At 68.1% G+C, this 113,335-nt stretch carries 94 protein-coding genes and 3 tRNA genes (2 of these 97 cut by a window edge); 47 read left to right on the top strand and 50 right to left on the bottom strand.

The features are described from left to right. The 4 genes from HUK68_RS12815 to HUK68_RS12800 form a co-directional block, all read left to right on the top strand. Positions 1–1,641, top strand: partial view of a methyl-accepting chemotaxis protein gene (locus HUK68_RS12815; protein WP_175504509.1) — the 3' portion only. 159 nt of this gene lie to the left of the window's left edge; 1,641 of the gene's 1,800 nt are visible here — the last part of the coding sequence; its start codon lies beyond the left edge, outside the window; its stop codon occupies positions 1,639–1,641. Positions 1,642–1,751: 110 nt separating this feature from the next. Continuing rightward, positions 1,752–2,267 carry a chemotaxis protein CheW gene (locus tag HUK68_RS12810; protein ID WP_175504508.1) on the top strand — a complete coding sequence of 172 codons (516 nt, stop codon included), beginning with the start codon at positions 1,752–1,754 and terminating at the stop codon, positions 2,265–2,267. A 91-nt stretch (positions 2,268–2,358) separates the two neighbouring features. Further along, positions 2,359–4,083 carry a methyl-accepting chemotaxis protein gene (locus tag HUK68_RS12805; RefSeq protein WP_175504507.1) on the top strand — a complete coding sequence of 575 codons (1,725 nt, stop codon included), beginning with the start codon at positions 2,359–2,361 and terminating at the stop codon, positions 4,081–4,083. 238 nt (positions 4,084–4,321) lie between these two features. Further along, positions 4,322–5,785 carry a GntP family permease gene (locus HUK68_RS12800; RefSeq protein ID WP_175504506.1) on the top strand — a complete coding sequence of 488 codons (1,464 nt, stop codon included), beginning with the start codon at positions 4,322–4,324 and terminating at the stop codon, positions 5,783–5,785. Between the two features lie 10 nt (positions 5,786–5,795). Here the strand turns inward: HUK68_RS12800 and HUK68_RS12795 are convergent, their stop codons facing one another. After that, positions 5,796–7,022 (bottom strand): GNAT family N-acetyltransferase, encoded by a 1,227-nt coding sequence (locus tag HUK68_RS12795; protein ID WP_175504505.1) that lies wholly within the window; start codon positions 7,020–7,022, stop codon positions 5,796–5,798. Positions 7,023–7,093: 71 nt separating this feature from the next. Here HUK68_RS12795 and HUK68_RS12790 point away from each other — a divergent pair, with 71 nt between their 5' ends. Continuing rightward, positions 7,094–8,740, top strand: a complete 1,647-nt coding sequence (locus tag HUK68_RS12790; RefSeq protein ID WP_175504504.1) for an NAD+ synthase — start codon at positions 7,094–7,096, stop codon at positions 8,738–8,740. A gap of 47 nt (positions 8,741–8,787) precedes the next feature. Then, positions 8,788–9,126 carry a P-II family nitrogen regulator gene (locus HUK68_RS12785; protein ID WP_175504503.1) on the top strand — a complete coding sequence of 113 codons (339 nt, stop codon included), beginning with the start codon at positions 8,788–8,790 and terminating at the stop codon, positions 9,124–9,126. Between the two features lie 153 nt (positions 9,127–9,279). Here the strand turns inward: HUK68_RS12785 and HUK68_RS12780 are convergent, their stop codons facing one another. From HUK68_RS12780 to HUK68_RS12755, 6 genes are read right to left on the bottom strand one after another with little or no spacing between them, the layout of a single operon-like run. Beyond that, on the bottom strand, positions 9,280–9,882 hold the full coding sequence (locus HUK68_RS12780) for an LOG family protein (RefSeq protein WP_175504502.1): 603 nt from the start codon (positions 9,880–9,882) through the stop codon (positions 9,280–9,282). Beyond that, positions 9,879–10,262, bottom strand: coding sequence for a diacylglycerol kinase (locus HUK68_RS12775; RefSeq protein WP_175504501.1), 384 nt, complete (start codon positions 10,260–10,262; stop codon positions 9,879–9,881). Before HUK68_RS12775 ends, HUK68_RS12780 begins: the two co-directional genes overlap by 4 nt. 17 nt (positions 10,263–10,279) lie before the next feature. Further along, positions 10,280–10,834 (bottom strand): RDD family protein, encoded by a 555-nt coding sequence (locus HUK68_RS12770; protein WP_175504500.1) that lies wholly within the window; start codon positions 10,832–10,834, stop codon positions 10,280–10,282. A 1-nt stretch (position 10,835) separates the two neighbouring features. Then, on the bottom strand, positions 10,836–11,696 hold the full coding sequence (locus HUK68_RS12765; RefSeq protein WP_175504499.1) for a DUF3106 domain-containing protein: 861 nt from the start codon (positions 11,694–11,696) through the stop codon (positions 10,836–10,838). 27 nt (positions 11,697–11,723) lie between these two features. After that, positions 11,724–12,173, bottom strand: coding sequence for a DUF3619 family protein (locus HUK68_RS12760; RefSeq protein ID WP_175504498.1), 450 nt, complete (start codon positions 12,171–12,173; stop codon positions 11,724–11,726). Beyond that, positions 12,170–12,739 carry an RNA polymerase sigma factor gene (locus HUK68_RS12755; protein WP_175505835.1) on the bottom strand — a complete coding sequence of 190 codons (570 nt, stop codon included), beginning with the start codon at positions 12,737–12,739 and terminating at the stop codon, positions 12,170–12,172. Before HUK68_RS12755 ends, HUK68_RS12760 begins: the two co-directional genes overlap by 4 nt. Before the next feature lie 301 nt (positions 12,740–13,040). On the opposite strand from HUK68_RS12755, the gene HUK68_RS12750 reads away from it, so the two are divergent. The 6 genes from HUK68_RS12750 to pbpG all read left to right on the top strand — a co-directional run bounded on the left by HUK68_RS12750 (position 13,041) and on the right by pbpG (position 20,960). Next, positions 13,041–14,819 carry an acetolactate synthase 3 catalytic subunit gene (locus HUK68_RS12750; RefSeq protein WP_175504497.1) on the top strand — a complete coding sequence of 593 codons (1,779 nt, stop codon included), beginning with the start codon at positions 13,041–13,043 and terminating at the stop codon, positions 14,817–14,819. A gap of 135 nt (positions 14,820–14,954) precedes the next feature. After that, a complete protein-coding gene (ilvN, locus tag HUK68_RS12745) occupies positions 14,955–15,446 on the top strand; it encodes an acetolactate synthase small subunit (RefSeq protein WP_175504496.1) in 492 nt (163 codons plus the stop codon). Positions 15,447–15,501: 55 nt separating this feature from the next. Then, positions 15,502–16,518 (top strand): ketol-acid reductoisomerase, encoded by a 1,017-nt coding sequence (gene ilvC / locus HUK68_RS12740; protein ID WP_175504495.1) that lies wholly within the window; start codon positions 15,502–15,504, stop codon positions 16,516–16,518. Positions 16,519–16,826: 308 nt separating this feature from the next. Beyond that, positions 16,827–17,660: a CDP-diacylglycerol--serine O-phosphatidyltransferase gene (gene pssA, locus HUK68_RS12735; protein WP_175504494.1), complete on the top strand. Its 834-nt coding sequence runs from the start codon at positions 16,827–16,829 to the stop codon at positions 17,658–17,660. Between the two features lie 286 nt (positions 17,661–17,946). Next, the gene (gene leuA / locus HUK68_RS12730; protein ID WP_175504493.1) at positions 17,947–19,617 is read left to right on the top strand and encodes a 2-isopropylmalate synthase; all 1,671 of its coding nucleotides are present in this window, start codon (positions 17,947–17,949) and stop codon (positions 19,615–19,617) included. Between the two features lie 236 nt (positions 19,618–19,853). Then, positions 19,854–20,960, top strand: coding sequence for a D-alanyl-D-alanine endopeptidase (gene pbpG / locus HUK68_RS12725; protein ID WP_175504492.1), 1,107 nt, complete (start codon positions 19,854–19,856; stop codon positions 20,958–20,960). A 109-nt stretch (positions 20,961–21,069) separates the two neighbouring features. On the opposite strand, the gene HUK68_RS12720 is transcribed toward pbpG, so the two are convergent. The 3 genes from HUK68_RS12720 to aat form a co-directional block, all read right to left on the bottom strand. Further along, on the bottom strand, positions 21,070–21,888 hold the full coding sequence (locus HUK68_RS12720) for an IclR family transcriptional regulator (RefSeq protein WP_175504491.1): 819 nt from the start codon (positions 21,886–21,888) through the stop codon (positions 21,070–21,072). Positions 21,889–21,950: 62 nt separating this feature from the next. Then, positions 21,951–22,724, bottom strand: a complete 774-nt coding sequence (locus HUK68_RS12715; protein WP_175504490.1) for an arginyltransferase — start codon at positions 22,722–22,724, stop codon at positions 21,951–21,953. Then, complete coding sequence (aat, locus tag HUK68_RS12710) at positions 22,721–23,461, bottom strand: leucyl/phenylalanyl-tRNA--protein transferase (RefSeq protein ID WP_175504489.1); 741 nt, start codon at positions 23,459–23,461, stop codon at positions 22,721–22,723. The genes HUK68_RS12715 and aat overlap by 4 nt, the downstream gene beginning before the upstream one ends. 185 nt (positions 23,462–23,646) lie before the next feature. Between aat and HUK68_RS12705 the strand changes: the two genes are divergently transcribed. Next, the gene (locus HUK68_RS12705) at positions 23,647–23,946 is read left to right on the top strand and encodes a hypothetical protein (protein ID WP_244146165.1); all 300 of its coding nucleotides are present in this window, start codon (positions 23,647–23,649) and stop codon (positions 23,944–23,946) included. 28 nt (positions 23,947–23,974) lie between these two features. Here the strand turns inward: HUK68_RS12705 and HUK68_RS12700 are convergent, their stop codons facing one another. The 5 genes from HUK68_RS12700 to HUK68_RS12680 all read right to left on the bottom strand — a co-directional run bounded on the left by HUK68_RS12700 (position 23,975) and on the right by HUK68_RS12680 (position 26,454). Next, positions 23,975–24,976: a Bug family tripartite tricarboxylate transporter substrate binding protein gene (locus HUK68_RS12700; protein ID WP_175504488.1), complete on the bottom strand. Its 1,002-nt coding sequence runs from the start codon at positions 24,974–24,976 to the stop codon at positions 23,975–23,977. Positions 24,977–25,068: 92 nt separating this feature from the next. Then, positions 25,069–25,944, bottom strand: a complete 876-nt coding sequence (locus HUK68_RS12695; RefSeq protein WP_175504487.1) for a TauD/TfdA dioxygenase family protein — start codon at positions 25,942–25,944, stop codon at positions 25,069–25,071. A 179-nt stretch (positions 25,945–26,123) separates the two neighbouring features. Next, positions 26,124–26,199: transfer RNA gene (locus tag HUK68_RS12690), tRNA-Asn, on the bottom strand. 42 nt (positions 26,200–26,241) lie between these two features. After that, a tRNA-Asn gene (locus HUK68_RS12685) sits at positions 26,242–26,317 on the bottom strand. 61 nt (positions 26,318–26,378) lie between these two features. Continuing rightward, positions 26,379–26,454: transfer RNA gene (locus HUK68_RS12680), tRNA-Asn, on the bottom strand. A gap of 152 nt (positions 26,455–26,606) precedes the next feature. On the opposite strand from HUK68_RS12680, the gene def reads away from it, so the two are divergent. Further along, the gene (def, locus tag HUK68_RS12675) at positions 26,607–27,146 is read left to right on the top strand and encodes a peptide deformylase (RefSeq protein ID WP_175504486.1); all 540 of its coding nucleotides are present in this window, start codon (positions 26,607–26,609) and stop codon (positions 27,144–27,146) included. 30 nt (positions 27,147–27,176) lie between these two features. Here the strand turns inward: def and HUK68_RS12670 are convergent, their stop codons facing one another. Beyond that, on the bottom strand, positions 27,177–29,768 hold the full coding sequence (locus HUK68_RS12670) for a [protein-PII] uridylyltransferase (RefSeq protein ID WP_175504485.1): 2,592 nt from the start codon (positions 29,766–29,768) through the stop codon (positions 27,177–27,179). Between the two features lie 73 nt (positions 29,769–29,841). Then, positions 29,842–30,657, bottom strand: coding sequence for a type I methionyl aminopeptidase (map, locus tag HUK68_RS12665; RefSeq protein WP_175504484.1), 816 nt, complete (start codon positions 30,655–30,657; stop codon positions 29,842–29,844). A 137-nt stretch (positions 30,658–30,794) separates the two neighbouring features. Between map and purL the strand changes: the two genes are divergently transcribed. The 4 genes from purL (at position 30,795) to HUK68_RS12645 (ending at position 39,228) form a co-directional block, all read left to right on the top strand. After that, complete coding sequence (gene purL, locus HUK68_RS12660; RefSeq protein ID WP_175504483.1) at positions 30,795–34,826, top strand: phosphoribosylformylglycinamidine synthase; 4,032 nt, start codon at positions 30,795–30,797, stop codon at positions 34,824–34,826. A gap of 160 nt (positions 34,827–34,986) precedes the next feature. Beyond that, positions 34,987–35,484 (top strand): RNA polymerase sigma factor, encoded by a 498-nt coding sequence (locus HUK68_RS12655; RefSeq protein ID WP_175504482.1) that lies wholly within the window; start codon positions 34,987–34,989, stop codon positions 35,482–35,484. Positions 35,485–35,556: 72 nt separating this feature from the next. After that, entirely contained in the window at positions 35,557–36,666 is a 1,110-nt protein-coding gene (locus tag HUK68_RS12650) for a FecR family protein (protein WP_175504481.1), read from the top strand. Positions 36,667–36,771: 105 nt separating this feature from the next. Further along, positions 36,772–39,228, top strand: coding sequence for a TonB-dependent siderophore receptor (locus HUK68_RS12645; protein WP_175504480.1), 2,457 nt, complete (start codon positions 36,772–36,774; stop codon positions 39,226–39,228). On the opposite strand, the gene HUK68_RS12640 is transcribed toward HUK68_RS12645, so the two are convergent. Genes HUK68_RS12640 through hutH form a run of 4 tightly spaced genes read right to left on the bottom strand, consistent with a single transcriptional unit; the run spans position 39,222 to position 45,160 of the window. Next, complete coding sequence (locus tag HUK68_RS12640) at positions 39,222–40,628, bottom strand: formimidoylglutamate deiminase (protein WP_175504479.1); 1,407 nt, start codon at positions 40,626–40,628, stop codon at positions 39,222–39,224. The two genes, HUK68_RS12645 and HUK68_RS12640, sit on opposite strands and share 7 nt — an antisense overlap. After that, a complete protein-coding gene (gene hutI, locus HUK68_RS12635; protein ID WP_175504478.1) occupies positions 40,625–41,875 on the bottom strand; it encodes an imidazolonepropionase in 1,251 nt (416 codons plus the stop codon). Before hutI ends, HUK68_RS12640 begins: the two co-directional genes overlap by 4 nt. Before the next feature lie 4 nt (positions 41,876–41,879). Further along, positions 41,880–43,592, bottom strand: a complete 1,713-nt coding sequence (hutU, locus tag HUK68_RS12630) for a urocanate hydratase (protein WP_175504477.1) — start codon at positions 43,590–43,592, stop codon at positions 41,880–41,882. After that, entirely contained in the window at positions 43,589–45,160 is a 1,572-nt protein-coding gene (gene hutH, locus HUK68_RS12625; RefSeq protein WP_175504476.1) for a histidine ammonia-lyase, read from the bottom strand. Before hutH ends, hutU begins: the two co-directional genes overlap by 4 nt. A gap of 189 nt (positions 45,161–45,349) precedes the next feature. Between hutH and HUK68_RS12620 the strand changes: the two genes are divergently transcribed. The 8 genes from HUK68_RS12620 (at position 45,350) to HUK68_RS12585 (ending at position 54,393) form a co-directional block, all read left to right on the top strand. Next, on the top strand, positions 45,350–47,359 hold the full coding sequence (locus tag HUK68_RS12620; RefSeq protein ID WP_244146164.1) for a TonB-dependent receptor plug domain-containing protein: 2,010 nt from the start codon (positions 45,350–45,352) through the stop codon (positions 47,357–47,359). Between the two features lie 19 nt (positions 47,360–47,378). Beyond that, positions 47,379–48,728: an HmuY family protein gene (locus HUK68_RS12615; RefSeq protein ID WP_175504474.1), complete on the top strand. Its 1,350-nt coding sequence runs from the start codon at positions 47,379–47,381 to the stop codon at positions 48,726–48,728. Positions 48,729–48,803: 75 nt separating this feature from the next. Continuing rightward, positions 48,804–49,838, top strand: a complete 1,035-nt coding sequence (locus HUK68_RS12610; RefSeq protein WP_175504473.1) for a hemin-degrading factor — start codon at positions 48,804–48,806, stop codon at positions 49,836–49,838. A 66-nt stretch (positions 49,839–49,904) separates the two neighbouring features. Further along, positions 49,905–50,741 carry a heme/hemin ABC transporter substrate-binding protein gene (locus HUK68_RS12605; RefSeq protein ID WP_175504472.1) on the top strand — a complete coding sequence of 279 codons (837 nt, stop codon included), beginning with the start codon at positions 49,905–49,907 and terminating at the stop codon, positions 50,739–50,741. Positions 50,742–50,759: 18 nt separating this feature from the next. Beyond that, positions 50,760–51,794 (top strand): FecCD family ABC transporter permease, encoded by a 1,035-nt coding sequence (locus HUK68_RS12600; RefSeq protein ID WP_175504471.1) that lies wholly within the window; start codon positions 50,760–50,762, stop codon positions 51,792–51,794. A gap of 2 nt (positions 51,795–51,796) precedes the next feature. After that, positions 51,797–52,585, top strand: coding sequence for a heme ABC transporter ATP-binding protein (locus HUK68_RS12595; RefSeq protein ID WP_175504470.1), 789 nt, complete (start codon positions 51,797–51,799; stop codon positions 52,583–52,585). A 106-nt stretch (positions 52,586–52,691) separates the two neighbouring features. Beyond that, on the top strand, positions 52,692–53,693 hold the full coding sequence (locus tag HUK68_RS12590) for a DUF808 domain-containing protein (RefSeq protein WP_175504469.1): 1,002 nt from the start codon (positions 52,692–52,694) through the stop codon (positions 53,691–53,693). A 103-nt stretch (positions 53,694–53,796) separates the two neighbouring features. Further along, positions 53,797–54,393, top strand: coding sequence for an OmpW/AlkL family protein (locus tag HUK68_RS12585; RefSeq protein WP_175504468.1), 597 nt, complete (start codon positions 53,797–53,799; stop codon positions 54,391–54,393). Between the two features lie 215 nt (positions 54,394–54,608). Here the strand turns inward: HUK68_RS12585 and HUK68_RS12580 are convergent, their stop codons facing one another. From HUK68_RS12580 to HUK68_RS12560, 5 genes are all read right to left on the bottom strand, one after another. Beyond that, on the bottom strand, positions 54,609–56,003 hold the full coding sequence (locus HUK68_RS12580) for an efflux transporter outer membrane subunit (protein ID WP_175504467.1): 1,395 nt from the start codon (positions 56,001–56,003) through the stop codon (positions 54,609–54,611). Then, positions 56,000–57,172 (bottom strand): HlyD family secretion protein, encoded by a 1,173-nt coding sequence (locus tag HUK68_RS12575; RefSeq protein WP_175504466.1) that lies wholly within the window; start codon positions 57,170–57,172, stop codon positions 56,000–56,002. The genes HUK68_RS12580 and HUK68_RS12575 overlap by 4 nt, the downstream gene beginning before the upstream one ends. Positions 57,173–57,218: 46 nt before the next feature. Beyond that, positions 57,219–58,967: an MFS transporter gene (locus tag HUK68_RS12570; protein ID WP_244146163.1), complete on the bottom strand. Its 1,749-nt coding sequence runs from the start codon at positions 58,965–58,967 to the stop codon at positions 57,219–57,221. Beyond that, on the bottom strand, positions 58,960–59,547 hold the full coding sequence (locus tag HUK68_RS12565) for a TetR/AcrR family transcriptional regulator (RefSeq protein ID WP_175504465.1): 588 nt from the start codon (positions 59,545–59,547) through the stop codon (positions 58,960–58,962). The genes HUK68_RS12570 and HUK68_RS12565 overlap by 8 nt, the downstream gene beginning before the upstream one ends. Before the next feature lie 114 nt (positions 59,548–59,661). Continuing rightward, a complete protein-coding gene (locus tag HUK68_RS12560) occupies positions 59,662–60,123 on the bottom strand; it encodes a CBS domain-containing protein (protein WP_175504464.1) in 462 nt (153 codons plus the stop codon). Between the two features lie 197 nt (positions 60,124–60,320). Between HUK68_RS12560 and egtD the strand changes: the two genes are divergently transcribed. Both egtD and egtB read left to right on the top strand, forming a co-directional pair. Further along, a complete protein-coding gene (gene egtD / locus HUK68_RS12555; protein WP_175504463.1) occupies positions 60,321–61,316 on the top strand; it encodes an L-histidine N(alpha)-methyltransferase in 996 nt (331 codons plus the stop codon). Beyond that, positions 61,303–62,553: an ergothioneine biosynthesis protein EgtB gene (egtB, locus tag HUK68_RS12550; protein WP_175504462.1), complete on the top strand. Its 1,251-nt coding sequence runs from the start codon at positions 61,303–61,305 to the stop codon at positions 62,551–62,553. Before egtD ends, egtB begins: the two co-directional genes overlap by 14 nt. Before the next feature lie 6 nt (positions 62,554–62,559). On the opposite strand, the gene HUK68_RS12545 is transcribed toward egtB, so the two are convergent. Genes HUK68_RS12545 through HUK68_RS12535 form a run of 3 tightly spaced genes read right to left on the bottom strand, consistent with a single transcriptional unit; the run spans position 62,560 to position 66,279 of the window. After that, a complete protein-coding gene (locus HUK68_RS12545) occupies positions 62,560–63,564 on the bottom strand; it encodes an ABC transporter ATP-binding protein (protein WP_175504461.1) in 1,005 nt (334 codons plus the stop codon). Positions 63,565–63,581: 17 nt separating this feature from the next. Further along, positions 63,582–65,243 (bottom strand): ABC transporter permease, encoded by a 1,662-nt coding sequence (locus HUK68_RS12540; RefSeq protein ID WP_244146162.1) that lies wholly within the window; start codon positions 65,241–65,243, stop codon positions 63,582–63,584. A 16-nt stretch (positions 65,244–65,259) separates the two neighbouring features. Beyond that, positions 65,260–66,279: an extracellular solute-binding protein gene (locus HUK68_RS12535; RefSeq protein WP_175504459.1), complete on the bottom strand. Its 1,020-nt coding sequence runs from the start codon at positions 66,277–66,279 to the stop codon at positions 65,260–65,262. Positions 66,280–66,709: 430 nt separating this feature from the next. Between HUK68_RS12535 and HUK68_RS12530 the strand changes: the two genes are divergently transcribed. From HUK68_RS12530 to HUK68_RS12515, 4 genes are all read left to right on the top strand, one after another. Then, positions 66,710–68,878: a TonB-dependent receptor domain-containing protein gene (locus tag HUK68_RS12530; protein ID WP_175504458.1), complete on the top strand. Its 2,169-nt coding sequence runs from the start codon at positions 66,710–66,712 to the stop codon at positions 68,876–68,878. A gap of 359 nt (positions 68,879–69,237) precedes the next feature. Further along, a complete protein-coding gene (tadA, locus tag HUK68_RS12525; protein ID WP_175504457.1) occupies positions 69,238–70,422 on the top strand; it encodes a tRNA adenosine(34) deaminase TadA in 1,185 nt (394 codons plus the stop codon). A gap of 122 nt (positions 70,423–70,544) precedes the next feature. Next, positions 70,545–71,570, top strand: a complete 1,026-nt coding sequence (locus tag HUK68_RS12520; protein ID WP_390887869.1) for an LD-carboxypeptidase — start codon at positions 70,545–70,547, stop codon at positions 71,568–71,570. A 118-nt stretch (positions 71,571–71,688) separates the two neighbouring features. After that, positions 71,689–72,174 (top strand): hypothetical protein, encoded by a 486-nt coding sequence (locus HUK68_RS12515; protein ID WP_175504456.1) that lies wholly within the window; start codon positions 71,689–71,691, stop codon positions 72,172–72,174. Between the two features lie 194 nt (positions 72,175–72,368). On the opposite strand, the gene HUK68_RS12510 is transcribed toward HUK68_RS12515, so the two are convergent. After that, a complete protein-coding gene (locus HUK68_RS12510) occupies positions 72,369–72,704 on the bottom strand; it encodes a ubiquitin carboxyl-terminal hydrolase (RefSeq protein ID WP_244146161.1) in 336 nt (111 codons plus the stop codon). A 179-nt stretch (positions 72,705–72,883) separates the two neighbouring features. On the opposite strand from HUK68_RS12510, the gene HUK68_RS12505 reads away from it, so the two are divergent. Further along, the gene (locus tag HUK68_RS12505) at positions 72,884–75,409 is read left to right on the top strand and encodes a penicillin acylase family protein (protein ID WP_175504454.1); all 2,526 of its coding nucleotides are present in this window, start codon (positions 72,884–72,886) and stop codon (positions 75,407–75,409) included. Between the two features lie 10 nt (positions 75,410–75,419). On the opposite strand, the gene HUK68_RS12500 is transcribed toward HUK68_RS12505, so the two are convergent. The 8 genes from HUK68_RS12500 to HUK68_RS12465 all read right to left on the bottom strand — a co-directional run bounded on the left by HUK68_RS12500 (position 75,420) and on the right by HUK68_RS12465 (position 87,730). Then, a complete protein-coding gene (locus tag HUK68_RS12500) occupies positions 75,420–76,778 on the bottom strand; it encodes a TolC family outer membrane protein (protein WP_175504453.1) in 1,359 nt (452 codons plus the stop codon). 4 nt (positions 76,779–76,782) lie between these two features. After that, a complete protein-coding gene (locus tag HUK68_RS12495) occupies positions 76,783–78,138 on the bottom strand; it encodes an HlyD family type I secretion periplasmic adaptor subunit (protein WP_175504452.1) in 1,356 nt (451 codons plus the stop codon). A gap of 38 nt (positions 78,139–78,176) precedes the next feature. Further along, positions 78,177–79,883, bottom strand: coding sequence for a type I secretion system permease/ATPase (locus tag HUK68_RS12490; protein WP_175504451.1), 1,707 nt, complete (start codon positions 79,881–79,883; stop codon positions 78,177–78,179). Between the two features lie 32 nt (positions 79,884–79,915). Continuing rightward, positions 79,916–81,676 (bottom strand): type I secretion system permease/ATPase, encoded by a 1,761-nt coding sequence (locus HUK68_RS12485; protein ID WP_175504450.1) that lies wholly within the window; start codon positions 81,674–81,676, stop codon positions 79,916–79,918. Positions 81,677–81,962: 286 nt separating this feature from the next. Then, positions 81,963–83,327, bottom strand: a complete 1,365-nt coding sequence (locus HUK68_RS12480; protein ID WP_175504449.1) for an HlyD family type I secretion periplasmic adaptor subunit — start codon at positions 83,325–83,327, stop codon at positions 81,963–81,965. A gap of 52 nt (positions 83,328–83,379) precedes the next feature. After that, complete coding sequence (locus tag HUK68_RS12475; RefSeq protein ID WP_175504448.1) at positions 83,380–85,131, bottom strand: type I secretion system permease/ATPase; 1,752 nt, start codon at positions 85,129–85,131, stop codon at positions 83,380–83,382. A gap of 1 nt (position 85,132) precedes the next feature. After that, the gene (locus HUK68_RS12470) at positions 85,133–86,860 is read right to left on the bottom strand and encodes a type I secretion system permease/ATPase (RefSeq protein WP_175504447.1); all 1,728 of its coding nucleotides are present in this window, start codon (positions 86,858–86,860) and stop codon (positions 85,133–85,135) included. Positions 86,861–86,887: 27 nt separating this feature from the next. Then, positions 86,888–87,730, bottom strand: coding sequence for an IclR family transcriptional regulator domain-containing protein (locus HUK68_RS12465; RefSeq protein ID WP_175504446.1), 843 nt, complete (start codon positions 87,728–87,730; stop codon positions 86,888–86,890). Between the two features lie 488 nt (positions 87,731–88,218). On the opposite strand from HUK68_RS12465, the gene HUK68_RS12460 reads away from it, so the two are divergent. Both HUK68_RS12460 and HUK68_RS12455 read left to right on the top strand, forming a co-directional pair. Then, entirely contained in the window at positions 88,219–89,667 is a 1,449-nt protein-coding gene (locus HUK68_RS12460) for a serralysin family metalloprotease (protein ID WP_175504445.1), read from the top strand. A gap of 163 nt (positions 89,668–89,830) precedes the next feature. Next, the gene (locus tag HUK68_RS12455; protein WP_175504444.1) at positions 89,831–90,157 is read left to right on the top strand and encodes an AprI/Inh family metalloprotease inhibitor; all 327 of its coding nucleotides are present in this window, start codon (positions 89,831–89,833) and stop codon (positions 90,155–90,157) included. Between the two features lie 33 nt (positions 90,158–90,190). On the opposite strand, the gene HUK68_RS12450 is transcribed toward HUK68_RS12455, so the two are convergent. Beyond that, entirely contained in the window at positions 90,191–91,147 is a 957-nt protein-coding gene (locus HUK68_RS12450; RefSeq protein WP_175504443.1) for an alpha/beta fold hydrolase, read from the bottom strand. Positions 91,148–91,253: 106 nt separating this feature from the next. Here HUK68_RS12450 and HUK68_RS12445 point away from each other — a divergent pair, with 106 nt between their 5' ends. The 3 genes from HUK68_RS12445 to plsY all read left to right on the top strand — a co-directional run bounded on the left by HUK68_RS12445 (position 91,254) and on the right by plsY (position 93,542). Next, the gene (locus HUK68_RS12445; protein WP_175504442.1) at positions 91,254–92,312 is read left to right on the top strand and encodes an aldo/keto reductase; all 1,059 of its coding nucleotides are present in this window, start codon (positions 91,254–91,256) and stop codon (positions 92,310–92,312) included. Then, entirely contained in the window at positions 92,309–92,803 is a 495-nt protein-coding gene (gene ybaK, locus HUK68_RS12440) for a Cys-tRNA(Pro) deacylase (RefSeq protein ID WP_175504441.1), read from the top strand. Before HUK68_RS12445 ends, ybaK begins: the two co-directional genes overlap by 4 nt. Positions 92,804–92,897: 94 nt before the next feature. Further along, positions 92,898–93,542, top strand: coding sequence for a glycerol-3-phosphate 1-O-acyltransferase PlsY (gene plsY / locus HUK68_RS12435; RefSeq protein ID WP_175504440.1), 645 nt, complete (start codon positions 92,898–92,900; stop codon positions 93,540–93,542). Positions 93,543–93,546: 4 nt separating this feature from the next. Here plsY and HUK68_RS12430 read toward each other — a convergent pair whose 3' ends face one another. The 3 genes from HUK68_RS12430 to HUK68_RS12420 are packed head-to-tail and all read right to left on the bottom strand — an operon-like array spanning position 93,547 to position 95,761. After that, the gene (locus HUK68_RS12430) at positions 93,547–94,566 is read right to left on the bottom strand and encodes an HD-GYP domain-containing protein (protein ID WP_175504439.1); all 1,020 of its coding nucleotides are present in this window, start codon (positions 94,564–94,566) and stop codon (positions 93,547–93,549) included. A gap of 24 nt (positions 94,567–94,590) precedes the next feature. Then, on the bottom strand, positions 94,591–95,265 hold the full coding sequence (locus HUK68_RS12425) for a retropepsin-like aspartic protease family protein (RefSeq protein WP_175504438.1): 675 nt from the start codon (positions 95,263–95,265) through the stop codon (positions 94,591–94,593). Positions 95,266–95,275: 10 nt separating this feature from the next. Further along, a complete protein-coding gene (locus HUK68_RS12420) occupies positions 95,276–95,761 on the bottom strand; it encodes a YajQ family cyclic di-GMP-binding protein (RefSeq protein ID WP_175504437.1) in 486 nt (161 codons plus the stop codon). Positions 95,762–95,868: 107 nt separating this feature from the next. On the opposite strand from HUK68_RS12420, the gene murB reads away from it, so the two are divergent. The 3 genes from murB to HUK68_RS12405 all read left to right on the top strand — a co-directional run bounded on the left by murB (position 95,869) and on the right by HUK68_RS12405 (position 98,237). Continuing rightward, positions 95,869–96,930, top strand: a complete 1,062-nt coding sequence (gene murB / locus HUK68_RS12415; protein ID WP_175504436.1) for a UDP-N-acetylmuramate dehydrogenase — start codon at positions 95,869–95,871, stop codon at positions 96,928–96,930. A 159-nt stretch (positions 96,931–97,089) separates the two neighbouring features. After that, entirely contained in the window at positions 97,090–97,725 is a 636-nt protein-coding gene (locus HUK68_RS12410; RefSeq protein ID WP_175504435.1) for a DUF6806 family protein, read from the top strand. After that, positions 97,725–98,237 (top strand): M48 metallopeptidase family protein, encoded by a 513-nt coding sequence (locus tag HUK68_RS12405; RefSeq protein WP_175504434.1) that lies wholly within the window; start codon positions 97,725–97,727, stop codon positions 98,235–98,237. The genes HUK68_RS12410 and HUK68_RS12405 overlap by 1 nt, the downstream gene beginning before the upstream one ends. 156 nt (positions 98,238–98,393) lie before the next feature. Here the strand turns inward: HUK68_RS12405 and murI are convergent, their stop codons facing one another. Next, positions 98,394–99,239 (bottom strand): glutamate racemase, encoded by an 846-nt coding sequence (gene murI / locus HUK68_RS12400; protein ID WP_175504433.1) that lies wholly within the window; start codon positions 99,237–99,239, stop codon positions 98,394–98,396. A gap of 92 nt (positions 99,240–99,331) precedes the next feature. Further along, complete coding sequence (locus tag HUK68_RS12395) at positions 99,332–100,885, bottom strand: fumarate hydratase (protein WP_175504432.1); 1,554 nt, start codon at positions 100,883–100,885, stop codon at positions 99,332–99,334. Positions 100,886–101,084: 199 nt separating this feature from the next. Here HUK68_RS12395 and fumC point away from each other — a divergent pair, with 199 nt between their 5' ends. Together fumC and HUK68_RS12385 are read left to right on the top strand one after the other, a co-directional pair. Continuing rightward, positions 101,085–102,500, top strand: coding sequence for a class II fumarate hydratase (gene fumC / locus HUK68_RS12390; RefSeq protein WP_175504431.1), 1,416 nt, complete (start codon positions 101,085–101,087; stop codon positions 102,498–102,500). Between the two features lie 213 nt (positions 102,501–102,713). After that, positions 102,714–103,190, top strand: a complete 477-nt coding sequence (locus tag HUK68_RS12385) for a hypothetical protein (RefSeq protein WP_175504430.1) — start codon at positions 102,714–102,716, stop codon at positions 103,188–103,190. Between the two features lie 8 nt (positions 103,191–103,198). Here the strand turns inward: HUK68_RS12385 and HUK68_RS12380 are convergent, their stop codons facing one another. The 5 genes from HUK68_RS12380 to HUK68_RS12360 all read right to left on the bottom strand — a co-directional run bounded on the left by HUK68_RS12380 (position 103,199) and on the right by HUK68_RS12360 (position 109,582). Continuing rightward, complete coding sequence (locus tag HUK68_RS12380; protein WP_175504429.1) at positions 103,199–104,722, bottom strand: FAD-dependent oxidoreductase; 1,524 nt, start codon at positions 104,720–104,722, stop codon at positions 103,199–103,201. Positions 104,723–104,820: 98 nt separating this feature from the next. Further along, positions 104,821–105,843, bottom strand: a complete 1,023-nt coding sequence (gene proX / locus HUK68_RS12375; protein ID WP_175504428.1) for a glycine betaine/L-proline ABC transporter substrate-binding protein ProX — start codon at positions 105,841–105,843, stop codon at positions 104,821–104,823. Positions 105,844–105,939: 96 nt separating this feature from the next. Next, positions 105,940–107,133 (bottom strand): glycine betaine/L-proline ABC transporter permease ProW, encoded by a 1,194-nt coding sequence (proW, locus tag HUK68_RS12370; protein WP_434082467.1) that lies wholly within the window; start codon positions 107,131–107,133, stop codon positions 105,940–105,942. Between the two features lie 80 nt (positions 107,134–107,213). Further along, positions 107,214–108,467, bottom strand: a complete 1,254-nt coding sequence (proV, locus tag HUK68_RS12365) for a glycine betaine/L-proline ABC transporter ATP-binding protein ProV (protein ID WP_175504426.1) — start codon at positions 108,465–108,467, stop codon at positions 107,214–107,216. 503 nt (positions 108,468–108,970) lie between these two features. After that, positions 108,971–109,582, bottom strand: a complete 612-nt coding sequence (locus HUK68_RS12360) for a TIGR00645 family protein (RefSeq protein ID WP_175504425.1) — start codon at positions 109,580–109,582, stop codon at positions 108,971–108,973. Positions 109,583–109,770: 188 nt separating this feature from the next. Between HUK68_RS12360 and acs the strand changes: the two genes are divergently transcribed. Together acs and HUK68_RS12350 are read left to right on the top strand one after the other, a co-directional pair. Continuing rightward, on the top strand, positions 109,771–111,765 hold the full coding sequence (acs, locus tag HUK68_RS12355; protein ID WP_175504424.1) for an acetate--CoA ligase: 1,995 nt from the start codon (positions 109,771–109,773) through the stop codon (positions 111,763–111,765). Positions 111,766–111,898: 133 nt separating this feature from the next. Next, positions 111,899–112,438, top strand: coding sequence for a LapA family protein (locus HUK68_RS12350; RefSeq protein WP_244146160.1), 540 nt, complete (start codon positions 111,899–111,901; stop codon positions 112,436–112,438). Between the two features lie 65 nt (positions 112,439–112,503). Here the strand turns inward: HUK68_RS12350 and HUK68_RS12345 are convergent, their stop codons facing one another. Beyond that, positions 112,504–112,809: a c-type cytochrome gene (locus HUK68_RS12345; protein WP_175504423.1), complete on the bottom strand. Its 306-nt coding sequence runs from the start codon at positions 112,807–112,809 to the stop codon at positions 112,504–112,506. Between the two features lie 92 nt (positions 112,810–112,901). On the opposite strand from HUK68_RS12345, the gene HUK68_RS12340 reads away from it, so the two are divergent. Next, positions 112,902–113,138 (top strand): TIGR04438 family Trp-rich protein, encoded by a 237-nt coding sequence (locus HUK68_RS12340; RefSeq protein WP_175504422.1) that lies wholly within the window; start codon positions 112,902–112,904, stop codon positions 113,136–113,138. A gap of 83 nt (positions 113,139–113,221) precedes the next feature. Beyond that, a protein-coding gene (ilvD, locus tag HUK68_RS12335) for a dihydroxy-acid dehydratase (RefSeq protein ID WP_175504421.1) crosses the window boundary here: on the top strand, positions 113,222–113,335 show its start. Its footprint extends 1,743 nt past the window's final position; the window shows 114 of its 1,857 coding nt (coding positions 1–114); its start codon is at positions 113,222–113,224; its stop codon lies off the right edge, out of view.

Below are 113,335 nucleotides of genomic sequence, written 5' to 3'. Positions count from 1 at the left end.
GATACCGGCGACATGCGCGTCGAGTGGAACCGGCTGCGGCGCCTGGACGCGGGCTTGCTGTCGACGACGAGCCAGGAGGAAGTCGCAGGCCTGGCTTCGCGCGTGCCTGCGGTGATGGAGCTTCTGACGACGGCGGAGCGCTCGTTCGACGCGCTGGAGCACGACGACGAGGAGCGCGCGCTGATGACGCAGTACCGCGCGGAACGCGAGACCTATCTCAACAGCCACAAGGCCTTGTTCCAGGCGGCCAAGGAAAAGGATTACAGCCTGGCCGAGCAGGATGCGCTGCTGGGCGACGCCGTGACCAATCTCTATAACGGTGCTTCGGAGGCAGCCTTCGTGGCCGTTGCCGAAACCGTGGGCCGGCTCAATCAGATGAGCCAGCAGCGTGCCAAGAGCGCCCAGCAGGCCGCCGCCGCGGCCTACGATACCGCGCGCGTCTGGCTCGTGGCCGGCGTGGCGCTGAGCGCGCTGATTGCCGCCTTCTTCGGCGCGCTGGTGACGCGCTCCGTCGTGCGCCCGGTGCGTGAGGCGGTCGATGCCGCCAACCACATTGCCCAGGGCGATCTGTCCCGCGACATCGCCTCCGGCAACCGCGACGAGATGGGCGAAATGCTCCAGGCGCTGCAGCGCATGCAGACCAGCCTGGCGCAGACCGTCAACAGCGTGCGCAGCAACGCCGAAGGCGTGGCCACGGCGAGCGCGCAGATCGCCTCGGGCAACAGCGACCTGTCGGGCCGCACCGAGGAGCAGGCCAGCGCGCTCGAGCAGACCGCGGCCTCGATGGAGCAGCTGGGCTCCACGGTGCGCCAGAACGCCGACAACGCGCGCCAGGCCAACCAGCTCGCGCTCAACGCCTCGTCGGTGGCGGTGCAGGGCGGCGACGTGGTGGCCCAGGTGGTGGGCACCATGAAGGGCATCAATGACAGCAGCCGCCAGATCGCCGACATCATCGGCGTGATCGACGGCATTGCCTTCCAGACCAACATCCTGGCGCTCAATGCCGCCGTCGAAGCCGCGCGCGCGGGCGAGCAGGGCCGGGGCTTCGCGGTGGTGGCCAGCGAGGTGCGCAGCCTGGCGCAGCGCAGCGCCGAAGCCGCCAAGCAGATCAAGGCCTTGATCACGGCCAGCGTCGAGCGCGTCGAGCAGGGCACGCAGCAGGCGGACCTGGCGGGCGAGACCATGACCGAGGTGGTGGGCGCGATCCGCCGTGTCACGGACATCATGGGCGAGATCAGCGCCGCCAGCAGCGAGCAGAGCACGGGCGTGGCGCAGGTCGGCGAGGCGATCACGCAGATGGACCAGGCGACGCAGCAGAACGCGGCGCTGGTCGAGGAAAGCGCGGCGGCCGCCGACAGCCTGCAGCGCCAGGCGCAGGAGCTGGTCGCGGCGGTGGCGGTGTTCCGCGTGGCGCAAGGCCTGGCGCCGGCCGCCGCGGCGCAGCCTGCACCGGCGCGCACGGCTATTGCTGCGGCGCGCACGCTGCGTGCCGACCTGCCTGCGGCGGCTGTGCCGGCGCGGCCCACGCTGGCAGCGGCAAAGCCTGCCGCGGCCCAGGCTGCCAATCCGGTGGTCCCGGAAAAGCCCGCGCCCGTGGCGCCGCGCAGCGGTTCCACGGACGGCGATTGGGAAACCTTCTGACCAAGATGTCCCTTTGCATCACTGCACCGCGTTGATTTAGTGACAATATGTAATCCGGACGGCGGGGGCGACAGGCCCCCGTCGCCGGCATCCAACCCAAGCGAGCCCCCATGCTTTCGAATTTCTCCTCCTCCGGCGCACAGCGCTCGCGTACCTCGTCCACGGCCCAGGTGGCCAAGGCCGAGTTCCTGACCTTCCAGCTGGGCCAGGAAGAGTACGGCATCGACATCCTGCGGGTGCAGGAAATCCGCTCCTACGAAACGCCTACGCGCATTGCGCATGCACCGGATTTCATCAAGGGCGTGGTGGACCTGCGCGGCGTGATCGTGCCCATCGTCGACCTGCGCATGAAGCTCGGCTGCCCCACGGTCGAGTACACGCCGTTCACCGTCGTGATCATCCTCAACGTGGCCAACACCGTGCTAGGCGTGGTCGTGGACTCGGTGGCCGACGTGGTCAACCTGGAGCTGGATGCGATCCGCCCCACGCCCCAGTTCCAGTCGCAGGTCGACGAAGCCTTCATCAAGGGCATTGCCACCGTCGACGAACGCATGCTGATCGTCATGGACATCGAAGCGCTGCTGAGCTCTGCCGACATGGGCTTGCTCAAGGCCGCTGTCGGCTGACATCCCCGGCCTGCACGCAGGCCTTGCCTTCCTTACATTCGACTCCGGCCTGCACTGCGGGACCGGGGCATCCCACAGAGACAGGGACTCCATGCGCTACGCTCACCTGAAGATCGGCACCCGCCTGACATTGGCGTTTTCGGTGCTGTTGTTGATTACCGCCGCCCTCGCCGGCATGGGCGTCTGGCGCCTGGAGGCGCTCAAGAGCGCCAACCAGGCCATCGCCACCGTGGAAATGCAGCGCAGCCTGCTGTCGCAGCGCTGGGCCTCGTACATCGAGATCAACTGGGTGCGCACCTCGGCGCTGATGCGCAGCAGCGACCCGGCGTATCTCGCGGCCCTGCGCAAGGACATGGCCGGAGCGACCGACAGCGTGAACCAGATCCTCAAGCAGCTCGACGCCATGCCGCACGACGCCGAGACGCCGGCGCTGATGGCCGAAGTCGCGCGCCAGCGCAAGCTCTACTCGGATCTGCGCAGCGACCTGCAGCGGCGCCAGGCCCAGGGCGACGACATCACTTCGGCGCTGGACAACGACCTGCGGCAACGGGCCGACAACTACCTGCAGGCCGTCAGGCGCGTGACCGATGATGCCGCGCAAAACCTCGCCAAGGTGCAGACCGCTGCGGGCGAATCGGCCACCGCGAGCCAGGTGGCCTTGACGGCGGGCGCGGCACTGGCGCTGGTGCTGGGCCTGCTGCTGGCCACGCTCACCACGCGCTCCATCACCCGGCCCGTGCAGCGTGCGGCCGAAGTGGCCGAGGCCATCCGCAACGGCAACCTGACATCGCAGATCGATGTGACGGGCAGCGACGAAACCGCGCAGATGCTGCGCGGCCTGGCGCAGATGCAGGAGAACCTGCGCAGCATCGTCGCGCATGTGCGCCAGGGCTCCGAAGCCGTGGCCACGGCGAGCGCGCAGATCGCCTCGGGCAACAGCGACCTGTCGGGCCGCACCGAGGAGCAGGCCAGCGCGCTCGAGCAGACCGCGGCCTCGATGGAGCAGCTGGGCTCCACGGTGCGCCAGAACGCCGACAACGCGCGCCAGGCCAACCAGCTCGCGCTCAACGCCTCGTCGGTGGCGGTGCAGGGCGGCGACGTGGTGGCCCAGGTGGTGGGCACCATGAAGGGCATCAATGACAGCAGCCGCCAGATCGCCGACATCATCGGCGTGATCGACGGCATTGCCTTCCAGACCAACATCCTGGCGCTCAATGCCGCCGTCGAAGCCGCGCGCGCGGGCGAGCAGGGCCGGGGCTTCGCGGTGGTGGCCAGCGAGGTGCGCAGCCTGGCGCAGCGCAGCGCCGAAGCCGCCAAGCAGATCAAGGCCTTGATCACGGCCAGCGTCGAGCGCGTCGAGCAGGGCACGCAGCAGGCGGACCTGGCGGGCGAGACCATGACCGAGGTGGTGGGCGCGATCCGCCGTGTCACGGACATCATGGGCGAGATCAGCGCCGCCAGCAGCGAGCAGAGCACGGGCGTGGCGCAGGTCGGCGAGGCGATCACGCAGATGGACCAGGCGACGCAGCAGAACGCGGCGCTGGTCGAGGAAAGCGCGGCGGCCGCCGACAGCCTGCAGCGCCAGGCGCAAGACCTGGTCGCGGCGGTGGCGGTGTTCCGGCTGGCGCCGGGCCAGGGGCTGCGCGACACCGCGCCGCCCGCGGCCGTGGCCCGGACCACGGCGCGGCCCGCAGTCTCCGCGGCTGCGCCCAGGCCACAAGCCGCGCCGCGCGCCGCGGCGCCGGCAGCGGCGGCTGCGCGGCTGCCGGCGCACGCGCCCAAGCCATCCGCCAGCAACGACTGGGAAAGCTTCTGACGCTGCTTGCGTCTCGCGGCCCAGGCCGGCGCGCAGGATGGCGACATGCGCCGCGCACGTCCAAGCGCCAGTCCCAGGCGCTGGTTCCAGGCGCTGGTTCCAGGCGCTGGTTCCAGGCGCTAGTCCGAGGCGCTAGTATCGGGGCTGTGCATGCAGCCCGGCCAGTGTGCGGTGCGCCGCCCCGCGCGGCGTGCGCCATCGCCAGGCGGCAGCGACCACTTCCTCAAGGAGTCTCGCCATGGGTCTGCTGGGCATCGTCTGCGCGCTGGGATTGTTGATGTGGCTGTCCTTTCGCGGCTGGAGCGTGCTGGTGCTCGCCCCACTGGCGGCGCTGCTGGCCTGCGCCTTCTCGGGCGAGCCGCTGCTCGCGCACTGGACGCTGACCTTCATGGCGGGCGCGGCGGGTTTCATCGCGCAGTACTTTCCGCTGTTCCTGGTGGGCGCGATCTTCGGCAAGCTGATGGACGACAGCGGCGCAGTGCAGACCATTGCCGCCGCCATGACCGACTGGCTTGGTGCGCGGCGCGCGATCGTCGCCATCGTGCTCGCGGGAGCGCTGCTGACCTATGGCGGCGTCAGCCTGTTTGTCGCCTTCTTCGTGCTGGCGCCTATGGGCCACGCGCTGTTCCAGGCCGCCGGCGTGCCCGCGCGGCTGATGCCGGCGGCCATCGCGCTGGGTACCTCGACCTTCACGATGTCGGCGCTGCCGGGCACGCCGGCCATTCAGAACGCGATTCCGATGCCCTTCCTGGGAACCACGGCGTTTGCCGCGCCCGGGCTGGGCCTGCTGGCCTCGGCGGTGATGCTCGGCTGCGGCCTGTGGTGGCTCACCGCGCAGGAGCGCCGCGCCCGCGCGCGCGGCGAGGCCTATGCGCCACGCACGCCGTTCGGCAGCGGCGCGAGCGCGGCGCTGGTGCGCGAGCGCGGCAGCACCGCCGCGCACTTCGACCCCGCCGAGATGCACCAAGGCGCGCGCCATGCGGGCGCCGCCGGCCGCTCGCGGCGCGCGCTCGCCCTGGCCGTGGCGCCGCTGGGCAGCGTGGTCCTGGTGAACCTGCTGGCGGGCCTGGTGCTGCTGCCGCGCGCCGACCTGGCCTATCTGGCCGCGCCGCGCTTTGGCGCCACGGCGGCGCACGAGGTGGCTGGCGTCTGGTCGGTGCTGCTGGGGTTGTTGGCCGGCATCGCCGTCGTCTGGGGGCTGTTCCGGCGGCGGCTCGAGGATGTGCGCGCCACGGTCGATGCAGGCGCCAACGCCGCCGTGCTGCCGGTACTGTCGGTCGCCAGCCTGGTCGGCTTCGGCAGCGTCGTCGCGGCGCTGCCGAGCTTCGCGCTGGTGCGCGACTGGATCGTGACGCTCGATGGCGGGCCGCTGGTGTCGATTGCGCTGGCCACCAACTTGCTTGCCGCATTGACCGGCTCGGCCTCGGGCGGGCTGACCATCGCGCTCGAAGCGCTGGGCAGCGGCTACCTGCAGATGGCGCAGGCCGCGGGGCTCGATCCCGCGCTGATCCATCGCGTGGCGGTGATCGGCGCCGGCACGCTCGACAGCCTGCCGCACAATGGCGCGGTGGTTTCGCTGCTCGCGGTCTGCGGCTGCTCGCACCGCGAGAGCTACCGCGACATCGTGGTGGTCTCCATCGTCGGCGCCTTGCTCGGCCTGCTGGTGGTGCTGCTGCTGGGCAGCCTGTTCGGCAGCTTTTGAGCGGCGCCCGTCAGCCCGCCGCCGGGTCCGCCTGGCGCAGCGGACTGTGCGCCTGCAGTTCCTCCAGGTAGGCCTGCACGCCCGTGCCTTCGCGTTCGAGAAACCGGTCCACGGCGTCGGCAAAGGCCGGGTGCGCAATCCAGTGCGCACTGGCCGTGGGCGTGGGCAGCAGCGCGCGCGCCATCTTGTGTTCGCCCTGCGCGCCGCCTTCGAAGCGTTCGATGCCCTGGGCAATGCACCATTCGATCGGCTGGTAGTAGCAGGCCTCGAAATGCAGGCAGTCGACGCGCTCCAGCGCGCCCCAGTAGCGGCCGTAGGCCACGCTGCCGGCGCTGGCGGATCCGGCCACGCACTGCGCCGCCTGGCCGTTGAGCGCAATCAGGCTCGCCGCAATGCGCCGGCCGTCGAGTTCGGCGATGAACAGCAGCCAGTGCTGCGGCATCTGCGCGGCCATGGCGGCGAAGAAATCGCGCGCCAGATAGGGTGCGTTGCCATGCTCGTAGTAGGTGCGCGCATAGCAGGCGTAGAAGAAATCCCAGTCGGCGGCCTGGATCTCGGCGCCGCGCAGCACGCGGAATGTCACGCCGGCCTCGGCCACCTTGCGGCGTTCCTGGCGGATCTTCTTGCGTTTTTCCTGCTGCAGCTGCGCCAGGAAGTCGTCGAAATCGCGCAGACGGCGCGCGCCGGTGCTGTCCGACACGCGGTTGTGCCAGTGGAACTGCACCCCGCCGCGCTGCATCCAGCCGTCGGCGCGGCAGGCCGCCAGATCGGCATCTTCGGTGAACAGCGCATGGATCGACGACCAGCCATCCTGCGCCTCGACCCAGCGGCGCACGGTCTGCGCCAGCAGCGCGCGCGTGGCCGCATCGCGGGCCAGCAGCCGCGAGCCGGGCACGGGCGTGAACGGCACGGCAATCACCGCCTTGGGGTAGTACTCGAGGCCATGCTCGGCATAGGCGCGCGCCCAGGCCCAGTCGAAGACATATTCGCCCGAGGAATGGTTCTTCGCGTACAGCGGACAGGCCGCAACCAATGCCTCGCCTTCCCACAGCGTGATGAAGCAGGGCTGCCAGCCGGTTTGCAGCGTCGCGCTGCCGCTGGCTTCGAGCGCCGCGAAGTACTCGTGGCGCATGAAAGGCGTGGGCACGGCCTGCTGCGCCAGCAGCGCATTCCACGCCGGCGCAGGGATCTGCTGCACCTCGGTGAACACGCGGGTGATAATTGCGCTTTCAGCCATGCCTGCTCCCGGCGCCCGTGGTCCGCGGGGCAGCGCTTTTGCGATGGGCCTTGCCGGCCTGATTCCTATCCATGACGTTCTCCATCTGCACTGCTCAGCGCAATTTTGTTGTGGGCGACCTGCCTGGCAATGCGCAAAAAATCATCGATGCCGCGCGTGCGGCCCATGCGTCCGGCGCGCGACTGCTGCTCACACCCGAGCTCGCGCTGTGCGGCTATGCGGCCGAGGACCTGCTGCTGCGCCCCGCGTTTCTCGATGCCTGCGAGCAGGCGGTGCATACCGTAGCACGGGAAACCGCCGGGCTCACGGGCCTGGCGATTGTCCTTGGCCATCCACGGCGTGCGCCCGGTGCGCGGCTGTGCCACAACACGGCCAGCGTAGTGCGCCACGGCGTGATCGAAGCCAGCTACGCCAAGCAGGCCCTGCCCAACTATGGGGTGTTCGACGAGCAGCGCTATTTCACCCCGGGCGTCGCGCCCTGCGTGTTCGAGGTCGAAGGCGTGCGCATCGGCCTGCTCATCTGCGAGGACGCCTGGCTGCCCGATCCGGCGCAGCAGGCGCGTGCCGCGGGCGCGCAGCTGCTGGTGGTGATCAATGCCTCGCCCTTCCACGGCGAAAAGGCCTCCGTGCGCGAAGCCATGCTGCGCGAGCGCGTGCAGGACACCGGCCTGCCCGTGGTCTACGCCCATATGGTCGGCGGCCAGGACGAACTGGTGTTCGACGGCCACTCGTTTGCCTTGAATGCCGATGGCACCGTGGCGGCGCGCGCGCCGGGTTTCGAGGAAAGCCTGATGCCGGTGCAGGTAGAGACAAGAGAGGGGGCGCTGCAGCTGCAGGGCGAGGTGGCCGCGCTGACCGGTGCGCACGAGCAGCTGTGGCGCGCGCTGGTGCTGGGCGTGCGCGACTATGTCGGCAAGAACCGCTTCCCCGGCGTGCTGCTGGGGCTGTCGGGAGGCATCGACTCGGCACTGGTGCTGGCCATTGCGGTCGATGCGCTGGGCGCCGACAAGGTGCGCACGGTGATGATGCCCTCGCCCTACACGGCCGACATCAGCTGGATCGATGCGCGCGACATGGCCGCGCGGCTGAATGTGGCCTACGAGGAAATCGCCATCGCGCCGCAGTTCGAGGCCTTCAAGGCCGCGCTGGCCGCCGATTTCGCGGGCCGGGCCGAAGACACCACCGAGGAAAACCTGCAGGCGCGCATCCGCGGCACGCTGCTGATGGCGCTGTCGAACAAGTTCGGCGCCCTGGTCGTGACCACGGGCAACAAGAGCGAGATGGCCACGGGTTACTGCACGCTCTACGGCGACATGGCGGGCGGCTTCGCGGTGATCAAGGACTTGGTCAAGACCCAGGTGTTTGCGCTCGCGCGCTGGCGCAATGCCAACGATCCCTTCGGCACCGGCAGCAATCCGATACCCGAGCGCATCATCACCCGCCCGCCCAGCGCCGAACTGCGCCCGGACCAGAAAGACCAGGACAGCCTGCCGCCTTATGAGGTGCTCGACGCGATCGTCGAGCGATACATGGAAAATGACGAGTCCGTGCAGGACATCGTTGCCGCGGGCTTCGCCGCCGCCGATGTCGAGCGTGTGACGCGCCTGATCCAGATCAACGAGCACAAGCGCCGCCAGGCGCCGATCGGCGTGCGCCTCACGCGCCGCAGTTTCGGCAAGGACTGGCGCTACCCGATCACCAACCAATTCCGCGCGTGATGCCGAAGGGCGTGGCGCCAACGTCTTCCCATATCCAGGAGTTCCCCATGAAAATGATCACTGCCGTCATCAAGCCCTTCAAGCTCGAGGAAGTGCGCGAAGCGCTGGCCGATTGCGGCGTCACCGGCCTCACGGTCACCGAGGTCAAGGGCTTTGGCCGCCAGAAAGGCCATACCGAGCTGTACCGCGGCGCCGAGTACGTCGTGGATTTCCTGCCCAAGGTGAAGATCGAAGTGGTGGTCAAGACCGAAGATGTGGACCGCTGCGTCGATGCCATCGTCAATGTGGCGCGCACCGGCAAGATCGGCGACGGCAAGATCTTCATCACGCCCGTGGAGCGCGTGGTGCGCATCCGCACGGGCGATCTGGACGCATCGGCGATCTGATTTCTGCAGGCCGCGCAGGCACAGCTGCCCCGGCAGGCTCATGCGAACGGTCAAATACCCGTTCGTGGTGAGCCCTGAGCCTGTCGAAGGGTCGAACCATGAACGGCCTGTGCTCGAGGTGGCCAAGGGCTTTTGCAAAGCCCCACCCGCACCTCAAATCACTTCGCGCAGCGCCTTGGTCTCGGCGGCGGTACCCGCCGCCTCCACCAGGCTCGGCAGCAGCACCGCCGCATCGGCATGGGTCTCGATCAGTCCCATCTGCCATTCGCCCATCAGCCCGCTTTGCACGCTGGTGCCGAGGAAGGTCAACAGGTTGTCGTAGTAGCCATCGGTGTTGAGCAGGCCGATGGGCTTGTCGTGGTAGCCGAGCTGGCGCCAGGTCCAGACCTCGAACAGCTCCTCGAAGGTGCCAATGCCGCCGGGCAGGGCGATGAAGGCATCGCAGCGCTCGGCCATCATGGCCTTGCGTTCATGCATGTTCTGCACGATGTGCAGCTCGTCGCAGGCATGGTTGGCATGCTCCTTGTCGACCAGCGCCTGGGGAATGACACCGACCACGCGGCCGCCCGCGCGGCGCGTGGCCTCGGCCACCGTGCCCATCAGGCCGCTGCGGCCGCCGCCATAGACCAGCTGTCCGCCGTGCTTGCCGATCCATTCGCCGACCTGGATCGCGGCTTGTTCGAACAGCGGATTGACGCCCGGGCGCGAGCCCAGGTAGACGCAGAGGGAAAAGGCGGGTTTGGAAGAGTTCGTCATAGGAATTTCAGGTAGAGGGCGGACAGCCAGGTGCCCGCGCACAGCAGTACGGCCAGCAGCACCGCGGCGCTGCCCATGTCCTTGGCGCGCTTGGACAGCGCATGCCATTGCGGGCCGATGCGGTCGATGGCGGACTCGACGGCGCTGTTGAGCAGCTCGACGATCAGCACCAGCAGGACGGAGCCGATCAGCAGTATGCCTTCGCTCCAGCTGCGCGCAAGCCAGGGCGCGAGCGGAAGCAGCACGATCGCCGCGACCGCCTCGGTGCGGAAAGCGGTTTCGCCCCAGCCCGCGCGCAGCCCCTGCAGCGAATAACCGGTCGCATGCCAGATCCGCCGCAGGCCGCGGCGGCTTTTCTGGGGGTTGCTTTCCTGTTCCATCGCGCGCGAGGATAAGTTCAAGCCAGGCCGTCGGCCTTGCGGCGCTTCGCGCGCGCCTGTGCCTCGCCGGCCGCATCATGCACCAGCCGCGTGCCGGCCAGCGCGTCGTGCAGGAACTGGCGCTGCGGGTGCAGCCGGCTCAGCAGGGCCCAGACCGCGATCCAGCCCAGCATCAGCACGGCGGTCTCGCCGCCGGGCAGGTGGAAGGGGCCGATGATGGCCAGTGGCGGCAGGAACCAGAGCCAGCTGAGCAGGTAGCGCAGCAGCGCCCGGCCCTGGGTCAGCGGCCGGCCTGTCTTGTCGGTCACGCGGATATGCCAGGTCTTCATGGCCAGCGTCTGGCCCTTGGACCAGAGCCAGGTGAAATAGATGCCGAAGACGACAAACACGAAGGCCTGGAGCGCGTGGCGGTTGTCCATGGCATTGCGCGTCTGGCTCAGCGTGCCGAACAGGTAGCCCGCAATGAACACCACGCCAAACAGCAGCAGGCCTTCATAAAGCCAGCAGGCCATGCGCCGGCGCAGGCTCGGGGTGGGCGGCAGCGGCGCCGCCTGCGGGACGGAGGAAGACATGCTAGGGGGCAGATGATTCGCCGGGAGCATGGGCGGCTCCAGGCTCCAGCGGAGTCAGCGCCGGCAGCGGCACCGCAGTGGCCGTGGAAAGGTTCACGGGCGCGGTTTCCACCACGTTGGGCATGGTCACCGGGCGGGTTTCGACCACGGCCGCGGCTGGCGCGGGCGCCGGCGCGGGCGCGGGAATATGGTGCGCGGCCTGGGCCGGCGGGCGCGGAATCTTGGGCGGGTTGGCCGCATTGCTGGCGCTGGTGGCGGCAGGCACGCGCGCCAGTTTCTTGGCCGGCACCGGGCGCAGCGCGGGCGCGGCACCCGCGGGCCGGGCCGCAGCCGCCTGGGCGGCCAGCGCGCGCTTTTGCTCGTCGCTCAGGGCCTGGTAGGCTTCCCACTGCGCCCATTTGTCCTTGGGCGCCATGCGGTTGGTCAGCGCGTAGTTCAGGCGCGCCTGGCTGCGCTGCTGGGCGCTCAGGCTGGCCCAGGATTCCATGCGGTCGCGCAGCTTGAGCTGCTCGGGCGCGGGCAGGGTGTCGAAACTGTCGGCGAGCACGATCCAGCGGCTCTTTTGCACCTCGCCCATGAACGGCCAGCGCTTTTCCAGGGGTTGCAGCACCCTTTGCTGCGCCGATGTGAGTTCGCCCCAGTTCGGTCCCGATGCCAGCAGGCGGCGCTGGGACAGTCCATTGCGCGGCGCATCGGAGCCGGAGGCCGGCGCCTGCGAGACGGCGGCCATCGGCAGCGCGCTTGGCGCCTGGCGCACCTGCGGCACGACCCAGGCAGCAAGCAGGGCCAGCGCCAGCAGCACTGCCGACGCCAGCGCGACGCTGCTCAGGCGGCGGAATTCAGTGCGCGGGACAGGGGGCATGCAACCGGAGGACCTCTAGCAAGGGAATCAGAGCGTGGACACCGGGGGTGGGGTCTGGATGAATTGTACGAAACCTGGATCGGCGTAGGCCGATGGCGGCAGGTCGTCGGTCAGCAGCGCGGCATCGACTTCGGCGACTTCGTGCGTGCTGAAGTCGGTCTGCGACGTGATGAAGACTGCCAGGCTGATCGCCAGCGCGGCCAGCGGCGTGGCCGTGAGCACGCTGCGCCACCAGCCGTGGCGCTGCGGCGCGCCCAGCGTGGCGCTGCCGCCCTGGTACTGGACCGCGGTGGCTGCAACGCGGTGGTGAACCTCGACTTCGCGCCGGCGCTCGGACAGCGCGCGCTCGCGCCCGGCGCGCAGGCGTTCGGTGATGTCATATGCGAGCAACTGGTTGCTTTCGCTCAGGCGCGCGGTGACGCGGCGCGCAAAACGGTCGGCGGCCTGTTCGATCGAAGGTGATGCTGCAATATTCATAACTGGATTCCTTTGGCCTTCAGTGCCTTGCTGAGGGTCTGAATGGCACGAAAGCAGTGCGTCTTGACACTGCCTTCCGAGCAACCCATTGCGGCTGCGGTCTCTGCGACATCCATCTCTTCCCAATAACGCATCAAAAAGGCTTCCCGTTGACGTGCGGGCAGCTCCTGTACCTCTTTTTCTATGCTTTGCAGAGTCTGAAGCCGTTGCGTATGTTCCTCGGCGCTCTGCACCGTCTGCTCGTCACCGTTGCCAGCATAGGACTCCAGCAGATCAAAGTCCATGCCATCGTCGCCCTCGGGCTCGAAATCGCTCATGCGCGAGAACACCGCGTTGCGCGTCTTCTGCCGCCGGAACCAGTCCAGCGTGCAGTTCGACAGGATGCGCTGGAACAGCATCGGCAGCTCGGCGGGCGGCTTGTCCCCATAGTGGTGCGACAGCTTGAGCATACTGTCTTGCACGATGTCCAGCGCCGCCTCCTCGTCGCGGACATGGTAGAGCGCGCGCTTGAAAGCGCGTTTTTCCACATCCTTGAGAAATTGCGATAGTTCTTTTTCGGTAGCCAAAGAGATCAGCCTGCGCGAAGGGGGCGAGGAGGATTGCTGATGCGGCGCGCCGGTTCCCGGCTGCGCCGCCAATGCGGGGCAGGGCGGATTATCGCACCGCAGGATTATTTTGCCGCACTGGATGCCCGGGGCTTGTGTTGCAGTGCGATAATCCGGGCGCAATTCAAAAAAGCAAACGGGTCATGGTCCGGCGTCCACTCATTCGCCCATGTTCATGGCCTCAAGTTCCAAACCAGCCCCACAAGGGCTCAGGCCAGGGGCACCCAAGGTTTTTCGTTAGAGAAATTCACAAAGGTTGATCATGGAAATTTCCAAGGCAGAGCTTTCGTCCGCTGCCGCAGCAGCGTCCTCCGCGCGTCCGACCGAGCTCATGGGCGCAGAAATCCTCGTCAAGTCGCTCCAGGCCGAAGGCGTGCAGCATCTGTGGGGTTATCCGGGCGGCGCTGTGTTGTATATCTACGACGCGCTCTACAAGCAAGACACCATTCAGCATGTGCTGGTGCGCCATGAACAGGCCGCAGTGCATGCCGCAGACGGATTTGCGCGTGCGACCGGCGAAGTCGGCGTGGCGCTGGTCACCTCCGGCCCCGGCCTGACCAATGCGGTCACCGGCATCGCCACCGCGTATACCGACAGCATCCCCCTGGTCGTGATCAGCGGCCAGACCGCGACCGCGGCCATCGGCACCGATGCGTTCCAGGAGTGCGACACCGTGGGCATCACGCGGCCCATCGTCAAGCACAACTTCCTGGTCAAGGACGTGCGCGACATCGCCGCGACGATGAAGAAGGCCTTCCACATCGCGCGCTCGGGCCGGCCCGGCCCGGTGGTGGTGGACATCCCCAAGGACGTGTCCTTCAAGAAGGCCGCCTGGACCGGTTATCCGCAGAGCGTGGAAATGCGCTCCTACAACCCGGTCAAGAAGGGCCACAGCGGCCAGATCCGCAAGGCGCTGCAGCTGCTGCTCAGCGCCAAGCGCCCCTATATCTATACCGGCGGCGGCGTGCTGCTGGGCAACGCCTGCAACGAGCTGCGCACGCTGGTCGACATGCTGGGCATGCCCGTGACGCACACGCTGATGGGCCTGGGCGCGTATCCCGCAAGCGAGCGCAAGTACCTGGGCATGCTGGGCATGCACGGCACCATCGAAGCCAACAACGCGATGCAGAACTGCGACGTGCTGCTGGCCGTGGGTGCGCGCTTCGACGACCGCGTGATCGGCAACCCCAAGCACTTCCTCTCGGTCGAGCGCAAGATCATCCATATCGACATCGACCCCTCGTCGATCTCCAAGCGCGTGCGCGTCGATGTGCCCATCGTCGGCGACGTCAAGGACGTGCTGGGCGAGCTGATTGCAATGCTGCGCGAGAACCCGGCGCGTCCCGACGCGGGTGCGCTCGCGGCCTGGTGGGACACCATCGAAGGCTGGCGCGAGCGCGACTGCCTGCGCTACGACAACAGCAACCCCGCAGTCATCAAGCCGCAGTACGTGGTCGAGACGCTGTTCAACATGACGCGCGATTCGGACACCTACATCACCTCCGATGTGGGCCAGCACCAGATGTGGGCCGCGCAGTACTACCGCTTCGACGAGCCGCGCCGCTGGATCAACTCCGGCGGCCTGGGCACCATGGGCGTGGGCATTCCCTATGCCATGGGCGTGAAGCTCGCCAAGCCCGACGCCGAGGTGTTCTGCATCACCGGCGAAGGCTCGGTGCAGATGAACATCCAGGAGCTGTCGACCTGCCTGCAGCACAACACGCCGATCAAGATCTGCTCGCTCAACAACCGCTACCTGGGCATGGTGCGCCAGTGGCAGGAGATCGAGTACTCGGGCCGCTACAGCCACAGCTACATGGACGCTCTGCCGGACTTCGTCAAGCTCGCCGAGGCCTATGGCCACGTGGGCCTGCTGATCGAGCGCCCCGAAGACGTCGAACCCGCGCTGCGCGAGGCGCGCCGCCTCAAGGACCGCACGGTGTTCCTCGACTTCCGCACCGATCCCAGCGAGAACGTGTTCCCCATGGTCCAGGCCGGCAAGGGCATCACGGAGATGCTGCTCGGCACCGACGACCTCTGAGCCTCGGGGCAGCTTGCCCCGCGGCCTCATCCCCCGGCTGCCGCAAGGCAGCTCCCCTGTCGACGAATCTATTGTCCGCCAAGCCCGCGCATTACCGTGCGCGGGGGAGGGCGGCGAAAAGAGGAATCCTTCGCCATGAAACACATCATTGCGGTCTTGCTCGAGAACGAACCGGGCGCGCTGTCGCGCGTGGTCGGACTGTTCTCGGCGCGAGGCTATAACATCGAGTCCCTCACGGTGGCGCCGACGGAAGATCCGTCGCTGTCGCGCATGACCATCCAGACCACGGGCTCGGAAGACGTGATCGAGCAGATCACCAAGCACCTGAACCGCCTCATCGAGGTGGTCAAGGTGGTGGACCTGACCGAAGGCGCGTATGCCGAGCGCGAACTGATGATGGTCAAGGTCCGCGCCGTGGGCAAGGAGCGCGAGGAAATGAAGCGCCTGGTGGACATCTTCCGCGGCCGCATCATCGATGTGACCGACAAGAGCTACACCATCGAGCTCACCGGCGACCAGTCGAAGAACGACGCGTTCCTGCAGGCGATCGAACGCTCGGCCATTCTCGAAACCGTGCGCACCGGTGCCAGCGGCATCGGCCGCGGCGAGCGCATCCTGCGCGTGTGATTTTTCCCCCTGCCTTCCCTTTTTTCCCCTAAGAAACCATTCCACTGGAGCCAACATGAAAGTTTTCTACGACAAAGACTGCGACCTGAGCCTGATCAAGGGCAAGACGGTGGCAATCATCGGCTACGGCAGCCAAGGCCATGCGCACGCACAGAACCTGAACGAAAGCGGCGTCAAGGTCGTGGTCGGCCTGCGCAAGGGTGGCGCTTCGTGGCCCAAGGTCGAGAAGGCCGGCCTGAACGTGATGGAAGTCAACGACGCGGTGAAGGCCGCCGACGTGGTCATGATCCTGCTGCCCGATGAAGACATCGCAGCCGTCTACAAGAACAACGTCGAGCCCAACATCAAGCAAGGCGCCTCGCTGGTGTTCGCCCACGGCTTCAACGTGCACTACAACCAGGTCGTGCCGCGCGCCGACCTCGACGTGTGGATGGTCGCGCCCAAGGCCCCCGGCCACACCGTGCGCAACACCTACACGCAAGGCGGCGGCGTGCCCCACCTGATTGCCGTGCACCAGGACAAGTCGGGCAAGGCCCGCGACCTGGCGCTGTCGTACGCGATGGCCAACGGCGGCGGCAAGGCCGGCATCATCGAGACCAACTTCAAGGAAGAAACCGAAACCGACCTGTTCGGCGAGCAGGCCGTGCTGTGCGGCGGTGCGGTCGAGCTGATCAAGATGGGTTTCGAGACCCTGGTCGAAGCCGGCTACGCGCCTGAAATGGCCTACTTCGAGTGCCTGCACGAACTCAAGCTGATCGTCGACCTGATCTATGAAGGCGGCATCGCCAACATGAACTACTCGATCTCGAACAACGCCGAATACGGCGAGTACGTGACCGGCCCCGAAGTGATCAACGCCGAGTCGCGCGAAGCCATGCGCAATGCGCTCAAGCGCATCCAGGACGGCGAATACGCCAAGATGTTCATCCTGGAAGGCCGCACCGGCTACCCCAGCATGACGGCCCGCCGCCGCAACACGGCCGAGCACCAGATCGAAAAGGTCGGTGGCCAGCTGCGCGCGATGATGCCCTGGATCGCGAAGAACAAGCTCGTCGACCAGACCAAGAACTGATCCGATGCAGGGCCTGCGCCCTGCGACGGTCATGCAAAAGCCACCGCGAGGTGGCTTTTTTGTTGGGTCTCGGACACCCTTCGATGCTTCTTCAGGCTCAGCATCAGGGCGAACGGGGGGGAAGATGGAGCGGGTGGGGTTGGGGCGGGCTCCTACACAAGATGGGGCTTGCGCGGTGCCATATTTATCCATATGCCTGCAGTGTGCGCGGGTACACTGCAATCCACATGGGGCGCTTGAAGGCGCTCCTTCTCATATGGCGGTTTCAGTGGCCCGTGCGGACGGGCCCAGTGGTGGAGATTTAATACATGCATGACGGCGACGATTTGACGGAAACCCCGGGTGTGGTGGTGCGCAAGCGCCGCAAGGGCATCTACATCCTGCCCAACCTGTTCACGCTGGCGGCGCTGTTTGGCGGCTTCTACGCGATCGTCATGGCCATGAACGGCCGCTTCGAGCTGGCTGCCGTGGGCGTGTTCTGCGCCATGGTGCTCGACAGCCTCGACGGCCGCGTGGCCCGCATGACCAATACGCAAAGCGCGTTTGGCGAGCAGATGGATTCCCTGTCCGACATGGTGTCGTTTGGCGTCGCGCCGGCGCTGATTGCCTACGAGTGGGCGCTCAAGGGCCTGGGCCGCTGGGGCTGGATTGCGGCCTTCGTCTACTGCTCGTGCGCGGCGCTGCGCCTGGCACGCTTCAACGTCAACACCGCCGTGGTCGACAAGCGATATTTCCAGGGCCTGCCGTCGCCTGCGGCCGCGGCGCTGGTCACGGGCTTCATCTGGCTGCTCAGCGACTCCGGCCTGCTGCGCGGCGCCGACGGCCTGCTGACCTGGACGCAGCTCACCTGGACCATGTTCGCGCTGACGCTGTACGCGGGCTTGACCATGGTCACCAACGTGCCTTTCTACAGCTTCAAGGACATCCACATGAAGCGCAGCGTGCCGTTTGCCGCCATCGTGCTGATCGTGCTGGCGATCGCCGTGATCAACATCCACGCGCCCACCGTGCTGTTCGGCGTGTTCATCCTGTATGGCTTCAGCGGCTATGCGGTCTACGCCTGGCGCAAGGCCAAGGGCCTGCAGACCAGCGTCATCAGCACCTCCAAGGACGAACCCGAAGAACGCGGTCTGCATAAATAGAGCCCCCACGCTCCTCACTGCGTGTGGTCGCGCTGGGGGGGGAGCCCCCCAGTTTTTTGCCTTGGGGCGGCCCGGCGGAAAAAAATACGTTGCAAATGCTCAAAAGAACTGTGCTAAAGTGAACCTCATGCAAAACCTGTCGCTAGCCCTACTAACCATGTCCCACGGGCAGACCTAGTAGCGCGCGCGCATTCCCCCTACTTACGGCCCGTAGCATCAGCGACGGGCCGTTTTGTTTTGTGGAACGCTGGTGCACACCCCTTTTCAATCTTTCGAAAGAGCCAAGATGTTGCAGAACCCCGCCAGCAAATACCGCGCATTTCCCCCCGTCCGCCTCGCCGACCGTACCTGGCCTGACGCGGTGATCACCCACGCTCCGGTGTGGTGCAGCGTGGACCTGCGGGACGGCAACCAGGCGCTGATCGAGCCCATGGACATTCCGCGCAAGATGCGCATGTTCGAGACGCTGGTCGACATCGGCTTCAAGGAAATCGAAGTCGGTTTTCCCTCCGCATCGCAGGTGGAGTTCGACTTCATGCGCAAGCTGATCGAGGAAAACCGCATTCCCGACGACGTCACGGTGCAGGTGCTGACCCAGGCGCGCGAGCCCCTGATCCGCCGCACCTTCGAGGCCCTGGCCGGCGTGCCGCGCGCCATCGTCCACCTCTACAACGCCACCGCGCCGGTGATGCGCCGCGTGGTGCTGGGCATGAGCGAGGACGAGATCGTCGAGCTCGCGCGCAGCAACGCCCAGCTGTTCAAGGACATCGCGGCCGACTATCCCGACACCGACTGGACCTTCCAGTACTCGCCCGAAATGTATTCGGACACCGAACTGGCCTTCTCCAAGCGCGTGATCGATGCAGTGACCGCCGTGTGGCAGCCCACGCCCGAGAAGAAGTGCATCATCAATTTGCCGACCACGGTCGAGCATTCGACGCCCAACCTGTTTGCCGACATGGTCGAGTGGACGCACCGCCATGTCGAGCGCCGCGATTCCATCGTGCTGTCGGTGCATCCGCACAATGACCGCGGCACCGGCACGGCCACGGCCGAACTGGCGCTGATGGCGGGCGCCGACCGCCTCGAAGGCTGCCTGTTCGGCAACGGCGAGCGCACCGGCAACCTCGACGTGGTCAACGTCGCGCTCAATATGTACACCCAGGGCGTGAACCCGGGCCTGGACTTCTCGCGCATCGACGAGATCCGCGCCACGGTCGAGCATTGCAACCAGTTGCCCGTGCACCCGCGCCACCCCTATGTCGGCGAACTGGTGTACACCTCGTTCTCGGGCTCGCACCAGGACGCGATCAAGAAGGCCTTTGCGGCGCGCCAGGAGGGCGATGTCTGGGACATGCCCTATCTCCCGATCGACCCCAAGGACCTGGGCCGCAGCTACGAAGCCGTGATCCGCGTCAACAGCCAGTCGGGCAAGGGCGGCATTGCCTATCTGCTCGAGAGCGAATACGGCTTGCAGTTGCCGCGGCGCCTGCAGATCGAGTTCAGCCAGGCGGTGCAGCGCGAGATGGATGCCAGCGGCAAGGAACTCACGGCGCAGGACCTGTGGAAGCTGTTCCAGGCCGAATACCGCCTCGACGCCACGCGCCGCCCGCAGTACCGCCTCAGCGGTGAAAGCGGCACGGTGGCGATCAGCGGCGAATTCCAGGTCCATGGCGAGACGCGCAGCCTCAACGGCGAGGGCACGGGCCCGATCGATGCGTTCGTCGGCGCGCTCAGCGAAGCCACGGGCCGCAGCATCCGCGTGCTCAACTATGCCGAGCATGCGGTGAGTGCCGGCGCCAACGCCCAGGCTGCGGCCTATGTCGAGCTGCGCATCGACGACGAACATGTGGTGTATGGCGTGGGTATGGATGCCAACATCGTCTCGGCCTCGATCAGCGCCATTGTGTCCGGGCTGGAGCGCGCGCCCCGCGCCAAGGAAGCGTCCATCGCCTGAATGAGCTAGGGGTTAATGGCGCGATTGTGTTGCATTTTGTCAACGCAATGCGCGCCGCCCCGGCGCACAAAAGCGGAAAAATTGCGCGGCATCGGTGAAAGGGTGGTAGCGCGAGCCCAGAGGTCGGGCCTATAATTCGCTCACATTCTCAGAAAAGTCGTGCAACTCCTTGTTGTTGTGCGACTTTTTCGGTTCCGCTTCACTGTTTTCCTACTTTTGCTGCTTGGAGCATCCGGATGCACCACCGTCCCCGCACCGCGCTTGCGCGTCTCCTTCAGGTTTCCGCCATTTTCGCTTTGAGTTCGGCGCTGGTCCTTCCCGGGGCCCATGCCGCCGAGAAGAAAGTCGCGAAAAAGCAGCAGGCCAGCAGCGCCAGCAAGCCGGCGCGCGCCGCCAAGGTCGTCAAGGCCCCGCGCGCGGCCAAGGTGAGCAAGGCTGCGGCACGCAAGCAGCCCGCGGGCCGCGCCGTTGCCGCCAGCGCGGCCGCGCCGGTGCGTGCCGTGGCCTATGCGCCCGCGCGCCAGTCGTTTGGCCAGCTCGCCGGCCTGCATGCCGTTCCCGATCCACTCGACCTCAAGTCCAGCGTGGCGCTGGTGGTCGATCAGGAAACGCATGAAGTGCTGCTCAGCAAGAACGACCATGCGGTGCTGCCCATCGCCTCGCTGACCAAGCTCATGACCGGGCTGATCATCTCGCAGGCACGCCTGCCCATGGACGAGATGCTGACCATCACGCAGGACGACGTCGATACCGAGAAGGGCAGCAGCTCGCGCCTGCGCGTCGGCGCCACGCTCACGCGCGGCGAGATGCTGCACCTGGCGCTGATGTCCAGCGAGAACCGCGCCGCGCATGCGCTGGGCCGTACCTATCCGGGCGGCCTGCAGGCATTCGTCACGCAGATGAATGTCAAGGCCAAGCTGCTGGGCATGACCGACACCAAGTATGTCGAGCCCACCGGCCTGTCGAGCCGCAACCAGTCGAGCGCGCGCGACCTGGCGGTGCTGGTCAACGTCGCCCATGGCGACCCGCTGGTGCGCGAGCTCAGCACCTCGCCCAGCTATGAAGTGGCCCAGGGCCCGCGTACGCTGCAGTACAACAACACCAACCGCCTGGTGAAGAACCCGGCATGGGAGATCGGCCTGCAAAAGACCGGCTATATCTCCGAGGCTGGCCAGTGCCTGGTGATGCAGGCCGAAGTCGCGGGCCGCAAGCTGATCATGGTGTTCCTCGACTCGGCCGGCAAGTTCAGCCGCATCGCCGATGCCGAGCGCGTGCGCCACTGGGTCGAGAACCAGGCGGGCGGCGCCACCGCGATTCTCGCCAGCCACAAGATCAAGGGCTGACGCCCGGGCCGCGGCGCGGCCCTGTGGTCAGCCCGCCGTGCCTATCGGCCAGCCCGACCGGCCGTACCTGACCGGCCGTGCCTAACCGGCCGTGCCTAACCGGCCGTACCTAACCGGCCGTGCTGGTCGGTGGCATGCCCTCGTTGGCGCGCCAGCCGGCAAATCCCAAAGACATGGAGATCTCCGCGGCCGTGGACTGCAGCCGCGGCAGCCAGCCGTCGTCGATGCGGTCGGCGGGCGCGGAGATCGACAGCCCGGCAATCAGCTTGCCCTGGTCGTCGTAGATGCCCGCAGCCATGCAGCGCACCCCCAGTTCCAGTTCCTCGTTGTCGCGCGCAATGCCGTACTGGCGCGCCTTGGCCAGCTCGTGTTCGAGCGTGCCCAGCTGGGTGATGGAGTTGTGCGTGTTGCCGGCCAGGCCGGTGCGCGTGGCGTAGGCGCGCACGCGCTGCGGGTCGTCGGCGGCGAGGAACAGCTTGCCGGTCGAGGTCAGATGCAGCGGGGCATGGCCGCCGATCGCCCGCACCACCTGCATGCCCGAGCGCTCGCTGTAGGCGCGTTCCACATAGACGATCTCATCGCCCTGGCGCACGCTCAGGTTGACCGGCTGCTGGATCTGCTTGTGCAGCAGGCGCATCGGCACCATTGCGGCCTCGCGCACATTGAGCCGTGCCTTGACCAGGTTGCCGAGTTCCAGCAGGCGCATGCCCAGGCGGTAGCTGCCCGACTCGGGGCGGTCGACATAGCGGCCGATGGTCAGGTCGTTGAGGATGCGGTGCGCGGTCGATGGGTGCAGGCCGGTTTTCTCGCTGATTTCCTTGAGCGACACCGCTTCCTCGCGCGAGGCCAGCACATCGATCAGGGTGAACATGCGTTCGAGAACTTGGACGCTGGGCGCGCCCGGCAAACCGGAGTCGTTGGTTTTCATCAGGTGGAATTGGACGGCAGTGCGGCGATTCTAGCGCCTGGGCGCGGCGCCGCGGCGCAGGTCTAGCTTTGCGCCTGCCGGCGTGCGGCGTGCGTGGCCCGGTCGATGCGCTGCCACTCTTCGTGCTCGCGCACCTCGTGCGGCAGGAAGCGCGACTTGTAGTCCATCTTGGCGCTGTGCTCTATCCAGTAGCCGAGGTAGACATAGGGCAGGCCCATGGCGCGCGCCTGGTCGATCTGCCACAGCACGTTGAAGGTGCCGTAGCTCACGCGCGGCTCGGGTTCGTAGAAGGTGTAGACCGCCGACAGGCCGTCCTCGAGCACGTCGAGGATGGAAACCATCTTCAGCGCGCCTGGCGTGTCGCCCACTGCCGGTTCGCGGAATTCCACCAGCCGCGAATTCACGCGGCTTTGCAGCAGGAACTGCGTGTACTGGTCGATGCGGTCCTCGTCCATGCCGCCGCCGCTGTGGCGCTGGCGCTGGTAGCGCAGGTAGAGCTGGTAGTGCTCGTCGCTGAAGCCCAGGCGGCAGATCGAGGCCTGCAGCTGCTGGTGCTGGGCCAGCGCGCGGCGCTGGCTGCGGTCGGGGCGGAATTCGTGGGCCAGCACGCGCAGCGGCACGCAGGCGCGGCAGCCATCGCAATAGGGGCGGTAGGTGAACATGCCGCTGCGCCGAAAGCCCAGCGTGACCAGCTCGGAGTAGGCGGCGTTCTGGATCAGGTGGCTGGGGGTGGCGACCTGCGAGCGCGCCATGCGCCCGGCAACGTAGCTGCACGGGTAGGCCGCAGTTGCATAGAACTGCAATGCCTGGAGAGGGAGGTCGTTGAGTTGCGTCATGCGAGGCCCAGCCAGTCCCAGTATACGGCGTCGAAGTGCCAGTCCATGCGCGGCTTGCGCTGCTCCTGCGAAACCACGGTCAGGAAATCGCGCCGCGGCATGGTCTGCGCGCCCATCGAGGCCAGATGCGGCGTGGCCTGCTGGCAGTCGATCTGCGCGGCGCCATGGCGCCGGCACACGGCCACCAGCGCGGCCAGTGCGATCTTCGAGGCGTCGGTGGCATGCGCGAACATCGATTCGCCAAACACCGCCTGGCCCAGCGCCACGCAGTAGAGGCCGCCGACAAGCCGGCCGTCGACCCAGGTTTCCACGCTGTGCGCATCGCCTTCGCGGTGCAGTTCGCAATAGGCCTCGATGATGCTCTCGACGATCCAGGTGCCGTCCTGTCCAGGGCGCGGCGTGCGCGCGCAGTGGCGCATCACGGTTTCAAACGCGGTGTCGATGCGGATCTCGCAGCCGGGCGTGGCGCGAAAACGCTGCAGGGTCTTGCGCAGCGAGCGGTGCAGCCGGAAGTCGCTGGTGCGCAGCACCATGCGCGGGTCGGGCGACCACCAGAGGATGGGCTGGCCGGCGCTGAACCAGGGGAAGATGCCTTGGCGGTAGGCACTGCGCAGATGCTGTGCGTCGAGCTGGCCGCCCGCGGCCAGCAGCCCGGGGATGGGGTCGCTCTCGCCCCAGGTCTGTTCGACGCCGGGAAACGGATCGTGCGGGGCAAGCCAGGCGAGCGAGTTGGACATGGGTATTCCCGGGAATCGGCGCCATTGTGCCGGCGGGCCGGGCGGGTTGCAGTTGGGTAGGCACGCATCCTACAGGCGATGGTGCCTTGTGTTGACACCAGGGCTACCGGCCAGCGCTTAATTTACGACTATCCGCAGACGTTGCAAACGGCTGCGTTGTCCGGCGGCACTGAAGGAGAGCCATTATGTTGTTCAGCAAGATCTGGGGCGGCAGCCTCACCGAACCGCGCTACATCCGTCGCACCCGGGCCTATCTGCAGGAAGCGCGCATGGCCATGCTCGAACACTCGATTGCCGCCGAGTACTACCAGTCGTCGGCGGAGATGTACGCGGCGCGCGCGCAGCGCCTCGAGCAGGAGATCCACGACTGGGAAGAGCAGGCCTTCCAGCGCCACAGCGCCGCCAAGGGGCTGTCGCCGGCGCGCAAGGAGCCGCCGGCCATGGTGGTGCCCACGCCGACGCCCGCCGTGGTGCGCGCGGCATGAGCTTGCGGCCCCGGCAACGGGGCCGTTTTCATTGCGTTCGCACGCCCGAGCTGGCCACCACGCCGGCCCAGTGGGCGGCTTCCCTTTGCACGAAGGACTTGAAGTTTTCCGGTCCCGCCGGCGGCGCGACTTCCACGAACAGCTGTTCCAGGCCCCTGCGCACTGTGGGATCGGCCAGCGCGGTGTTGAGATGCTGGTTGAGGCGGCGAACGGTCTCGGCGGGTGTGCCCGCCGCCGCGAACAAGCCGAACCAGCCTTCCTGCACCACGCCGGGATGGTTCAATTCCTTGAAGGTCGGCACATCGGGCAGGAAGCGGCTGCGCTGGCTGGCCGCCACAGCCAGCGGCTTGAGCATGCCCGATTCCAGATACGGCGCCACGGCGCCGGCCGTGGCAAACATCATGTTGATGCGCCCGCCCACCAGATCCTGCAGCGCCGGCGGACTTCCGCGGTAGGGCACATGCAGCAGCGGCGCGGCCGTGGTCTGTGCAAACACATGGCCCAGCAGGTGGGCCGTGCCGCCAATGCCGGTGGAGCCATAGCTGATCGGGTCGTTGCCCCTGGGCGTCAGCAAGGCCTTGAGCGTTGCCGGGCCCTTGGCGGGCACGACCAGCACGCTGGCGGTGCTGCCGATGAAGCCTATCGATTCGAAGTCCGCGACCGGATCGTAGGGGCGCGGCGTATGCACCGCGGGTGCGATGGCGTTGGTGGCAATGTGGCCGAGCAGCAGGGTCTGCCCGTCGGGCTTGGCCTGCGCCACGAATTTGGTGCCGATCACACCGCCCGCGCCGGCCTTGTTGTCGACGATCACATCCTGCCCCAGCGTCACGCTCATGCGCGCAGCAATCAGGCGGGCCACGCCATCGGTGGCGCCGCCCGCGGGGCCGGCAACGACGATGCTGACGGCGCGCGCCGGCTTGTCGCTGGCATGGGCCGTGCTTGCGCCGGCGACGGCGGCCAGCGCCAGCAGGGAGCTCAGCATGCCCTGGGCAAGACGGGCGATGGGGCGCGGAGGAAGGCGGTGGTTCATGGTGGTATCGAAAAGCGCATGCGGCAGCCGCAGCGGGCGCCAGCGGGGCGCGCGCCGGGCGCGGGTTGGACAACAGGGGGAGGGGCGGGTGCTTATTGCACGCGGTCGCTGACCTGGGTGCGGTACATCAGGCGGCGCGCCTGGGGGTCGAAGGCATCGCGCCGGTGCAGGGTCACGCGGTTGTCCCAGGCCACCAGGTCGCCGGCCTGCCATTGCTGGCGCCAGGTGAAGGCGTCCTGCACGGCATGGGCCCAGAGCGTGTCGAGCAGGTCCTCGCTGTCGGCCAGCGGCAGGCCCGGCACACAGGCATTGCGCCGGCGCCCGAGGTACAGGCTCTTGCGGCCCGTGACGGGGTGGATGCGCACCAGGGGATGGCGCGCGCCGACGGTGTGGCGCGGGTCGGTCACGCGCTCGAAGCCCAGGCGCAGCTCGCCGGCGCTGTTGAGGCTTGCATCATGGATGCATTCGAGCTCGGCAATGGTCTGCTTCAGGCCCTGCGGCAGGGCCTCGTAGGCGGCATAGAGGTTGAGGAATTCGGTATCGCCGCCCTGCGCCGGCACTTCCTGTGCATGCAGCAGCGCCGCGCGCGGCGGCTTGGGGTTGTAGGTCATGTCGGCATGCCACACGGATTCGCCGTCGCCCAGGCCGCCAATCGGCTGCGCGTCGATCTTCACGTTCGAGATCACGGCGATCTCCTCGGGCAACTGCTGCACGCTGGAGTGCATGGCCTTTGCCGGGATGGGGCGCTTGCCGAGTTCGCCGAAGTGGCGCGAAAACGCGATCTGCCCTTGCAGGCTCAGGTGCGATTGCCCGCGAAAGCGCAGCACGAGATGGCGCTCCCAGGCGTCCTTGAGGAACGCGACGGTGTCGGCGTCGAGCGTTGCGGCCAGGTCGATGCCGTCGATCTGGGCGCCGATCGTCTTGCCCAGCGGAATCGCGCGGAGCTGTTCTGTGGTGGCGTTGGTCATGGTGCGAAGCGCAGGCGCGAAAGGAAAGACGCGATGCTACGCAGCAGCTGCTGTGCAAGGAATGAATGAAAAATCATTTGCTTCCTCGGAAAACGCATAACCGTGCCCAAGGGATGCCACAAAACAACCGGACAAAGAAAAAAGGCTTGCAACGCGGACGTTGCAAGCCTTTTTCAGTCTGGCTCCTCAACCTGGGCTCGAACCAGGGACCTACGGATTAACAGTCCGGCGCTCTACCGACTGAGCTATTGAGGAATATCGGTAACGTTGCCCCGTACAATTGCAGGGCGAAAAATGTGGCTCCTCAACCTGGGCTCGAACCAGGGACCTACGGATTAACAGTCCGGCGCTCTACCGACTGAGCTATTGAGGAATAAGTAACTAGTACTGACTGACGCAATTGCCTTGTTCGATTGCAAGGCAAGAAAAATTCCTGGCTCCTCAACCTGGGCTCGAACCAGGGACCTACGGATTAACAGTCCGGCGCTCTACCGACTGAGCTATTGAGGAACAAGACTTGAATTATAGGATGAAAAATTCGCTCTTCTGGAAAGATGGGCAATTTTTGCAGTTTTTCTTCTGCCACATCCGGCGTGCGAGGCAGGCCACGGCAACTTCGGAGGCAGCGCGCTATGCTTGGCCTCATTGGCAAGGAACATGGAATGACGGTACGTACTATCTTGAAGATGGGCGATGCGCGGCTGCTGCGCGTGGCCCAGCCGGTCACGGCTTTCGACAGCGATGAATTGCACCTGCTGGTCACCGACCTGCTCGACACCATGGCCGCGGCCAACGGCGCAGGCCTGGCCGCGCCGCAGATCGGCGTCGACCTGCAGGTCGTGATCTTCGGCTCGGGCGCGCCCAATCCGCGCTACCCCGATGCCCCGGTCGTGCCGCGCACGGTATTGATCAATCCGCAAATCACGCCCTTGGGCGACGCGTTGGAAAACGACTGGGAAGGCTGCCTGTCGGTGCCCGGCATGCGCGGCATGGTGCCGCGCTGGCAGCGCATCCGCTATACCGGCTTCGACCAGTATGGCGACCCGGTCGACCGCACGGTGGACGGCTTCCACGCGCGCGTGGTGCAGCATGAATGCGACCATGTGTGGGGCAAGCTGTATCCGATGCGCATGACGGATTTCTCGCAGTTCGGGTTCACCGAGGTGCTGTTTCCGGGGATCAGTGCGTCCGAGGACGACTGAACAGCCCGGCTGCAAAAAACCAGCTGCGCCCTAAAACGACAACGCCTCGATCAACTCCGTCTCGATCTCGATCTGCCGCGCGTTGTGCTGCAGCTGCGCGCCCTCGACCAGAAAGGTGTCTTCCACGCGTTCGCCCAGCGTGCTGACCTTGGCCAGCTGCACGCTCAACTGGTGGCGCGCGAGGATGCGCGCGACGACGTAGAGCAGGCCGGTGCGGTCGATGGCGGAGATGCTCAGCAGCCAGTGCTGGGCCTTTTCATCGGGGCTCAGGCTCACGCGCGGCACCATGGGGAAGCTCTTGACGCGGCGCGAGACGCGGCGCTGCGAGGGCTCGGCCAGTTCGCCGCCGCGCTCTATGGCTTGCACCAGCTCGGTTTCCACCAGGTTCATCAGCTCGCGGTAGCGCTCCTGCATGGCCGGCGCGACGATCTGGAAGGTGTCGAGCGCATAGCCGTTGCGCGCGGTGTGCACGCGCGCATCAAGGATGCTGAAGCTGGCGCGGTCGAAATAGCCGCAGATGCGCGCGAACAGGTCGGGCTGGTCGCGCGCATAGACCAGCACCTGCAGGCCTTCGCCGGCCAGCGACTTGCGCGCGCGCACGATGGGGTGGGGGGCGCCGACGTTGCGCGACAGGTGGCGCGTGTGCCAGGCGATGTCGGCGGCCTCGTGGCGCATGAAATAGCTCACGTCGAGCGTGTCCCAGAGCTTCTTGTGCGACTCGAAGGGCTGGGCCGAAAGCGCGAGCTGCACCAGCGCCTCGCGCTTGCGTGCCTCGATCTCGGCCGCGGCGTCGGGCGCGCGCCCGCCCAGCACGCGCAGCGTGGCGCGGTACAGGTCTTCGAGCAGCTTGCCTTTCCAGGCGTTCCAGACCTTGGGGCTGGTGCCGCGGATGTCGGCGACGGTGAGCAGGTACAGCGCGGTGAGCCGGCGCTCGTCGCCCACGCGCTGCGCGAACGCGCCGATCACCTCGGGGTCGGCAAGGTCCTGCTTCTGCGCGACCTGGCTCATGGTCAGGTGCTCGCGCACCAGGAATTCGACCAGTGCCGAGTCGGCCTTGTCGATGCCGTGGGCGCGGCAAAAGCGCTTGACTTCAACGGCGCCGATCACCGAATGGTCGCCGCCGCGGCCCTTGCCGATGTCGTGGAACAGCGCCGCGAGGTACAGCAGCCAGGGCTTGTCCCAGCCGGCCGCGAGCTGCGAGCACATCGGGTACTCGTGCGCATGCTCGGCCATGAAGAAGCGGCGCATGTTGCGCAGCACCATCAGGATGTGCTGGTCGACGGTGTAGACATGGAACAGGTCGTGCTGCATCTGGCCGACGATGCGCCGGAACGGCCAGAGGTAGCGGCCGAGCACCGAGGTCTGGTTCATGAGCCGCATCGCATGCGTGAGGCCGCTGGGCTGCTGCAGGATCTTCAGGAAGGTCGCGCGGTTGACCGGATCGTGGCGGAAGCTGCTGTCCATCAGCCCGCGCGCATGGTAGAGCGCGCGCAGCGTGCGCGCCGACAGGTCGGTGAGGCCGGGATGGGACTCGTAGACCAGGAAGGTCTCGAGAATCGCATGCGGGTGGCGCTCGTAGAGATCGTCGCTGGCGATCTCGATCATGCCGGCCTTGTCGAAGAAGCGCTCGTTGAGCGGCACCAGTTCGTGCGATGACGGGTTGAAGCGCTCCTCGATGTTCAGACGCAGGATGTGGCACAGCTGCGAGACCGCCTTGGCCGCCCAGTAGTACTCGCGCATCAGCGTTTCGCTGGCGCGCAGCGCCAGGCGCTGGCCGTCGGGCGCGGTCGAATGGAAGCCAAAGCTTTCGGCGACCGCGGTCTGCAGGTCGAACACCAGCCGGTCTTCATGCCGGCCCGAGATCGCATGCAGGCGCGCGCGGATCAGGCTCAGCAGCGCTTCGTTGGCTTCGAGCTGCTGGGCTTCGAGCTCGGTGGCCAGGCCGTTGGCCGCGAGTTCGCGCCAGCTGTTGCCGAAGCCCGCGGCGCGCGCCAGCCACATGATGTAGTGCAGGTCGCGCAGGCCGCCCGGCGATTCCTTGCAATTGGGCTCGAGCGCGTAGGGCGTGTTCTCGTACTTGTTGTGGCGCTGGCGCATCTCTAGCGTCTTGGCGACCATGAAGGCGCGCGGATCCATCTGCGCGCGGTAGGCCTGGGTGAACTGCTCGAACAGCGCGCTGCTGCCGCAGATGCGCCGCGCCTCGAGCAGCGCGGTTTCCACGGTGACGTCGCGCTCGGATTCCTCCAGGCATTCGGCGATGCTGCGCACGCTCGAGCCGATCTCCAGGCCCGCGTCCCAGCAGCTGCCGATGAACTGTTCGAGCTGCGCCGCGAGTGCGCTGCCGGGCGTGGCCGTGGCGGTGTCGGGCAGCAGCACCAGCACATCGACATCCGAGGCGGGAAACAGCTGGGCCCGGCCGTAGCCGCCCACGGCCAGCAGCGCGGCGTCGGCCGGCAGCCCTGCCTGCTGCCAGAGCTGGCACAGCACGCGGTCGGCCAGCGCACTCAATTGGTGCAGCGCGGCGCGGATGTTGCGCCGGGTGGTCGCGGGGGTGAGCAATGCGGCCACGAGGGCCGCCTTGTCGCGGCGGTAGGTGTCACGCAGTGCGTGCAGAGGATTCATGTTCGATAGGGTAAGAGAGGACCCGCAGCCTTCCTTGCAAGAATCATGCGCACGCCTGGTGCGCGCCGCGGGCTCAGCAGCGGGTGGTGGTCACGAACGCGGGCAGCGGCGGCGAGCCCGCCGACAGCGTCATGACCTCGTAGCCGGTCGGGGTCACGACCAGCGTGTGTTCCCATTGCGCCGACAGGCTGTGGTCCTTGGTGACGATGGTCCAGCCGTCCTTGCCCAGTTCCTTGATGTCGCGCTTGCCCAGGTTGAGCATGGGCTCGATGGTGAAGATCATGCCGGCTTCGAGCACCGTGCCTTCGCCGGGCTTGCCGTAATGCAGGATCTGCGGCTCCTCGTGGAACTTCTTGCCGATGCCATGGCCGCAGAACTCGCGCACCACCGACAGGCCGTGGCCTTCGGCGAAGCGCTGGATCGCATGGCCGATGTCGCCCAGCGTGTTGCCGGGCTTGACCTGCTGGATGCCCAGCCACATCGATTCGAAGGTCAGCTGCGACAGGCGCTTGGCGGCAATCGAGCACTCGCCGATCAGGTACATGCGCGAGTTGTCGCCATACCAGCCGTCATTGGTGATGACGGTCACGTCGACGTTGACGATGTCGCCCTTCTTCAGCGGCTTGTCGTTGGGAATGCCGTGGCAGACCACGTGGTTGACCGAGGTGCAGAGGTGGCCGGGGTAGGGCGGATAGCCCGGTGGCTGGTAGCCGATGGTGGCAGAGACCGTGCCCTGGGCTGCCATGCATTCGGCGCCCAGGCGGTCGATTTCGGCAGTGGTGATGCCGGGTTTGATGTGGGGGGCAATATAGTCCAGCACTTCGGAAGCCAGGCGGCAGGCGACGCGCATGCCGTCGATGTCTTCGGCGGTTTTGATGGTGATGCTCATCGTGCAATTATCCCATTGCACCTCCGGGCCTGCAGGGATCAGGGCTGCGGACCTCTGCGCGCACCGGTAAAATGCCGGCCATCGCCCACGGCGCACCTGCGCCGTCCTCACGCCTCAAACTCCCGACAGGCTGTCACGTGACCTTGCATCTGACCCAGCTGGAGGGCGGCAACGCCCTGAGCTCCTTCCGCGCCCAACAACTGCTTTCCGCCCTGGAAGCGATCCACCCCAAGATCACCGGAGTTGCCGCGCGCTTCGTGCACCTCGTGGCCACCGACACCGCGCCCGACGCCGATGCGCACAGCCGCCTGGCCGCGCTGCTGACCTATGGCGAGCCCTATGCGGGTCCGAAGGAGGGCCTGGCCGTGGTCGTCACGCCCCGCCTGGGCACGATCTCGCCCTGGGCCTCGAAGGCCACCGACATCGCGCGCAACTGCGGCCTGGCGATCCAGCGCGTGGAGCGCATCACCGAATACCGCATCCAGCTCAAGACCGGCCTGCTCGGCGGCACGCCCGAACTCACGCCCGAGCAGCTGGGCCAGGTCGCGGCGCTGCTGCACGATCGCATGACCGAGTCGGTCATGGCTTCGCGCAACGAAGCCGCCTCGCTGTTCACCGAACTGCAGGCCCAGCCCATGGCCTTCGTCGATGTGCTGGGCGGCGGCGCGGCCGCGCTGCTGGCCGCCGACAAGGCCTGGGGCCTGGCGCTGGCCGAAGACGAGATCAGCTATCTGGTCAATGCCTTCCAGGGCCTGCAGCGCAATCCCACCGACGTGGAATTGATGATGTTCGCGCAGGCCAACTCCGAGCACTGCCGCCACAAGATCTTCAACGCCAGCTTCACCATCGATGGCGTGGCGCAGGAGAAGTCGCTGTTCGGCATGATCCGCAACACGCACCAGGTCTCGCCCCAGCACACGGTGGTCGCGTATTCGGACAACGCCTCGATCATGGAAGGCCACCAGGTCGAGCGCTTCGTCGCGCCGCTGGCGGCGGGCGACGGCCGCGCACCCAGCTACGTGAAGCAGGAAGCGACGCACCATGTGCTGATGAAGGTCGAGACGCACAACCACCCGACGGCGATCTCGCCCTTTCCCGGCGCCTCGACGGGCGCGGGCGGCGAGATCCGCGACGAAGGCGCGACCGGCCGCGGCTCCAAGCCCAAGGCGGGCCTGAGCGGCTTCACGGTCTCCAAGCTGTGGGGCAGCGAGATCGGCAAGCCCGAGCACATCGCGAGCCCGCTGCAGATCATGACCGAAGGCCCGCTGGGCGGCGCGGCGTTCAACAATGAATTCGGCCGGCCCAACCTGGCAGGCTACTTCCGCGAATACGAGCAGGAAGTCGGCGGCGTGGTGCGCGGCTACCACAAGCCGATCATGATCGCGGGCGGCCTGGGCGTGATCGACGCCGGCCAGACCAGGAAGATCGAATTCCCCGCGGGCTCGCTGCTGATCCAGCTTGGCGGCCCGGGCATGCGCATCGGCATGGGCGGCAGCGCCGCCAGCTCGATGGCCTCGGGCACCAATGCCGCCGAACTCGACTTCGACTCGGTGCAGCGCGGCAACCCCGAGATCGAGCGCCGCGCGCAGGAAGTCATCAACCACTGCTGGCAGCAGGGCGAGGCCAACCCGATCCTGGCGATCCACGATGTGGGCGCGGGCGGCCTGTCGAATGCCTTTCCCGAGCTGACCAACGATGCGGGCCGCGGCGCGCGCTTCGACCTGCGGGCGGTCAATCTGGAGGAGTCGGGCCTGGCGCCCAAGGAAATCTGGTCGAATGAAAGCCAGGAGCGCTATGTGCTGGCGATCGCGCCCGGCTCGCTGGCGCAGTTCACCGAATTCTGCGAACGCGAGCGCTGCCCGTTCGCGGTGATCGGCACCGCCACCGAGGAGCGCCAGCTGGTGCTCGAAGACACGGCCGTGGCCGAAGGCGCGCAGAAATTCCCGGTCGACATGCCGATGGACGTGCTGCTGGGCAAGCCGCCCAAGATGCACAAGGATGTGACCACCGTGGCGCGCGAGCTGCCGGCCATGGATCTCACGGGCGTGGCGCTCGAGTCGGCCGTCATCGACGTGCTGGCCCATCCCACGGTGGCGTCCAAGCGCTTCCTGATCACCATTGGCGACCGCGCCGTGGGCGGCCTCACGCACCGCGACCAGATGGTCGGCCCGTGGCAGGTGCCCGTGGCCGACGTGGCCGTGACGCTGGCCGACTTCCGCGGTTTCGCGGGCGAGGCCATGGCGATGGGCGAGCGCACGCCGCTCGCCGCGATCAACGCGCCGGCCTCGGGCCGCATGGCCGTGGCCGAAGCCGTGACCAACCTGCTGGCCGCGCCGATCGAGTTGTCGCGCGTGAAGATGTCGGCCAACTGGATGGCCGCCTGCGGCGAGCCCGGCGAAGACGCGGCGCTGTACGCGACCGTGAAGGCCGTGGGCATGGAGCTGTGCCCGGCGCTGGACATCTCGATTCCGGTGGGCAAGGACTCGCTGTCGATGCGCACGCAGTGGCAGGAAAACGGCCAGACCAAGAAGGTCACCTCGCCCGTGAGCCTGATCATCACCGGCTTTGCGTCGATCGACGACGTGCGCGGCACGCTCACGCCCCAGCTCGATGCCGAGGAAGAGGACAGCACGCTGGTGCTGGTCGACCTGGGCCGCGGCAAGATGCGCATGGGCGGCTCGATCCTGGGCCAGGTGCTGAACCAAAGCGGCAATGAAACACCGGACCTCGACGATGCCAAGGACCTGGTGCAACTGGTCAGCGCCGTGAACGCGCTGCGCGCCAGGGGCCAGATCCTGGCCTACCACGACAAGGGCGACGGCGGCCTGCTGGCCACGGCCGCGGAAATGGCGTTTGCCGGCAAGGTGGGCGTGGCGCTGAACGTCGACATGCTGGTGGTTGAAGGCGACGGCATTTCCGACAGCCGCATGGACAGCGGCGACAGCAAGAACTGGGCGCAGCAGGTCAGCGGCCGGCGCGAGGAACTGACGCTCAAGGCGCTGTTCAACGAGGAAATCGGCGTCGTGCTGCAGGTCAAGACTTCCGAGCGCAACGCGGTAATGCAGACGCTGCGCGAGCACGGCCTGGCCACCTGCAGCCATTTCGTCGGCAAGACGCGCCCGCTGTCGAGCACGATCGACGCCGGCAAGGGCCAGCTGCAGGTCTGGCGCGATGCCAAGGCGGTGTTCAGCGCGTCGCTCAGCGACCTGCACCAGGTCTGGGACGCGGTCAGCTGGAAGATCGCGCAGCAGCGCGACAACCCGGCCTGCGCCGACGCCGAACACGCGGCCGCGGGCGAGCCCAGCGATCCAGGCATGCACCTGTCGCTGTCGTTCGATCCGCAGGACAACGTCGCCGCGCCGTTCCTGAACCTGGCCAAGCCTCTCGTGGCCCGGCCTCTCGTGGCCCGGCCGCGCGTGGCCGTGCTGCGCGAGCAGGGCGTGAACTCGCATGTCGAGATGGCCTATGCGTTCACCGAAGCCGGCTTCGAGGCCGTCGACGTGCACATGACCGATCTGCAGACCGGGCGGGCGACGCTGCAGGACTTCGCCGGCGTCGTCGCCTGCGGCGGCTTCAGCTACGGCGACACGCTGGGCGCGGGCATCGGCTGGGCGCGTTCGATCACCTTCAACGAGCGCCTGTCGCAGCAGTTCCAGCAGTTCTTCGGCCGCACCGACACCTTCGGCCTGGGCGTGTGCAACGGCTGCCAGATGTTTGCCGAACTCGCCGACATCATCCCCGGTGCGCAAGACTGGCCGCGCTTCACGCAGAACCAGAGCAACCGTTTCGAGGCACGCCTGTCGATGGTCGAGGTGCTCGAGTCGCCCAGCCTGTTCCTGCAGGGCATGGCCGGCAGCCGCCTGCCGATTGCCGTGGCGCATGGCGAAGGCTTCGCCAACTTCAGCGAACGCGGCAACGCCGCGCAGGCGCTGGCGGCGATGCGCTACGTCGACAACCATGGCCAGCCCACCGAGCAGTACCCGTTCAACCCGAACGGCAGCGCCGGCGGCCTCACCGCCGTGACCACGGCCGACGGCCGCTTCACGGCCATGATGCCGCACCCCGAGCGCGTGTTCCGCAATGTGCAGATGAGCTGGACCTCGGGCGACAAGAGCGAGTTCAGCCCCTGGCTGCGTGTGTGGCGCAACGCCCGCAAATGGGTCGGTTGATCGGCTGCAAGCCAACCAGGAACGGGCCGCAAGGCCCGTTTTTCATGGTCCTGGCACGGCGCAGCGGGTCTTTTTCTTGAGAATCATTCGCATTTCAGTCCTATAATGCGCAACGCCTGCCCGCGACCGCGACAGGTTCCGTTGTGGCCTGGATTGGACCGTGCTGACCCGTTACTACCGCGATCTGCTGAACTTCTGCCTGCGCAATGCGCGCGACCGGGAGACCGCGGCCGATCTGGCGCAGGAGAGCTATGCGCGCGTGCTGTCGATGCAGCGGGCCGGGCAGGTGATTGCCGAGCCCGGCGCGCTGCTGCGCCAGGTCGCGCTGCGCGCCAAGATCGATCTCGACCGGCGCGCCGCCATTCGCCAGCACGACGATATCGACGCGCTCGACGAAAGCCTGCAGCCGGCCAGCCCCGTGCATCTGCAGCCCGATGCGGCCTATGCATCGTCGCAGGCGGTTGAAGCCTATCTCGACACCATCGAGGCGCTGCCGCCGCGCTGCCGCGAGGCGTTCTGCATGTACCTGTTCGACGAACTGCCGAACCAGGAGATCGCCGAGCGCATGGGCGTGTCGATCAGCATGGTCAACCAGTACATCAGCCGCGGCAAGCTGGCGTGCGCGGCGCGCAGGAAGACGCTCGATGCGGGCCGGTAAAGCGCTGGCGCGCGCTGCCGTTGCGTGCAGCAGGTGCAGTTTTGCGCGCTGCCGCGCGTCTATATTCACAAGATGAGCCGTTTTCCCCAGCCCCCATCTTCCGCCGCGCCTCTCGACGAGGCGGCCGAGGCGCGCGCGCTCGCGGATTTCTTTGCCGGGCAGGACCCGGCCGATGTGGCCGCGGCCGACTGGCACACGCGCGCCGAGCAGGGCCTGGGCACGGCCGAGCAACACGCGCTGATGCAATGGCTGGCGGCCGACCCCGCGCATGCCGCCGCATGGCGCCGGCTGGAGCAGGTGGGCGCGGAAATGGCCGCGCTGCGTGCGCTGCCGGCGGCGCGCACGGCCAGAGCGCGCGCGGGCGCTGCGGGCGCCGATGCCGCGCCACGGGACCGGGCAAAGCCGCGACGCCGCTGGCCCGCCTGGAACCTGGCTCTGCCGCGCCCGGCGTTGCTGGCCGCGGCCTGCGCGGCAGTGCTGGCGCTGGGGGTGGGCTGGCAGCAGTGGCAGCAACCGACCTTCAGCAGCGCGTACGCCGCGGGCCAGGCGCAGCGCAAGACCGTCACCCTGCCTGACGGCACGCAACTGGCCATGGATGCCGACACGCAGGCGCAGGTCACGCTGTACCGCGACCGGCGCGAAGTGCGCCTGGCGCAGGGCCAGATCCTGTTTGCCGTGGCGCCCGACCGCGCCAAGCCCTTCGATGTGCTGGCTGGCCCGGCGCATATCCGCGTGGTGGGCACGCGCTTTTCAGTGCGCTACCGCAGCACCGGCATGGATGCGGGCGCGGTCAGGATCGCGGTCGAGGAAGGGCATGTGCGTGTCTCGGGTGTGCAGGAGAACGCCGGCGATGCCGCCGACCTGCATGCGGGCCAGGGCCTGAGCGTGGCGCGCGACGGCGCGGTCGGAGCGGTCACCGCGGTGGCGCCCAGCAGCATCGGGCTGTGGCGCAAGGGCCTGGTGCGCTTCGAGGACACGCCGCTGGGCGATGCGCTGCGGGAGCTCGAGCGCTACGGGCCGACGGGGCTGGTGATCCGCGATCCCGCGGTCGCGGCCATGACGCTGGGCGGCAGCTACCCCGTCGACCATCCCGCGGAGTTCGCGCGCATGGTCACGCAGATCCTGCCGCTGCGGCTGGTGCCGGGCGCGGACGGCAGCAGCGAGATCGCCCGCGCGCCTTGACGCTCTGAAAAAAGTTTTGCCCGCGGGGTGCAGTTCCCGGGCGCTGGTGCGTCTTTATCGGTAGTGATTCGTATTTTCATTGATTACCTGCCGGAAGTTTTCTCCATGCGCGCCATGCAGCCTCTTTTTCCTCCCGCCCCGATTGCCCTTGCCGCAGCGCTTGCGCTGGCCACTCCCTTGCTGGCTGCGGCCCAGCCCGCTGCCAGCGGCAACGCCGGGGCGCCGGGCGTCGGAACGCCGGGCGTCGGAACGCCTGCCGCCGGCGTCCCCACCGCCTCGTCGCAGCCGCTGGGCGCGGCGCTTGGCGAACTGTCCGCGGCCACGGGCACGCCCATCGGCTTCGCGCCGGCGCTGGTGGCCGGCAAGACCGCGCGCACCTTCAGCGCCGGCGTCACGACGCGCCAGGCGCTCGACCAACTGCTCGCGGGCACGGGCCTCATCGCCGTGCCCGAAGGCCGCGGCTTCATCATCAAGGCCGCGCCCGCCGCCGGTGAAACCGCGGCGCTGGGCACCGTCACCGTGACCGCCCAGGCCAACCGCGACGGCACGACCGAGGGCACGGGCAGCTATACCCAGACCGGCCCGACGCGCACCGCCACCGGCCTGAGCCTCACGCTGCGCGAGACGCCGCAGTCGGTGAGCGTGATGACGCGCCAGCGCATGGATGACTTCAAGCTCGAGACGCTGGCCGACGTGATGGAGCAGACGCCGGGCATCGCCGTGTACCGCCAGGGCAATGCCACCGATTTCCAGGCGCGCGGCACCAGCGTCAACCTGCAGACCGACGGCATGGCGCAGGTCAGCAGCGGCTGGTACTACCTCACCAGCACGCTGTTCTCGCTTGACGACATGGCGGAGATCGACCGCATCGAGGTGCTCAAGGGCTCGTCCGGCCTGGTGGTCGGCAAGGGCAACTACGGCGCGACCGTCAACATGATCCGCAAGCGGCCGACGCGCGAGTTCCAGGCCAGCGCGCGCGCCAGTGCCGGCAGCTGGGATACGTACCGCGCCCAGGCCGACATCAGCGGCCCGCTCAACGAGGCCGGCACGCTGCGCGGCCGCCTGGTGGCATCGGCCATGGATGCGGGGAGCTTTCGCGACTACGAGAAAAGCAACAGCCAGATGCTGTTTGGCGCGCTCGAGGCCGATCTGTCGCCCGACACCCAGCTCAATGTCGGCATGACGTACCGGCAGCGCGAGGCCAGCGGCATCGGCACCACCCAGCCGATCCAGCGCTACACCCGTGCAGGCGCCGAAGTGCCCTGGATGCCGCGCTCGTTCAACGCCGGTGCGCCCTGGGGCGGCTACGAGCAGGAAACGCTCAATCTGTTCGGCAGCCTGGAGCAGCGCCTGGCCCACGACTGGAAGGCCGAGCTCAAGTTCTCGCACCAGCGCGCCACCATGGACGACATGAAGGCCGGCTATTTCTACGACCAGGACCGCGCCAGCTTTGGCCGCTGGGCCGACATGAACAACGACAACTGGAGCGTGAACCTGGACGTCCATGGCCCGTTCACGCTGTGGGGCCGCACCCATGAGCTGCTGGCGGGAGCGGGCATCTCGCGCTTCAGCGGTTCCGCCAAGCTGCCGCTCAACCCGCTGTCGCTGGTGCCGCTGGCCGACCTGGGCGTGCGCTTCGCCCAGGGCGGCGCGGCCTTGCGCGAGCCCGACTACGGCAATCTCAACTGGGGCGACAACAGCTTCAACCAGAAGCAGCGCTATGTCTATGCGGCGGGCCGCTTCCAGCTCGGCGATCCGCTGCAGCTCATTGCCGGGCTGCGCGTGACCACGTTCGAGGAGCTCGACACCACGCCCTACTGGTGGAACTCCGACATGAAGGAAAGCGGCGTGCTCACGCCCTATGCCGGGCTGGTCTATGAACTGAACCGGAATGTCTCGCTGTATGGCAGCTATGCCAATATCTTCCAGCCGCAGACCAGCCAGACCGAGCAGGGCACGGCGCTGCCGCCGGAAAAAGGCAATACCTTCGAGCTCGGCGCCAAGGGCGAGTTTCTCGACAGGCGTCTCAATGCAAGCCTGGCGCTGTACTGGATGAAGACGCGCAACACCGGCGAGGAAACCGGCGGCCTGACGCCGGGTGGCGACACCGCCTACCGCGCCGTGTCCTCGGCCACGCGGCATGGCTGGGAGCTGGAAATGTCGGGCGAACTGGCGCGCGGCTGGCAGGCGCAGGGCAGCGTGGTGCAGCAAAACAGCTCGCTGAACGGCGCCACCGCCTATCCCGAATACCAGCTGAAGCTGGGCACGACCTACCGCTTCCAGCAAGGCGCGCTGTCGGGCCTGACGGTGGGCGCGGCCACGCGCTGGCAGGGCAAGACCTCGGTCAGCAATGCGGCGGCCACGCTGGCGCAGGAGGGCTATGCGCTGCTCGATCTGATGGCGCGCTACCAGGTCGACCGCAATCTGTCGTTCAGCATCAACGTCAACAACGCGACCGACAGGAAATACCTGGCCGGCATGACCAACTTCAGCGCCGCGGGCCTGTTCTACACCTGGGGTGCGCCGCGCAGCGTGAACCTGGGCGTGCGCTACGACTATTGAGCCGCGCCCCCGAGCAGCTCGCGGCGCGCGTGCACGAACGCCGCCTGCGCGCCGGCGCGCAGCGCGTGGCCGCCGGATTGCACGCGCGGCTTGCCGGCCACCCACACCGCGTGCACGGCCGAGCTGCGCTGGCTCGCAAACACATGGCCGGCCAACGCGCTTTCGGCGGGCAATCCGCACAGCGCGACATGGCGCGCATCGAGCACCACGAAATCCGCCTGCTGGCCGGCACACAGACCGGCCACCGGCCGGCCGCAGGCCCGGGCGCCGCCGGCCACGGCCTGCAGCAGCATCGCGGTGGCGACCTGTGGTTGCGCGTCGGTGCCCAGCACATTGCGTTCGCCGCGTTGCAGGCGCTGGCTGTATTCGAGCAGCATCAGTTCCTCGGCGGCATTGACGCAGACCTGGCTGTCCGAGCCAATGCCCCAGCGGCCGCCGTGCGCGCGCCATTGCGGCAGATCGAAGATGCCGTCGCCCAGATTGGCCTCGGTGCTGGGGCACAGCCCCGCCACCGCGCCGCTGCGCGCCGCGCCCGCAGATTCCCCGGGTGTCATGTGGGTCGCATGCACCAGGCACCAGCGCGCATCGACGGGCGCGTGGTCCAGCAGCCATTGCACCGGTGTCTGGCCGCTCCAGGCGAGGCAATCGCGCACCTCGCGAACCTGCTCGGCGATGTGGATATGCACCGGCGCGTGCGGCAGCAGGGCATGCAGCCCCGCGACGCCCGCGCGCAGACTTTCGCGCGGCACGGCGCGCAGCGAGTGCGGCGCCAGGCCCAGCGCCGCGCCCTGGGCCCGGGCGATGGGAGCGAGCCGCTGCAGCAGGGCCAGCAGGTCGTCGGTGCTGCGCAGGAAACGCGCCTGTTCGGGCAGGGGCGGCGCGCCGAAATTGCCGGTCTGATAGAGCACGGGCAGCAGCGTGATGCCTATGCCCACGCGGGCGGCGGTCCGCAGCAGCGCCAGGCTCAGCGTGGCGTCGTCGGCATAGGGTTTGCCGCCGATGCCGTGGTGCAGGTAGTGGAACTCGCACACCGAGGTGTAGCCGGCCTCGAGCATCTCGAGATAGAGCCAGGTGGCAATCGCTTCGAGCGCCTCGGGCGTGATGCGGGTGGCAAACGCATACATGCGCTCGCGCCAGCTCCAGAAGCTGTCCGCCTGCGCACCGCGGAATTCGGCCAGGCCCGCCAATGCGCGCTGGAACGCATGCGAGTGCAGGTTGGGCATGCCGGGCAGCAGCGGCCCGGCCGCGCGCGCCACCCCCGGGGGCGCGGGCAGGCCGCGGCCGACCTGCGTCAGCTGCCCGGCCGCATCCCACTGCAGCAGCACAGCGCGCGCCCAGCCCTCGGGCAGCAGCGCGTCCTCGGCCCACAGCGCGCGCACCGGCGCCGCCGCGGCATTCATGCGGCAATGCGCCCCTGGCGCACGATGCCGCAGGACGGCTTGTGGCCCAGCCAGTAGGGCAGTTCGGCCGCATGCTGCACCGGCCAGAGCACGAAGTCCGCGGGCCGGCCCGCGGCCAGCAACCCATGCGTGTGCTGCAGGCCCAGCGCGCGCGCCGCATGGCGCGTGATGCCGGCCAGCGCTTCGGGCACCGTCAAGCCAAACAAGGTGCATGCCATGTTCGCCATCAGCAGCAGGCTCAGGCAGGGCGAGGTGCCGGGATTGTGGTCGGTGGCCACGGCCATGGGCACGCCGGCCGCGCGCAGCGCCGCGATCGGCGGGCGCTGCGTGTCGCGCAGCGTGTGGAACGCGCCCGGCAGCAGCACCGCCACCGTGCCCGCGGCACGCATGGCGGCAATGCCCTGCGTGAACAGATGCTTGATGTGGTCGCAAGACAGCGCGCCATGGCGCGCCGCCAGCGCCGCGCCCTCCATGTTGGACAACTGCTCGGCATGCAGCTTGACCGGCAGGCCGAGGTGCCGCGCCGCGAGGAACACCTGCTCGGTTTCGGCAAGCGAGAACGCGATGCGCTCGCAATACGCATCGACCGCGTCGACCAGGCCTTCGGCGGCCAGCGCCGGCAGCATCTCGTTGCAGACCCGATCGATGTACGCCTGGCTGCGGCCCGCGTACTCGGGTGGCAGCGCGTGGGCGCCGAGAAAGCTGGTGCGCACCGTCACGCCGCAGTGCGCACCCAGCTGCCGGGCGACGCGCAGCTGCCTTCGTTCGTGCGCGAGATCCAGGCCATAGCCCGACTTGATCTCGATGGCGCACACGCCCTCGGCCAGCAGTTGCTGCAGCCGCGGCAGCGCCTGCGCCAGCAATTCGTCCTCGCTGGCAGCGCGCGTCGCGCTGACCGTGGCCAGGATGCCGCCGCCCGCGCGCGCGATCTCCTCGTAGCTCGCGCCGGCCAGCCGCAGCGCGAATTCATGGGAGCGCTCGCCGCCATAGACCAGGTGGGTGTGGCAATCGACCAGGCCCGGCGTGGCCAGCCGGCCCTCGCCGCGCTGCCGCGGCAGATGGGCGAACGCTGTCGGCAGGGCGGCCCGCGGGCCGACCCAGGCAATGCGGCCGTGCTCGACCGCAATGCAGGCGGGTTCGCCGGCGCCCACGGGCACATCGGGCGCGCACAGCCAGGGCGCGAGCGCGACCGGCTGCCAGCAACCGTCGGCCGAGGGCAGCGCGGCGAGGGCAGGGGAATGCTGCATGGCCTCAGCGCTGCATGGGCAGGTCCAGCCCATGGCGGCGGGCACAGGCCTGGGCTTCGGGATAGCCGGCATCGGCATGGCGCATGACGGCGCTGGCCGGGTCGTTCCAGAGCACGCGTTCCAGGCGCTGTGCGGCCTCGGGCGTGCCGTCGGCCACGGCCACCATGCCCGCGTGCTGGGAGTAGCCCATGCCCACGCCGCCGCCGTGGTGCAGGCTGACCCAGGTGGCGCCGCTGGCGGTGTTGAGCAGCGCATTGAGCAGCGGCCAGTCCGAGACGGCATCGCTGCCATCGAGCATGGCTTCGGTTTCGCGGTTCGGGCTGGCCACCGAGCCGCCGTCGAGGTGGTCGCGGCCTATGGCGATGGGCGCCCTGAGCGCGCCGCTTTGCACCATCGCATTGAAGGCCAGCGCCGCGCGGTGGCGCTCGCCCAGGCCAAGCCAGCAGATGCGCGCCGGCAGGCCCTGGAAGGCAATGCGTTCGCGCGCCATGTCGAGCCAGCGGTGGGTGTGCAGGTCTTCGGGAAACAGCTGCTTGATGCGCGCGTCGGTGCGGTAGATGTCCTCGGGATCGCCCGACAGCGCGACCCAGCGAAACGGCCCCTTGCCCGCGCAGAACAGCGGCCGGATGTAGGCCGGCACGAAGCCGGGAAAGTCAAACGCGTTTTGCACGCCGGCATCGCGCGCCACCTGGCGGAGGTTGTTGCCGTAGTCGACGGTGGGAATGCCCATCGCGTGGAAGTCGAGCATCGCGCGCACCTGCGCGGCACAGCTGTGCGCGGCCGCGTCCACGAGGCGCGCGTGCTCGGCCGGGTCGTCGGCCGCGGCGCGCCACTGCGCCACGTTCCAGCCCGCGGGCAGGTAGCCGTGCACCAGGTCGTGCGCCGAGGTCTGGTCGGTGACGAGATCTGGGCGGATGCCGCCGGCCCGGGCGCGGCGCACCAGTTCGGGGTAGATCTCGGCGGCATTGCCGCACAGCGCCACCGAGGCGGCCTTGCCCTGCGCGGTGCGCTGCGCGACCAGCGCCAGCGCATGGTCGAGATCGCGTGCCTGCTGGTCCACGTAGCGCGTGCGCAGGCGCATGTCGATGCGGCTTTGCTGGCATTCGACGGCCAGCACGCAGGCGCCGGCGAGCACGCCGGCCAGCGGCTGCGCGCCGCCCATGCCGCCCAGGCCCGCGGTGAGGATCCAGCGGCCGGTGAGATCGCCGCCGTAATGCTGTCGGCCGGCTTCGGCAAAGGTCTCGAAGGTGCCCTGCACGATGCCCTGCGCGCCGATGTAGATCCAGCTGCCGGCCGTCATCTGGCCGAACATCATCAAGCCCTTGCGGTCCAGCGCGTGGAAGTGTTCCCACGTCGCCCAGCGCGGCACCAGATTGGAGTTGGCCAGCAGCACGCGCGGCGCGTTCTGGTGCGTGCGGAACACGCCCACCGGCTTGCCCGACTGCACCAGCAGCGTCTGGTCGGCTTCGAGCCTGCGCAGCGAGGCCAGGATCTGGTCATAGCACTCCCAGTTGCGCGCGGCGCGGCCGATGCCGCCGTAGACCACCAGGTCTTCGGGGCGCTCGGCAACCTGGGCGTCGAGGTTGTTCTGCAGCAGGCGGTAGGCGGCTTCGATCTGCCAGTTGCGGCAGCTCAGCGGTGCGCCGCGCGGCGCGCGCACCACGCGCGCAGGGTCGTGCCGGTGGCCGGCGGCAGGCAAGCCTGCAAGCTCTTTCATGGGGCGGATCCTTTCATTGCGGATGCATGGCTGGGCAGGCATTGGGCGAGCGCCGCAGGCCAGTCGCTGCGCTGCGCCCACTCGCGCATGGCCTCGATATCGGGCGCCAGGCAGCGGTCGCGCTCGAGAAAGGCGACGCGCGCGCGCACGGCCGCGAACTGCTGCTCGAGCAGCGGCGAGGACTTCAGGCTGCGGTCGAACTCCATGCCCTGGGCCGCGGCCGCGGCTTCGATGCCGACCACCACGGCGGTGTTGTCGAGCATGGCGCCCAGGCGGCGCGCGCCAAAGGTGGCCATCGACACATGGTCCTCCTGGTTGGCCGAGGTCGGCAGGCTGTCGACGCTGGCCGGGTGGGCCAGCGATTTGTTCTCCGACGCCAGCGCCGCGGCCGTGACCTGGGCGATCATGAAGCCCGAGTGCAGGCCGCTGTCGCGCACCAGAAAGGCCGGCAGGCCCGACAGATGGGTGTCGAGCAGCAGCGCGGTGCGGCGCTCGGACATGGCGCCGATCTCGGCAATGGCCAGCGCCAGGATGTCGGCGGCGAAGGCCACGGGTTCGGCGTGGAAGTTGCCGCCCGAGACCACGTCGCCGCCGTCGAACACCAGCGGGTTGTCCGACGCCGCGTTGGCCTCGGTGACCAGCACCTGCGCCGCATGCCGCAGGTTGTCGAGGCAGGCGCCCATGACCTGCGGCATGCAGCGCAGCGAGTACGGGTCCTGCACGCGGCCGCAGTGCGGGTGCGAGCCGGCGATGGCGCTGCCTTCGAGCAGCGCGCGCAGCGCCGCGGCCACGGCGATCTGCCCGGGCTGGCCGCGCGCGGCATGGATGCGCGCATCGAAGGGATTGACCGAGCCGCGCATGGCTTCGAGCGACAGCGCGCCCGCGACCAGCGCCGCCGCCAGCAGCCGCTCGGCGCCCAGCAGCCCGGCCAGCGCCAGCGCCGTGGAGACCTGCGTGCCGTTGAGCAGCGCCAGCCCTTCCTTGGGGCCCAGCACGAAGGGCTTGCGGCCGATGGCCTGCATGGCTTCGCGGCCGCCCATCAGCCGGCCGCCGGCACGCGCCTGGCCTTCGCCGATCAGCACGCAGGCCAGGTGCGCCAGCGGCGCTAGATCGCCGGACGCACCGACCGAGCCTTGCGCGGGAATGGCGGGCAGCACCCCGGCGTTGGCCAGGTCCAGCAAGGCCTGGGCAATGGCTGGATCGACCCCCGAATGGCCGCGCGCCAGGCTCACGGCCTTGGTGGCAAGCACCAGGCGCACCACGCCGTCATCGAGCAGCGCGCCTGTGCCGGCGCTGTGTGACAGCACCAGGTTGCGCTGCAGCGCGCCCAGCCGGTCGCGCGCAATGCGCGTGCTGGCGAGCTTGCCGAAGCCGGTGTTGATGCCGTACACGACCTGGTCTTCATCGACGATGCGCTGCACCACCGCCTGCGATGCCTGCATGGCGCCCAGGCTGGCGGGGTCCAGTTGCAGCTGCACGCCGCCCGCATGCACGCGGCGCAGCAGGCCCAGGTCGACCTGGCCGGGATGCAGCGCAAGGCGCGATGGAGGCGGGTTGGAGCAAGCCATCAGCGCACGCTAACGCGGCGCGGCCCGCGTTTCTTGCCAGTCAAACGCGCAGATCGCATGACTGCCGCAGGCGCTGCCGCTGATGTAACGGAAAAGCCGGCCTTGCTGTCAGAGTTTTGCAACAAAGGTTGTAAAACTAATGCGAATCATTATTATTCGTTACCTCTTTCGCCTTCTGGACCTCCCCACGTGTTTTCCCTGCCTTCACCGCCTCGCCGTTCGCCCGGTCGCCGCGCTCCTGCCTTGCAGGCCGGCCTGCTGCTTCTTCCCTTGCTGGCGACCACGGCGGTACATGCGCAGGTGGCTGAAGCCCTGAACACCATCGTCGTGACCGGCACGCGCTCGGAAAAGACGCTCGATGAAACGCCGGTGCCGACCGAAGTCGTCGACCAGCGCGAGATCCAGCGCACCCAGGCGCGTACGCTCAAGGACGCGCTGGAGAACGTGCCCGGCCTGCAGCTCACCGAAATCCACGGCAAGTCGGGCTTCGCGGTGTCGATGCAGGGCATGACCAGCGACCAGGTGCTGGTGCTCATCGACGGGCTGCCGATTTCGGCGAGCACGGGTTCGTCGGTCGATGTGTCGCAGTACCTGCTGACCGAGGTCGACCGCATCGAGGTGGTCAAGGGCGCGAGCTCGGCGCAGTACGGCAGCTCGGCCATGGGCGGTGTGATCAACGTGATCACGCGGCGCATCGCGCCGGGCTGGTCGGCCGCGGGCACGGCGGATGCCGGCACCTATGGTGCGCAGAACGTCGGCAGCCCGGGCGCCGCGCATGGCAATCTGCGCGTGAGCGGCGGCGGCGAGAAGTGGCGCGCCAGCGTGGCCGCCGACGTGCTCGACAACAAAGGCTTTGCGGTGGATCCCGATGCCTGGACCCATCAGGGCGATGCCATCCGCCGCGAGCAGTACAGCGGCCGCCTCGAATGGCTGCCCACGCCCGCCGGCCACTTCTGGGTCGACGCGAGCCGCTATCTCGAGACCGACACGCAGCAGTACGAATACTTCGCGCCGCCCAGCTTCGTGCCCCAGCGCAAGACCGAGGACATCACGCGCGACCGCTTCACCTATGGCGGCCAATGGCGCTTCGGCAACGGCGTCAAGGCGCGCCTGGCCGGCGTGACCGAGGACTACGACAGCCGCTCGCAGGAGTACTCGAATGCCGTGCCCACCGCGACGCGCGCGGCGGCGCTGCGCACCGAGCATGTGTCGCTGCAGTTCGACATGCCGGCGTGGCAGCGCCAGTTGTGGCAGTTCGGCGCCGACGTGCACCGCGAGCGCCTGCGCCAGACCGCCAACGGCGTGTCCGAGGTCGCCGGCAACGCCGAGCGCACCGCCAACGAGCTGTTCGTGCAGAACGACATCCTGTTCAACGACACCTGGGAGATGGTGCTGGGCCTGCGCGCCCAGGACGATTCGGACTTCGGCACGCACTACGCGCCCAAGATCGGCCTGCGCGCCAACCTGCCGACCGGCGCTGCCTGGAAGTCGGTGCTGCGCGCCAACTTCGGCCAGGGCTACCGCGTGCCCAATCTCAAGGAACGCCACTACCTGTTCGACCACAGCGCGCTGGGCTATGTGGTGCTGGGCAATCCCAACCTCAAGCCCGAGTCGTCGAACAGCTTCCAGTTCGGCGGCACGGCCACCTGGAACGAGCGCCTCACGCTCAACGCCAACCTGTTCTACAACCGCGTGCGCGACCTGATCCAGACCGACATGGACAACTTCACGGTCGTCAACGGCATCGCGCGCTACACCTACCGCAACGTCGCGCAGGCCCGCACCCAGGGCCTGGAGACCGGCGCGCGCTGGCAGGCCAGCAGCGCGCTGGCGTTCAATGCCGGCTACACCTATACCGACAGCCAGGACCTCGACACCGGCACCGAACTCACGCGCCGCCCGCGCAGCATCGCGCGCCTGGGCCTCGACTGGCAACTGCAGCCGGCCACCGAACTGTCGGTGCGCGCGCGCTACCAGAGCAGCGAGCTCGCGGCTTCCACCAGTCCGGCGCGCTCGCCCGGCTGGGCCACGCTGGACTTCGTTCTCAACCAGAAGATCGGCCGCGACGTCACGGCCTTCCTCGGCGTGAAGAACCTCACCAACCGCCAGCGCGACTTTTCCAACGCCAGTGATTTCGGGCCCGTGGCAGGGGGCTTCCTCTACGTCGGCGCCCGCATCAGCCTGGACGCCGCTCCTTAAACCCCAGAAAGAAACCGCAATGATCCACTTCCCTTCCTCTGCCTTTGGCAAGTCCGCCCTGGCCCTGGCCGTGGCCCTCGCACTGACCGCCTGCGGCGGCGGCGGCGACGATGCAGCCACCACGCCGACAACGCCGACTACGCCAACGACGCCTACCACCCCGACCACGCCTACCACGCCCACCACCCCCGATCCCACGCCCACGCCCACGCCCGGAGCCGGCTTCACGCAGACCGCGGAGTGGAACCTGGTGCTGCCCGCATCCGGCACGTCGGTCTGCTATGACTTCAACGCCAAGGCCGAAGTGCCCGACTGCACCGGCACCGCATGGGACCTGAAGGTCAAGAGCGCGGGCATGACAGCCACCTTCTGGACCAACAGCGGCACCAGCGGCACGGGCAAGGGCGGCGCGTTCGGCGGCCCGTTCGACCATACCTGGACCGAGCTGTCGGCCTGGAAGAACGGCACGACCGATCCCGTGTCCGGCGCGATTCCCGCCACGGCGTTTGCCGTCGATGCCGCCAGCGGCGTGTTCAGCTCCAGCAACTCGATTGCCTCGGCCGCGTTTGAGTACGGTGTCGGCGGCAGCACCGACCATCTGCTGTATCCGAATTTCCGCACCTTCCTGATCACCACCGACAGCACCAGCGCCAGCACCGCCGGCACGCTGGCCGCGCCGGTGTTCGCGCTGCAGCTCACGGGCTACTACGGCGGCGCGGGCGGCACGACTTCGGGTTATCCATCGTTCCGGTGGGTGGACCGCAGCGCCCCGACGGTCGTGCGCACGGCCAGCGTCAACGCCAGCGGCAGCGACTGGGTCTACTACGATCTCGCGGCGGGCGCGGTGTCGTCGGCCAGCGGCACCTGGCACATTGCCTTCAACCGCTACAACGTCAAGCTCAATGGCGGCGAATCGGGCAGCGGCAAGGTGGCCGGCTTCCTGGGCAAGACCCCGGCCGGCTTCTATGACACCGCCGGCAAGCCGATCGCGGCGCAATTCACCGCGACCTCCAACCTCACGGCGACCGCCGCCGACCTGGGCGGCTCCGACCTGGCGCTGCCCGCCACGGCCGCGCGCTGGGTCAAGGACACGACCGGCTCCAAGCTGCAGGCCGCCTACACCGGCAGCTACCCCAACCCGCTGAACTACGGCTGGTTCAGCTACTACCCGACCGCAACGGCTGCCAGCGCTGCCGGCCTGCCGGCGGTGGCCCATCTGATCAAGGCCAACAGCGACAACGCCAGCCTGCTGCGCGGCGGCGAGGGCACGACCTACGCACGTTTCCACCTGACCAGGATCAGCTACGCCGATCCCAACGTCAACAGCAGCCAGCAGACCTGGACCATCAACTTCGACGTCCAGCCCTGAGCGCGCTCGCGCCCACGCCCCGGCGGCAAGCCCGCCGCCGGGCTTTTTCCCATTCCACCGAACAAAGATCCCGCCATGGCTGCTCCAACCGAAGAAAGCCTGCAATCGCGCAACGCGCAACTGCAGCAAGATGAACCCAAGCTGCGCATCCGCGAGCGCGCACTGCGCCTGGGCGCGACCGAGGCCGAACTGGTCGCCGCCGACTGCGGCCTGAGCTCGACGGCGCTGGCCGGCAACGCGCAGGAGATCGTCAGCGCGCTGGGCGTGCTGGGCCCGGTCATGGCGCTGTCGCGCAACGACTTCGCCGTGCATGAACGCCATGGCAGCTATACCGGCATCGAGGCCAAGGGCCCGGTCGGCATCGTGCTTGGTCCCGACATCGACCTGCGCCTGTTCTTCGGCAGCTGGAAGTACTTCTATGCCGTGACCGAGAACGGCCGCCAGAGCCTGCAGTTCTTCGACAAGGCCGGCCAGGCGGTGCACAAGATCTACCGCACCGAGCACACCGATGGCCCGGCCTGGGACGCGTTCGTCGCGCGCTTTGCCGCGGCGCAAAAGCCCGAAGTGGTCATCGAGCCGGTGGTTGCCGCCGTGGAGTCCGACACCCCGTCGGATGCGGCCGCGCTGCGCGCCCACTGGCTCGCACTCAAGGACACGCATGACTTCTTCACCATGCTGCGCCAGTTCAAGGTCTCGCGCCTGGGCGCGCTGCGCGCCGCGGGCGAGGACCTGGCCCAGCAGGTCGAGGCCGATGGCGTCGAGCGCATGCTGACCCGCGCCGCCGAAACCGCACTGCCCATCATGTGCTTCGTCGCCAACCGCGGCATCGTGCAGATCCATACCGGCCCGGTGAAGAAGCTGCTGCGCACCGGACCCTGGTTCAATGTGCTCGATGAAAGCTTCAACCTGCACCTGAACACCGAAGCCGTGGCCTCGAGCTGGGTCGTGAGCAAGCCGACCAGCGACGGCTGGGTCACTTCGCTCGAACTGTACAGCGCCGAAGGCGAGCTGATCGTGCAGTTCTTCGGCGCGCGCAAACCCGGCCAGCCCGAGATCGGCGCCTGGCGCGAACTGCTGCTGTCGCTGAGCGCGCAGCCGCTGGCGGCCTGATCCCAGGCCCGGCTTGAACGGGGGCCCGCCGCGGCCCCCGGTATCCCGCAACGAATCCCGGTCACCATGAAAATCCTTCGCGCCGCGCTGCTCCTGCTTCTGGGCAGCGCCTCTCTTGCGCACGCCGCCCCGGCGCGTGTCGTCGGCCTGGGCGGGCCGGTCACGGAAATCGTCTATGCGCTGGGCGCCGGCGACCGCCTGGTCGGCGCCGATGCGTCCAGCATCTACCCGCCCGCGGCGCAGCAGCTGCCCAAGGTCGGCTATTACCGTTCATTCTCCATCGAAGGCGTGGCCAGCCTCAAGCCCGATCTGGTGCTGGCCTCCGACCAGAGCGGCCCGCCGCAGGCGCTCGAGCAACTGCGCAAGCTGGGCAGCCCGGTGGTGCTGCTGCCCTCCGATCCCAGCCTCGAGGCGCTGGACCAGCGCATCATGGGCGTGGCCCGCGCGCTCGAGATCGAAGCGCGCGGCGCGGCGCTGGTGCGCAGGATCCACGCCGAACTCAAGGCGCTGCCGGCCAATGGCTCCAAGCCGCGCGTGCTGCTGGTCAGCAGCCACACCGGCAAGCTGCAGGGCGCGGGCGGCGACACCGCCGCGGCAGCCATGCTCCAGCTCATCGGCGCCACCAACGTGCTGGCCAGCCAGCAGGGCTACAAGCCGCTGTCGGCCGAGGCGGCAGTTGCGCTGCGCCCCGACGTGATCGTCACCAGCACCCTGTCGGTGGAGTCCAGCGGCAGCGTCGAGGCCTTCCTGGCCCAGCCCGGCCTGGGCGCGACGCCCGCGGCCAAGGGCCGGCGCGTGGTGGTGATGGAAGACCTGCTGCTGCTGGGCTTCGGCCCGCGCCTGCCCGAGGCGCTGCGCCAGCTGCAGGCCGGCATCGCGGCCAAGGCCGGCGGCGCGCGCTGAGTGGGCGCGCGCAGTTCCATGCCGCCCGCCGCCGCTTCGCCCCTTGCCGCCGTGCGCGCGCGCCGGCGCGCCGGCCCCGCGGCCGTGCTGGCCGCGCTGTGCATCCTGCTGCTGCTGCTCGCGCTCGGCTCGGCCGGCAGCGGCGCGCTGCACATCCCGCGCACGCAGCTGCTGCCCGTGCTGTGGGCGGTCCCGACCGACGACGAGGCGCTGATGTGGCGCGGCATCCTGCTCGAAGTGCGGCTGCCGCGCATCGCGCTGGCCATCGTGGTCGGCGGCGGGCTGGCGCTGGCCGGCGCGGTCATGCAGGCGCTGTTCCGCAATCCGCTGGCCGAGCCGGGCCTGATGGGCATCTCGCTGGGCGGCGCCATGGGCGCGGTCGCGGCCATCGTGCTGGGCGCGGTGGGCATGGCCGGCATCGCGTCGGCCGCGTTCGCGGGCAGCCTCGCGGCCACCGCGCTGGTCTACCGGCTCGGCAGCCGGCGCCCGGGCATGGCCAACCTGCTGCTGGCGGGCGTGGCCATCAATGCGCTGTGCGCGAGCGTCGTCGGCTTCTTCACCTTCCAGGCCAGCGATGTGCAGCTGCGCAACCTGACGTTCTGGAACATGGGCAGCCTGGCGGGCGCCAACTGGCAAATGCTGGCCTGGCTCGCGCCGCTGGTGGCGGTGCTGAGCGCGCTGCTGCTGCGCGAATGGCGCGCGATGAATGCGTTGCTGCTGGGCGAGCGCGAGGCGCAGCACCTGGGTTTCGATCTCAAGCGCCTGCGCCGCCGGCTGGTGGTGCTCACGGCGCTGCTGGTCGGGCCGCTGGTCGCGGTGACCGGCACCATCGGCTTCGTCGGGCTGGTCGTGCCGCATCTGATCCGCCTGCCGCTGGGCGCCGACCACCGCTGGCTGCTGCCCAACTGCCTGGCGGGCGGGGCCATCGCGCTCACGCTGGCCGACTGGCTGGCGCGGCTGGCGGTGATTCCCGCGGAGCTGCCGATCGGCATCGTCACGAGCCTGGTCGGCGGCCCGTTCCTTTTGTGGATGCTGTCGAGGAGAGGGGGCTGAACATGCTGTCTGCGCATCAACTCGGCTGCCGCCGCGGCAGCCGCCAGATCCTGGGCGGCATCGATCTTGAAATGCGTCCCGGCGAAGTGCTGGGCGTGCTGGGCGCGAACGGCGCGGGCAAGACCACCTTGCTGTCGACGCTGGCCGGCGAACTCCCGGCCAGCGAAGGCCGGCTGGAACTGGACGGCCGCGCGCTGTCGGGCTGGACTCCGGCCGAGCTGGCGCGCCGGCGCGCGGTGCTGCCGCAGTCGCCCAGCCTGGGCTTCGACCTGTCGGTGCACGATGTCGTGGCCATGGGCGCTTATCCCTTTCCGGAGATTGCGCCCGACGCGCATGAAGCCTTGCTGCGGCGCGCGCTGCGCGAGGCCGATGCCTGCGCGCTGGCCGACCGGCGCTACCTGGGCCTGTCCGGCGGCGAGCAGCAGCGCGTGCAGTTCGCGCGTGTGCTGGCGCAGGTGCTGGGCGCGCGCCAGGCGCAGCAATACCGCGCGCTGCTGCTCGACGAGCCGACTTCGAGCCTCGATCCGCGCCACCAGCTGCTGCTGCTGCGCACCGTGCAGGCGCTGGCGCGCGCCGAAGGCATTGCCGCGCTGGTGGTGCTGCACGATGTCAATCTCGCGGCGCAGTGGTGCGACCGGCTGCTGCTGCTCGCGCGCGGGCGCAGCGTGGCCCAGGGCACGCCCGCCGAGGTGCTGACGCCGCAGGCGCTGCAGCAGGTCTACGAGCTGCCGGTGAGCGTGCTGCCGCATCCGCTGCATGCGCACGCGCCGCTGGTGGTATTCGGCGTCTGAAAGCCGGCGCAGCGCACGCGGCGTTATCCGACAGGCGCAGGCCGCGCGCGCGCGGGTGGCGCAGGCACAATGGCTGCGGTATCAGGACTCACGAAGGAAACCGCGTATGGCTGCCACTGGCTTGCTGCTGCTCATCGACGACATCACTGCCTTGCTTGACGACATCGCGCTGATGGCCAAGACCGCGGCGCGCCAGTCGACCAGCATGGCCGATGACGTGGTGACGATGACCAAGGTGGCCACGCAGAAGACGGCCGGGGTGCTGGGCGACGACCTGGCGCTCAATGCCGAGCAGGTCTCGGGCGTGCATTCGGACCGCGAGCTGGCCGTGGTGTGGGCCGTGGCCAAGGGTTCGCTGCTCAACAAGGTGATCCTGGTGCCCGCGGCGCTGCTGATCAGCGTGTTCCTGCCCTGGGCCATCGTGCCGCTGCTGATGCTGGGCGGCGCGTTCCTGTGCTACGAGGGCGTCGAGAAGATCGTGCACTCCTGGCACAAGCGCCAGGAGCGCGCCACGCGCAAGGCGCCGGTGAAGGCGGCTGCCAAGCCCAAGCCCGCGCTGACGCCGCAAGCGCTGCAGGCGCTGGAGAAATCCAAGGTCAAGGGCGCGATCCGCACCGACTTCATCCTGTCGGCGGAAATCATTGCGATCGCGCTCGGCACGGTGGCATCCGAGCCGCTGATCGAGCAGGCCGCGGTGCTGGCCGTGGTGGCGGTGCTGGTCACCGCGGTGGTGTATGGCATCGTCGCGCTGATCGTGCGGCTCGACGATGTGGGGCTGGCGCTGATGGCGCGCCGCGGCGCGGCGGCCCGGTCGCTGGGCCGCGGCATCCTGCAGGCCACGCCCTGGCTGATGCGCACGCTGTCGATCGTCGGCACCGCCGCGATGTTCCTGGTCGGCGGCAGCCTGCTGGTGCACGGCATGCCCTTCATCGAGCATCCGCTCGAATCGGCGCTGGCGGCCATGGCCGGCTGGCCCGCGGCCGGGCTGTGGCGCTTCGTGCTGCCGCACCTGGTGCATGTGGCCGTGGGCGCGCTGGTGGGCAGCGCGGTGCTGGCGGTGGTGAACCTGGTGCAGCGCCTGCGCGGCCAGGAAGCGGCGGCGCACTGAGCGGCAGTCTGCGGGTTTCTTGCGCTAGGGCAAAACCCGGGGGTGCGTCCCCGTGTCCAATGGTTTTCACGGGGGTCGTCCCCGTTGAAACCATTGCCACACCATGAAGAAGACTCTCCTTGCCGCCGCCGCCCTCTGTGCCCTGACTTCGGGCTCCGCCATGGCCCAGACCGAAGGCCCCTGGCTCGTGCGCGCGCGCGCTGTGCACCTCGACAGCGCCAACAAGGACAACACCGGCCTGGGCCTGTCGATCAACAACAAGACGCTGGCCGAAATCGACATCAGCTATTTCTTCACGCCGAACATCGCCGCCGAACTGGTGCTCACGGTGCCGCAGAAGCAGGACGTGACCTCCAGCGTCGCCGGCTACCTGGGCACGCTCAAGCACCTGCCGCCCAGCCTGCTGCTGCAGTACCACTTCACGCAGTTCGGCGGCTTCAAGCCCTATGTCGGCGCGGGCATCAACTACACGCGCTTTTCCAGCGTGAGCCTGCTGAACGGCGCGGCCGATGTGCAGCGCAACAGCTTTGGCGGCGCGCTGCAGGTCGGCTTCGACATTCCGCTGAACAAGCAGTGGTCGCTGAACTTCGACGTGAAGAAGCTCTACCTGAACGCCGACGTCTATGTCGGCGGCGTGAACCAGGGCAACTTCAAGGTCGACCCGGTGCTCGTCGGCGTCGGTCTCGGATACCGGTTCTAAGAGTCGCCAACACCACCCTTGCTGCGTCGTCGCGTTGCCTTGTCGTGCTATTCGCACTGCCTGCGGCAACGCGCCTAGCCGGCCGCACCTAGCCGGCCACGCCTCGCCGGCCACACCTAGCCGGCCGCGCCTCGCCGACCGCGCCTCGCCGGCCGCGCCTCGCACCTACCGCAAATCTTCGATTTGCCGGGTCGAGTTAGCGCCTCTAAGCAGGCTTACCTCCAGCCGCCCCCGAGCGCCTTGTACAACTGCACCCGGTTGTCCAATTCGGCCTGGTGCAGCCGCACCACCTCCAGTTCGGCGGAAAACAGATTGCGCTGCGCATCGAGTTCCTCGAGGTAGCTGGCATAGCCGGCCTGGTAGCGGTCATGCGCATAGACCAGGCTTTGCTGGAGCACATCGCGGCGCTCGACCGCGAAGCGCGTCTGTTCGGCCAGGCGAGCCGTGCCGGTCAGCGCGTTCTCGGTATCGGCAAACGCCGACAGCACCGCGCCGCGGTAGGCCAGCGCGGCCTGGTCGCGCTGGGCGCTGGCCGCATCGGCCTGGGCCTGCAGCCGGCCCGCATCGAACAGCGGCGCGAGCAGGCTGCCGCCCAGGTTCCAGACCGTGAGCGGGTTGTATGAAAGCGCATTGACCAACAGGCTGCCGACGCTGGCGCTCAGGTTCACCTGCGGCAGGAAGGCCGCGCGCTGGGCCTGCAGCTGGTGGTCGCTCGCGGCCAGCAGCGCGGCGGCGCGCGCGATGTCGGGGCGGCGCTCGAGCAGTTGCGAGGGCAGGCTTGCGGGCACGGGCGGCAGTTGCAGCGCCTGCAGGCGCATGCCGGGCGCGGGCAGCGCGCCGCCGGCCTGGCCCAGCAGCAGGTGCAGCGTGTTGCGCTGCCGGTCGATCTGCGCGCGCAGCTGCTCCACCTGCTGCTGCACCGAAGCCAGCTCGGCGCGCGCCTGGGTCTGCTGCAGCTGCGAGATATAGCCCACGCGCACCTGGTCCAGCGCCAGGTCCAGCGCCTGCTGGCGCGCCGTGACCGTGGACTCGCTGATGGCCAGTTGCGCTTCGAGCGCGCGCAAGCCGACATAGGCCTGCACCGTGGTCGCGGCGACGTTGAGCGCGACCGCATCGCGGTCGGCCTGGCTGGCCTGCAGGCGCGCGTCCGCGGCCTGGTTCAGCTGCGCCAGCCGGCCCCAGACATCGAGCTCCCAGCTGGCTTGCAGGCCGGGCTGCACCGAGCGCGTGTGCGTGGGACCGAACGCGCCCAGGCTGCGCCCGGACTGCGCGCCCAGCGTGGCGTTGAGCTGGGGCGTGCCGGCCGCGCCCGCGGCGTCGAGCTGCGCCTGGGCTTCGCGCACGCGTGCCAGCGCGGTCTGCAGGTCATTGTTCTGCGCCAGCGCCAGCGCCACCAGGCGGTCGAGTTCGGGATCGCCAAGCTGGGTCCACCAGTCGGCGGCAATCTTCGCGGCGTCCGTGTCGACGGCCGCCGTTGCCGCAGGCGTGCTCCACTGCGCGGGCAACTCCAGCGGCGCGACCTGAACCGGAGGGTTGGGCGCCAGTGCCGCGCAGCCTGAGAGCAGCGCCGCCGCCAGCAGCGCCGATGCGCCGCAATGCACGCGCTTCATGGCTGGGCTCCCGCGGTGTCGACATGCGCGATCACCGACATGCCCGGGCGCAGGCGCGCGGCCAGCGGCTGGTCCGGGTCGATGGCGATCTTCACCGGCAGGCGCTGCACGACCTTGGTGAAGTTGCCGGTGGCGTTGTCGGCCTTGAGCACGCTGAACTCCGAGCCCGTGGCCGGCGCGATCTCCAGCACCTTGCCGGTGAATGCCGCGCCGTCGAGGCCGTCGACGGTGAAGCGCGCGGGCTGGCCGATGCGCACCCGCGCGGTCTGGGTTTCCTTGAAGTTGGCCACGACCCACAGCTGCGCCGGCACCACATACAGCAGTTGGCTGCCCGCGGCCACGTACTGGCCCTGGCGCACCGACACCTCGCTGGCCTGGCCGTCGCTGGGTGCGTGCACCGTGGTGTTGTCCAGGTTGATCTGCGCCTGGCGCACCTGGGCCTCGGCCATCTGCACCGCGGCCTCGAGCGCGCCGCGGTTGACGGTGGTGGCCTTGATGCCTTCGCGGCCGATGGCAATGTCGGCCTGGGCCTTCTCGACATTGGCCGCGGCCAGGCGCGCGGTGGCGCGCACCTTGTCGCGCTCGTTGAGCGAGACCGAGCCGCGCGCGGCCAGGTCCTCGACGCGCTGCAGCTCGGCGCGCGCACGCTCGGACTCGGCGCGCGCGGCGGCCAGCGTGGCCTCGCGCACCTGCATGCCGGCCTGGTTCTGCGACTGGGTCTGCGTGGAGTTGGCCAGTTGCGCGCGCGCACTGGCGAGCTGCGCCTGGGCCTGGGCCAGCGCCGCGGCATAGCTGCGGGTATCGATGCGCACCAGCGGCTGGCCGGTCTTCACATGCTCGTAGTCATGCACCAGCACTTCGGTCACATAGCCGTTGACCTGGGGCGCGAGCACCGTGACCTGGCCGCGCACATAGGCGTTGTCGGTCGAGATGTCGCTGGTCTCGAACGGGCCGACATTCCAGGCGCGCAGCACCAGCACGATGCCCACCGCGCCCAGCGCCGCCATCAGCAGCGCGCTGCGCAGCGAAGGGCGCTCCTTCTTGGGCGTGGGCGAGGGGTCGGCGGCCGGTGCCGCGGCGGCCGGTGCCGCGGCGGCCGGTGCCGCGGCGGCTGGTGCGGGGGCGGCAGGAGCTGCGGGTGTTGGAGTGGGAGTGGCGGGAGCGCTCATGGTGTTGGATCTTTATGGTGGAGCGGAAAGCGGGGGAAGCGGTGGTTCAGCCGGTGGTGGCGGGTGGGCGCGCCGGCGCCTCGTCGTCGGCCTCGGGTTCGGGCTCGGTGGCGCCGTCGGTGCCGACTTCGGGCGTGGTGTCGGCCGTGCGCTGGGCATTGCGCACCGCCTCGAGGCGGCTGGCGCGGCGCGCGCGCGCGGCCTCGAACAGCGACCAGGCCAGATAGGCAAACGCCACCATCGCCACCACGCGGAACACGTCGTTCCAGGCGCGCACCTGCGCCTCGCGGCGCACCACCTGGCCCAGCTGGGCCGCGGCCTGCGCGGCGCGCAGCGCGGGGTCGGTGATCTGGCCGGCCAGCGCCTGCTGCTGCAATTGCAGCCGCTGCGCGACCTGCGGGTCGGCCGGGTTGATCTGCTGCGTCAGCGCCACCGAGTAGACCTGCGCGCGGTGGATCTGGTAGGTGCCCAGCAGCGCCGAGCCGGCAATGCCGCCCAGCGCCTGGGTCATGGAGATGGTGATGATGGCCGTGAGCATGTGGCTGGGGCCGTTCTTCAGGCCCTGCACGATGCCCTGCAGCATCAGCGGTCCCATGAAGATGCCGGAGCCGACGGCCAGCAGGAACTGGCTCAGGAAGAAGTCCGCGGGCCGGTCGAGGCTGGTGCGGCCGAAGTCAAGCCAGGTGGCGACGCCCAGCAGCACCAGCGCCGCGAGCAGTTGCTTGCCCGCGTGCTCGAGATCGAAGCTCAGCGCCGACAGCAGCATGCCCAGCACCATGCCCGCCAGGATCACGCCGAACAGCGGCTGCATCTGGTCGGGCGCCATGCCCAGCGTGCGCATCATGCCGACCACGCCATAGCTCTGCTCCGTGGTGAGAAAGCGCAGCACGATGGCGCCGATCACGAAACGGATGGTCGCGCCCTGCGTGAACCAGCGCGTGTGCAGCAGCGGGTTGCTGCGGTGGTGCTCGAAATAAAGCCCCGCGCCCAGCAGCAGCATCGCGCCGATCAGCATCCAGGCCAGCTCGGGCGCGTTGAACCACCAGCGCGTCGTGCCCTGCACCAGCACCGCGACCAGCAGCCCGATGCCCGGCACCAGCAGCCCGATGCTGATGAAATCGCGCTTCTCGAAGGCCTTGAACTGCATGCCCGCGGGCAGCTTGAGCAGCACCACCGCGGCAAACGACATCAATGCCAACCCGGCCTCGAACCAATAGAGGTTGTGCCACTGGCCGTGGTCGAGCAGGCGGGGCGACAGCAGCCAGGCCAGCGGCGTCGCCAGCTGGCTCACGCCGACCCCGATCACCAGCATCTTCAGCACGTAGACGCGCGGCATCGACTGCAGCATGTAGAGCGTGGCCAGCGAGGTGCAGGCAGCCGCGGCCAGGCCGCTCGCGCCGCGCAGCCACAGCAGGCTCTGCGCGCTGCCCAGCACCAGGTGCAGCAGGCACAGCAGCGCATACAGACCCAGGCTGATCTCGGTGAACAGGCGCATGCCGTACTGCTGGCGGAACTTGTAGACCAGCAGGTTGGCCGTCATGCTGAAGGTCACGTAGGTGCCCGTGAGCCAGGCGGCTTCGGTCGGCGTGAGTCCCATCTGCCCCTGGATGGTCGGGAGATTGACCGTGAACAGCGCATTGCCCAGGCCGCCGGTAAGGCCCACCAGGATCGCGACCAGCGCATAGCAGACGCGCTCCAAGGGCGAGTGCATGAGCATGGCGGGCGAGCCCGGCAGCGCCGGTTTCTCGTGCTCCTCCCAATCCGGAGGGCGGCGCAGGTAGACGGTTTCAGCCACGGGATGCGGCGTCCGTGGCAGCGTCGGGCCGCAGGCCGCGGCGGATCACCTCCAGTGCCTGGCGCGCCAGGCGCCGGCGTTCGGCGTCGCTGGTGCCGCGCAGCGCCGCGCCCAGCATGCCGATCAGCAGCGAGATGTCATCGGCCTGCACCTCGGCGCGCACCAGCCCGGCGCGCTGGGCCTGGGCCAGCGCGGGCTCGAGCGTGCTCCAGACACGCTTGCGCACCTGCGCGAAGCGCGGATCGACGAGGCTGGAGCTGCGCCAGTAGTCCGAGAGCGCGGGCGAGCGCACGATGCGCTCGGACAGATAGCCCAGCAGCGCGAAGAACGCATCGGGGCGCTCCTGCACCGCCAGCGCCTGGGCCTGCAGCAGTTCGGTCGAGCGCTCCAGCAGCGCCAGCAAGATCGCCTCGCGGTCGGGAAACTGCCGGTACAGCGTGGCGCGGCCGACACCGGCGCGCTCCACCACCAGTTCCAGCGGTGCGTTGACGCCATGGGTGATGAACACCGCATCGGCAGCGTCAAGCAGTTGCGCGCGCCGTGTGGCGGCATCGGGGCGTTTGGTGGCGGCAGGCTTCATGGGCGCTATTATCGGACAAAATTGTCCGTTATCGGCGGATGCGGCAAATGTCCATGTCGTGATTTGGTTCTTTTTGCGCCGTCGGTGAAAGGGCCGTGCCCGGCGCGCCGGGCTTCATGCGCGCTGCGCGCGCTCGCGTTCGATGCCGCGGCCGATGGTGGCCGCGAGCATGCCGAATTCCTGCGCCAGCACTTCGAGGATGTCGTCGAGCGCCACCAGGCCGATCAGCGCCTGCTGCGCGCCCACGACGGGAATGCGCCGCACGCCATGCGCGCGCATGCTGCGCAGCACATCGATGACCGACGCGTCTTCGGCGGCGGTGACGGGCCTGGCGGTCATCACATCGCCCACGCAGAGGTTGCCGGGCTGCAACTCGGGCGCCACCACCGAGATCACGATATCGCGGTCGGTGAGCACGCCCGCGACAGTGCGCAGGCCCTGGGTTTCATCGACCACGACCAGCGCGCCCACATGGTATTCGCGCATCAACCGGGCGGCGGTCACCAGGTCGGTATGGCGAAACGCGATGGCCACTTCGCGCGTGCAGATTTCACCCGTCGTCAGACGTTCGCTCATGGCAGCCTCCCGCTGGAAAGAAGCGCGGCGCGGTCCGCAATGGGCGGCGGCGCAGCCGTGGTCCATCATGGCTCCAATGCCGGCCAGGGTCAATTGCGCGGAGCATCAAGCGCGCCGCATGCGCTGCTGTCCTACTCGCGGCACAAGCCTGGCTGGCTAGGCTGGAAGCGCCATCGTTTCAAGAAGGTTCGTGCCCCATGCTGCTCTCCGTTGCCCCCCACGTTGCCCAGGCAGCGCCGCCCCCGCCCGACATGCGCGCGCTGCCGGAAACGTCCGCGGCATGGGACGAAGCCCAGGCCATCGCGCAGGATCTGCTGCGCACGCCGGCGCGCATTTCCGCCAAGTATTTCTACGACCAGCGCGGCTGCGAGCTGTTCGAGGCGATCACCCGGCTGCCCGAGTACTACCCCACACGCACCGAGAAGGCGCTGCTGCTGCGCCGCGGCGCCGAAATCGCGCGCAGCGTCGGCAACTGCACCAGCCTGATCGAGCTGGGCGCGGGCAATTGCGAGAAGGTGCGGCTGCTGCTGCCGGCCTTGCAGCCGCAATGCTTTGTCGGGGTCGATATCGCCGGCGATTTCGTGCAGGGCGCCGTCGATGAACTGGCGCGCGCGTTTCCGGGCCTCGAGGTCTGTGCGGTCGAGGCCGACATCACCGCGCCCGTCACGCTGCCCGCGCGCATCGCGCGGGAGGGGCGCCTGGTGTTCTACCCAGGTTCGTCGATCGGCAATTTCAGCCCGGCCGGCGCCATGACGCTGCTGCGCCAGATGCGCGCGCTGGCCGGCGAGGGCGGCGGACTGCTGATCGGCATCGACCTGCCCAAGGCCACTGCCGTGCTTGAAGCCGCCTACGACGACGCGGCCGGCATCACCGCCGAGTTCAACCGCAATGCGCTCCTCCACCTCAATGCCTGCCTGGGCAGCGATTTCGAGCCCGCGCAGTGGGAGCATGTGGCGTTCTTCAACCATGCGCGCTCGCGCATCGAGATGCACCTGCAGGCGCGCGAGGCATTGCAGGTGCGCTGGCCCGGCGGCGCGCGCGCGTTTGCCGCGGGCGAACGCATCCATACCGAGAACAGCTACAAGTACCCGCTGCCACTGTTCATGCAGATGCTCACGCAGGCCGGTTTCAAGGCCACGCGCGCCTGGACCGATGACAACGACTGGTTTGCGGTAATCCATGCTCAGGCCTGACGAACCGGGCGCGACGCGCCCGGCCCTTGCACCGCTGGCGCAGTCCTATGCCAGCGTGCGCCGCGCCAGCCTGGCCCTGGCCGCGCCGCTGTCGGCCGAGGATTGCTGCGTGCAGTCCATGCCCGATGCCAGCCCGGTCAAATGGCATCTCGCGCACACCACCTGGTTCTTCGAGACCTTCGTGCTGGAGCCGCACGAACCCGGCTTTGCGCCGTTCCATCCGGCGTTCCGCGTACTGTTCAACTCCTACTATCAGGGCGTGGGCGCGCGCCACCCGCGCGCCGAGCGCGGACTGATCACGCGGCCCGGGCTGCAGCAGGTGCTCGACTACCGCGCCCAGGTCGATGCGCGCATGCAGGCGCTGCTGGCAGTGGCGCCCGACGCGAAGCTGCAGGCGCTGGTCGAGCTGGGCCTGCAGCACGAGCAGCAGCACCAGGAACTGCTGCTGACCGATATCAAGCACCTGCTGTCGTGCAACCCGCTCGCGCCGGCATATGCGGAGGTGGCGCCAGCGGAATCGCCGCCTGCGCCGCTGCGCTGGCTGCGGCTGGAAGCCGGGCTGCGCGAGATCGGCCATGCGGGCGCGGGCTTTGCGTTCGACAACGAATTGCCCCGGCACGGCGTCTATCTGAATGGCTGCGAACTGGCCACGCGACCCGTGAGCAATGCCGAGTACCAGGCGTTTGTCGATGCCGGCGGCTATGCGCAAGCCGAACATTGGCTGGCCGAAGGCTGGGATTGGGTGCAGAAGCTGGGACGCGAGGCGCCGCAGTATTGGCAACGCGCCGCGCAAGGCGGCTGGGCCGAGTTCACGCTGCACGGCCTGCAGGCGCTGCAGCCCGCGCAGCCCGTGGTGCACATCAGCTATTACGAGGCCGACGCGTATGCGCGCTGGGCCGGCGCACGCCTGCCGACCGAGGCGGAATGGGAATGCGCGGCGCCGCTGCTGGGTGCGCCAGGCCAGGCCGCGCCCGCGCAGCGGCTGCATCCGGCGGCGCAGGCCGCGCCTGGCGAAGTCTGGGAATGGACCCAGTCGAGCTATGCGCCGTACCCGGGTTTCGCGCCCGCGGCGGGCGCCGTGGGCGAGTACAACGGCAAGTTCATGGTCAACCAGTATGTGCTGCGCGGCGGCTCCTGCGCCTCGCCGCCGGGACATGTCCGCCCCAGCTACCGCAATTTCTTTCCGGCCGGCGCCTGCTGGCAATTCACCGGCCTGCGCCTGGCACGCGATCTCTGAGCCGGCTCAGGCCGCGAGTTGCACGAACACGGTTTCGCCGGGCGCATGCACCTGGGCCCGCGTCGCCTGCGCCAGCAGCCGCGGGCCATCCGGCAGCTGCAGGCCATAGACCAGATGGCTGCCGCGGAACTTGCATTCGAGCACCTGGGCCGCCACCCCCGTCGCGCCCAGGCGCAATTGCTCCGGACGCAGCAATATCTCGACGCCCCCGGCATGCGCGAAGTGCGGCAGCGAAGCCGGCACCGTGCCCAGCGGTGTCTGCCAGCCGCCCGCGGCATGCGGCGTGGCCTGCAACAACGCACCGTCGCCGATGAACTGCGCGACGTCACGCGTGGCGGGCGTGCAGTAGACCTGCATGGCAGAACCCCATTGCATCAGCCGCCCGCGCGCCATCACGCCGATGTGGTCGGCCATCGCAAACGCTTCATGCTGGTCGTGCGTGACCATCAGCGCGGTGGCGTTCGCCTGCTTGAGAATCGCGCGCACCTCGCGTGCAATGCTTTCGCGCAGGCCCGCGTCGAGGCTGGAAAACGGCTCGTCCATCAGCAGCAGGCGCGGCCGCGGCGCGAGCGCGCGCGCCAGCGCCACGCGCTGCTGCTGGCCGCCCGAGAGCTCATGCGGCCAGCGCCGGCCCATGCCTTCGAGGCCGACCAGCGCCAGCATCTGCGCCACGCGCGCGGGCCGCTCGGCCGCGCGCAGTCCGTGCAAGCCGAAGCCCACATTGCCGGCGACATCGTGGTGCGGAAACAGCGCATGCTCCTGGAACACCATGCCGATGTCGCGGCGCTGCGGCGGCAGGCAGCGGCCGGGCAAGGACACCGTCGCGCCCTGCAGCGCGATCGCTCCGGCGCGCACCGGCTCGAAGCCGGCAATCGCGCGCAGCAAGGTGGTCTTGCCGCAGCCCGAGGCGCCCAGCAGGCAGCCGATCTCGCCCTGCGCCAGCGCCAGGTCCAGCTCGTGGACGACGGTCGTCTCGCCATAGCCCAGCACCACATTCTTGACTTCAAGCATCACGGATTCCGTTGGTTTCAAGGCGCCCCCGGCGCCGATCGCTCGGTCTGGCGCATCAGCAGCACCACGGGAATCACGCCCACCAGCACGATGGCCAGCGCCGGCAGCGCGGCCTGGTCCCATAGCGACTCGGACGTGAGCTGGAACACGCGCACCGCCAGCGTGTCCCAGCCGAACTGGCGCGTCATCAGCGTGATCGGCATTTCCTTCATCACGTCGACCATCACCAGCAAAAAGGCCGACAGCAGCCCCGTGCGCAGCAGCGGCAGGTGCAGGCGGCGCAGCGTCTGCCAAGGGCCCAGCCCCAGCGAGGCACACGCATCTTCCTGGCTGCGCGTGATGCGCTGCATCGCGCAGTCGGTGGCGTGGAAGGCCACGGCCAGGAAGCGCGCGGCCAAGGCCAGCAGCATCGCTGCCAGGCTGCCCTTGAGAATGCCCAGTGTCTCGATGCCGAACGGCGCGAGCCATGCCATGAGCCGCGCATCGAGCCAGGCGATCGGCACGAACACGCCCACCGCCAGCACCACGCCGGGCAGCGCATAGCCCAGCACCGCCAGCCGCACCGTCCAGCGCGTGAGGGCGTCGGTGTGGCGCCGGCGCACCCAGGCCAGCAGCAGCGCGAGCAAGGTGCAGACCGCGGCTGTGACCAGACCCAGGAACAGCGTGTTCCAGGCATAGCCCCAGTAATCGGCATTCAGGTCGGTGCGCCACACCGACAGCGCCCAGAGCACGATCTGCAGCATGGGCACGGCAAACGCCGCGGCAAACACCAGCAGGCAAAAACCGCCGGCGAGCCAGCGTGCCGGGCCCTGCAGCGCAATGCGTTGCTGGCGCGCGGCCGATGCATGGAAGCGCTGCGCGCGGCGCGAGCGCTGCTCCGCGGCCACGAGCAGCAGCACCGCCAGCACCAGCAGGCTCGCGAGCTGGGCCGCGGCGGCCATGTTGTGCAGATCGAACCAGGACTTGTAGAGCGCGGTGGTGAAGGTGTCGTAGTTGAAGACCGCAATCGCACCGAAGTCGGCCAGCACTTCCATCAGCACCAGCGCCAGGCCCGCGCCTATCCACGGCCGCGCCAGCGGCAGCGCCACCTGGAAGAAGGCCGCCAGCGGGCTCAGCCCCAGGGCCTGCGCGGCTTCGATGCAGCGCCGGCCCTGGGTCAGGAAGGCGCTGCGCGCGAGCAGGTAGACGTAGGGATAGAAGGCCAGCGCCAGCACCAGCACCAGCCCCCACAGGCTGCCGCGGATATCGGGAAACCAGCGGCTGCTGCCGAACGCATCGCGCAGCGCGGCCTGCACCGGGCCCGCATATTCAAACAGGCCCATCTGCACGAAAGCCAGCACATAGGCCGGGATCGCCAGCGGCAGCACCAGCGCCCAGGCAAAGAAGCGCCGCCCGGGAAACTCGCACATCGCCGTGAGCCAGGCCAGCGGCACGCCCACGGCCAGCACCGCCACGCCCACCAGCAGCATCAGCACGGCGGTGTTGGCCAGCACGCGCGGCAGCACGTATTGCCAGAGATGCCCCCAGATCTCGGCCTGGGGCGCGAGCGCCAGGCCCAGCACGGCGGCCAGCGGCACCAGGGTCAGCAGCGCGATCGGCAATGCCAGCACAAAGCCGCGCCCGGATGGAAGAAGGCCGCGCCGGCGCAAGGCCGGCGCGGCAGGGGTCAAGGCAGACAAGAAGCAGCGGCCTCGATCAGCGGTAGCCCACGCGGTCCAGCAGGCGGATGGCTTCGGCCTGGTGCGATCCGATGTCGGCGGCATTCAGCGGGCTGGGCGTGAACTTGCCCCAGGCCTGCACGATGGGATCGGCCTTGGCCTTGGTGTTGATCGGGCTCTCGAACGTGCCATGGGTGTAGGCCGTCTGCACGCCTTCGGACGACAGCCACTCGAGCAGCTTGCGCGCGCCTTCGGGGTTTTTCGCATTCGCCGTGACGCCCGCGCCCGACAGGTTCACATGCGCGCCGCCCTGGTTCGCGCCCGGGTTGGCCCAGAACAGCTTCACGCTGTTGCCGAAATCGGGTTCGCGCGACAGGATGCGGCCGTAGTAGTAGGTGTTGGCGATGCCGACATCGCACTGGCCCGCGGCAATCGCCTTGAGCAGGCTGTTGTCGTTGGTGAACACATCGCCGGCCAGGTTGGCGACCCAGCCCTTGGCAATCGCCTCGGCCTTGGGCACGCCATGCTTGGCGATCATCATCGCCACCAGCGACTGGGTGTAGGTCTGCTTGCCCGTGCGCAGGCACAGCTTGCCCTTCCACTTGGGGTCGGCGAGGTCTTCATAGGTGCTCAGCTGGCCGGGCTGCACGCGGCCGGGCGCGTAGAAGATGGTGCGTTCGCGCTGCGACAGGCCGTACCAGCGGCCCTGCGGATCGCGGAAATTGGCCGGCACATTGGCGTTGAGCATCGGCGATTCGATCCTGCGCAGCAGGCCGCGCTCGGCGGCGTTGTGCAGGTTGCCCATGTCGACCGTGATCAGCACGTCGGCGGGCGAGCTCTTGCCTTCGGCCGCAAGGCGCTCGGACAGCGAGCCGCCGCGGTCGGTGAGCAGGTTGATCTTGACGCCGGTCTGCTGCGTGTACTGGTCCAGCGTCGGCTTGAGCAGGTTCTCGATGCGCGAGGAGTAGACGGTGACGGCGGCAGGGGCGGGCTGGGCCTGGGCCAGCGTGGCCACGCCGAAGGCGCCGGCGCACAGGGCGGTTTTCCAGAATGTCATGGTGAATCTCGGGACGGGGAGGGCGCGCCGCGGGCAGCGGGTGGCTGCGCGGGCAGGAGATTGGACGATTTTGGAATTTCGTTGTGCGTCCGGCTGGGAATAAGAACAATTCCCAGCGGCCGGATTCTAAAGCAGGTTGAGCCAGACGATGGGTGCAAATCGGGGCAGATCGTGAGGGATCCATCGAAATCGCGCTGGCGGCGCACTACTGCAAATGCAGCGTGGCTGCAACAGTACCCTTGCGGCGTGAAGAACTGAGAATCGATCTCATTGTTATTGCCCTATGATGCGGCGCTCGCCCTTACATAAAGACACATGACACCGGGGGCGGTCTCAGCCATGGACCCGTGCTTTCACCGGGTCCGTTTCGGCAAATCCTCTTCCCTTCACTTCCGAAACATTCGCCGGCCTGCGCCGGCGAGGAAACGTCATGCCTGTCCGTTCGTACCGCACCCTCTTGCAGCCTGGCCTGCTGACCCTGGCCGCCGCCTGCGCCGCCGCCCATGCCCAGTCGCCCTCCACGCCAGGCACCGTCATGTCCGAAGTCGTGGTCTCGGCCACGGGCTTCGAGCAGGAACTCAAGCAGGCGCCGGCTTCCATTGCCGTCGTCACCCGCGAGGAGCTTGAAACCAAGAATTTCCGCGACCTGGCAGAAGCGCTGCAAGGCGTCGAAGGCGTCGATGTGATGGGCGGCACCGGCAAGACCGGCGGCCTGGACATCAGCATCCGCGGCATGCCCAGCGACTACACGCTGATCCTGATCGACGGCCGGCGCCAGAACGTTGCCGGCGACGTCACGCCCAACGGCTACGGCGCGGCGCTCAACAGCTTCATGCCGCCGATCTCGGCCATCGAGCGCATCGAGGTCATCCGCGGCCCGATGTCCACGCTCTATGGCTCGGACGCAATGGGCGGCGTGGTCAACATCATCACGCGCAAGGTGGCCCGGGAATGGGGCGGCGAGGCCAATGTCTCGGCCGGCATTCCGCAGGACGATGCGTGGGGCACGCAGGGCCGCGCCGACTTCTACCTGAATGGCCCGATCAGGCAGAACATGCTGGGCCTGGCGCTGCGCGGCAGCATCTACGACCGCGAAGCCTCGGACTGGGTGCTGCCGCCCGACACCACCCAGCCCACGCAGGCGCGCAACCCGGCGCCCGCCGACACGCGCCAGCACAACATCGGCGCGCGCCTGACGCTCACGCCCGCGCGCGGCCATGACCTGTGGCTGGACATGGAGCAGGGCCGCACGCGCTACGACAATTCCGACGGCCGCCTGGGCAACCGCGATGCGCTCGCGCCGCGCAACCCGCCGGGCTACGCCGACACCTTGCGCTTCAACCGCGACCAGGTGGCCGTGGGCTACAACGCCCATCTGGGCTTCGGCAAGCTTGAAACCAGCCTGATGCGCACCGAGACCGAAACCGAGGGCCGCACCATTCCCGGCGCGGCCGTGCCCGCGGGCGATGCGCGCCGCGGCACGCCGCGCGAGCTCAGCACCACCAATCTGGTGCTCGATTCCAAGCTGATCGCGCCGCTGGGCGACGCGCACCTGCTCACCGTGGGCGGCCAGTGGTGGGACGCCAAGCTCACCGACGGCCTGCTGCCCGAGCGCCACAGCCAGACCCTGTGGGCGCTGTTTGCCGAAGACGAGTGGCGCCTGCGCGACGACCTCACGGCGACGCTGGGCGCGCGCTATGACCACCACGACGCGTTTGGCGGCCATGTGAGCCCGCGCGCCTACCTGGTCTGGGACGCGAGCCGCCAGTGGACCTTCAAGGGCGGCGTGAGCCAGGGCTTCCGCGCGCCGCGCCTGAACCAGCTGATCGACGGCGTGAGCGGCGTTTCGGGCCAGGGCGCGATCCTCAACATCGGCAACCCCAACCTCAAGCCCGAAGTCAGCACCAGCACCGAGATCGCGGCGCTGTTCGACAACCTCGATGGCGTCACGGCCTCGACCACGCTGTTCTACAACCGCGTCAAGGACAAGATCAGCAGCGGCGGCAACTGCGCCGACCTGGCGATCTCGAGCTGCAGCTTCAACCCCACGGCCGACTACAGCATCAACGTCGACCAGGCCAAGACCTGGGGCCTGGAGTTCAGCACGCGCGCGCAGCTCGCGCCCGCATGGAGCATGCGCCTGGGCTACACCTGGACCAACAGCGAAGTGATCGAGGGCGGCGTGAAGACCGGCCAGCTCGCGCTCACCGCCAAGCACATCGCCACGGCCCAGCTCGACTGGAACCCGAACGCCCAATGGCGCCTGTGGCTGCGCGGCGAGTACCGCGGCAAGAGTCCGCGCTTCAACGCGCTGCCCGAATCGCTGACCCCGGCCAACCGCGCGATCTACGACGCGCTCGGCGACCAGACCAAGGCCTATGGCATGCTGCACCTGGGCGGCAGCTACGAGCTGTCGAAGAGCGTGACGCTCAGCGCCAACCTCTACAACCTGCTGGACAAGGACTTCCGCCAGTACCGCCTGGTCAATGTCAACGGCACGCCGACGCAGATCAACGAGTACTTCCAGGGCGGCGCCTCGATTGCCGGCACGACGCCGCCGGGCCGCACGCTGTGGATCACGGCCAACGTCAAGTTCTAAACCCGTGAGGGCCTGCCTGAAGCCAGCCGGTGCATGCCGGCTGGCTTTTTTCATGTCCGTCGCTATACCACCAACAGGGCATGTGTTTGCATACAGCTGGCAAGGTTTATTTGCGGTTTTTTTATCCCCGTGCCGTGTGGACGGAGCTGTGGAAAACTCCCCGGCGAACCCGGCAAAGCCGCGCCAGCATTGGCTTGTGACGCAGTGCTTAAAAAAAAGGCAGGCTGAAAAAACCGCTTGCCAGGCGCTGCGGCGGCCGGTGCGCGGGCGTTCCGGCGGGGGCCAATGTAACGTGCGCTGTGGATTACGATCGGACCGGTGCCGCGCATCGCGGTGCAAGCACAGATAGAACAACTTCCATGGAATTGCTGAGCAGTGACGAAGCCGGAATGCGCGCCGCGCTGGAGCAGGCGCGCGCCGCGGCCGCGGCCGGCGAGGTGCCCGTGGGCGCGGTCGTGGTCAAGGACGGCGCCATCATCGGCCGCGGCCGCAACGCGCCCGTGGCATCGAGCGACCCGACGGCCCACGCCGAGATCGCGGCGCTGCGCGATGCCGCGCGCCACCTGCGCAACTACCGGCTCGACGGCTGCACGCTCTATGTCACGCTCGAGCCCTGCGCGATGTGCAGCGGCGCGGCACTGCATGCGCGCATCGCGCGCGTGGTCTATGGCGCGGCCGAACCCAAGACCGGCGCTGCCGGTTCGGTGCTCGATCTGTTTGCCGAACCGCGGCTCAACCACCACACGCAGATCGTGCGCGGCGTGCTGGCGCAGGAGTGCAGCGCATTGCTCGCCGGGTTCTTCCAGCAGCGGCGGCGCCAGAACCAGGCCGCGGCGCGCGCCGCGCACCCGCTGCGCGACGATGCGCTGCGCACACCCGAGGCAGCGTTTGCGCAGTTGCCCGGCGCGGCCTGGGCGCCGCACTACGCCAGCGACTGGCCCAGCCTGCAGGGGCTGCGCCTGCATTACCTCGATGAAGGCCCGCGCGATGCGCCGCTGACCTGGCTGTGCCTGCATGGCGCTGCGGGCTGGAGCTACATGTACCGCCAGATGCTGCCGGTGTTCCTGGCCGCGGGCCAGCGCGTGCTGGTGCCGGATCTGATCGGCTTTGGCCGGAGCGACAAGCCCAAGAAACCGGCTTTCCACACGCTGGAAGTCCATCGCCGGATCCTGCTGGATCTGTTGGAGCGCGCCGATGCGCAGCGCTGCGTCATCGTGTTCGACGCTTCGGCCGGCGCGCTGGCATTGCCGCTGGCGCTGGCGGCGCCGCAGCGCATCGCGGGCGCCGTGCTGCTGGAGCTGCCGCCCGCGGCGGGGGCCGAGGCCGCAGCGCTCGCGGCGCCGTTTCCCGACGCCGGCCACCGCGCGGCGCTGCGCGCGTTCGCGCAGCCGGCGCCCACAGACCAGCAGGAGCAGGCGCTGCAGCAGGCCAGCCGCGATTTCTGGCAGGCGGGCGCGCAAGCCGCACGCCTGCTCAGGCTGCGCGCCGATGCGGCCGAACCCGGGCCGGGCACGGCCTTGCAGGCTGTGGAATACTTCGCCTGAATCCTGGGGTCTTCACCCCGGCCCCGTTTCTACCCGGAGCAGGCTGCATCGGCAGCCTGAACGCCTTGTCTTCGAAGTCCGCACACCACCACCACGCCCATTCCCATGACCACGCCGAGCACGTGCATGATGCCGACGGCAACTGCTGCGGCCCTGCGCCCGTGCATGTGCATGACGCCGATGGCGCCTGCTGCGGCCATGCGCATACGCAGGGGCCGCGCCATATCTATGTCTATTCGCCGTCCAGCGCGGTGATCGACAAGCCGGCATTCAAGCGCGGCATCGCGCGGCTGCGTGCCATGGGCCACGAAGTGGAGATCGACGCCGATGCGCTGTCGCGCGACACGCGCTTCGCGGGCGACGATGCGACACGGCTGGCCGCCATCCACCGCGCGGCCGCGAGCGGCGCCGATGTGGCGCTGATCTCGCGCGGCGGCTACGGCCTGGGCCGGCTGCTGCCGCAGATCGACTACGCGGCCGTGGCCAAGGCCGTGGAGCGTGGCACCGAGTTCGTCGGCTTCAGCGATTTCACCGCCTTCCAGTGCGCGCTGCTAGCGCGCACCGGCACGCGCAGCTGGGCCGGCCCGGCGCTGGCCGGAGACTTCGGCGCGGCCGAGGGCATCGACGACATCATGCTGGACTGCTTCGACGACCTGCTGTCGGGCCAGGGCGAAGGCAGCGGCTGGCGCATGCCCAAGGAGGCCGCGCGCGCCGACGGCACGCCGGCCGTGCCCGAAACCTATATCGAGGGCGCGACGCTGTGGGGCGGCAACCTGGCCATGATCGCCTCGCTGGTCGGCACGCCCTATCTGCCCGAAATCAAGGACGGCATCCTGTTCCTCGAGGATGTGGGCGAGCAGCCCTACCGCATCGAACGCATGCTGGGCCAGCTGCTGCAGGCAGGCGTGCTGGGCCACCAGCAGGCGGTGGTGCTGGGCCAGTTCACGGGCCACAAGCCCACGCCCCAGGACAAGGGCTACAAGCTGCAAAGCGTGGTCCAGTGGCTGCGCACGCAGATTGCCGCGCCGGTGCTCACCAACCTGCCTTTCGGCCATGTCGAAACCAAGGTGCTGCTGCCGGTGGGCGCGCAGGTCTCGCTCTCGGTCGAAGGCCGCGACGCGCTGATCTACTGGGGCCATACCCACTGAAAACTGGATGGCAGCCAGGCATGCGGCTGTCCCACGCGCCACGTAGTAATTGTCCGTCAGTAGGGGTTTGGTGACGACCCTTATCTTCAAGGCTCCCAACCACTTTCAGGAGACCAAGATGGACGACAAGGAAAAAACAGCAACTGGCACGGGTGCCGTTCTGGGTGGCGTGGCTGGCGGTGTCGCCGGTGGTGCCGCCGCCGGTGCCGCCATTGGCGGCATGACCGGCCCCGTGGGGGCTGCCGTGGGCGCGCTGGCGGGTGCCGCCGTGGGCGCACTGGCCGGCAAGGGCGTGGCCAATGCCGACCCGGTGGCGGAAGACACCTACTGGCGCGACAACTACTCGACGCGCCCCTACGCCAGCGGCGCCAGCTATGACGAGTACGGCCCGGCTTACCGCTACGGCGTCGATTCCTATTCGAAGTACCAGGGCCGCTCGTTCGACGATGTCGACACCGAGCTGAGCCGCGACTGGGGCAGCACCCGCGGCACGTCCACGCTCGACTGGGACCGTGCGCGTCCCGCCGCGCGCGATGCCTGGCAGCGCCTGAGCGACCGCGTCGAGCGCGCGGTGCCCGGCGACTCGGATCGCGACGGCAAGTGATACGGTGGCGCCTGCCTTGGCAGGCGTCGCGGTTGCAACCCGGCGCGGATGCGCCATTCATCGGCCGGGTAACCCACGGCGCTGCTACCTCCGGTAGCGGCGCCGTTGCTTTTTGGCGCCGGGCCGCCCCAAGCCAAAAACCGCCCCCTCGGGGGGGCAGCGCAGCACGCTGGGCGCGCCAGCGTGGGGGCCATTCACTCCAGGTAGCGGCCCTGTTCCTTTTTGCGTGCGCGCATTCCGGGACGCAGAAAGAGGTGCGTGCCGCCCTGGACTGCCAGCGGCTTCTTGGTATCGCCGGCAAGATGCGCATCGATGCGCGCCTCGAGATGGTCCAGCAGCGATTGCAGCTGCGCGCGTTCGCTTTCGGGCAGTCCCGGATGCGCATCCAGAAAGCCCTGCAGGAAAGCGCGCGCGTCATCGATCAGCGCGGCCCGCGTGGTGGCCAGCGAGTGGTAGCTGGCGTCATGCTGGCCCGGGGTTTCGGTGCCCAGCAGGTAGCAGCCGATATAGTCGCCGCGGGTCTGCCCCACATCCGGGTCGCGGCTGAGTTTTTTGAGAAGGTCGAAAGGCCACATACTGGTTGCAAGAGATAGCCGCGCCGGTGCGCGCAAGGCATCCATTGTGCGCCAGGCTGGGGTAAGCCCGTGCTGCGCCAGGCCGGTGCAGCGGTTAAAACCAGCCGGCAGTATTACAACAACCGGAGATGGCCATGGGCACAGGGATGCTGGGGAGGGGCGCAGCAGCGCTGGTGGGGCTGGCGCTGCTCGCGGGCGGCGCGGCAGCGGTCTATGCGCTGCGCACCCAGGCCCAGCTCGATGGCCGCTTGCCGGTGGCCGGGCTCGCGCAGCCGGTGCAGGTGCGCCGCGATGCCGCCGACGTGACCCATCTCGCGGCGCAGACACCGCAGGACCTGTGGCATGCGATGGGTTTTGTGCATGCGCAGGAGCGCACCTGGCAACTCGAGTTCAACCGCCGCGTGATGCATGGCACGCTGTCCGAGGTGCTGGGCCCGGCGACACTGGAAACCGACAAGCTGATGCGCGCGCTCGACATCCGCGGCGCGGCGCGGCGCCAATATGCAGGCCTGCCGGCGCAGGCGCGCGAGGCGTTGCAGGCCTACAGCGCCGGCATTGCCGCCTTCCATGCGCGCCGGCCCCAGGCGCTGACGCCCGAATTCCTGCTGCTGGGCGTGAAGCCCGGCCATGAGGGCGGGCAGGAGGGCCCCGCCTGGGCACCCGAGGACAGCGTCGGCTGGGCGCTGATGATGGCGCTCGATCTGGGCGGCAACTGGGGCAATGAGTTCGCGCGGCTGTCGCTGCTGCGCGGCCTCGACACCGAGCGGCTATGGCAGCTGATGCCGCCGTATCCGGGCGAGCCGCCGGCCACGGCCACCGATCTCGCCGCGCTGTACCGCGGGCTGGGCGTCTATGCGCCCGAAGGCGCGCAGGGCGCGGCCGCTGCAGCGCCGGCCGGCGGCATGGCCGCACTGGTCGACCAGGCGCGCAGCGACTGGGCCCAGGCGCTGGCCCAGGAGGCCGGCAACAACGCTGGCAAGGGCAGCAACAACTGGGTGCTGGCGGGCACGCGCAGCACCAGCGGCAAGCCACTGCTGGCCAACGACCCGCACCTGGGACTGAGCGCGCCGGCCATCTGGTACTACGCGCATCTGCAGTCGCCCGCGGGCCGCGCCGCCGACGGCACGCCCATTGCCGCGGTCGACGCCATCGGCGCCACGCTGCCGGGCCTGCCCTTCGTGGTGCTGGGCCGCACGGCGCGCGCCGCCTGGGGTTTCACCAACACCGGCCCGGATGTGCAGGACCTGTACCTGGAGCAGATCGATGCGCGCGATCCCACGCGCTACCGCACGCCCGATGGCTGGGCGCCGTTCACGCTGCGCCGCGAAACCATCCACATCAAGGGCCAGCCCGAGCTGCAGCTGCAGTTGCGCGCCACACGCCACGGCCCGGTGCTCAGCGATGCGCAGGCCAGCCACGGCCAGGTGCTCGACCTGTCGAAGTATGTGCTCGCGCTGCGCTGGAATGCGCTCGATGCCGACAACCACAGCGTACTGGCGGGCCTGCTGGCCAACGCCGCGCAGTCGGTGGAAGAACTGCAGCAGGCGTTTCGCCATTACCACTCGCCCATGCAGAGCATCGTGATGGCCGATGCCGATGGCGCGATTGCCTTCAGGGCCGCGGGCCGCGTGCCGTTGCGCCACCCGGACAACGACCTGCGCGGCGTCGCGCCCGCGCCCGGATGGGACGCGCGCTACGACTGGCAGGGCTGGCTCACGCATGACCAGGCCCCGCAGGACGATGGCGCCAAGCAGGGCTGGATCGCCACCGCCAACCAGCGCGTCACGCCGCCCGGCTATGCGCATTTCCTGACCCAGGACTGGGTGCTGCCGTACCGCTACGAGCGCATCGCGCAGCTGCTTGAAGCACGTCCCTTGCATGACCTCGACAGCCTGGCCGCGATCCAGAACGATGTCACCTCGCTGGCCACGCAGCGGCTGCTGCCGGCACTGCGCACGGCTGCGGCGCAGGCCGACCATCCGCTGGCCGCGCCGGTGGCCCGGCTGCTGGCCGGCTTCGACGGCCGCATGGCCGCCGACCAGCCCGCGCCGCTGGTGTTTGCGGCCTGGGCCGATGAACTCGCGCGCGGTCTGATCGTGCCGCGCATCGGCAGCGCGCGCTTTGCCGCCACCTATGGCAAGCGCGACTTCCGCGCCGCCGTCGAAGGCATCCTGGCGCGCGACGATGGCTGGTGGTGCGCGCCGCACAGCTGCGCGGCGCAATCGGCGCTGGCCCTGGAGCGCGCGCTCGCGCGCCTGCAGGCCGCCTATGGCGCGCAGCCCGCGCAGTGGCGCTGGGGCCAGGCGCATCCGGCCGTGAGCAGCCACCGCCCGCTGGGCAGCGTGGCGGCGCTGGCGCGCTTTTTCAACGTGCAGGTGCCTTCATCCGGCGACGGCTATACCGTCAACGTGGGGCAGTACAACGCCGGCGATGTGAAGGGCGGCGCGTTTGCCAACCGCCATGCAGCCTCGCTGCGCGCGCTGTTCGATCTGGCCGATCTCGAGAACTCGCGCTTCATCTACCAGACCGGGCAAAGCGGCAATGTGTTGTCGCCGCGCCATGCCGACATGCGCCAGGCCTGGGCGCAGGGCGGATACCGGCTGCTGCAGCGCGAACCCGCGCAGTGGAAGCACCAGCTGGTGCTGGCTGCGCAACGCTGAGCAGCGGCGCTCAGCCTCCCGATTCAAGCCAGGCGTTCACCTGGCCGACATTGGCCGATCGATCCTGTCCCGCGAGGCTCTGCAGTTGCAGTTGCGCCAGCAGATAGCGGTAGCGCGCCTGGGTCAGGTCGCGCAGCGCGGTGATGTGCTGCTGCTCGGCTTGCAGCACGTCCAGCGTGCTGCGCGCGCCGGCCTGCAGCGACTTCTGGTTCGACAGCAGCGCCTGCTGCGCCGAGCGCACCGCCTGCTCCAGCGCGCGCACGCGCAGCACCCCTTCGGTCATGCCGCGGAATTCCTGGTGCACGCGCACGCCCAGATCGCGGCGCGCGGCCTCGAGCGATTCGCGCGCGCGCTCCTCGCTGGCCAGCGCCTGGCGCACCTGGGAGCTGACCGCGCCGCCCGAGTACAGCGGGATGTTGAGCTGCAGGCCGATGGTCTTCTGCATGTTGCGCGAATTGACGTTGTAGACGCTGTCGCTCTGGCTGCGCGACACCTGCGCCACGGCATCGAGCGTCGGCAGATGGCCGGCTTGGGCCTTGCGCACTTCGAGGCGCGCGGCTTCGGCCTGCGCGCGCAACGCCTGCAATTCGGGACTCGCCGCCTCGGCGCGCGCAATCCAGTCGTCGAGCCGCTGCGGCTCGGGCGGCGTGGGCACGAAGCGCGGCATGTCCACGGCCGCGAGCCGGGCAGCGCTCTGGCCGGTCAGCACCTCGAGGCGGTGCCGGGTGAAGTCGACATGCTGCGCGGCCTCGAGCTCCTGGGCCAGCGTCATGTCCAGCCGGGATTGCACTTCGTCGATGTCGGTGCGCGCGCCCGCGCCCGCGGCAAAGCTCTTGCGCGCGGCATCGAGCTGCAGCAGGTGGTTGGCTTTTTGCACCTGCAGCAGCCCCACCTGGTCGCGCGCCAGCAACGCATCGAAATAGGCCTCGCCGACGCGCCGGACCAGCGCCTGCTCGTTCTGTTCGAGCTGGGCGTCGCTTTCCTCGACCTGCGCGCGCGCCTGTTGCACCTGCGCGCCCAGGGCGGGGCGCAACAGCGGCTGGCGCAGGCTCAGCGTCTGGTTGCCGCTGTAGTAGTCGTTGTCCCAGCGCCGGTTCTGGCCGAAATTGTCGATGCTGCGCGTGCTCAGGTCGTTGTAGTTGCGCCCGGCGCTCAGCGACAGCTGCGGGCGCTGCTGTGCCAGGGCCTGCGGCAGGCGCTCGCGGCCCGCTTCGGCGTTGGCGCGCGCGGCGCGCACGGTGGCATCCTGGACTGTTGCTGCGTCATAGGCCTGGCGCAGGTCCATCGCAGGGGCCGGGAGGGCCGCGGCAGCGCCTGAGGCAACGCCCGCGGCCAGCAGCGCACGGATGCGCAATGGGTGGGTTGGCATGGAATCACTCTTCGGTCAGGGAGGCGGCGACGCGCTTGATCAGCGGGTGCAGCAGATAGGTCAGCAGCGAACGTTCGCCGGTCTTGAAGACCACCTCGACCGGCATGCCGGGCTGGAGCTGGCGCTTGCCCAGGCGCCTGCGGCCTTCGTCGGTGACTTCGACGCGCGCCAGGTAGTAGTTCATCAGCGTCTGCGGATCGGTCAGCAGGTCGGAGGAGATCGACTGCACCTTGCCTTCGACCACCAGTTGCGGCGAATGCGCAAACGATGAGAAACGCACGTCGACGGGCAAGCCCGCCTGCACGCGGTCGATCAGGTGCGGCGCGACCTGGGCTTCGAGCAGCAGCGGCGCGGCGCCGGGCACGATGTCCATCAGCTTCTGGCCGGGCTGGATCACGCCGCCCACGGTCTGGACCGCCAGGCCCACCACCTGGCCGTCGGCCGGCGACTTGATCTCCATGCGCGCGAGTTCATCGGCCAGGGCGCGGACCTTCTCCTGCTCGGACAGCACCTCGCGTTCGACCTCGGTCAGCTGGGTTTGCACTTCGCGGTGCTGCTCCTGCTGGCGCGAGAACGCGCGCTGGCGCAGTTCAGCCATGCTGCGCTGCGCGCGCACGCTGTTGCCCAGCAAGTCGGCCATGCCGCTGTTCGAGTCGACCACCATGCGTTCGAGTTCATGCTGGCGGTTGCGCGGCGCGTAGCCTTCGGCCACGAGTCCGCGCAGATTGCCCAGCTCATCGTTGAGCGACTGGTTCTGCGCCTGGCGGTTGCGCAGCATGCGCGTATAGGCCTCGTACATGCCGCGCTGGCCTTCGATGCTTTCCTCGATCGACTGCAGGTCCGAGCGCAGCAGGCGCGTGCGGGTCTCGAACAGTTGCTCCTGGGTCCGCATCTGCTGCCGGATCAGCGGGTCGGCGGCCGCGGCCTGCAGGTCATCGTGGAACTCCAGGTGCTTTGCCCCGGACATTTCCGCCGTGAGCCGTGCCTGCATGGCACGCAGTCCCAGATAGCGCTGCCGCACCGATTCGTGATTGGCGCGGGCCATCGCGGTGTCGAGGCGGATCAGCAACTGGCCCTCGCGCACCTGGTCGCCTTCGCGCACCACGACCTTCTCGATGATGCCGCCCGTCAGGTGCTGCACCGCCTTGCGTTTGGTATCGATGGCCACCATGCCCGTGCCGGGCACGCCTTCGTCCAGCGGGGCCAGCGCGGCCCATAGCAGAAAACCGCCAAAGCCCAGCGCCAGCGCGAGCAGGCCGATGCGGCCGATGCGGCGGGCGTCCGCGGCGGGGGCGCCGTCGCCGGCAGCGCCCAGGGCGGCAGGCAGGGTGGGGAGGGAAGCCGTCAGTGGTGGATTCATGGTACTGCTCGGTGAATAGGAGGGAAGGGCGGCGTGTGTCACAGCGCGTGCAGCCGCGACGCGGGGGCGGCGGGAGCGGCGGATGCCGCGTCGCGCGGCACATCGCTTTCGATGCGGCCGCCGCGCAGCGTCAGCACCCGGTCGGCGGCGGCCAGGATGCCAGGGCGGTGCGTGACCAGCACGACGCTGCTGCCCTGGCTGCGCAGCTCCTGCACGGCGCGCACCAGCGCGGCTTCGCCGGCGTCGTCGAGATTGGCATTGGGCTCGTCGAGCACCACCAGCTGCGGCTGGCCATAGATGGCGCGCGCCAGCGCAAGGCGCTGGCGCTGGCCGCCTGACAGCAGCCCGCCGGCCTCGCCCACGGGGGTTTCGTAGCCTTGCGGCAGGCGCAGGATCATCTCGTGCAGCCCGGCGCTGCGCGTCGCGGCAATCACCTTCTGCGCGTCGATGTCGCCAAAGCGCGCGATGTTCTCGGCAATCGTGCCCTCGAACAGTTCGATGTCCTGCGGCAGATAGCCCAGGTGCGGGCCCAGCTCGGCCCGGTCCCAGCCGGCCAGCGGCCGTTCGTCCAGCAGCACTTCGCCGCTGGTCCAGGGCCACACGCCGATCAGGCAGCGCGCCAGCGTCGACTTGCCCGAACCTGAAGGCCCCAGGATGGCGGTGACCGTACCCGGGCGCAGCACCAGGTTCACTCCGTGCAGGATGGGTTGCTCGCGGTCCTGGGTATGGGCCATCAGCCCACGCAGCTCGATGCGGCCCGCCGGCGCCGTGCGCTGCAGGCGCGGGTCGCGCACCGGGTGCTGGCCGAGCAGCCCGTCGAGGCGCGCAAACGCGGCGCGCGCGGCGATGAAACCGCGCCAGGTGCTGACCAGCAGGTCGATGGGCGCGAGCGTGCGCGTCATCAGCACATTGGCGGCGATCATCTCGCCCGGCGACAGCTGGTGGTTGATCACCAGCAGCGCGCCCGCGCCCAGGCCCAGCGACTGCTGGGAATAGCGCACGAACTTGCTCCACGCGGTGATGCGGTGCGTGAGCCCCTGGGCCTCGCCCTGCAGGCCCAGTGCCCGGCAGTAGCGCTCGGCCCACTGCGGGCGCAGGTTGTGCACCATGCCCATGGGTTCGAGCACTTCGGCGTTGCGCAGCTTGCCTTGCAGGTAGCTGCGCGCCGCGGCCGCCGAATCGCTCGCGGCCTGCGCCGGCGCCACGGTCTTGCGGTGGCCGAACCAGACCAGCGCCGCCTGGGCCAGTGCAAAGCACAGCGCAATGCCGCCCAGCACCGGGTGCAGGAACAACAGCACCGTGAGGTAGATCGGCGTCCAGGGCGCGTCGAACAGCGCGAAGATGCCGTTGCCGGTGAGGAACTGGCGCAGCACCAGCAGATCGCCGAACGCGCGCGGCGCAGCGTCGCCACTGCGGCTCAGCCGCGCCTCGAAACTGGCCTCGAACACGCGCGAACCCAGCAGGTTGTCCAGGCGCATGCCGCTGCGCACCAGCACCTTGGAGCGTATCCATTCGGCAAAGGCCATCACCGTGAACAGGAACAAGGTGATCAGCGATATCATTGCCAGCGTGAGTTCGTTCTGGCTGACCATCACCCGGTCGAAGACCTGCAGCATGTAGATCGTCGGCGACAGCAGCAGCAGATTCGACAGCATGCTGAACACGCCGACCATGGCGAACTCGCGGCGAAAGCACCACAGCGCCTGTGTCAACTCGCTGCGCTGGAAGAGGGCACGGTTTTTCATGGCATCGGATTTCTGTGAAGGCGCGGCGCGCATCAGGCAAGGGTCGGCTGAAGCGGCGCGGCAGCGGGGGCCGCAGGGGCCGGGCCATGGCCGGCTCCCGCCGCGCGCGTCTGCCTGGCCATCGCGCCCAGGACTTCTGCACAGGGGCCGAACGCCTGCTGGCGTCCTTCGCTCACGACCAGCAGCTTGTTGGCGACGCCCAGCACGCTGGCGAGGTGGGTAATGACCACGAAGGTCGTGCCCTCGGCGCTGGCGCCGGCGATGGCCTGTGCCAGCGCGGCGTTGCCTGCCTCGTCGAGGCTGGAGTTGGGCTCGTCCAGAACCACCAGCACCGGCCGTCCGTAGAGCGCGCGCGCCAGGCCGATGCGCTGGCGCTGGCCGCCGGACAGCCGCGCGCCGCCTTCGCCGATCGGGCTGTCGTAGCCGCGCGGCAGGCTCAGGATGAAGTCGTGCATGCCGACGGCGCGCGCGGCGGCCTCGACCTGGGCCGGCTGCACCGCACCGAAGCGCGCGATGTTCTCGGCCACCGTGCCGTCAAACAGCTCCACGCCCTGGGGCAGGTAGCCCAGATGAGGACCGAGTTCCTGCTTGTTCCAGCGGTGGATGTCGGCATCGTCGAGCCGCACCTTGCCGGCTTGCGCCGGCCACAGGCCCACCAGCAGCCGCGCCAGCGTGGTCTTGCCGCTGGCCGAGGGGCCGATCACCGCCAGCACATCGCCCGGGTTGAGCGCGAACGCCATGCCGCGCAGGATGGGCGCCGGCGTGCCAGGCGCGCCGGCCACGAGCTGCTCGACCTGGAGCCGCCCGCGCGGCGCCGGCAGCGCCATGGCAGGAGCGCGCACCGGCACGGCCGCCAGCAACTGCTGCAGCCGGCTCCAGGCATCGCGCACGTTGACCACGCCCTGCCACTGCGCCACCGCTTGCACCAGCGGCGCCAGCATGCGCCCGCCCAGGATGGAGCCAATCATCATCATGCCGCCGCCGCCGCCCAGTTGACCGTGCAGCAGCAGCCAGCAGCCCAGGCCCAGCAGCAGCGAGCCCAGCGTGTTCTGCAGCAGCTTGCCCAGTGCCTGGAATCCCCCCGCGCTTTCCGAAGCCTGCGCCTGCAGCGCAAGGAAGTGCCGCTGCTTGCCCAGCCAGCGGCGCTGCAGGTGGCGCAGCATGCCCATGGCTTCGATGACCTCGGCATTGCGCAGGCTGGCGTCGGCGTATTGCTGCGCTGCCATCGAGCTGCGGTTGGCCTGCATCAGCGGCGGCTTGGTGCGGCGCTCGTTGCACCAGGCCACCCCCACCTGCAGCAGCGCAAACACCACCGCGGACCAACCCAGCACGGGGCTGATGGCGAACAGCAGCACCATCATCACCAGCGCGATCGGCGCTTCCATCAATGCCAGCAGCGCGGGCGAATGAAGGAAGTCGCAGATCAGGCGCAAGTCGCTCAGCGGCTGGACGCTGGCGCTGCCCGGCCGCTGCAGCCGCACCGCAAAGATGGCGTCGAAGACGCGTTCGCGGAGCCGCGCATCGAGCTGGCCGCCGGCGGCGCGCATGATTTCGCTGCGCGCCCATTCCAGCACCTCCATCAGCGCATATGCCGCCAGTACGGCCACGGTGAGCATCAGCAGCGTGAACGGGTTGCGGCTGTTCACGACGCGGTCATAGACTTCGAGCATGTATACCGATGGGGCAAGCACCAGCAGGCTCGCCAGCAGGCTGAACCCTCCGGCGCGCAGGAAATGGGGCTTGAGCGCGCCCAGTGCCTGGCGCAGTTCGTTGGGAGAGGAATCGGTTTTCATTGGCTTGTCTTCTGGTTGTGGTGCCGGCCAGTGGATGGCGCTTTCGGCATTGCCCGTTGGCTGGAGCCACGGCAGGCTGCAGTCGAAGAGGATGAAAAGCACGCCATCGACGATAGGCAAATTCTATAGCTATTTATTATTGAAATCAATAATTCAATAGTAAATGCCAATTGTGTGTTTGCTGTGCCGCACGCGGCAGCAGCAGACTGCAAACCTGCCATCCCCACTGCGCATGAGTGGCACGCGGGTAGGCAAAGTTCCGGAGCGCGTGCGTTGCAGGCCGCCTTCACTCCTCGGTCATCGAGGCCGCGATGCGCTTGGTCAACGGGTGCAGCAGGTAGGTCAGCAGCGAGCGTTCGCCGGTCTTGAAAACCACTTCCACCGGCATTCCCGGCTGCAGCTGGCGCGGCCCCAGGCGCTGCATGCCGCGCGGGGTGACGCCGATCCGCGCCAGGTAATAGGTCGTGCCGGTTTTCTCGTCGGTCAACAGGTCGGCCGATACCGAATGCACCTGGCCCTCGACCGCCAGCTGGGGCGAATGGGCAAAGGAGGAAAAGCGCACATCCACGGGCATGCCGGCACGCACGCGGTCGATCAGATGGGGCGGCACCCGTGCCTCGAGGAGCAGCGGCGCGTTCATCGGAACGATGTCCATCAGCGTCTGGCCGGGCTGGATCACGCCGCCGACGGTCTGGGCCATCAGGCCGACCACCTGCCCGTCCGCGGGCGAGCGGATGTCCAGCCGGGCCAGCTCGTCGGCCAGGGCCTTGAATTTTTCCTGCTCGGCGGATACTTCGCGCTCGACTTCGGTGAGGCGGGACTCGACCTCCTTGCGCTGCTCCTGCTGGCGCGACAGAAGGCGCTGGCGCTGCTCGGCAATGCCGCGCAGCGTGCGCACCGCATTGCCTTGCAGATCGGCAATTGCCGTGTTGGCGTCGGCCACCTGGCGTTCGAGCTCCAGCTGGCGGTTGCGCGGCACATAGCCTTCGCTGACCAGGCCGCGCAGGTTGTGCAATTCCTCGTTCAGCAGGGACAGCTGCTGGGTGCGGCTTTGCAGCATGCTGGCGTAGGCCTGCTGCATGCCCTGCAGCCCCAGGATGTTTTCCTCGATGGATTGCAGGTCTGCGCGCAGCAGGCGGCTGCGCGTCAGGAACAGTTGCTGCTGCACCTGCATCTGCTGCCGGATCACTGGCTCTGACTGCGCGGCCAGCAGGTCGTCGTGGAAGTGCAGCGATTGCGCCCCGGCATATTCGGCCGTGAGGCGCGCCTGCTCGGCGCGCCGGCCCAGATAGCGCAGGCGCGAGGCCGCATGGCTGGCTTCCGTCGATGTGGGGTCCAGCTGCATCAGCAACTGGCCCTTGCGCACGGTGTCCCCCTCGCGCACCAGCACCTTGCTGACGATACCGCCATGCAGGTGCTGGACCGTCTTGCGCTTGGTGTCTATGGCCACCACGCCGGTGCCAGGCACGCCTTCGTCGAGTGGCGCGAAAGCCGCCCACAGCAGGAAACCGCCGAACCCCACTGCCAGGATCCAAAGGCCGATGCGTCCCGCGCGGCGCGCGAGCCGGGCGCCATCGAGTTCAGGAGCGTCGGTGTCGGTGTCGGCGGCCGCGGCTGGCGCGGCAGCAAGTGGTGCAGGGGATGGCGACATGGTGGAGCCGGTTTGTCGAAAGGTGATGGGGGTGGCGGCGTGGCAGCTGCGTTCAGGTGTCCGGCGGCGGCGGCATCGGCGCCTGACGCTGCGCTTCGATCACGGCATCGCGCGGCCCGTCGGCCTGCACCCTGCCGCCATGCAGCACGATGACGCGGTCGGCGACCGCGACAATGCCGGGGCGGTGGGTGACGAGCACGACCGTGCTGCGCCGTGAGCGCAGTTCGCGCACCGCGCGCACCAGGGCCGCTTCGCCGGCCTCGTCGAGGTGGGAGTTGGGCTCGTCGAGCACCACCAGCACCGGGTGGCCGTAGATCGCACGCGCCAGGCCGATGCGCTGGCGCTGCCCGCCGGACAGCAGCGCGCCGGCCTCGCCGACCGGCGTGTCGTAGCCACCGGGCAGATGCAGGACCATTTCATGCAGTCCGGCGCTGCGCGTCGCGGCGATGACCTTGTCCGGGTCGACGGCGCCGAACCGCGCAACGTTCTCGGCGATCGTGCCTTCGAACAGCTCGATGTCCTGGGGCAGGTAACCCATCCGGGGGCCGAGATCGGCCCGGCGCCAATGTTCGAGCGGCCGGCCGTCGAGCAGTACCGCGCCGCGGCGCCCGGGCCAGACACCTACCATGCAGCGCGCCAGGGTCGACTTTCCCGCGCCTGAGGCGCCGAGGATGATGGTCACCGTGCCGGGCTCCAGCACCAGGTTGATATCCTGCAGCAGCGGCTGCGCGCGCCCCGGTGCAACGGCCTGCACGTCATGCAGGCAGAGCCTGCCCCCGGGCTCGACACGGGACGCGTCGGTGCGGGCCAGTGTGGCGTCGCGCGCCGGATGCGTATGCAGCAGGGCCTGCAGGCGCGCAAATCCGCCGCGTGCGGTGATGAAGTCGCGCCAGGTGCCGGCCAACTGGTCGATGGGCGTCAAGGTACGCGTCATCAACACGTTGGCGGCAATCATCTCGCCCGGCGAGAGCTGGCCGTTGATCACCAGCAGCGCGCCTGCGCCCAGGCCCAGTGACTGCTGTGAATAGCGCACGAACTTGCTCCAGGCCGTGATGCGGTGGGTCAGCGCCTGCGCCGCGCCCAGCCGCGCCAGCGCCTCGCGGTGGCGGCGCAGCCAACGCGGGCGCAGATGCTGCAGCATGCCCATGGACTCGAGCACTTCGACATTGCGCAGCTTGCTGTGCAGGTAGGCGCGGGCATCGGCGTTGGCCTGGTTCGCGGCTTCGGTGGGGGCGACCGAGCGGCGGTGGCCGAATTGCACCAGCGCCACCTGCACCAGCGCAAAGCCCAGCGCGAGGATGCCAAGCCAGGGGTGCAGGAAAAACAGCACGGCGAGATAGATCGGCGTCCAGGGCGCATCGAACAGCGCGAAGATGCCGTTGCCGGTGAGGAACTGGCGCAATTGCAGCAGGTCGGAAAAGGCCTGGCTGTCGTGCGTGCCGGCATGGTCCAGGCGGGCGGCGAAGCTGGCCTGGAAAACGCGTGGCCCGAGCCGGTTGTCCAGCTGCATGCCGGTGCGCACCAGCACCTTGGAGCGGGTCCACTCGGAAAATGCCATCACCAGCAACAGGAACAGCGTGATCAGCGACAGGAAAAGCAGGGTCAGCTGGTTGCGGCTGACCATGATGCGGTCGAAGATCTGCAGCATGTAAAGCGTGGGCACCAGCAGCAGCAGGTTGGTCAGCATGCTGAAGAGCGCCACCATCGCGAATTCGCGGCGCAGCGACCACAGCACGCCCGCCAACTCGCTGCGCTGTGTCGCTGCGCGGATGCGCCCGGCGCCGCGTTCCAGGGCGCGGGCCATCTCAGGAGCCGTCCCTGGAAGTGCTGCCAGCCGGTCCGGCGCGCGTGGCGCGCTGGATCGGTGCCAGCACCTCGGCGCGCGGGCCGAATGCCTGCTGCTTGCCGGCATACAGCAGCAGCAGCTTGTTCGCGGCCTGCAGCACACTGCCCAGATGGGTGACGATCACGAAGGTGGTGCCATGCGCGCTGGCGCCGCGGATCGCCTGCGTCAGCGCGGCGTGGCCCTCCTGGTCGAGGTTGGCGTCGGGCTCGTCGAGCACCACCAGCACCGGCTTGCCATACAGCGCGCGTGCCAGGGCCAGGCGCTGGCGCTGCCCGCCGGATAGGCGCGCGCCGTCAGCTCCGATCGGGGCCGCATAGCCGCCGGGCAGGCCGAGGATGAACTGATGGATTCCGACGGCGCGGGCCGCGTTTTCCACCGCGTCCGGGTTGGCGGAGCCGAAGCGCGCGATGTTCTCCGCGACGCTGCCTTCGAACAGCTCCACGTCCTGGGGCAGGTAGCCCAGATGGGGTCCGAGTTCCCGCTTGTTCCAGCTGTGGATGTCGGCGCCGTCGAGGCGCACCTTGCCGCCGAGTGCGGGCCACAATCCGACCAGCTGGCGCGCCAGCGTGGTCTTGCCGCTGCCCGACGGGCCGATCACGGCCAGCACATCGCCGGGATCGAGCGAGAAATGGATGTCGTACAGCAGCGGGGTGGCAATGCCGGGTGCGCCCGCGACCAACTGCTCGACCTGAACGCGACCGCGCGGCGCGGGCAGCGGCATGGCATCGGCCGCGGCCGGCACCTCGCGCAGCAGTGCCTGCAGCCGCGTCCATGCGTCGCGTGCATGGATCACGTTCTGCCACTGCGCGACCGCCTGCACCAGCGGCGCCAGCATGCGCCCGCCCAGGATCGAGGCAATGATCATCATGCCCTCGCCGCCATGGAGCTGGCCGTGCAGCAGCAGCCAGCAGCCCAGGCCCAGCAGCAGCGAACCCATGGTGTTTTGCAGCAGCTTGCCCAATGCCACGAATCCGCCCGAGCTCTCGGAGGCGCGCGCCTGCAGGTCCAGGAAGGCGCGCTGCTTTTTCAGCCAGCGGCCCTGCAGGTCGTGCAGCATGCCCATGGATTCGATGACCTCGGCGTTGCGCAGGCTGTTGTCGGCATATTGCTGGGCCACGAAGGATTGGCGGCTGGCCTGGGTCAGCAGCGGCTTGCTGCTCCGTTCGTTGGCCCATGCCACGCCGACCTGCAGCAGCGCGAACACCAGCGCCGACCAGCCCAGCACCGGGCTGATGAGAAACAGCAGCAGCATCATGATCAGCGCCACCGGCGCCTCCATCCAGGCCAGCAGGGCCGGAGAATGCAGGAAGTCGCGGACCAGCTTGAAGTCGTTGATGGGTTGTCCTGTGCCCCCCGCCAGTTGCCGCAGCCGGGCCGCGAAGATCGCGCCGAAGATGCGCTCGCTGAGCTGCGCATCGAGCGCGATGCCGGCCGCGCGCATGATTTCGCTGCGGGCCCATTCCAGCACCTCCATGACTGCATAGGCGCCCAGCACGGCAAGCGTGAGCATCAGCAGCGTCAGCGGGTTGCGGCTGTTCACCACCCGGTCGTATACCGCGAGCATGTATACCGAGGGCGCGAGCACCAGGATGCTGGACAGCAGGCTCAACGCTGCGGCGCGGCGAAAGTAGGGCTTGAGCGCAGCCAGCGCCATGCGCAACTCGCTGGGAGCGGGGGTGGACGTCATTGCAGCCTTTGGCAGCGGCCTGCGGCGCTAGCGGCCCGGGCCCGCGGGCGCGTCGGCTGCCTGCGCGAACCACGGTTCGCTGTCGTGGCCGATGCGCTGCGCCAGTTCCTGCAACACCGGCAGGTACCGGGCTTCGATGGCGGCGGTATCGACCGAAGCGTTGGGATAGACCATGTTGATGGCCGCGATCAGCTGGCCTGCGCTCTTGACCGCGAGGCCGATGGCGGAGAAGTCGGGCTCGTCCTCCCATTCGCCGCGGTTGATCGAGTAGCCGCAACGGCGGGTTTCTGCCAGCATCGTGTCGATCTCCCTCCTGTTCCTGGCCATCTTGCCCAGTTCGTCGTCGCGCCGGCCCAGCATGTTCAGGATGTTGTCCAGCTGTTCATCGGTGCAGGCCGCGAGATAGGCGCGGCCCACCGCGCTCAGCAGGATGGGCAGCCGCGTGCCGATCATGGAATGGTGCTGCGAGAGCATGCTGAAGCGATGCGTGCTCTCGCGTATCACCATGAATTCGACTTCCATGGTCGCCAGGTCGCAGGGCCACAACAGTGCTTTGACATAGGCCCGCAGCAGCGGAGCGGCAACCTGCGTGATCCATTCGTCGTCGATGAAGCCCTCGCTCAGGCTGCGCACTTCGAACGTCAGCGTGTACTGGCCGTCCCGGTCGGTGGGGCGCACCAGTCCGCATGACCTCAAGGTTTCCAGGATCCTTTTGACCGTGGGGCGCGGGATGCGGCTCATTACGCTCAGTGTGCTGGTGGTGCCGATTCCCCCGGGGCACTGGTTCAGGCAGCGCAGCAGTTCGATGCCGCGCTTGAGGCTGCGAATTTCCTTATAGGCAGCATTGGTTTCATCGATCGGATGGGACATGGGTTAAATCCCGGAAATTGATCCGGGTATTTCGTTCACCTAGTGAACGCTATTAACGACCTCATTGAAATTCTCGACAATCAGTCATCACCAATCCGGAATGTCGGTGAAGCGGTTAATCTGGTTGCGACATTTGACCGCACGCGGATGGATTTCAGTGACTTGCTGAAGGTTTCATCCTCTCACCAACCAACCCTTTGTTGTGCTCATTATTGCCAGTCGGGCAATAGGGCTTTGCTTTCTCAAGGTCTTCACGCAGTGCGGGAGAAAAAACCGCTGCAACACAGGGGAAATTCAAGGGGTAGCCACAGCGAATTTCATGGTTTCGATATCTCTGCCTGTCCTTCTGGACTTCTCTGCAAATCAGTTGTCAATTTCTTTTGTCGGGTGATATGCCCGTATCGGTGGGCGCGCGTTCATTCCTTGAACCTCGCTCCCGCCATGACAGAACTGAAAAGCGCAATTCATATCTTTTAGGTGGTTAAGTGATGAACGTCAACAATGTTTCTGTTTCGACTTCGGTAAGCTCGGTCAATAGTGTTCTGAATAATTCAAATCGTGGCGGTGATGCAGGGCGCAATTACAAGCCGTCCTACGACGTCGACGCCGCCGGAAAACAGATTTCACGCGACAATAAAACCTGGAATGGTCCCGGTGTGATCGGCAAGGAGGCCGAAGTAAGCTACTCCTTCCCCGAATGGCAATACAACCAGTACAACGTGGGCCGCAATACCAGGCTCAGCAAATTCACCGAGCAGCAGCAGGAGCAGACTGAACTGGCGCTGCAATCCTGGTCCGACCTGGCGAATATCACTTTCGTCAAGAAAGCGCCCACGGAAAAAGCCAATATCACCTTCGGCAACTATGTCGGACAGGGACAGGCCTATGCCATGATGCCGTTCACCTATGCGCCCCGGGACTACCGCGGCCATAGCTCCGATGGCCAGGCGTGGTTCAACATCAACTACTCGCAAGCCACGACGCGTGACGGCCTGTATGCGAACCTGCACCCGGAGCTGGGCAATTACGGCAGATTGACCATCACCCATGAGATCGGTCATACCCTGGGGTTGAACCATCCTGGCAATTACAACGCTGGCCAAGGCAACCCGACCTATCGCAATGCATCCTATGCGGAGGATACCCGCCAGTACACCAGCATGAGCTATTGGGCAGAGGCCAATACCGGTGGCGATAACAAGGGTTATTACGCCGCTGCGCCGCTCATGGATGACATTGCCGCCATCCAGCGCCTGTATGGAGCGAACATGGAAACCCGGACTGGGGACACCGTCTATGGTTTCAATTCGAATTCCGAGCGTGATTTCTTCACCATCAAAAGCTCGGACCAGAAGGTGATTTTCTCCGTCTGGGATGCGGGTGGAAATGATACCTTTGATTTCTCCGGCTACAGCCAGAACCAGAATATCAATCTCAACGAGGCCTCGTTCTCGGACGTCGGCGGAATGAAGAAGAATGTGTCGATTGCAAAGGGTGTGACGCTGGAGAATGCAATCGGCGGGTCGGGCAATGACGTGATCGTCGGCAACGCCGCCGACAATTCCATCGATGGCGGCAACGGAAACGACACCATTTATGGTGGCGCCGGCCAGGATGTGCTCAAGGGCGGCGCCGGAGCGGACGTCTTTGTCTATACCCAGGCCTCCGACTCCACCGTGGCGGCATTCGACAAGATCATGGATTTCCAAACCGGCATCGACAAGATCGACTTCTCGTTTTTCAACCAAAAGGCGGGCCAGCCAGGATTTATCCACGTTTCACAGGCTTTCACGGGTGCGGCAGGCGAAGTGGTAATGTCCTACGATGCCCAGAGCAACACCAGTGATATCTTGCTGAGTCTTGATAAAGATGGCATTCCCGATATGAAGATTCATCTGGTCGGGCAGATCGACCTCGCGCATGATTTGATCATGTGATCTGAGGGATGAAATTCCGGCAAATGCCGGAATTTCATCCCATCATTGAATCAACCATCAGGGCGATGCAGCCTGGCAGGAAATTTCTGCCACTTTTTGAAAGTCCAATATCATGAGGCTCATTTCCACTCTTTTGCTCTCAAGCATGTTTACCGCTGCTTCCATGGGCAGTACGCTGCCTCCCGTGCCGCTGGCGCGAGACCTGGCCGGAGACTGGGTCTTGTCCGATGCGGGGCGCTCGTGCGCCATCCATTTGTGGATCGATGAAATTCCGAACGCCAATGGATACCGGCTTACGGTGGATACCTGCCCCGAAGCCTGCAACTTCTCCATGAATGCGGTGGCCTGGCGTCCCGCGCCCGATGGCATCTCCCTGCTCGACCGCGAGGGAAGCACGCTGATTTTCTTCTCGCGCGAGGCCAATGGCTATCGCAGCGACATCGCCAGCGATGCCGGCATGCGCATGGATAGGAAGCCGGGCGCCCGATGAGCCCGGCGCGTTGGGCGGCCTATGGCGTGCGGCCTATGCCTGGGTATCGCCCAGGAACTGCTCGATCAGCTGCGCCACGGCGCGCGGCTGGTCGTGGTGCAGCATGTGGCCCGCATCGTCGACGCGCGCCGTGCGGCAGTCGCGCACATGGGCCAGCCGCGCGTGGTATTCGGCCAGCGTGTAGCGGCCCTTGTTCCACTGCGCCAGGCTGTCGTCGCTGGCCTCGACGGCCAGCGTCGGCGCGGTGATCGCGGCATACAGCGCCAGCACCTCGTCCACCCGGAACAGATGCGGATTGGTGACCTTGTGCGCGGCGTCGCCCAGGATGTGCCAGCGCCCATCGGCATCCGGTGCGGCCCAGTGCTGCGCCAGCCACAGCGCCTTGTCCGCATCGAGGCGGCGGTTGGTCTTGCGCAGCCGCTGGGCCACGCCGTCCAGGCTGTCGTAGTGCTTGAGATCGAGCTCGCCGCGCGCCAGCGCCTGCATTTCATCGAGCCACTGCGCATAGCGCGCGGGCGCGTCGCCGGGCTGCGTCGCGGCCAGGCCGAAACCTTCGAGATTGACCAGGCGCCGGATGCGCGCGGGCCGCGCGCCGGCATACAGCATGGCGACATTGCCGCCCATGCTGTGGCCGACGAGATCGACCGCCTGCCCGGGCGCGTAGTGGTCCAGCAGCTGGTCCAGATCGGCGAGGTAGTCGACAAACTGGTAATGGTCGACCGGCGCCTTCGGCCGCGTCAGGCCGAAGCCGCGCCAATCGGGCGCGATGATCGTGCGCCCGGCCATGAAATCCGCCGACAACGCATCGACCACGAACTGGTACGAAGCGGCCACGTCCATCCAGCCATGCACCAGCACCAGCGGCGCCCGCGCGCTCGCGCCGCTGGTGCTGGAGCTGGAGCTGGTGGATGGCCCCCAGCGGCGCACGTGGTAGTCGATCCCGCGTACGGGCAGGGTTTCGCAGCGGCCGGGGCGTTGTTCGGTATACATGGCGGCGATTATTTCCCGGCGCGCGCGCGTTTGCAGTCGTCGCAGGGACAGCCGGGCCGCAGGATTCCGTAAACTGGCGGCTCTCATCCCAGTCACCGGAGATTGCATGCACAAGGTTCAGTTAGGAAAAAGCGATTTGCAGGTCACGCCCATTTGCCTGGGCACCATGACCTTTGGCGAGCAGGTGAATGAAGCCGCGGCGCATGCCATCCTCGATCGTGCAGTCGAGCTCGGCATCAATTTTCTCGATACCGCCGAGATGTATGCCGTGCCCGCGCGCGCCGCGACCTTCGGCGCCACCGAGACCATTCTGGGCAACTGGTTTGCAAGCCGCCCCGGCATGCGCGCCAAGCTGGTGCTGGCCAGCAAGGTGGCCGGTCCGTCGCGCGGCATGCCCTGGATCCGCGAAGGCGCGGGCATGAGCTCGGCCGACATCGTGGCTTCGTGCGAGGCCAGCCTGCGCCGGCTGCGCACCGATGCCATCGACCTCTACCAGATCCACTGGCCCGAACGCCATGTGCCGGCGTTCGGCGCGCTCTACTACGACCCGGCCAAGGAAACGACCCAGACCCCGATCCGCGAGCAGCTCGAAACGCTGGCCACGCTGGTGCGCCAGGGCAAGATCCGCCATGTCGGCCTGTCGAATGAAACCCCGTATGGCGTGCATGAGTTCGTGCGCCTGGCCGAGGAGCATGGCCTGCCGCGCGTCGCCAGCATCCAGAATCCCTATTGCCTGCTCAACCGCAGCTACGAGAACGCGCTCGATGAAACCTGCGACCGCCTCGATGTCTCGCTGCTGGCCTATTCACCGCTGGGCGTGGGGCTGCTCAGCGGCAAGTACGACGCCAGCGGCATTACCGGCCCCGACGCGCCCGCGGGCACGCGGCTGTCGTATGAATCGGTGCGCAAGCAGCGCTGGGGCCGGCCCGATGCGCTGGCGGCCGCGCGCCGCTACAACCAGCTGGCGCGCGACCATGGGTTGAGCCCGACGCAGATGGCCCTGGCGTTCTGCTACGGCCGGCGCTGCGTGGCCAGCACCATCATTGGCGTGACCTCGCTGGCCCAGCTCGAAGAAGACTGTGCGGTCTGGGGCACGCCGCTGGCGCCCGAGCTGCTGGCCGGGATCGACCAGTTGCGCTGGGAAATGCGCGATCCCGCGGTATGAGCAAGAAGTCCGCCCACGTGAGCGAAACGCCGGCCACGCAGCTGTTGCGTGCGCACAAGGTGGCGTTCACCGAGCACCCGTACGAGTACCAGGAGCATGGCGGCACGTCGCACAGCGCCGCGAGCCTGGGCCTCGACGAGCACTGCGTGGTCAAGACCCTGGTCATGCAGGACCAGGACGCGAAGCCGCTGATCGTGCTGATGCATGGCGACTGCAAGGTTTCAACCAAGAACCTCGCGCGCCAGATCGGCGCCAAGTCGGTCGAGCCCTGCAAGCCCGAGGTCGCCAACCGGCACAGCGGTTATCTGGTGGGCGGCACCTCGCCCTTCGGCACGCGCCGCGAGATGCCGGTGTACATCGAGCAAAGCATCCTCGATCTGCCGCGCATTGCCATCAATGGCGGGCGCCGCGGTTTCCTGGTGCAGCTCGACCCCCGGGTATGTCTGGATCTGCTGCAAGCGCGGCCGGTGCAGTGCGCGCTGGCAGAATAGCACTCCCGCGCGCGGCGGGCGCGCGCTCAGGCGCCGCCCGGTGCCGGCGCGACCTGTTGTTGCACACCGGCCCGATGCGGGCCAAGGAAATGAATTGAACGCGTTTTATCCCATCCTCGCCACGCTGGCCGCCTATCTGATCGGCTCGCTGTCGTTTGCCGTGATCGTCAGCCGGGTCATGGGCCTGCACGATCCGCGCACGTATGGCAGCGGCAACCCGGGCGCCACCAATGTACTGCGCTCTGGCAGCAAGGCTGCGGCCATTGCCACGCTGCTGCTCGATGCGATCAAGGGCTGGTTGCCGGTGGCGCTGGTGCACTGGTTCGGCCGGCCCTACGGCCTGGGCGACGGCACGCTGGCCGCGGTCGGCCTGGCTGCGTTCCTGGGCCATCTCTATCCGGTGTTCTTCCGCTTCCAGGGCGGCAAGGGCGTGGCGACGGCCCTGGGCGTGCTGCTGGGCATCAGCGGCTGGCTGGGCCTGGCCACGGCGCTGACCTGGCTGATCATCGCCTACTTCTTCCGCTATTCGTCGCTGGCCTCGCTGGTCGCCGCGGTGTTCGCGCCGCTGTACTACGTGCTGTTCAGTGGCGTGGCCTGGTATGCGGAAGCTCCGGTCACGGCGGCCATTATCGCCATGGGGCTGCTGCTGATCTGGCGCCACCGCGAGAACATCAAGCGCCTGATGGCCGGCAAGGAGTCGCGCCTGGGCAAGAAGGCCGACACCAAGGCCAAGGGCTGAAGCCTCAGCTGGCCGGCGCTTCGCGCCGCGCTGCGGCCGGCGCGGGGCGCGAGCGGCCGACATAGACCCCCAGCAGCGCCAGCGTCAGCGGCGTGATGCGCTGGGCCAGCGCCGAGCGCGCGAGCGCGGCCTCGATGCGCGGCGCACCGCGCGCGGTATCGTGCAGCGCCGGGGTCTTGAACGGTTGTCCAGAAGCATCGAGCACGCGCGCCACCAGCGGCATCAGTGGCTGGCTGCTGCGGCGCAGCACCACGGCGGTATCGCCATTGTCCAGCCGCACCAGCGTGCCGGGCGGGCACAGCCCGACGCGGCGCACCAGCGCATAGCCGACTTCATCGCCCCAGGCCGGCTCGCTGCCGACGATGACCCGTACCGAATCGGTGGCGCTGCGCCCGCTGCGCGACTTGCGCGGGCTCAGCATCGCGGCGTAGCGGTCGACGCCGGCCAAGATGCGCGCCAGCCGCTGCCCCGCAGCGAGCTGCGCGAGCGGGGCCGGGGCCTTGCCTTGCGGATGGTGCGCGCCCACGGCCTCGAGCCACAGCGGGTCGTCGATGAACAGCCGCACCAGCAGCGCCTGGCTCTCCAGCGGATGGCGTTCGATCTGCGCGCGCTGCGCCGCCGTCGGCGGCTCGCGCTGCAGCGCCAGCTGGTCCTGCAGACGGGTCATGCCGATGTTCATGGTGAACGCCGCAGACACCAGCGCCTGGCGCTCGTGCGCCGGCAGTTCGAGCTCGGGCGCAAGCACCTGGCACAGCGTGGCGGTGACCAGCGCATGCGAGGCGCTGTAGCCTGCGGCCGAATCGGCGGCCAGCTGGAACATCAGGTACAGCGCGGCATCGCTGTCGTGCGCCACCAGTTCCTGCAGCCAGTCGCCGAGCTGGCGCAGCCGGGCGGCGAAGTTCTGTACCTGCAGCGGCGCGCCCAGCAGCAGCGCCAGCGCGGCCTCGAGCTCGGCCCAGAGGCCACGCAGGTCTTCGTAGTGCTGATCGGCCGCCAGCGTGGGCGCGCTAAGGGTGTGGGACATGGAAGGAGCGGATGCCAAAGGGGGTCAGCGGCGCTTTTCCAGCACCATCTGGTCGTCCTGGCGCGTCATGTGGAACTGCGCGAGAAAACTGTTGCCCAGCAGCACGAACGGCATGGGCTGGGGCGTGACCACGGCATCGACGCCGCGCGCCTCGAGGCCGCCGATGCGCACCGAGTCGAGCCGCAGCCGCCACGCGCGCACCGCGCCGTTGGCCGTGCCCATCTGCACGCTCTGGCCCTGCAGGTAGGGCAGGCCCAGGCGGTCGGCCTCGGCGCGGCCAATGGCCACGGTGCTGGCACCGGTATCGATGAGATAGCGCATGGACTGGCCATTGATCAGCCCCTGTTCGATGAAATGTCCCTGGCTGTCGGCATAGAGCACCAGCCGCGCGGGGCGGCGGTCCGACGGACCTGCGTCCGCGGGCCGGCCCGCGCCCAGCTGCACCGGCGCCGCACCCAGCTGCAGCCGCTGCTGGCGGCCCGCGATGTCCAGCAATGCGTCGTCACGGCCGACCTGCAGCACCCGCACCGCACCCAGGCTGTCGCCCGCCGCCAGGCTGCGCGGCGCGCCGCCGTCGATCACGAGCAGCGCCTTGCTGCCCAGGATGCCGGCCAGCGCCACCGACTGTGCATTCGCCGATGCCGGCGCCAGGCACAGTCCGAGAACGCCGGCAGTGGCCAGCCAGGCAGCTGCGCCCATCGCGTAGCGCTCAATCGCGGAAGTTGTTGAACGACAGCGGCACGTCGTCGATTTCCTTGCGGATCAACGCCATCGCGGCCTGCAGATCGTCGCGCTTGGCGCCGGTGATGCGCACTTTTTCGTCCTGGATCGCGGCCTGGACCTTGAGCTTGCTTTCCTTCATCAGCTTCTGCAGCTTCTTGGCCAGCTCGGACTCGATGCCGTTGCGCACCTTGACGACCTGCTTGAGCTTGTCGCCGCCGATCTTCTGCGCCTTCTGGATGTCGAGGAAGCGCACGTCGACGCTGCGCTTGGTCAGCTTGTTGCGCAGCAGGTCTTCGACCTGGGTCAGCTGGAAGTCGGCATCGCCATACATGGTGATTTCCTTGTCCTTGAGCTCGACGGCTGCCGAGCTGCCCTTGAAGTCGAAGCGCGTGGCGATTTCCTTGGAGGCGTTCTCCACCGCGTTCTTCACTTCGACGAAATCGGCTTCGCAAACGGTATCAAAGGATGGCATGGTTTTCTCTTTCCTGAAAGGGTCTGGGGGCGCACGGCGGTACGGCGGCGGCAGCGGCGAAAGCCGGTGCCCAGCGCGGCCCGGGGCGCGGTGCGACAATCCACCTGATGTTAGTCGAGAAAAATGTACCCCTGCAGCACAGCAACACCTTTGGCATCGCGGCGCGCGCCCATGCCCTGGTGCGCGTGCGTTCCGATGGCGATGTGCATGCGCTGCGCGCCGACCCGCTCTGGGGCCGGCAGCCGGTGCTGGTGCTGGGCGGCGGCAGCAATATCGTGCTGACCGGCGATGTCGAGCCCGTGGTGCTGAAGATGGAGATCAAGGGCATCCGCGTGGTGGGCGAGACCCCCGCGGCCTGGATCGTCGAGGCCGGGGCCGGCGAGCGCTGGCATGACCTCGTTGCCTGGACGCTGGACCACGACCTGCCCGGGCTGGAGAACCTGGCGCTGATCCCGGGCACCGTGGGCGCGGCGCCCGTGCAGAACATCGGCGCCTATGGCGTCGAGCTGCAGGACCGCTTCGACTCGCTCGACGGCATCGACCTGAGCACGGGGCAGGGCTTCACGCTCGATGCGGCGCAGTGCGCCTTCAGCTACCGCGACTCGGTGTTCAAGCATGCGCCGGCCGGCGCGCGCGGCATGGGCCTGGCGGGGCGCGCGGTCATCACGCGCGTGCGCTTCGCGCTGCCCAAGGCCTGGAAACCCGAGATCGGCTACCTGGACATCGAGCGCAAGCGCGCCGAAGCTGGCGTCGACCAGCCCACGGCGCGGCAGATCTTCGACTGGGTCTGCGAGATCCGCCGCGCCAAGCTGCCCGATCCGCAGGTGCTGGGCAACGCCGGCAGCTTCTTCAAGAATCCCACGGTCACGGCCGAGCAGTGCGCGGACATCATCGCGCGCGAGCCGCGCATCGTGCATTACCCGCTCACGGACGGCAGCATCAAGCTGGCCGCGGGCTGGCTCATCGATGCCTGCGGCTGGAAAGGCAAATCCATGGGCAAGGCCGGCGTCTACGAACGCCAGGCGCTGGTGCTGGTCAACCGCGGCGACCGCAATTCCAACGACGCAAGCGTCACGGGCGGCGAAGTCATGACGCTGGCGCGCGCCATCCAGACCAGCGTCTACGAGCGCTTCGGCATCCGGCTTGAACCCGAGCCGGTCGTGGTCTGAGCCCTGCGCGGCTGCGATACATGCGAAAATAACCGGTCTCGGCACGGCGGGATGTCCGGTCTGCATGGTGCTCTCCGGACGGCGCGTGGAAATTGCCCCGAAAAAGACACGTCACAAACAGCGGTTTTCCCCAGGCCAGTGCCCCAGCGAGATTCGAACATGTCAAGTTACAACCCTCCCTTTGAAATCCATGTCCACGGCCAGGTGGTACTGACGCCCCAGACCAGCTTCGAGCAGCTGCAGGAAGCGCTCAAGCCGCTGTGGACCTATGCCGGCGCGCGTTCGCTGGCCGATGGCGCGGCCAGCGTCTACGAAGAAGAGCCGGGCATCCAGTTCGACGCGCGCGAGCACCGGCTGCAGGTCTGCTGGACGGTGCGCGGCGACGACGATTTCCGCCAGTCGCTCGACGAGATGTGCATGAACCTCAACGAGCTCTCGGAGCAGGGCGCGGCGATTGAAGTCACGTTCTACGACACCGAGTTCGACGACGAGGAAGAGGCCGATGATGCCGAGTCGCGCGACGACTTCGTGATGCTGTTCGTCGGCCCGACGCCCGCGGCCATCATGCAGGTGCAGCGCGACCTGCTGGTGCAGGATGTGGTCAACATGATGGAGCGCCATTTCGACGGCGCCGAACTCGGCGGCGTGGTCGCCGAGATCGACAAGCTGTTCTCGCTGCGCTTCGACGCGCTGGTGAACTCGCTCGAGATCGGCAAGCCGCCACGCGGCCCGGGCGGCTCGGGTGGTTCCGGACACGGCAGCGGCGGCGGCCGCCGCCCGCGCCACCTGCATTGATGGACCTTCCCTACCTGCGCTCCTATCCGGCGCAGCTGCAAGACCAGGTGCGCGCGCTGCTGGCGAAGAACGGCACGGCCGAACTGCTGCAGCGCCGTTATCCGCAGGCGCATGCGCTGCGCACCGACAAGGCGCTCTACGAGTACACGGCCGAACTCAAGGCGCGCCATCTGCGCAAGGGCGGCACGGTGCACAAGGTCACCTACGACAGCAAGATCCATGTGGTGCGCAATGCGCTGGGACTGCACACCAGCCGCTCGCTGGTGCAGGGCGGCAAGCTGTCGGCGCGCCACGAGATCCGCGTGGCCTCGATGTTCAAGAACACCCCCGAGGAATTCCTGCGCATGATCGTGGTCCACGAACTGGCCCACCTGCGCGAGAAGGACCACGACAAGGCGTTCTACCAGCTGTGCGCACACATGGAGCCGTCATACCACCAGTATGAGTTCGATGTGCGCCTGTATCTCACCCATCTGGAGGCGGGTGGGGGGAGGTTGTGGGGCGAGAGTTGACAGGGCTGGGTTTTAAGTGAGGCCGCTCACCCTTCGACTGGGCTCAGGGCGAACGGATTCTTTGCCGTTCGCCCTGAGCCCTGAGCCCTGAGCCCTGAGCCCTGAGCATGTCGAAGGGTCGAAGGGTCGAAGGCTGGACGTTCTGCTCTCAAGTTCCTACCCGATCTCCACCGCCTCGCACCGCTGCGGCGCCACCCCCAGCCAGCGCTGCGCCGCAGCCTTCAGGCTGTTCAACCCCCCCGTTGCATACAGCTCGATCTCTGGCGCGCCGCCGCCCGCGGGCGCCAGCAGGTCCATCTGCCCCAGCAGGCGCCGCACCTGGCGCGCCACGGCCGCGCCGGTGTCGATCAGCTGCACCTCGGGGCCGAGCAGCGCGCGCAGTTCGTCCTTGACAAAGATGTAGTGGGTGCAGCCCAGCACCAGCGTGTCGATCTCGCCGGTCTTCAGGCCGAAGCTGCCCAGGGCCTGCACATGCTGCGCGCAGCGCGCCCAGAGCTCGGTGCTGTGCAGGTCCGCGGGCTGCGGCAGTTCGGTGGCTTGTTCGATGGCATGCGCCAGGCCGTCGCAGGCCTCGACGGCGAAATGCGTGTTCTGCGAATGCTCGCCCAGCAGCCGCGCGAAGCGTGCGCTGCTGACGGTGCCGCGCGTGGCCATCACGCCCACATGGTGCGTTTGGCTGCCCAGCGCCGCGGGCTTGAGCGCAGGCTCGACGCCGATCAGCGGCAGGTCGGGCATTTCGCGGCGCACATGCTCGACGGCCGCGGCCGTGGCCGTGTTGCAGGCGATGACCAATGCCTTGATGCCATGCTGCGCGCGCAGGTGGCGCGCGATGGCGCTGGTGCGCTGCTGCACGAAAGCCTCGTCGCGCTCGCCATACGGCGCGTAGCCGCTGTCGGCCACATAGATGAAGTGCTCGTGCGGCAGTTCATGGCGCAGCGCCTGCAAGACGCTGAGGCCGCCGATGCCGCTGTCGAAGATGCCGATGGGGGAGGCTGGATGCATGGGGTGGGACAGGAAAAGGCGGGCCGGACCGGCCCGCGTGCCAGTATGCCCCGTCCAGCGCCGGGCTGCAGGACGCAGCCCGGTGGCAGGCGTCAGACGCCTTCGACCGCAATGCCCTTGAACTGACCGGTGGCGATCTTTTCCTTCCAGATCGCCGGGCCGGTGATGTGGGCGCTGGTGCCGCCCGCATCGACGGCCACCGTGACGGGCATGTCGACCACGTCGAATTCATAGATCGCTTCCATGCCCAGGTCGGCAAAGCCCACGACCTTGGCGTTCCGGATGGCCTTCGACACCAGGTAGGCGGCGCCGCCCACGGCCATCAGGTAGGCGCTCTTGTGCTGCTTGATGGCCTCGATGGCCACCGGGCCGCGCTCGGCTTTGCCGATCATGGCGATCAGGCCGGTCTTCTCCAGCATCATGTTGGTGAACGAGTCCATGCGCGTGGCCGTGGTCGGGCCGGCCGGGCCCACGGCTTCGTCGCCCACCGGGTCCACGGGGCCGACGTAGTAGATCACGCGGTTGGTGAAATCGACGGGCAGGGGTTCGCCCTTGGCCAGCATGTCCTGGATGCGCTTGTGCGCCGCATCGCGGCCGGTCAGCATCTTGCCGTTGAGCAGCAGCGTGTCGCCGGGCTTCCAGCTCGCGACCTCTTCCTTGGTCAGGGCGTTCAGGTCGACGCGCTTGCTCTTTTGCGTGTCGGGCGCCCATTCGACCTTGGGCCACAGGTCCAGCGAAGGCGGGTCCATGTAGACCGGGCCCGAGCCGTCCATGACGAAATGCGCGTGGCGCGTGGCGGCGCAGTTGGGGATCATGGCCACGGGCTTGGACGCCGCGTGCGTCGGGTACATCTTGATCTTGACGTCGAGCACCGTCGACAGGCCGCCCAGGCCCTGCGCGCCGATGCCCAGGGCGTTGACCTTCTCGTACAGTTCGAGGCGCATTTCCTCGACCTGGTCGAGCTTCTCGCCACGCTGCGACTTGGCCTGGAGTTCATACATGTCCAGGTCTTCCATCAGGCTTTCCTTGGCGAGCAGCACGGCCTTCTCGGCGGTGCCGCCGATGCCGATGCCGATCATGCCCGGCGGGCACCAGCCCGCGCCCATCGTCGGGATGGTCTTGAGCACCCAGTCGACGATGCTGTCGCCGGGGTTCATCATGATCATCTTCGACTTGTTTTCCGAGCCGCCGCCCTTGGCCGCGACGGTGATGTCGACGGTGTTGCCGGGAACGATCTGCGTGAAGATCACGGCCGGCGTGTTGTCCTTGGTGTTCTTGCGCGCGAAGTGCGGGTCGGCCACCACCGAGGCGCGCAGCATGTTGTCGGGGTGGTTGTAGCCGCGCCGCACGCCTTCGTTGACCGCATCCTCGAGTCCGCCGGTGAAGCCTTCCCAGCGCACGTCCATGCCGATCTTCAGGAACACGTTGACGATGCCCGTGTCCTGGCAGATCGGACGGTGGCCGATGGCCGACATCTTCGAGTTGGTCAGGATCTGGGCCATCGCGTCCTTTGCCGCCGGGCTCTGCTCGCGCTCGTAGGCGCGCGCCAGGTGGGCAATGTAGTCGGCAGGGTGGTAATAGCTGATGTACTGCAGGGCGCCTGCGATCGAATCGATCAGGTCCTGCTGGCGGATCGTGGTTGTCATCGTGGGTTTTCTATGTGGGGAACGCAACCCGCGATTATCCTGTGCTTCGCGGCAAAGCGCTGCAAAGTGCGCCAGTCTTCTATAACAGTTGACGGATTCACGCTGTCTTGTGCACCATGCCACGGTCCACGGGGAATGAGCCAGTGAGAATGGGTATCATTCATTTGATTGTTTTCTTTCACCTTATGGAGACTTGCGGATGACGCAACCGGCAACGCGACAGGAACGTGACACTTTCGGCCCGATCGAGGTCCCGGCCGACCGGCTGTGGGGCGCGCAGACCCAGCGCTCCCTGCAGAATTTCGACATCTCGGGCGAGCGCCAGCCGCGCGAGCTGATCTATGCCTTGGCGCTGGTCAAGCGCGCGTCGGCCCAGGTCAACCGCGAACTGGGCCTGCTCGATGGTGCCAAGTCCGAAGCCATCATTGCCGCCGCCAACGAAGTCGTCGAAGGCAAGCATGACGATGAGTTCCCGCTGGTCGTCTGGCAGACCGGCTCGGGCACGCAGACCAATATGAACGTCAACGAGGTGCTGGCCAACCGCGCCAGCGAACTGCTGGGCGGCGAGCGCGGCGAAGGCCGGCTGGTGCACCCGAACGACGACGTGAACAAGAGCCAGTCGAGCAACGATGTGTTCCCCACGGCGATGCATGTCGCGGCCGTGCAGGGCCTGACGTACCAGGTGCTTCCCGCCATTGCCCAGCTGCAGGCGACGCTCGAGGAGAAGTCGCGCGCCTTTGACGGCATCATCAAGATCGGCCGCACCCACCTGCAGGACGCCACGCCGCTGACGCTGGGCCAGGAGTTCTCGGGCTATGTCGCGCAGCTGGCCCACGGCCAGGGCCATGTGCGCGCGTCCATCGCGCACCTGTGCGAACTCGCGCTCGGCGGCACGGCCGTGGGCACGGGCCTGAACGCGCCCAATGGCTATGCGGGCGCGGTCGCCGTCGAGCTCGCGGAAATCACGGGCCTGCCGTTCGTCACCGCCCCGAACAAGTTCGAGGCCCTGGCCAGCGTCGATGCGCTGGTGCACGCCCACGGCGCGCTCAAGACCCTGGCCGCGAGCCTGACCAAGATCGCCAACGACGTGCGCTGGCTGTCGAGCGGCCCGCGCAGCGGCATCGGCGAGCTCAGCATTCCCGAGAACGAGCCGGGCTCGTCCATCATGCCGGGCAAGGTCAATCCCACGCAAAGCGAGGCGCTGACCATGCTGGCCGCGCAGGTCATGGGCAATGACGTGGCCATCAACATTGGCGGTGCCTCGGGCAATTTCGAGCTCAATGTGTTCCGCCCGATGGTGATCCACAACTTCCTGCAGAGCGTGCGCCTGCTGTCGGATGGCATGCGCAGCTTCAACGACCACTGCGCCGTGGGCATCACGCCCAACGAGGAGCGCATTGCCGAACTGGTGCAGCGCTCGCTGATGCTGGTCACGGCGCTGAACCCGCATATCGGCTACGACAAGGCCGCCTACATCGCCAAGAAGGCCCACCGCGAAGGCACCAGCCTGCGCGAAGCCGCCGTGGCCAGCGGCCACCTGACGGCCGAGCAGTTCGATGCCTGGGTGGTGCCGTCGCAGATGGTGGGGAATCTGAGCAGGGACGGGATGGCCTGAAATCGAGGAGTGGCGGCTCATCCTTCGACCCTCCGAAAGGCTCAGGGCTCAGGGCTCAGGGCTCAGGACGAACGGTATCAGTCATGCGTTCCGAGCCTGCCTGCGAATCCGATTCGCAGGATGAGCGTCCTTGCCCCGAGAGGATGCAGTGCTGCGGCCGGACGCCTGGCATCTGCTAAGGTGCGCGCCTTGTTCCCCGCCCGAAAGCTTCCCATGTATCTCCCGCCCCTGCGCACCGCGCTGCTGGCCGCCGCCATTGCGCTTTCCGGCTGCTCCGGACTGCGCATGCCGTCGATGCCCTCGATGCCGTCGTTGACCGGCTGGATGTCTGCCGCCAAACCCCAGGCGCCGGCCGTCGCGCCCGCGCTGCAGGCGGCCACGCTGCAGCCCACCGAGCGCACCGAGACCTGGCGCGGTACCTACCGCCAGCAGGCCGATGCCGGGCGCTTCACCGAATGCCGCAGCGGCGCCGAGATGCGCGTGGCCGAGGCGGGCGACAAGGCCTTGCTCGATGCGGCCTACCTGGCAAGCCGGGCTGCGCCCGGTGCGCCGCTCTTGGTGGAAGTGCAAGGGCGCTGGGTGTTGCGCGCGCGCGCCGATGCGCCGCCGTCGGCGAAAGAGCAGGAACTGGTGCTGCTGGTCGAGCGCTTCGTGTCGGTGTCGAGCCAGGGCTCGTGCGCCGGCTGGTAGCGGGCTTGTCAGCGCCGGGCTTCGAGTCCCGGCAACCCCATGCCGAAGCGCCGGTTGAGATAGCGTATCGATGACTTGTAGGCCGCATCGGCCCAGCCCGAGCGCTGCGGGTTGTAGCCGTCGCTCACCAGCGCCACATCTTCGCTGGGCAGCGGCTGCACGGCCCAGCGGAAGATGTCGCGGTTGCTGAACTGGTTGCCGGCGCGCAGGTAGTACCAGGCGTCGGGCCATTCGCGGAACACCGTCTTGCGTGGCGCGCCGATGGTCACGGGGCGGGTCACGCCATTGTTGGCGAACAGGTGGTTCAACCCGATCGCGACTTCCTTTTCCAGCGCTTCGAGCGGGCCGCGCGCCAGCTGCGCCCAGAGGTCGGCGCATTCGGACTGGTCGTTGTAGACCACGCGGATGGCGTTCTGCGTGGACGCATAATCCTCCAGCGGAATCTCCACCGAGTTGATGCAGTGGCCCGTGGTCCAGGCGCGCCACACATGGCGGCCGTCCGGCGTGATGATGCCGCGCCACCAGGGGTGGTCGTACCACTGGGTGATGGTGGTGACGCGCACGCCGACCAGCGCCTGGTACTCGGGCTGGGCGCGGATGCGATCGGCAATTTCCCCCTGCACCTGGGCCAGCGCGACCGGCGGCAGCGCAATCGCCAGCGTGCCGGCGGTGATTGCGCGGCGCGGGGTCTTGATCAGGTAGCCGGCGGGCGACTTGTCGATGGACAGCACGGCTTCATCGAGATGGATCTGCGCGCCGAGTTCGCGCACGCGCTGCTCCATGGCGCGCGTATAGGCCGACATGCCGCCCACCGGGTAGAGGCTCTGGCAATGGCCGCTCGGGCAGATGGCCCCGGCGTCGTTTTCCTCGTCGAGGTAGTCGAGGTAGGCCCTGGCGTTGAGGTCGTACTCGAGATCGGCACGGAAGCGGTAGGTTTCGTGCAGGAAGGCGCAGCCTTCGGCCCCTATCACTTTCTCGGCATAGGCACGCAGGCTCGGGTAGCGCTCGACATGGGCGCGCTCGGGGCCGCGCAGCAGTTTTTCATAGAGCTGGATCTCGTAGCCGCCGCGGTCGCGGTCGACATCGAGGCTGGGAAACACGCGGATGAATTCGTCGTTGTGGGTGGCATACATGCCGCGCGTATAGCCCAGCTCTTCCAGCATCTGGGGTTTTTGCAGCGGGATATCCAGCTCATGGGCCAGTTGCACCAGCACGTCCTGCCCTTCCATGATGCGCCGCGCTCCGAGCTGCACGAACGGTCCTCCGACCTGTTCGTCCGAGGCGGGCACATCGGCCACGCGCCCGCCCAGCCCGGCATCGCGCTCGAACAGGCACATGCGCGGGCCGTAGCGCGAAGCCAGCCGCAGCGCCGTGTGCAGCCCCGCCACGCCGCCGCCGATGATGGCGATCTCGCAATGGGCGGTAGTGTCGTCTGCGGCCAGCAGGGGCTGCGTTTGAGAGGCATCCGCCGCGCGGGCCGCGGCCGCGGATTCAGGGCAGGCGACCTCGCCGCCCAGCAAAAGACTGCGCATGCCGAACATCCTTTCCCATGGCCGCCAGCGGGTGGCAATCCTGGGCCAGTGTAGGGGGAGTCCGGTACGCAGCCCCCAAGGCTATGCGCAGGGCGTGGTTATCGCGCGGCCTTGCGCGCCTCGGCCAGCCAGCCGTCGAAGGTGGTCTGGTGCGCCTCGATCCAGCCCGCCACATGGCGCTCGATGTCGCCGGGCTTGTTCTCGCCCTCGAACATGCGGTTGTTCTCGGCATTGATGTCGTTGACCGGCAGCTGCATGATTTCGAACAGCTTGCCCGCGGCCGGGTTCTTCTCGGCCCATTGCTTGTTGGCCAGGATGTGCTGGCTGTTGGGCAGGAAACCGTAGTTCTTGCCGTTGGGCAGCTTGGTGTCCACGCCGCCATGGTCGCCAGGCGCCGCGCTGAAGGGCACTTCGAGCCACATCACGTCGGTGCCAGGCTTGAGCTGGGCGCTGACCCAGAACGGCGTCCAGGTGTAGTACAGCACGGGCTTGCCGGCCTTGTAGCGCGAGATGGTGTCGGCAATCAGCGCCGAATAGGTGCCTTGCTGGTGCGACACCGTGCCGCGCAGCTGGAAGGCATCGAGCTGGTGCTCGATGGCGGCTTCGCAACCCCAGCCCGGCGTGCAGCCCGTCAGGTCGGCCTTGCCGTCGCCATTGGTATCGAACAGCGTGGCCAGCTTGGGGTCCTTGAGCTGGTCGATGCTGGTGATGCCGTACTGGCTCGCGGTCTTCTTGTCGATCAGGTAGCCCTGGATGGCGCCGTCGGCAAACGTGCCCTTGCGCGTGAGCTTGGCGTCGCCGCCGGCATTCTTGTAGAAGCTTTCATGCAGCGGAATCCAGTGGTTGGCCATGAAGGTCGCATCGCCGTTGGCGATGGCCAGATGGGCCGTGGGGTACTCGACTTCCTGCACTGGCTGCACGTCGTAGCCGAGCTTTTGCAGTGCCTTGACGACGATCTGGGTCTGGAAGCTTTCCTCGGCAATCGGGCTCTTGAGCGGATAGACCTTGACGCCCTTGCCGGGCAGTTCGCTGCCGGGGGCCTGGGCCGCGGCCATCAGGCTGAAGCCCGCAAGGCAGGAGGCCAGCAGTGCGCGGCGCAGGCGGGAGGGGGTGTGCGACATATCGATTTCCTGTGTTCTGGGGAAGGGGCCCGGACATGTTGCGGTCGCGGGCAGGGCGGTCGGCCATGGCCCGCAGGCCATGGCGGGCGCCGGTCGTCAGGCGCGGGCGGCGTTGCCGGTGGGCGCGGCCGACGGCGCCGCGGGTGCGGCGGCGGCAGGCGCCGGGGCCGGGCGGGAGCGCAGGCTGCGCAGCACCCAGCCCAGCGGGCCGCGCTGCGTCCAGCCTTCGCCGCCGCGCTGGGGCTTGCCCATGGCCTGGGTGATGCGGTCCAGCGCGATGGCCAGCAGCACGATGCCCAGGCCGCCCACGGTGGCCAGGCCCATGTCGAGGCGGCCGATGCCGCGCAGCACCATCTGTCCCAGGCCGCCGACGGCAATCATCGAGGCAATCACCACCATCGACAGCGACAGCATCAGCGCCTGGTTGATGCCGGCCATGATGGACGGCATGGCCAGCGGCAGCTGCACCTTGAACAGCATCTGCAGCGGCGAGGCGCCATAAGCGCGGCTGGCTTCGATCAGGTCGGGGCGCACCTGGCGGATGCCCAGGTTGGTGAGGCGGATCAGCGGCGGCAGCGCGAACACGATGGTCACGATCACGCCCGGCACGTTGCCAATGCCGAACAGCATGACCACGGGCACCAGGTAGACGAACGCCGGCGTGGTCTGCATCGCATCCAGGAACGGACGCGTCCAGCGCTGGGCACGTTCGCTCGCGGCCAGCGCAATCCCCACCGGCAGGCCGATCAGAATGCAGAACGCCAGCGAGGTCAGCACCAGCGACAGCGTGACCATGGCCTCGGGCCAGATGCCCAGCAGCGCGACGATGGCCAGCGAGACCAGCGTGCCGATGGCGATCGCGCGGCCCGCGAACTGCCAGGCCAGCAGCACCATGACGGCAATCATGACCATCGATGGCACGCTCGTGAGCAGGCCCTCGACGCCTGTCAGCGTGGCATCGATGGGCGCGCGCACCGTCTGGAAGAAGGGCCGGAAATGCGTGACGACCCATTCGAGGCCGTGGTTGATGCTGTTCTGCACCTGGGCCGAGTCGCCCATCCAGTGCTGCACGTCGAGCATTTGCGCCAGCGTGGCCGGGGTGTCGGAAGAAGCGCCACCCAGGGCATCGTTGACCAGGCGCGGGCCGTCGAGCCAGTCGGTGTTGCCGGCTTGGACGCCGCCGCTGTTGCCCAGTGTCCAGGGGTCCATCGCGGCAACGGGATCGGCGACGCTGGCGGCGGTATCCGCGGGCACGTCGGTCAGCGGCAGGGGCATTGCGGACATGTCCATGGTGGTGGAGTCAAGCGCATCGGTGCTGACCTGGGCCAGTTGCGCGCCGGCGGCGGAGGGGGTGTTCACGGCGGTACTGCTCATGCGGCGCTCCCGGTGGTTGCGGTGACGGAGGAGGGCGGGCTTGGCGGCACGGGCGGCGTGTCGCGGTCGAGGAACTTGAGCAGCATGGTCTTGCTGACCACGCCCGCAAAGCGTCCGTCGGCCTGCACCACGGGCAGCGCGCAGGGCGCGGCCGCGACCTGGCCGAACAGGTTGGCCACGGGCGCATCCACGGCAATCGAGGGCACGTTGTCGAGATACGCATGCTGCAGCCCCAGCGTGCCGACATGGCCCTGCAGCGCGCGGCGCAGCGACTCGGCCGACACCGTGCCCAGGTAGCGCTGGCGCGGGCTCAGCACGTAGGCGAAGTCGCGGTCCGATTCCTCGATCATGCGCAGCGCCGGACGGCAGCCGCGGTCGCTGTGCTCGTTGACCACGGTGAGCGCGCGGCGCGCGATGTCGCCGGCCTTGAACACGGCCGCGGCATCGACGCCGCGGATGAAGTGGCTCACGTAGTCGTTGGCCGGGTTGCGCAGGATGTCGTCGGGCGTGCCGACCTGGATCACCTGGCCGTCCTTCATGATCGCAATGCGGTCGCCGATGCGCATGGCTTCGTCGAGGTCATGCGAGATGAAGACGATGGTGCGGCGCTTGACTTCCTGCAGGCGCAGCAGCTCGGACTGCATCTCGGTGCGGATGATGGGGTCGAGCGCCGAGAAGGCTTCGTCCATCAGCAGGATGGACGGATCGGAGGCCAGCGCCCGCGCCAGGCCGACGCGCTGCTGCATGCCGCCCGAGAGCTCGTCGGGGTAGCTCGCGCCCCAGCCGTCGAGGCCGACCTGCTCCAGCGCGGCCTGGGCCGCGGCCTGGCGTTCGGCGCGGTCGACACCGGCGAGTTCCAGGCCGAACGCCGTGTTGTCCAGCACGTTCACGTGCGGCAGCAGCGCGAATGACTGGAACACCATGGAGATGTCCTTGCGGCGCAGCGCGCGCAGTTCCCGGGGGCTCAGGCTGCCCAGGTCGGTGCCGTCCACCAGGATGCGGCCCGAGGTGGGCTCGATCAGGCGGTTGAGCATGCGCACCAGCGTGGACTTGCCCGAGCCCGACAGGCCCATGATGACGAAGATCTCGCCGGCCTGGATCTCGAAGTCGGCATCGAACACGCCGATCGACTGGCCGGTGCGCGCGAGGATCTCGGATTTGCTCATGCCCTGCTGGACCAGGTCCAGCGCGTCCTGCGGCGCATCGCCGAAGACCTTGAAGACATGTTCGATGGTGATCTGTTTGGCCACTGTTTCTCTCTCCCTCGTTGGATTGGATACAGTCCAGCGCTTTCGCGAAAAAGGCTGGCGTGCAAGGCCGAAGGCAGCACCTGATGCAAGGCCCACCAGCGACCGCGAAGGGCTGGTGCACGCCGGAAATGAGCGCAGCACATGGGCTCGGGGAGCCAGGCAAAACGCAGCAACAACGCGGTGATCGACACCTGTCTGCCGGCGATCCAGTGGTGGTGAAAACCGCCGCACTGGGCATCAGGACCACGATCGGCCCGATGACGGGGCTGCCAAGGCAACGCCGCCTGAAGTGGATCGAAACGTCAGGAAACGCATCGATTACCTGCATGGCAGGTTGTAAAGAAGCGTTGAATTGTATGAATTGAGTGTTTTTCTGTCAATAAAAGGTTTTTTTGGGCTGTGTTATCACGCGCGCGTTTTTTGCTCGGCAGTCCACGCCGGGCGTAAAAAAACCCGCGCCGCGGAGCGCGGGGCGGGTTTGCTAGGCGCTGGATGCGCAGCGTTCAGTGGCTGCGCAGGGTGTTGTTGCGCAGCAGGCGGTCGGTGAAGGCGATGGCCAGTGCGCTCAGCAGGAAGGCAATATGGATTGCCGTCTGCGCAATCAGCACCTTGGAGTCGTAGTTGGCGGCGTTGATGAAGGTCTTGAGCAGGTGGATCGAGCTGATGCCGATGATCGACAGGCCCAGCTTGACCTTGAGCACGGTGGCGTCGACATGGCTCAGCCATTCGGGCTGGTCGGGGTGGCCCTCGATGTTCAGCCGGCTGACGAAGGTCTCGTAGCCGCCGATGATCACCATGATCAACAGGTTGGAGATCATGACCACGTCGATCAGCGCCAGCACCACCAGCATGATCACGGTTTCGTTGAGGCTGGTCAGCGGCGCGTCGGGCTTGTAGCCGATGCTCGTGACCAGCGCCTGCAGCGCTTCCTGGCTGCCGAACGCGGCCTCGACCAGGTGCCACAGCTCCAGCAGGAAATGCCAGACGTAGACGCCTTGCGCCAGGATCAGGCCCAGATACAGCGGCACCTGCAACCAGCGGCTGGCAAAGATGAAGGAGGCCAGCAGGCCCATCTTGGAAGAGGCTGGGAGGCCCGGGGGATTGGGGGTGTCCATGGGTGTGGAAAAGGCAAAGGAATAGGTGCGCGATTGTATCGGTGCGGCCTGACCGGCGGTGTGGCCTGGGGTTGAACGCACAGGCTGCCATGACGGACCGGCACGGCGCCGTCCAGTCAGTGACGTGTAAGACCCGCAGGCGACAGTCGCGGCACAATGAACCGAACTGCCTAGGAGACAGAATTACCATGAGCGCTTCGCCATCCGCGATTGAATCCGTCCTCGTCGAGAACCGTGTTTTCCCCCCGCCCGCGGAATTTGCCCAAGCCGCGCGCATTTCCGGAATGCCCGCCTACCAGGCGCTGTGCGCCGAGGCCGAGGCCGACTACGAAGGCTTCTGGGCGCGGCTGGCGCGCGAGCACCTCGACTGGAACAAGCCTTTCAGCCAGACGCTCGACAGCTCGAACGCGCCGTTCTTCCAGTGGTTTGCCGATGGCGAGCTCAACGCCAGCGCCAACTGCCTCGACCGCCACATGGGCACGCCCGTCGAGCACAAGACGGCGATCATCTTCGAGGCCGATGACGGCGCGGTGACGCGCGTCAGCTACCGCGAGCTGCTCGAGCGCGTGGCCCGCTTCGCCAACGCGCTCAAGGCCCAGGGCGTGCAAAAGGGCGACCGCGTGCTGATCTACATGCCCATGACCATCGAGGGCGTGGTGGCGATGCAGGCCTGCGCGCGCATCGGCGCCACGCACAGCGTGGTGTTCGGCGGCTTCTCGGCCAAGGCCGTGCAGGAGCGCATCATCGATGCGGGCGCGGTGGTGGTCATCACCGCCAACTACCAGCTGCGCGGCGGCAAGGAGCTGCCGCTCAAGGCCATCGTCGACGACGCGCTGGCTTCGGGCGAGTGCCCCAGCGTGCGCCAGGTGCTGGTCTACGAACGCACGGCCACGGCCTGCGCCATGCAGCCCGGCCGCGACAAGACCTTTGCCGAAGTGCTCGCCGGCCAGCCCGCCGAGTGCGCGCCCGTGGCCGTGGGCGCCGAGCATCCGCTGTTCATCCTCTACACCAGCGGCTCCACGGGCAAGCCCAAGGGCGTGCAGCACAGCACCGGCGGCTACCTGCTGTGGGCCAAGCTGACCATGGACTGGACCTTCGACCTGCGCCCCGACGACGTGTTCTGGTGCACCGCCGACATCGGCTGGATCACGGGCCACACCTATGTCGCCTACGGCCCGCTGGCCGCGGGCGCGACGCAGGTGGTGTTCGAGGGCGTGCCCACCTTCCCCAATGCCGGCCGCTTCTGGCAGATGATCGAGCGCCACCGCTGCTCGATCTTCTACACCGCGCCCACCGCCATCCGCTCGCTGATCAAGGCCGCCGAAGCCGATCCCGCGGTGCATCCCGACCGCAGCGACCTGTCGAGCCTGCGCCTGCTGGGCAGCGTCGGCGAGCCGATCAACCCCGAAGCCTGGATGTGGTACCACCGCCATGTGGGCGGCGAGCGCTGCCCCATCGTCGATACCTTCTGGCAGACCGAGACCGGCGGCCATGTGATCACGCCGCTGCCGGGCGCGACGCCGCTGGTGCCGGGCTCGTGCACGCTGCCGCTGCCGGGCATCACCGCGGCCATCGTCGACGAGCTGGGCAACGACATCGCCGACGGCACGGGCGGCATCCTGGTCATCAAGCGGCCCTGGCCCAGCATGATCCGCAATATCTGGAACGATCCGGCGCGCTTCAAAAAGAGCTACTTTCCCGAGGAGCTCAAGGGCTACTACCTCGCCGGCGACGGCGCGGTGCGCAGCAGCGACCGCAGCTACTTCCGCATCACCGGCCGCATCGACGACGTGCTCAATGTCTCGGGCCACCGCATGGGCACGATGGAGATCGAGTCGGCGCTGGTTGCCAAGACCGATCTCGTGGCCGAGGCCGCCGTGGTCGGCCGGCCCGACGACGTGACCGGCGAGGCGATCTGCGCCTTCGTGGTGCTCAAGCGCGGCCGGCCCACGGGCGACGAGGCCAAGCAGATCGCCAAGGAGCTGCGCGACTGGGTGGCCAAGGAAATCGGCCCGATCGCCAAGCCCAAGGAGATCCGCTTCGGCGACAACCTGCCCAAGACCCGCAGCGGCAAGATCATGCGCCGCCTGCTGCGCGCGCTGGCCAAGGGCGAAGCCATCACGCAGGACACCAGCACGCTGGAAAATCCCGCAATTCTCGAGCAGTTGTCCGAAGCCAACTGACCGGTCGCGCGCGGACTGTAGGACGGCGCCACCGCTTGCGCTGCCGGATCGCGCGCAGGGTCCGGGCTGGGGTAAAAACGCAGGGCAGGCGGCCCAGCCCGGGACCGCGCGTTGATCGAGGAGAAGAAACAGCATGCATTTCCGAACCATCATCCTGGCCCTGATCGTGCTGGCCATTGCCGCGCTCGCGGCGCTGAACTGGCCGGCGCTCGCGGCCATCTCCGCCGTGAACCTCGGCATCACCACCGTGCAGGCGCCGCTGGGCGTGATCATGCTGGGCCTGACGCTGCTGCTGGGCATTTTCTTCGTGGCCTATGTGCTGTCGCTGCAGACCTCGGTGCTGCTCGAGACGCGCCGCCACAACAAGGAGATGCAGGCCCAGCGCGAACTCGCCGACAAGGCCGAGGCCTCGCGCTTCACCGAGCTGCGCGCCGTGCTCGAAGCCCAGCACCTGCAAGGCCAGAACGCCGTGCTCGAGCGCCTCGACACGCTGGATGCGCGTGCCCAGGCCCGCTCGAAGGAACTGGAAAACAGCAACGCCGCCTATATCGGCCAGCTCGAGCAGCAGCTGCGCGACCGGCGTGTCGAGGAGCATCGGCTCGACGATCGCCGCCTCGATGAGCACCGCATCGAAGACCGCGGCTTCGTGCCGCCCGCGCGCGAATTTCCCTGAGTCAAAAAGCGCGCCCAGCAAAAAGCCGCCCGAGGGCGGCTTTTTCATGCGCACCGGCGCAGTGCTTACTTCTGGTCGAGAACCCAGGCTGCAAGCGCCTTGGCATCGGCGTCGCTCACCGTGGCGTTGGCCGGCATCGGCAGCGGTCCCCAGACCCCGCCGCCGCCCTTGACGATCTTGGCCGCGAGCTTGTCGGCAGCATCCTTCTGGTTGGCATATTTGGCGGCCACGTCCTTGAACGAGGGGCCGACCAGCTTCTTCTCGACGGCATGGCAGGCCATGCAGTTCTTGGCCTTGGCAAGCGCCAGGTCGGCCATGGCGGGAGCCGCAGCGCCCAGGGCCAGGGCAAGAGTGATCAGGGTGCGCTTCATCGTAAACTTTCGGTCGGTGTCTTGTTCTGCGGGAAATTGTAGTGGCGCCTGCGGCGGCACGCAGATCATGGGCTTTTCCAGAGGAGTCTTCCATGTGGATGTTGCTGATTGCATTGTTGTTGACGGTTTTGCGCTTCCTCGAGGTCGGCCCGCTGGCGCAGCTGTCGTGGTGGTGGCTGCTGCTGCCCTATGGGCTCACGGTGGCCTGGTGGGGCTATGCCGATGCCTCGGGGCTGACCAAGCGCCGCGTGGTGGAGCAGGAAGAGGCCCGCCGGCAAAAGCGCATCGACCGGCAAAAGCAGGCCCTGGGCACGCAGCGGCGGCGCTGACCCCCCCGGCAGGCGGCGGCAGTGCAGGTGCGACATAATCGGGCTTCCCCACGAGCCTTACCGCAACCTATCCCGAGATCACCATGCCCGCCTACCGTTCCAAGACTTCCACTGCCGGCCGCAACATGGCTGGTGCGCGCTCCCTGTGGCGTGCCACCGGCATGAAGGACGAAGATTTCAGCAAGCCCATCATTGCC

This window comes from Comamonas antarctica, assembly GCF_013363755.1.
Taxonomy (GTDB): domain Bacteria; phylum Pseudomonadota; class Gammaproteobacteria; order Burkholderiales; family Burkholderiaceae_C; genus Comamonas; species Comamonas antarctica.
The sequence above is the reverse complement of the archived record's forward strand: the minus strand, read 5'-3'. Positions and strand labels throughout refer to the sequence as shown.

What these genes read in the sequence shown, in the direction of transcription:
- HUK68_RS12560 (WP_175504464.1), bottom strand. Translation starts at nt 60,123, where the DNA reads ATGAGCGAACGTCTGACGACGGGTGAAATCTGCACGCGCGAAGTGGCC.
- HUK68_RS12545 (WP_175504461.1), bottom strand. Translation starts at nt 63,564, where the DNA reads ATGCTTGAAGTCAAGAATGTGGTGCTGGGCTATGGCGAGACGACCGTC.
- aat (WP_175504489.1), bottom strand. Translation starts at nt 23,461, where the DNA reads ATGTCCAACTCGCTCGCCTGGCTTGCCCCGCACGATCCGTTTCCCGGC.
- proX (WP_175504428.1), bottom strand. Translation starts at nt 105,843, where the DNA reads ATGTCGCACACCCCCTCCCGCCTGCGCCGCGCACTGCTGGCCTCCTGC.
- HUK68_RS12750 (WP_175504497.1), top strand. Translation starts at nt 13,041, where the DNA reads ATGGAAATTTCCAAGGCAGAGCTTTCGTCCGCTGCCGCAGCAGCGTCC.
- fumC (WP_175504431.1), top strand. Translation starts at nt 101,085, where the DNA reads ATGACGCAACCGGCAACGCGACAGGAACGTGACACTTTCGGCCCGATC.
- HUK68_RS12775 (WP_175504501.1), bottom strand. Translation starts at nt 10,262, where the DNA reads ATGGAACAGGAAAGCAACCCCCAGAAAAGCCGCCGCGGCCTGCGGCGG.
- leuA (WP_175504493.1), top strand. Translation starts at nt 17,947, where the DNA reads ATGTTGCAGAACCCCGCCAGCAAATACCGCGCATTTCCCCCCGTCCGC.
- HUK68_RS12495 (WP_175504452.1), bottom strand. Translation starts at nt 78,138, where the DNA reads ATGAATCCACCACTGACGGCTTCCCTCCCCACCCTGCCTGCCGCCCTG.
- HUK68_RS12785 (WP_175504503.1), top strand. Translation starts at nt 8,788, where the DNA reads ATGAAAATGATCACTGCCGTCATCAAGCCCTTCAAGCTCGAGGAAGTG.
- murI (WP_175504433.1), bottom strand. Translation starts at nt 99,239, where the DNA reads ATGCATCCAGCCTCCCCCATCGGCATCTTCGACAGCGGCATCGGCGGC.
- HUK68_RS12800 (WP_175504506.1), top strand. Translation starts at nt 4,322, where the DNA reads ATGGGTCTGCTGGGCATCGTCTGCGCGCTGGGATTGTTGATGTGGCTG.
- HUK68_RS12490 (WP_175504451.1), bottom strand. Translation starts at nt 79,883, where the DNA reads ATGAAAAACCGTGCCCTCTTCCAGCGCAGCGAGTTGACACAGGCGCTG.
- HUK68_RS12790 (WP_175504504.1), top strand. Translation starts at nt 7,094, where the DNA reads ATGACGTTCTCCATCTGCACTGCTCAGCGCAATTTTGTTGTGGGCGAC.
- def (WP_175504486.1), top strand. Translation starts at nt 26,607, where the DNA reads ATGACGGTACGTACTATCTTGAAGATGGGCGATGCGCGGCTGCTGCGC.
- proW (WP_434082467.1), bottom strand. Translation starts at nt 107,133, where the DNA reads ATGGACATGTCCGCAATGCCCCTGCCGCTGACCGACGTGCCCGCGGAT.
- ilvN (WP_175504496.1), top strand. Translation starts at nt 14,955, where the DNA reads ATGAAACACATCATTGCGGTCTTGCTCGAGAACGAACCGGGCGCGCTG.
- HUK68_RS12530 (WP_175504458.1), top strand. Translation starts at nt 66,710, where the DNA reads ATGCCTGTCCGTTCGTACCGCACCCTCTTGCAGCCTGGCCTGCTGACC.
- HUK68_RS12340 (WP_175504422.1), top strand. Translation starts at nt 112,902, where the DNA reads ATGTGGATGTTGCTGATTGCATTGTTGTTGACGGTTTTGCGCTTCCTC.
- HUK68_RS12705 (WP_244146165.1), top strand. Translation starts at nt 23,647, where the DNA reads ATGTTGTTCAGCAAGATCTGGGGCGGCAGCCTCACCGAACCGCGCTAC.
- HUK68_RS12470 (WP_175504447.1), bottom strand. Translation starts at nt 86,860, where the DNA reads ATGACGTCCACCCCCGCTCCCAGCGAGTTGCGCATGGCGCTGGCTGCG.
- HUK68_RS12805 (WP_175504507.1), top strand. Translation starts at nt 2,359, where the DNA reads ATGCGCTACGCTCACCTGAAGATCGGCACCCGCCTGACATTGGCGTTT.
- HUK68_RS12405 (WP_175504434.1), top strand. Translation starts at nt 97,725, where the DNA reads ATGGACCTTCCCTACCTGCGCTCCTATCCGGCGCAGCTGCAAGACCAG.
- acs (WP_175504424.1), top strand. Translation starts at nt 109,771, where the DNA reads ATGAGCGCTTCGCCATCCGCGATTGAATCCGTCCTCGTCGAGAACCGT.
- HUK68_RS12595 (WP_175504470.1), top strand. Translation starts at nt 51,797, where the DNA reads ATGCTGTCTGCGCATCAACTCGGCTGCCGCCGCGGCAGCCGCCAGATC.
- HUK68_RS12760 (WP_175504498.1), bottom strand. Translation starts at nt 12,173, where the DNA reads ATGAATATTGCAGCATCACCTTCGATCGAACAGGCCGCCGACCGTTTT.
- HUK68_RS12565 (WP_175504465.1), bottom strand. Translation starts at nt 59,547, where the DNA reads ATGAAGCCTGCCGCCACCAAACGCCCCGATGCCGCCACACGGCGCGCG.
- HUK68_RS12450 (WP_175504443.1), bottom strand. Translation starts at nt 91,147, where the DNA reads ATGTATACCGAACAACGCCCCGGCCGCTGCGAAACCCTGCCCGTACGC.
- HUK68_RS12590 (WP_175504469.1), top strand. Translation starts at nt 52,692, where the DNA reads ATGGCTGCCACTGGCTTGCTGCTGCTCATCGACGACATCACTGCCTTG.
- HUK68_RS12650 (WP_175504481.1), top strand. Translation starts at nt 35,557, where the DNA reads ATGAGCCGTTTTCCCCAGCCCCCATCTTCCGCCGCGCCTCTCGACGAG.
- HUK68_RS12345 (WP_175504423.1), bottom strand. Translation starts at nt 112,809, where the DNA reads ATGAAGCGCACCCTGATCACTCTTGCCCTGGCCCTGGGCGCTGCGGCT.
- hutI (WP_175504478.1), bottom strand. Translation starts at nt 41,875, where the DNA reads ATGCAGCATTCCCCTGCCCTCGCCGCGCTGCCCTCGGCCGACGGTTGC.
- egtD (WP_175504463.1), top strand. Translation starts at nt 60,321, where the DNA reads ATGCTGCTCTCCGTTGCCCCCCACGTTGCCCAGGCAGCGCCGCCCCCG.
- ybaK (WP_175504441.1), top strand. Translation starts at nt 92,309, where the DNA reads ATGAGCAAGAAGTCCGCCCACGTGAGCGAAACGCCGGCCACGCAGCTG.
- HUK68_RS12515 (WP_175504456.1), top strand. Translation starts at nt 71,689, where the DNA reads ATGGACGACAAGGAAAAAACAGCAACTGGCACGGGTGCCGTTCTGGGT.
- HUK68_RS12350 (WP_244146160.1), top strand. Translation starts at nt 111,899, where the DNA reads ATGCATTTCCGAACCATCATCCTGGCCCTGATCGTGCTGGCCATTGCC.
- HUK68_RS12475 (WP_175504448.1), bottom strand. Translation starts at nt 85,131, where the DNA reads ATGGCCCGCGCCCTGGAACGCGGCGCCGGGCGCATCCGCGCAGCGACA.
- HUK68_RS12385 (WP_175504430.1), top strand. Translation starts at nt 102,714, where the DNA reads ATGTATCTCCCGCCCCTGCGCACCGCGCTGCTGGCCGCCGCCATTGCG.
- HUK68_RS12645 (WP_175504480.1), top strand. Translation starts at nt 36,772, where the DNA reads ATGCGCGCCATGCAGCCTCTTTTTCCTCCCGCCCCGATTGCCCTTGCC.
- HUK68_RS12425 (WP_175504438.1), bottom strand. Translation starts at nt 95,265, where the DNA reads ATGGGCGCAGCTGCCTGGCTGGCCACTGCCGGCGTTCTCGGACTGTGC.
- HUK68_RS12465 (WP_175504446.1), bottom strand. Translation starts at nt 87,730, where the DNA reads ATGTCCCATCCGATCGATGAAACCAATGCTGCCTATAAGGAAATTCGC.
- pbpG (WP_175504492.1), top strand. Translation starts at nt 19,854, where the DNA reads ATGCACCACCGTCCCCGCACCGCGCTTGCGCGTCTCCTTCAGGTTTCC.
- HUK68_RS12420 (WP_175504437.1), bottom strand. Translation starts at nt 95,761, where the DNA reads ATGCCATCCTTTGATACCGTTTGCGAAGCCGATTTCGTCGAAGTGAAG.
- HUK68_RS12380 (WP_175504429.1), bottom strand. Translation starts at nt 104,722, where the DNA reads ATGCGCAGTCTTTTGCTGGGCGGCGAGGTCGCCTGCCCTGAATCCGCG.
- HUK68_RS12460 (WP_175504445.1), top strand. Translation starts at nt 88,219, where the DNA reads ATGAACGTCAACAATGTTTCTGTTTCGACTTCGGTAAGCTCGGTCAAT.
- HUK68_RS12575 (WP_175504466.1), bottom strand. Translation starts at nt 57,172, where the DNA reads ATGAGCGCTCCCGCCACTCCCACTCCAACACCCGCAGCTCCTGCCGCC.
- HUK68_RS12640 (WP_175504479.1), bottom strand. Translation starts at nt 40,628, where the DNA reads ATGAATGCCGCGGCGGCGCCGGTGCGCGCGCTGTGGGCCGAGGACGCG.
- HUK68_RS12695 (WP_175504487.1), bottom strand. Translation starts at nt 25,944, where the DNA reads ATGACCAACGCCACCACAGAACAGCTCCGCGCGATTCCGCTGGGCAAG.
- HUK68_RS12535 (WP_175504459.1), bottom strand. Translation starts at nt 66,279, where the DNA reads ATGACATTCTGGAAAACCGCCCTGTGCGCCGGCGCCTTCGGCGTGGCC.
- HUK68_RS12610 (WP_175504473.1), top strand. Translation starts at nt 48,804, where the DNA reads ATGGCTGCTCCAACCGAAGAAAGCCTGCAATCGCGCAACGCGCAACTG.
- hutU (WP_175504477.1), bottom strand. Translation starts at nt 43,592, where the DNA reads ATGAAAGAGCTTGCAGGCTTGCCTGCCGCCGGCCACCGGCACGACCCT.
- HUK68_RS12720 (WP_175504491.1), bottom strand. Translation starts at nt 21,888, where the DNA reads ATGAAAACCAACGACTCCGGTTTGCCGGGCGCGCCCAGCGTCCAAGTT.
- egtB (WP_175504462.1), top strand. Translation starts at nt 61,303, where the DNA reads ATGCTCAGGCCTGACGAACCGGGCGCGACGCGCCCGGCCCTTGCACCG.
- HUK68_RS12500 (WP_175504453.1), bottom strand. Translation starts at nt 76,778, where the DNA reads ATGCCAACCCACCCATTGCGCATCCGTGCGCTGCTGGCCGCGGGCGTT.
- pssA (WP_175504494.1), top strand. Translation starts at nt 16,827, where the DNA reads ATGCATGACGGCGACGATTTGACGGAAACCCCGGGTGTGGTGGTGCGC.
- HUK68_RS12715 (WP_175504490.1), bottom strand. Translation starts at nt 22,724, where the DNA reads ATGACGCAACTCAACGACCTCCCTCTCCAGGCATTGCAGTTCTATGCA.
- HUK68_RS12580 (WP_175504467.1), bottom strand. Translation starts at nt 56,003, where the DNA reads ATGAAGCGCGTGCATTGCGGCGCATCGGCGCTGCTGGCGGCGGCGCTG.
- HUK68_RS12410 (WP_175504435.1), top strand. Translation starts at nt 97,090, where the DNA reads ATGTCAAGTTACAACCCTCCCTTTGAAATCCATGTCCACGGCCAGGTG.
- map (WP_175504484.1), bottom strand. Translation starts at nt 30,657, where the DNA reads ATGAGCATCACCATCAAAACCGCCGAAGACATCGACGGCATGCGCGTC.
- HUK68_RS12360 (WP_175504425.1), bottom strand. Translation starts at nt 109,582, where the DNA reads ATGGACACCCCCAATCCCCCGGGCCTCCCAGCCTCTTCCAAGATGGGC.
- HUK68_RS12485 (WP_175504450.1), bottom strand. Translation starts at nt 81,676, where the DNA reads ATGAAAACCGATTCCTCTCCCAACGAACTGCGCCAGGCACTGGGCGCG.
- HUK68_RS12780 (WP_175504502.1), bottom strand. Translation starts at nt 9,882, where the DNA reads ATGACGAACTCTTCCAAACCCGCCTTTTCCCTCTGCGTCTACCTGGGC.
- HUK68_RS12765 (WP_175504499.1), bottom strand. Translation starts at nt 11,696, where the DNA reads ATGCCCCCTGTCCCGCGCACTGAATTCCGCCGCCTGAGCAGCGTCGCG.
- HUK68_RS12770 (WP_175504500.1), bottom strand. Translation starts at nt 10,834, where the DNA reads ATGTCTTCCTCCGTCCCGCAGGCGGCGCCGCTGCCGCCCACCCCGAGC.
- HUK68_RS12445 (WP_175504442.1), top strand. Translation starts at nt 91,254, where the DNA reads ATGCACAAGGTTCAGTTAGGAAAAAGCGATTTGCAGGTCACGCCCATT.
- HUK68_RS12670 (WP_175504485.1), bottom strand. Translation starts at nt 29,768, where the DNA reads ATGAATCCTCTGCACGCACTGCGTGACACCTACCGCCGCGACAAGGCG.
- HUK68_RS12505 (WP_175504454.1), top strand. Translation starts at nt 72,884, where the DNA reads ATGGGCACAGGGATGCTGGGGAGGGGCGCAGCAGCGCTGGTGGGGCTG.
- HUK68_RS12585 (WP_175504468.1), top strand. Translation starts at nt 53,797, where the DNA reads ATGAAGAAGACTCTCCTTGCCGCCGCCGCCCTCTGTGCCCTGACTTCG.
- tadA (WP_175504457.1), top strand. Translation starts at nt 69,238, where the DNA reads ATGGAATTGCTGAGCAGTGACGAAGCCGGAATGCGCGCCGCGCTGGAG.
- HUK68_RS12795 (WP_175504505.1), bottom strand. Translation starts at nt 7,022, where the DNA reads ATGGCTGAAAGCGCAATTATCACCCGCGTGTTCACCGAGGTGCAGCAG.
- HUK68_RS12605 (WP_175504472.1), top strand. Translation starts at nt 49,905, where the DNA reads ATGAAAATCCTTCGCGCCGCGCTGCTCCTGCTTCTGGGCAGCGCCTCT.
- HUK68_RS12810 (WP_175504508.1), top strand. Translation starts at nt 1,752, where the DNA reads ATGCTTTCGAATTTCTCCTCCTCCGGCGCACAGCGCTCGCGTACCTCG.
- hutH (WP_175504476.1), bottom strand. Translation starts at nt 45,160, where the DNA reads ATGGCTTGCTCCAACCCGCCTCCATCGCGCCTTGCGCTGCATCCCGGC.
- HUK68_RS12480 (WP_175504449.1), bottom strand. Translation starts at nt 83,327, where the DNA reads ATGTCGCCATCCCCTGCACCACTTGCTGCCGCGCCAGCCGCGGCCGCC.
- HUK68_RS12700 (WP_175504488.1), bottom strand. Translation starts at nt 24,976, where the DNA reads ATGAACCACCGCCTTCCTCCGCGCCCCATCGCCCGTCTTGCCCAGGGC.
- HUK68_RS12615 (WP_175504474.1), top strand. Translation starts at nt 47,379, where the DNA reads ATGATCCACTTCCCTTCCTCTGCCTTTGGCAAGTCCGCCCTGGCCCTG.
- HUK68_RS12600 (WP_175504471.1), top strand. Translation starts at nt 50,760, where the DNA reads ATGCCGCCCGCCGCCGCTTCGCCCCTTGCCGCCGTGCGCGCGCGCCGG.
- HUK68_RS12395 (WP_175504432.1), bottom strand. Translation starts at nt 100,885, where the DNA reads ATGACAACCACGATCCGCCAGCAGGACCTGATCGATTCGATCGCAGGC.
- ilvC (WP_175504495.1), top strand. Translation starts at nt 15,502, where the DNA reads ATGAAAGTTTTCTACGACAAAGACTGCGACCTGAGCCTGATCAAGGGC.
- murB (WP_175504436.1), top strand. Translation starts at nt 95,869, where the DNA reads ATGTTAGTCGAGAAAAATGTACCCCTGCAGCACAGCAACACCTTTGGC.
- HUK68_RS12455 (WP_175504444.1), top strand. Translation starts at nt 89,831, where the DNA reads ATGGGCAGTACGCTGCCTCCCGTGCCGCTGGCGCGAGACCTGGCCGGA.
- HUK68_RS12430 (WP_175504439.1), bottom strand. Translation starts at nt 94,566, where the DNA reads ATGTCCCACACCCTTAGCGCGCCCACGCTGGCGGCCGATCAGCACTAC.